This is a genomic window from Terriglobia bacterium, from assembly GCA_020073495.1.
Classification (GTDB): Bacteria; Acidobacteriota; Terriglobia; order Terriglobales; family Acidobacteriaceae; genus JAIQFD01.
Genome location: JAIQFD010000004.1, coordinates 289,052 through 402,200 on the forward strand (window position 1 = coordinate 289,052; position 113,149 = coordinate 402,200).

A 113,149-nucleotide genomic window follows, 5' to 3' on the forward strand; every position below is an offset into this window, starting at 1 on the left:
GATGCCGGCTTTCACCGCCACATCACTCCATTCGAGCAGTTCGCGCGAAACCAGCGCGACGGCGTCGGTGAGCGGCGGAAACGAACGCCATTCCTGCGGCCTTCCTCGCATGTGCATTAGGACGACCCCGCAACCGAGTGCGGCGACCGTACGGGCCATCTCGCCGTCCCAGCGCAGCGCGCTGATGTCGTTGACGATCTCCACCCCGGCCTCAACTGCCTGGCAGGCCACGCGGGCCTTGTAGGTGTCAATGGAAAGCAGTGCATCAGGCCGCTGGCGGCGGATATCCTCGATCACCGGCATCACCCGACGCAGTTCATCCTCCGCAGGGACGCCGGTGTACTGCCCGGCCCCGGTCTCCACCGCCTTCGATCCCGGACGAGTGGACTCGCCGCCGACATCAATGATGTCGGCGCCCTCGTCCAACATTCGAAGAGCATGAGCAATCGCCTGCTCGGGATGAAAAAAACGTCCCGCGTCGGAGAACGAATCGGGCGTGACGTTGAGCACGCCCATGACGAGCGTCCGCTCCCCGAGTTCGAGGCCGCGCGTGCGCAGACGCCAGGTGAATCGCGGACGCATGCCAAGAAGGTATCAGAAGCACACGCAAATTGACCGTCTGCGAGACCGGCCCCTACAATCGACGCAGAAGGATCCAGGAGCGCGAGTGCCCCTCTACGAATTCCGGTGCAGGAAGTGTGGCCACCGCTTCGAGCGGATCCAGAAATACTCCGCCGCCGACCCGAAGAAGTGCACGGAGTGCGGAGGCAAGATGGAGCGCATGCTGGCCGCACCCGCCGTCCAGTTCAAGGGCTCCGGCTTTTACGTGACCGACTATACGCGCAAGGACTCGGCCCCGCCTTCGGATACGAAAGCTGAAACGAAAAGCGAGTCAAAACCGGACGAAAAGAAGGAATCCACGCCGAAACCCGAGCCCAAGAAGCACGAAAAAAAGAAATAGGCCACGGACGCCGTGCAACCCGTGGCCGATCTCTCCTGCGGTCAGCGGCTTTTCGCGGCATCGCGCCGGCCAACACGTTTGCTGACCTTGAAGGTCAGCTTGTGGGTGGGGTCGGCGTCCACCTCCACGTGGTCGCCGTGCAGCACCTCGCCGTCAAGGATCTTCAGCGCCAACGGGTCCTGCACCAGCCGCTGGATGGCGCGCTTCAGCGGGCGAGCGCCATAGTTCACGTCGTAGCCCTCGGTGAAGAGCATATCCTTGGCCGCCTCGGTCAGCTCCAGGCTGATCTTGCGATCTGCCAGCAGACGCCGCAGGTCCTCCAGTCGCAGGTCAACGATGCGCGTGAGTTGCTCCTTCCCCAGCGGATTGAAGACGATAATGTCGTCCACCCGGTTCAAGAACTCGGGCTTGAAGTGCGCGCGCACGGTGTCCATCACCAGCTTCTGCGCCTTGCTGAGCTCAGCCGCGAGCGTGTCGTCGGCTTCCTTCTTCGCGCGGCCGTTGCGGTGCGTGTCCACGAAACCCATGTACTTCTGCGCGGCGTCCTGCAGGAGCTGCGAACCGAGGTTGGAGGTCATCAGGATGACCGTGTTCTTGAAGTCCACGGTGCGGCCCTTGCCGTCGGTCAGGCGGCCGTCGTCCATGATCTGCAGCAGCACGTTGAAGACGTCCGGATGCGCCTTCTCGATCTCGTCGAAAAGGATCACCGAGTACGGACGGCGTCGCACTGCTTCGGTGAGCTGGCCGCCTTCCTCGTATCCGACATAGCCCGGAGGGGCGCCGATCAAACGCGACACCGCATGCTTCTCCATGTATTCGGACATGTCGAGGCGCACCATGGCGTGCTCGTCGTCGAACAGGAACTCGGCGAGAGCGCGCGCCAGCTCCGTCTTGCCCACGCCGGTCGGGCCCAGGAAGATGAATGAGCCGATAGGGCGATGCGGGTCGCTGAGGCCGGCGCGCGAGCGGCGGATGGCGTTCGCGACCCGCTCCAGCGCCGGGTCTTGTCCGATCACGCGCTGGCGCAGCCGCTGCTCCATATCGATGAGCTTCTTGACCTCGCCTTCGAGCATCTTCGAGACCGGGATGCCGGTCCACTTGCTGACGATGCGAGCGATGTCCTCCTCGTCCACTTCTTGCTTCAACATGCGATTGCCCTGGGCCTTGCCGTCCATGGTGGCGTTGAGCTGGTCCAGTTCCCGCTGCAGCTGGGGCAGCTCCGCGTACTGGATCTGCGACGCGCGGGTGTAATCGCCCTTGCGGACCGCCTCCTGCTGGTCCTGCTTGAGCTGCTCCACCTTTTCCTTGAGCTCACGGACGCGGTTGATGGCGGACTTCTCCTGCTCCCAGCGCGCGCGCAGCGAGTCGATCTGCTCGCGCAGCCGAGCCAACTCGCGTTCCGCGCCGGCCAGCCGCTCGCGCGAGTTCGGGTCATCCTCGCGGGTCAGCGCCTGGCGTTCGATCTCAAGGTTGGTAGCGCGGCGCTGGAGCTGGTCGATCTCCGCCGGCACCGAGCCGATCTGCATGGAGAGCGCGGCCGCGGCTTCATCCATCAGGTCGATGGCCTTGTCGGGCAGGAAGCGGTCGCTGATGTAACGGTGCGAGAGCGTCGCCGCCGCAACGATGGCGGAGTCCTTGATGCGTACCCCGTGATGCACCTCGTACTTGTCCTTCAGGCCGCGCAGGATGGCGATGGTGTCCTCGACGTTCGGCTCACCGACGAATACCGGCTGGAAGCGCCGCTCCAGCGCCGCGTCCTTCTCGACATGCTTGCGGTACTCGTTGAGCGTGGTGGCCCCGATGCAGCGCAGGTCACCGCGCGCCAGCGCCGGCTTCAGCATGTTGGAGGCGTCGATCGCGCCCTCCGCGGCGCCTGCGCCGACCAGCGTGTGCAGCTCGTCGATGAACAGGATGATCTGCCCTGCGGAGTCCTCGATCTCCTTCAGCACAGCTTTCAGGCGATCTTCGAATTCGCCGCGGTACTTGGCGCCCGCCAGCATCCCGCCCAGGTCGAGCGCTACCAGACGCTTGTTCTTCAGCACTTCCGGGACGTCACCGGAGACGATGCGCTGCGCCAGGCCCTCGACGATGGCGGTCTTGCCCACGCCGGGCTCGCCGATGAGTACAGGATTGTTCTTGGTGCGGCGGGAAAGCACCTGCACCACGCGGCGGATCTCCTCGTCGCGTCCGATCACCGGGTCGAGCTTGCCGCGGCGGGCCAGGTCGGTAAGATCGCGCGCGTAGCGCTGCAAGGCCTGGTACTTTGCCTCGGGGTTCTGGTCGGTCACCCGCTGCGAGCCGCGAACGGAGGTAAGCGCGTTGAGAATGGCGTCGTACGCGCCGCCCTGCGCCGCCAGCAGGCGCTGCGCCGTGTCGCCCTCCTGCCGCGCGATGGCCAGCAGCAGGTGCTCCGTGGAGACGTACTCGTCCTTGAAATGGTCGGCTTCCTTGAATGCCTGCTCGAAGACGCGGTTCAGCGGCTGCGACAGCGTCGCCTGGTGCCCGCCGCCGGCGGACACTCTGGGCAAGCCGTCCATCTCGCGCTGAGCCTCGGCCAGGACGGCCTCGGCGCTGATGCCGATCTTGGCCAACACCGGCGGAACGATGCCCTCCCGGTCCGACAGCAGCGCGGCCAGCAAATGCACGGGCAGCAGTTCGCTGTTGCTGTGCTGCGAGGCCAGCTCGTTGGCTCCCTGTACGGCCTCCTGCGCCTTGAGCGTCAATTTGTCCCAACGGATCGCCATTGTCTTTACCCTCTACCTGTTATCGAATCTTCAAAACAAAGCGGGAGGCGGGCTTCCGCGCCGCATCTCCCGCTGATGACTGACGACCTGCGACCGCTCAGGCCGCCTTGCCGGCGCCCTTCTCGGCAGACTTGCCCTCGATCTGCTTGCCTGTACCGATGCCCACCTTGATCTGCTTCGGCTTGGCTTCGGCCTTCTTGGCCAGCCGGATCTTGAGCACTCCGTTCTCGAATTCGGCGTTGGCCTGCTCCGGATCGACGGTGTTGGGCAGCGCGAAGCTGCGCGCGAACGAACCGTAGCGCCGCTCGATGCGATGGAAATTCTCTTCCTTCTCTTCCTTCTCGAACTTCCGCTCGCCTCGAATGGTCAGAGTATTGTTCTCCAGCCGGACGTCGATGTCCCTCTGCTCCACGCCCGGGACTTCCAGCTTCAGCGTGATGGCATGCTCGTCCTCGTAGACGTCCACCGGGGGAATAAAGTTGCCGGTCGTCATCAGCTCATCTTCGCGGCCGGGACCGAAGTCCTGGAACAGCCGGTTCATGCGGTCCTGAAAATTGCTGAGTTCGCGGAACGGGTACCAACGAGTCAAAACAGTCATGATGCTTCCCTCCAACATGGGTCTGATTCAACTGATGTAGATGACTACTTCAGTGCGTACGAAGCATAAAATCTTAGTGTATTGTTGTCAAGCAATGGATGTGATTGTAGTTCAATAAGTTACCGTCATCTTATTGCTTGCTATTTGCTTGAACGATTGATTTGTCGCCGTCTGAACGTCGGGCGCGTGGTTTGCCCAGAGGCGCCGCACAGGACAGCGGAGCCTGCGGGTCAATCAACGGCCAAGATCAGGCACTTCAGGTACGAGGTTTCGGGGATGCCTAACACGACTGGGTGGTCCTGCGCCTGCCCTCGCTTCTCGAGAATGCGAGCCGTGCGCCGTGCATCGAGGGCAGCGTCGGTGAGCATGGCCAGGAAATCGGCCTCGCTGACGTGATAGGAGCAGGAGCAGGTGACCAGAATCCCGCCGGGCCGCAGCATCTTCAGCGCGCGCAGATTGAGCTCCTTGTAGCCGCGCAGGGCGGTGTCGAGGACGCGCCTGGTCTTAGCGAAGGCCGGGGGATCGAGCACGATGGTGTCGTACTGCTTGCCGCTGTCGGAGTAGTCGCGCAACAGGTCGAAGGCGTTGGCCTCGATCCACTCGATCTCGCAGCCGTTCAGGGACGCGTTCTGGTCGGCCAGCTCCAGCGCGGGGCGCGAGCTGTCCACGCCGGTCACGCTGCTGCATTGGGACGCCAGGTGAAGCGCGAAGCCGCCCTGGTAGCAGAAAACGTCCAGTGCCTCGCCCTGGGCGTAGCGCGCGGCGGCAGCGTAGTTTTCCCGCTGGTCGAGGAAGGCTCCAGTCTTCTGACCCGCAGCGGCATCGAAGTGGAACTTGACGCCGTTCATGGTGATGACAGTCTGCGTCTTTACTCCGCGCAACGTTCCAGTCTCAGCCGCAGGCAGTTGCTCCAAGTCGCGGATGCGCGGCTCCACCCGTTCGACGATGCTGGCGGGCAGAAGTTCCTCCCAGAGCTGCGCCGCGAGTTCATCCTTTCGCTGGTCCATGGCCTGGGTCAGCGCCTGCAGAGAGACGATGTCGCTGTAACGGTCCACGATCAGCCCCGGCAGCGCGTCGGCTTCGCTGAACACGATGCGATAAGTGTCGCTCTCCCGCACCACTCGCTTCCGGTATTCGATCGCCGCGTGCAGCCGCTCCTTGAGCAACTGCGGCAGCTCGGTGGTGGAGAGCAGCTTCGGGGACACCATGCGCAGAGCGATCTGGGAGGCCGCGCTGTACAACGCCGTGCCCAACATCTTCCCGCGGTGATCATTTACCGCGACCATGGCTCCGGCGGGTGCGCCATCTGCGTCAGCGATATCGGAACGGTACACCCACACGTGCCCTGCCTTCAGGCGCGCAGCCCCCTTCGCGGTGATCTTGACGACAGGATTATCGGGATGGGCGGTCTTGCTGGACATCCGCGTTCCGCAGCTCTGGCTGGAATCTCGAAGACCCGGATCTAATGTGCGGCCGGCGCCTCGGCCTGATGCAGCTCGGCGAGCTGGCGCTGGAGCTCGGAGAGCGCCTCGGAGGTGAGTTGTTCGTCCTCGAAGCTCGGGACGGCCTCGTAGTTCATCCGCCGCCCTGCCTTCACTTCCCCGGCGAAGGCGTGCTTGTAATCGGCATTCGGTACCTGGACGGTATCGAGAGCGTGCCCGGTGTCGGCGTCGAAGTAGCGCTTGCGGCACATCCCGTCCGTGTTCTGCATGAAGACGAACACCGAACCGTAGCCGCTGTCCGAAAGATAGAGCCAGACGGAGCCGGCGACGATCTTCCTGGGCGGGCCTTCGTCCGGCGCCTGGACTGCGTGCTTTGATTCGTCGTAGTACAGGATGCGCTGGCAGCTGTCGCAGGCGATGATCTGCTCGTTGGTGCGGACCTCGTTGTACGTCTGCGGACGCAGCATCACCTGGCAGGCGCTGCACTTATGGTCGCGCGCCTCCGCCAGCGCGGTCTTGCGCACCCCGATCACGCGGTCGTAGTAGGCCAGGTGGTCAGGCGCAATCTCTCGGCGCAGGGCGTCACGCTTGGCGTTCCATTGGGCGAGTTCGGCTTCGTCCTTGGCGGTCACGGCCCGTGCTTCCGCTTTCTCCTTCTCGATGTCGGAGATCTCGGCCTTGAGCTCAGCCTCAGCCGCCTTCTGTTTCTTTTCCAGTTCTTCGTTGCCGACCATGCCTTCGAGGATCCGGTCCTCGCAAGCGCGGATCTCCTGATCGGCGAACTGGATCTCGTGCATCAGGGCGCGATACTGGTCGTTGGTCTTCACCGCCAGCGACTGCTCGCGGTACTTGGAGATCTTCTGCTGTTCGTCCTGGATCTTCTGTTCCTGCTTGCGACGGTCGCTCAGGTTGGCGGAGATTGCAGCCTTGAACTTCTCCACCTGGGCCTTGGTGTCGGCTAACTGGGCCTCGATGGCGGCCACACGTCTGGGCAGGGCGGCGACCTCGGCGGTCAGGCGCGCGATCTCGCGTTCGACGCCCTGCAGCTCAATCAGTTTTTCCAGGTCTGGGTTCATCAGGGGGAGCCTGTGGAAATTCTATCACGCGCCGCGTCGGCACTCTCCCGCGGATGCGCCCGGAAGAATCCGGTGTATGATGCGCAGCAACGGGGGATTCCGGCCATTGGATCTGGGCGTGATTTCGCGGAGGAGCCGATGTGATCCGCGATTCCTACGAGCGGACGCAACAAGGATGTGCGCTTGCTCATCCAAGCAGGTGGCGGAAGCCTGCGTTGCGAACGGGTTTCGGCAAGAGGAGGACGGCGTTCAACGCCGTAAGGGGCCAAGCATGGAGATCCCGGAACGTTTGCAGGAACCGCACAAACCTTCATCCGACGACCAGCTCGAAGAACTCCGCAAGATTCGCCGGCTGCAGATGATGATGAACATGGTCATGTCTGTCATCAGCCAGGACGAGAACCTCACGGTCGAAGAGGCGTCGGAGCTGGTGGCCAGCACCAAACGCGCCGCGCTGGCCATGTTCCCGGACAAGGAATTCGCCTTCGACATCCTCTACAAGCCGCGCCTCGAGCGGCTCATGAAGGAACGATTCAGGATCCAATAGCAAACCACAGATCCTTCGCGCTTCGCGCTCAGGATGACGCCGCCGGACTCGGACGCCCGGCGAACGGCGTCACTTCTGCGGCGGGCGCTCGATGCGCTGCAGGCGGAAGGTGAGCGTCCCCCAGAACATGCGCGCGCGCATCTGCACCGGGATGCGGGCGGCGTCATCCGAGAACCAGATCCAGACCTTGCCGCGATCCTTCAGCACGCCCGAAGACGCGGTAGGCTGGACGCGGATGGTGCGGAATGTCCCCGCCGGGACCTTCACTTGTTCCCGTGCCTCTGCACGCACTTCCACGGTCTGGGTGATGTTGCCGTCATTGAGGGGAAAGGTGTAGGTCATTCCCGGTTGCAGCGGCAGCGTGCCCACGTAGTAGACGGCTGTGAGCACATCGGTCGCGCACGACGGGATCTCGTTCTCCACGTGCTTGCTCTCACCCGACTTCAGGTTCTTCTCGTCGAGGGCGGCCTTGCTTCGCGCGTAATCGAAGTGGATGTTGGTCTTGCGTCTGCGGAAGCCTTCCTCGGTGTGCTTGAGCAGGTGCGAAGTGCAGAAAGTCTTGGGATCGAAGCTGGACTCGAAGCGGTCGCGTACCGTGTACAGCAGCGACACGAACCCCGTGGAATCGGCGGTCCCGTAGACGTGCTGTTCGCCGCCGGCTCCCGGCTGCATGCGCAGTGTCGCCGTCCCCGCCGTCCAGATCTTCCACTCGGCGTCGTACACGTAAGTCTCAAAGTCCGGCCAGTGATGGTCCGGCTCAGGCGCGCGAATGTTGGCCGTGGGCCCGATAGTGGCAGCCTCCTGCGACAACGCCTGGGGACTCGGCGCCGCCGCCTTAGATTGCAAGGCAAGCCCGGCCAGCACTGCGAGCCCAAGCATCCAGTGCGCCCAGTTCCCCACAGATCTCGGAAACGCGATCAGAAGTCCTCTAATAAAACCTTAGCTTGATCACCAGGGCCACAATCATCGCGATCGCGCCCAGCAATGCATTGTACTCGCGGTGCTTCAGGTAGCGTTCCCGCGAGAACTCCCCGGGCGCGCCCGCCGGAGTCGATCGGGGAAGCAATCGCGGGACACGCGCCGCATATTCGTCGAAGCCCTGCAGGTTAGTCCGCAGCCAGGCTTCTTCCCAGCGGATCACGGGGATGTAAACCACCAGCAAGATGGCTGCCATGCCCACGGCGATCCAAATGCTGCGCGCGGCCAGCGCAAAGCCAGCGCCGAGGAGGATCGATCCGAGATAGAGCGGGTTCCGCGTGTAGGCGTACGGCCCGGATTGCGTGATCTCCTCTGCTTTGGTCACGTGACCAGAAGCCCAGGCGCGCAATCCCAGCCCGAGAGCCGCCACCGCGCCGCCAGCGCCGATGGACATCCACGTCGGCCGGGCCAACCACAGGTAGACCCCCGCGAACGCGAATCCCATGGGGATGCGGATGCGCCGCGCCAGTTTTCCCCAATCACGCATGCGGCGGCTCCAGCAATTGCCGGGCAGCGGCGCTCACCTCGTCGGCGGTGATGCTCAGCAGCCCGGGGTCGGAGCCGGCGCGATGTGAATAGGACGTCTCGCTCGTCCGGCTGCGCAGGACGATGCTCCGCGTGCCGTAGGGGCCGTTGCGCGCGGGATCGGTCGGGCCAAAAATCGCGACCACCGGGACGCGCAGCGCCGCCGCCATGTGCATCGGTCCGCTGTCACCGCCAACGAACAGCCGCGCCCGCCGGGTCAGCGCCACCAGTTCTCCCACCGAGCACTGGATCGCCTGAGACGTAGCGCCGCTCGCGCCCACCACGCTTCTCGCCAACTCTTCCTCGCCGGGACCGAAGTTCACCAGCGCGGTCAGGCCGTCCGCAGCCAGTGAGCGCGCGACCTGCCCATACCTCTCGCCGGGCCACACCTTCGCGCCCCACCCGGCGCCGGGGCTGATCACCACGAACTCGCGGATGGCGCGGCGCCGCAGCTCGGCCTCGCACCAGGTCTCGGTGGCGGCGGCGCGAGGGAGGAGATCATGGGTCGCGATCTGCGCGCCGTGGGCCAGGGTGGCGACAAGTTCAAGGTTCTGCTCCACTACGTGCGCTGCGCTCGTCTCCACACAGCGTGTGTACAACATCGCAGCCACACGCTCCTTCGGCCGGGCAAAGCCGGCCACGGTAGGTGCGCCGCTCCAAGATGCGAAGAAAGCTGACTTCACCAGGCCCTGGAAATCGATGGCCGCATCGTAGCGCAACGCTGTCAGCTCGCCCGAAACCACGCGCACTTCTCTCCACGTCTCGCCGGAGAACAGCGCCGCACGCCACGCTTTCGTGTCCACAAGATGGAGTTGATCGACGAGCGGCTTCTCCTGTGCGCCCGCGGGACCCCCCGCGCCTGTCGCCGACAGCAGCTCGGCCCAGCGCTGTTCGACCACCCAGCCGATGCGCGCACCGGGGATCGCGCGGCGCAGTGCGGCGACCGCAGGCAGGGCGTGCACCACGTCGCCCATCGCGCCCAGCCGCACGATCAGGATTCTTTCCATCGCCGCAGCATGTCGCTGGTGGAGTGGTCCTTGGAATCGCCGACGATGGCCACCCTCCCCCCGCACTCCAGCACCGTGTCGCGCTCGGGGACATCGTCGGCGGTGTAGTCGGTGCCCTTGGCGTGAACGTCAGGCCGGATGTCGCGGATGAGCGCGCGCACGTCCGGCTCGGGGAAGATCACCACGGCGTCCACGTCGGCAAGCGCGGACAGGATCTCGGCGCGCTCCGCGGCGGGCATGCGTGGACGGCCCGATCCCTTGAGAACGCGCACCGTGTCGTCGGCATTGACGCCCACGACGAGTTTGCCTCCCAACTGCTTGGCGCCGTGCAGGTAGCGTACGTGTCCTACGTGAAGCACGTCAAAACACCCATTGGCCAGCACGATACGCTCGCCTCCACGCCGCCACTCGGCGACGAGGCGCTTGAGTTCTTCGCGATCGAGGATCTTGTCCATGGAGGTGGTTGCGGGAAGAAGTGAGGCTGTAGGAGTCAGTCCCTACCGCCTACCTCCTACTTCCCACAAGCTCAGTGCCTTGCTGAATCTTTCTCCACCGCCGCAACCAGCTCCGCGGCAGTGACGGTCGCAGTGCCACGCTTCATGACCACGATGCCGCCCGCGTAGTTCGCCAGGCGCGCGGCGTCTTCGGGTTCCGCACCCGCGGCTAGCGCCGCCGTGAAGGTTGCGATCACCGTGTCTCCCGCGCCGGTGACGTCGGCCACCTGGTCGGAACCGTAGATCGGGATCGGTACCGGCTTGTGCCTGCGCCGGAATGCGACCATGCCGTCGCGCCCGCGCGTGATCACCAGCGATTCGAGTCTCATGCGGCGAATGAGCTGCTCGCCGGCGGCGACTAGGATCGTCGGCTCATCGGCGACGCGGATGCCCAGCGCCGCCTCGACCTCCAGCTCATTGGGCGTGGCCGCGGTGATGCCCGAGAACTCCAGCATCCGGTAGCGCGAATCCAGCGTCACCGGGATGCCCTCGAGCGCACGCGTCGCCTGGATGGCGCGCAGAATGTGCGGCGTGGCGGCGCCGTAGCCGTAATCGGAGACCAGCACCGCGTCCGACGCCTTGGCGCACTCCCGCGCGTAGCGGGCGATCTGTGCGGCATCGAAGGTGCGCGGCTCGGGCTCGCGGTCCATGCGCACCACCTGCTGCCGCGACGAATGCGTATGGCCGGCCAGGATGCGCGTCTTGGTCGGCGTCGTGTACCCCTTGAGCTTGATGATCCCGCTCACCGGAATCTTTTTCTGCCGGAAGCGCTGGAGCAGGGTGCGCCCGGGCTCGTCGTCGCCCACGATGCCCACCGGCAGCACGTTGGAGCCCAGGTCGGCCAGGTTGTAGACGGCATTGCCCGCGCCTCCAGGTACCAGGATCCGCTCGCGGTGCTTGAGGATGAGCACCGGCGCCTCGCGCGACACGCGCGCGATCTCGCCGTAGAGGAACTCATCCGCCACCAGGTCGCCCACCACGGTGACGGTCACACGCGGGAACGATTCGATGGTGCGGATCAGCCGCTCAGCTTGCTTACTGCGGTTCATTCGGGAAGGGCGATTGTACCAGCCAGCGTCAGCCGCCAGCCATCGGCCGTCACAGTGCGGTGCACCGGCGCTGGGCGATGGCACTGAGCATGGAATCGAGGGCCGCCTGGGCGTCCAGGATTTCCAGGCGGACGGGAACGACTGCCAGCGGATCCAAAGCCGAAAACAGGCCGCCGAGGTTGACCGCATCTTTCTCCGTGGTGACGAAGCCACCCGCCTCGCTGCGCTGCGCCAGGTGAAGCAGGTCGTGGACGTCCTTTTCTGTGTAGGCGTGATGGTCGCGGAAGACGGCCTCGCCGGCGGGCTCGATGCCCGCTTTTCTTAGTTGTAAGAAGAAATTCTGGGGCCGTGCGATGCCGCAAAAGGCGATGGGGCGCGCAGGAACGTCTTTCGGCAGAATGCCGCGCCGCGCGCGCCAGAATGTTCTGGCCGCCGGAAACGCCTCTGGCTCGGCGCCGCTCATCAACGCGACGGCATCGGCGCGCTTCAGTGCGGTAAGCGGCTCGCGCAGGCGGCCGCTCGGCAGCAGGCGGTCGCGTGCGTCGTCCGGGGTCACCAGGACGATGTCGAAGTCGCGCGCCAGTTGCCGGTGCTGGAAGCCGTCGTCCACCAGGTGCAGGCTCGTCTCGAACTGCTTCTCCGCTACCCTACCCGCATCGTAGCGGTCTTCGCCGACGATCACCGGGACCTGGAGCTTGCGCGCGATGAGGAGTGGCTCGTCGCCGAACTCGGACGCCAGTCCGCCGGGATCGACCACGCGAACACCCTTGCTCCTGCGCCCGTAGCCGCGCGAGAGCACGTCGAAAGCGATGCTGCGAGTCTTCAGCAGTTCGCCCAGGGCGATGACGAAGGGGGTCTTGCCTGAGCCGCCGACCGAGATGTTCCCCACGCTGATCACCGGCTTCGCGAGGCGACGCGCAGGCAGCGAGCCGCGATCGTAGAGCGCATTGCGCGCCCCGACCACGGCGCCATAGAGGGAGGAGAGCATCATCGGGCGCTCATTTCCGTCTCCGGTAGGAGCTGTTCCAGCGCCTCCATGGTGCGTCGCGTCGCGCCGGACTGCGAGCGGAAGACCTCCGCCGCACGCCGTCCAAGACCTGCGCGCAGCCCCTGGTCGTCGAGCAGGCGCGTCAGTTCTACGGCAAATGATTCCGGCGTCGCCACCAGCACTGCGTCGGCGCGGCGAAAGATGTTGAGAATGTCGCGGAAGTTCTCGGTATGAGGCCCCACCAGGATCGGCACGCCATGCTGCGCCGGTTCCAGGATGTTGTGACCTCCGCGTGGCACCAGGCTTCCGCCGACGAAGGCCACGGTGGCCAGCGCATAGACGCCGGCGAGTTCGCCAATGGTGTCGAGCAACACGACCGAACCAGCGAACGATTCGTCGCCCATCATTCGGGAGCGGCGGACGAAGTTCAGGCTGCTGCCCATCAGAAGGTTCGCGACCGCGTCAAAGCGCTCCGGATGCCGCGGCGCGAGCACTAGCGCCGCGCGCGGGTGCGACTTGAGCGCGGAACGGAATGCCTCCAGCACCAGTTGTTCTTCGCCCTCGACGGTGCTGCCGCACACCAGGACCTCCGTCACCGCCGCTCGGGCGAATGCCTGCCGCAAGGTCTCGACGACCGGCTTTGCAGCGGACTCCTGTGCCTCGAATTTCAAGTTCCCCGAGACGTGCACGCGGTCTTCCGGCGCGCCGATCTCGGCCAGCCGCTGTGCGTCCAGGTCGCTCTGCGTGAGAAAGACGTCCACATTGCGCAGCAGCTTCTTCCACGCGAAGCGCAGACGCACGTACCTCGGATACGAGCGGTCGGAGATGCGCGCGTTCACCACGGCCAAGCGCGCCCCCCTTGCTTTCGCCAGGCGCAGGAAGTTCGGCCAGAACTCGGTTTCGGCCAGCACGATCAGCGACGGCCGTAACGCCCCCAGGTAGGCGCGCACGGCAAACCCGAAGTCCAGCGGAAAGAAAAAAACGTTCTCCTCGCCATACCGGTCGCGGGCGAGTTTTTGTCCCGCGAGGGTTGTCGTCGAGATCAGGACACGGCGTTCGAGGTGACGCGCCGTCAGTTCCGCGACCAGGCTGCCAATCGCGAGCACCTCGCCCACAGACACCGCGTGCACCCATATGCAACCCTCTGCCGGTTTGCGCAAGATGCGCTCTGGCACGCGCCCCAGGCGCTCCGCCAGCCCCGCCCGGTACTTGGCCATGGTGAGCATCTTCACGAGCCAATAGGGCAGCGTCAGGAACAGGGCCAACGACAGGCCTGCGCTGTAGAGAAGGTGCATCGGAGGGATTCTAAGGCATCGAGCCAGACAGACGGCCGCGCGCTGGCGAAAACCGCACTCCAGCGTCCATAATCACAGTATGCGTCGCGCACTCATGTCCGCTCTGCTCATGGGATCGCTGCTGCTGGCCGTCTCATTGCTTGCCGACGAAAAAGGCTTCGTCGCGCCCAAGGCGTACCACGCCAAGACCTATCCGGCGCGCGATGAACATCCTATGGAGCACGTCACCGTCGCCGTGGATCCCTACGACCTGCCCGACAAGACCGCCGGGATCTTGCGCGTTCCTTACAACAGCGCTGGATTCCTGCCTGTGCGGCTGATCGTCTCCAACGATGGCGACTCTCCCATCGTCCTCACCGGCATGCGAGTCGAGCTGATCACGGTGGGGAAGGTGAAGATCGCGCCCGCTGTTCCAGACGACATCTACCGGCGCATCAGCAAGCAGGGCAAACGCCCCGACGCGCCTCGCACCATCCCCCTTCCACTCCCGCGCAAGCAAAAGCCCAGCGTCAGCAAGGAGGCCGAGGACGAGATCGAGAATTCGCGCTTCCTGGCGCGCGCCGTCGAGCCGCATGCCACCCAGGCCGGATTCCTCTTCTTCGATGTCGAAGGGATCTCCAACCCGATGGCCGGCGCACACCTGTACGTCACCGGGGTCAACGACTCTAGAGGCCAGGAGCTGATGTACTTCGAGATCCCACTCGAGAAGTACCTGAGCTACCGGCCGGGACATTGACGGCGCACGTCGCCCCTCGTAAATCGGCCCTTGCCGATATGCGATACTGAATGCATGCCCATGCCTGCGCTGCCTCCGGCCGAGCCGAAGTCCGTGACCGTGAATTTGACCACCGGCACGGGCATGGAGATCGAGTGGAAGGACGGACACCGCAGCAGCTACACCTTCCAGTATCTGCGCGACGCCTGTCCCTGCGCCATGTGCAACGAGGAGCGCGACAAGACCGGGCGTGAGCCAGGCGAGTCCGCAAGACCGGCTCCCGGCGCGCTGCCCATGTTCAAGGCGGCGGCCAAACCGGTGGATGTGGAACGCATGGGCAAGTACGCGATCCGCTTCTTCTGGAATGACAAGCACGAGCACGGAATCTACTCCTGGGATTATTTCCGCCATATCTGCCCGTGCGCCGAATGCAGGGCCGTCCGCGCGGCCAGCCACGAGCCCACGGCGAAGGTCCAGTAGCCGCAGTGCAGCATCTTCTCGACCAACTCAATCCTGAGCAGCGCAAGGCGGTGGAGAGCGTCCGCGGGCCGTTGCTCATCCTCGCCGGCGCGGGCAGCGGGAAAACGCGCGTCATCACCTACCGCATCGCCCACCTGGTCGAGAACCTGGGCGTCTCGCCCGACTCTATCCTTGCCGTCACCTTCACCAACAAGGCGGCGGCCGAGATGGCAGAACGGGTCGAGAAACTGGCCGGAGGCTCTTTGCTCCGCCAGCCCTGGATCTCCACGTTTCACTCTTTCTGCGTGCGCGTGCTGCGCCGCGACATCGAGGCGCTGAAGGAATTCCGGAAGGACTTTGCGATCTACGACGAGACCGACCAGCAGCAGGTGGTCAAGGCGGCCATGCGGCGCCTCGGCCTCGACGACAAACAGACCAAGCCGCAAGCCGTCCTGGCGCGCATCTCCTGGGCCAAGAACCATATGATGGACCCGCAGCAGGTCTTCCACGAGTCGCGAGATCCCCTCTCCGAGCGCGTCGCCCACGTCTTCGAGATCTACAAGCAGGAGTTGCGCAAGGCCAACGCACTCGACTTCGACGACCTGCTGCTCGAGGCCGTCCGCCTGCTGAAAGATATCGCCGAGGTGCGTGAGCGCTACAACCGCCGCTTCGAGTACATCCTCATCGACGAGTACCAGGACACCAACCGCCCGCAGTACGAACTCATGCGCCTGCTGGCCGGCTCGCACCACAACGTCTGCGTCGTCGGCGACGAGGACCAGTCCATCTACTCCTGGCGCGGCGCCGACATCCGCAACATCCTCGAGTTCGAGCAGGACTTCCCGGAAGCAAAGATCATCCGCCTGGAGCAGAACTACCGCTCCACGCAGAACATACTGGCCGCGGCCTCGGCCGTGGTGGCGAACAACGTCCAGCGCAAGGGCAAGAACCTATGGACGTCGCGCCAGGGTGGTACGAAACTCGGCTTCTACGAGGCTCCCGACGGTGAGAATGAGGCGCTGTTCGTAGCCGATCAGATCTCCAAGTATGTCGCGCGAGCCCATCAGGAGGGCGTCGAGCAGCCGCGCGCGGCAGTGCTCTACCGCACCAACTTCCAATCGCGGCTGGTGGAGGAGGCCATGCGCCGCTACGGCATGAAGTACCACGTGGTCGGCGGCTTCTCGTTCTACGAGCGCGCCGAGATCAAGGACATGATCTCGTACCTCAAGCTGCTCCAGAACGTGGACGACTCCATCGCCCTGCTGCGCGTCATCAACACGCCCGCTCGGGGCATCGGCAAAACGACGGTCGAGACACTGGAGCGCATCGCGCTCGAGACCGGACTCTCGCTCTGGGGCGCCGTCGGAGAAGCCATCCAGCGCCAGCTATTACCCGCGCGCGCTCTCGCCGCGCTGCAAAGTTTCCGCCAGCTCATCGAGGACGCCCGCGCCATGCTCGCCGGGACCTTCGGCGGGAAACTCGCGGAGGAGGTCGCGGAGCCCCCAGCCGTCAGCGGTCAGCCGTCCGGAACAGCGGACGCAGAGAGCGCAGAGGATTTCTTCGACAAGCTCGCGCCGGGCTCTGAAGCCAGCGACCGGCAACCAGCGACCAGCGACTCTGTCGAGGGGTTCCGCTCCCCCGGCGGCCCCGCCACGCTTCCCGAGATCCTGAAGTTTCTCATCGACCGCACCGGCTACATCAAGCAGCTCGAAGAAGAGGCCACGCCGGATTCCTTCGCGCGCATCGACAACCTGCGCGAACTGGTGAACGCCGCCATGGACTCGCGCGACCGCGGCGAGTCACTCTCCGACTTTCTCGACCACGCCGCCCTGGTCAGCGAGTCCGACGACTACGACGAGCGCGCGCAGATCACGCTCATGACCCTGCACGCCGCCAAGGGCCTCGAATTCCCGCTTGTCTTCCTCGTCGGCCTGGAGGAAGGCCTGTTCCCGCACTCGCGCACGCTGATGGACCCGCCGCAGCTTGAGGAAGAGCGCCGCCTCTGCTACGTCGGCATGACACGCGCCATGGACGCGCTGGTGGTCACGCGCGCCCGCTTCCGCCGCCGCTACGGCACCGACCTGCCCGACGCCGCAGTGCCCTCGCGCTTCCTGGACGAGATCCCACCGCAACTGATGGAGGACCTGGGTTCTCCGCAACCGAGAGCCGCCGAGCGGCGCGATTACGAGTACTCCCAGGCGGGCAGCGACGACGACTTCGACCAGCGCCCACGCCACGGCAATGGGCGCAAACAGCGCGCGTCCTATGGCGGCCCGACTTACAACTCCATCGACAACATCGCTGAATTCTTCGCCTCCCGAGGAAAGAAATTCACCCGGCCGAAGTTGAGCGGTGTTGCGGGCGTGAGCGAAGCGGGAGCCCGCACGCGAAATCCCGAGCGCAGCGAGGGAACCATTCCCGCGCCCACCGGCAAGACCGGCTTCCGCCCCGGCATGAAGGTGCGCCACCCGAAATATGGCGAGGGGACGGTGTACAAACGCGAGGGCGAAGGTGAGGACGCCAAGATTACGGTACAATTTCCACGCTTCGGGCTCAAGAAGCTGGTAGAGAGGTTCGCGCAGCTCGAGCGCGCCTGAACAAGGAGATTCCTGCCATGAAGAAACTGGGGGTACTAGCGGGGTTCGTCGCACTGGTCGCGGTCGCCACGGGCTTGGCGCAGTATCGCTGGCCCAACATGACGACGGTGCAGAGGGTCTGGATCGACAAGCTGGGCAACAACGATGACGCGGAGCGCTTCCGCTTCCAGTTGGCCATTGAATTGGGCAAGAACGGATTCACCGCCTGGGATGAGGCGGACGGCTCCGACGGCATCGTCAAGGGCACGTTCTCCTACAAGAACTTCAGCGATAAGTCGGGCGCCGCGGCCAATCTCCGCATCATGAGCCCCGACAATAAGGAGATCTGGGGCTTGAGCGTGAACGACCCCAAATCAGACCGCAAGGGCGATTCGTCGCTCTGGGTCGCGCAGGAAGTCGCCAAGCGCATGAAGGAGCAGAAGGCGAACGAGATCAAGTGGTTCAAGGGAAAGAAAGGCTAGTTTCGAGTTGAAATCTGTCAGAGAGGACTAATGGCAAACACCACGAAGCTGAGCAGGGAAGAACGCAAGAAAGCCAAGCGCGCTGCGCGCAAGAAGCAGGCGCCCAAGAAGCCGCGTGAGTATGCGCGCGGATCGAAGAAGAGAAAAGTCAAGAAGATGGTTCGCGGCCAGTCGAAGCGCACGTAATCGAGGATCTGGGGATCGGGCGGGCGGTCTGCTGTCCGCTTGCCCGATCCCGCAGTCATCCAATCGCCCAATTCATTCCAGGAGCTCGTTCTGGCCAACCAATTACTCGCCACCAAGTCCATTGACAAGCTGATCTCGGAGTCGGAGGAGCCCGAACATCGGCTCAAGAAAACGCTTGGACCGTGGAGCCTCACCGCGCTCGGCATCGGCGCCATCATCGGCTCCGGCATCTTCGTTCTGACCGGCACGGCGGCTGCGGGCGAGCACTTCGAAGTCCCTTCCATCCTGCACGCACAGGTGCTCGACCTTTTCCTGAACTTGGTGCAGCACGGGAGTTTCGCCGGTGCGCTGATGCACGGCCGCCCGCCGGCAGGCCCGGCGATCGCAATCTCGTTCGCGCTGGTAGCCATCGCGTGCAGCTTTGCCGGACTCTGCTACGCAGAGCTGGCCTCCATGATCCCCATCGCCGGCAGCGCCTATACCTACTCGTATGCCACCCTGGGCGAGATCTTCGCCTGGATCATCGGCTGGGACCTGATCCTGGAGTACGCCGTAAGCAATGTCGCGGTCGCGGTCGGCTTCAGCGGATACCTGAAAGCGCAGTTGGAACAGTTCGGGCTAGTCATCCCGGAACACTGGTCCACCTCCGTGTGGGCTGGAGGCCACTGGACGGGCGCGTATTTCAACCTGCCCGCCTTCCTGGTGGTATTCGTCCTCACTGTGCTGCTGGTGCGCGGCGTGCGCGAATCCGCCGAGACCAACAATTTCATGGTGGCGATCAAAATCGCCGCCATCATGACCTTCCTGGTCGTCGGTGGCATGCTGGTGAATCCCGGCAACTGGAAGCCCTTCGCGCCTTCTGGTTTTGCCGGCGTCGTTACCGGTGGCGCCATCATTTTCTTCACCTACATCGGCTTCGATTCGGTTTCTACGGCGGCCGAGGAGGCCCAGAACCCTCAGAAGGACATCCCTTTCGGCATCATCACTTCCCTGATCGTGTGCACGATCCTCTACATGGGGGTCGCGCTGGTGCTGCTGGGCATGATGAAGTACAGCACCTTCGTTTCCGGCGCCGCCGCCGAGGCTCCGGTCGCCTACGCGCTGCAACAACTCGGCGCCAGACCGATCTTCCGCTCCGTGATCGTGATCGGCGCGCTCACGGGCATGCTCTCTTCGCTGCTGGTCTTCCAATATGGCCAGACCCGGATCTGGTTCGCCATGTCCCGCGACGGCCTGTTGCCCAAGCTCTTTTCCGCTGTACATCAGCGCTTCAAGACGCCCCATTGGTCCACCTGGATCGCCGGCTTTGCCGTCGGCATCCCGGCCGGGCTGGTCGATATCGGAGACGCCGCCGATCTTTCCAACATTGGAACGCTGTTCGCCTTCGTGCTGGTATCGCTGGGCGTGATCTTCCTGCGCCGCTCGCAGCCGGACCGTCCGCGCGCGTTCCGTGTCCCCTTCGTGCCCTGGTTCCCGCTGCTGGCGGTGATCCTCTGCGGCGGCCTGATGACCGGCCTGACTGTGATCACGTGGATCCGCTTCTTCGTCTGGATGGCGATCGGTCTGGTGATCTACATCCTCTATGGCCGGCGGCACAGCGAATTCGCCAAGGCCTCTCCAGGCGGAGCATGAAGCCGCCGAGCCAATTCATCCGGTCGCTTCCCAAGGCCGAGCTGCATCTCCATCTCGAAGGTTCCGTCGAGCCGGCCACCCTGGTGGAACTGAGCCGGCGGCACAGCGGGCCGCAGTACACGCTCGAGGAGGCGGAGCAGCTCTACAACTACCCGGATTTCGCCGCGTTCCTGCTGGCCTTCAAGGCCGTCGCCGAACAACTGACCACGCCCGAGGATTACGAGCTCATCACCTATCGCCTCATGGAGCGGCTGCGGTCGGAGAACGTACCTCACGCCGAGGTGTACGTTTCGGTGGGCGTCGTGCTCTGGTACAAGCGGGATTTCGCGCCGATCTTTGAGGCGCTGGAGCGCGCCCGCCAGCGCGGCGAACGCGACTTCGGTGTGTCCGTGCTCTGGATCTTCGACGCGGTCCGCCAGTTCGGCCCCGACCGCGCCCGGCGGGTTGTGGACCAGGCGGTGCAGTACCGCGACCGCAACGTGGTGGGGATCGGGATCGGCGGTGATGAGCGCCGCGCCGGCCCCGAACTGTTTCGCGACGTGTACGCGTACGCCGCCGACAACGGCCTGCATCTCACCTGTCATGCCGGCGAGACCGCGGGCCCCGAATCCATCTGGGGCGCCCTGAACCTCAAGAGCGAGCGCCTCGGCCACGCCCTCTCCGCCGGCCAGGACCGCGAGCTGATGGCCGTGCTGGTCGAGCGCCAGATCCCCCTGGAGATCTGCATCTCCAGCAACCTGCGCACGGCGTGCTGCGCCCGCCTGCAGGACCATCCGGTGAAGAGGTATTTCGACCTCGGCGCCATGGTCACGCTGAACACCGACGACCCGGCGATGTTCCGCACTTCCCTGTCGCACGAGTACCAGCTGGCGCAAGATTCCTTCGGCTTCACTGACGAGCACGTGCGCGAGTTGGCGCGCAATTCTTTCGAGGCGGCTTTTCTTCCCCCGGAAAAGAAGTTGTGGTTCCTCAACAGCCTGGATGCTATGGCGCCCGTCCCGGGGCGTCCCACCCGGATCCCATGACTGCGCTGCGGCGGGCCCTCATCTTCGCGCTATGTCTCGTGCCGATCGTTTGCGCAGTCGCTGCGGACGGGCCGCGAGAGCGCCCGCTCGCCATCACCAACGTCAACATCGTCGACGTCACCGACGGCAGTATCTGGCGCAACTCCACCATCTACATCCGCGGCAACCGCATCCAGTGGGTGGCGAAGCACGCGTTTCTGGAGCACGGTGAGCGCCTCAAGGTCGTCAACGGCGGCGAGCGCTACGTCATCCCGGGGCTGTGGAACATGCACGTGCACCTGGTGCAGGATCTCCCGGCGGAATACACCGAGCACGTCCTGATGCCGCTCATGATCGCCAACGGCGTCTCTGGCGTGCGCGACATGGGCGGCAACCTGACCCGGCTGAAGTCCCTGCGCGACCGCATCGCTTCCGGGGCGCTTCTCGGCCCTCGCATCATGTTCTCCGGCCCCATGATCGACGGGCCGCAGCCCGCTTATTCCGATTCCCTGGCCGTCACCACCGAAGACGACGCTCGGGCTGCCGTTCGCTTGCTCAAACAGCAAGGCGCGGATTTCATCAAGGTGCAGAGCCTGCTGCCGCGCGCTCCATATTTTGCGGTCGCCGACGAGGCGAAGAAGCAAGGCCTTATGTTCGTTGGCCACGTGCCCGATGCCGTGACCGCCGCCGAGGGTTCGGAAGCCGGCCAGCGCACCATGGAGCACATGCTCACCATCCTGCGTGGCTGTTCCACGGAAGAGCGCCAGATCATGGCCGCCGACGAAGAGTTCGGCCTCCGCACCGGTCTCACTCCGGCCCAGCGGAACGCCTTCGGCCAGGCGCAGCGCGAGCGCATCCTGCGCACTTTCAGCCCGGCCAGAGCCGACGACCTTTTCCAGCGGCTTCTCTCCAACCGCAACTGGCAGACCCCGACTCTCGTCCAGCTGCGCTTCTTCGAGCAGGCGGACACCAACGAATGGGAGCGCGATCCCCGGATGCGTTTCGTTCCGGCGTTCCTACGCGACAAGTGGAAACGGCAGCGGGACGACTTTCTCAAGGGCCGCTCGGCGGCAAATCTTGCAAGCTGGAAGGCGTTTTTTCGCAAGAACCGGGAGCTGCTCGGCCCCATGCGCCGTGATTACGTCCATTTCCTGGCCGGCACCGACAACGGCCCCTACGCCTTCCCCGGCTCCGACCTCCTCGATGAGCTGCAACTCCTGGTGGAGAACGGCCTGTCTCCGCTCACGGCGCTGCGCGGCGCGACCATCGAGGCCGCTATCGCCGTGAACCGCCAGCGCGAGTACGGCGCCATCGCGCAGGGTAGAATTGCCGACATCGTGTTCCTCGACGGCAATCCGCTCGAAGACATCCGCAACGTCCGCAAGATCTCCGCGGTCGTCTACAACGGGCATTTCTACGATCAGAGGGACCTCGACCGCATGACGCAGGATGCGGCCAAGGCGGCAGCGGAGGTGAAGTGATGGTCCGGCCGGCAATGACGCAGCACATCGGGATCGTGGCCTGTAGCGCCGAAGGCGCGGCCCTGTGTTACCGCACCATCTGCGAAGAGGCGCAGGACGTCCTCGGACGCCACTTCCATCCCGAGATCTCGATGCATACGCATTGTCTTGGTGAGTACATGCGGTTTGCGGAAGACGACAATTGGGGCGGTGTGGCCGGCCTGATGCTTTCTTCGGCCCACAAACTGCAAAAGGCCGGCGCGGACTTCCTCATCTGCCCCGACAATACCATCCACCAGGCGATGCGAATGGTCACGCCCAAGTCGCCGCTGCCCTGGCTGCACATCGCGGAAGAAGTGGCGGAAGAGGCCAAACGGCGCGGCTTCCGCAAGGTCGGCATCACCGGGACCAGGTACCTGGTAAGAAGCAGCGTTTATCCGGAGAAACTCGAAGCTGCGGGCATCGCCTACCTCCGGCCGGAGAAGGACGAGCGGGAGAAGATAAACGACATCATCTTCGACGAGCTGGTGCACGGCGTTTTCACCCACTCCTCCCTGGCCTACTTCCAGCAGGTGATCGAGCGCATGAAGCGCGAGGGCTGCGACGCCGTCGTGCTCGGATGCACCGAGATCCCCCTGCTGGTCAACGACGCCAACTCGCCCCTGCCTACGCTCGATTCCACGCGCTTGCTGGCCCGCGCCGCCTTGAAACGCGCGGTCATCGCGCGACCCGTCGCCGCCGCGCAGTAATTTTCGAAGGTCTTCTGCATCGACGCCGCGAACTGAACCGGAAAGGGCACGGCTTCAGCCGGGCCGAGGGCGTAACAAGGAAAAGCCCGGCCTCAGCCGGGCGAACGGAAGCTGCTTGCTTAGTCGCCGATCTGCACCAGCCCGCCCTCGGGTTGGGTGGCGGGTCGGTTCTGCGGGTCGCGCCAGAAGTCCAGGTAGGAGATCTGGTGCACGCACGAGACCGTGCAGTGCGGGGCGCAGGATTTCTCGGTCGCATACTCGCGCCGGATGTCCGCCCGCGTGTACTCGGCCAGCGGCTTGGCCGGATATCCGCGCTGCTGCGAGCAGTAGTGCACCAGGCCGTTCTCGCAGATGTAGAGGTAGCGGGCTCCGGCACGGCAGCGCCAGTTGTTCGGCCGGCCGTGCGCGATGTTGTCCTGGAAATAGTTGACGCGCGCGTAGCTGGCCTTCTCCATCGCCCACATCTCGCCGTAAACCTTGCGCTCTTCGTCTTCCAGGGGAAGCAACTGCCCGTCGCCGTTGTGGATGATGCCCACGGTCGAGGTGAATCCGAGCTCCAGCGCGCGCCGGCCGACGGTCAGCGCGTCGTGCGGGTCGCGGATCCCTCCCCCCACCACGGAATTGATGTTCACGTGGAACTCGGCGTGCTCCGCCAGAAGCTCCAGCTTCTTGTCGAGAACCTTCAGGCTTTTCTTCGAGATGTCGTCCGGCTGGACGTTGTCGATGGAGATCTGCAGGTGCTCCAGCCCGGCGCGGTTCAGCCGCTGGATGCGTTCCGCCGTCAGCAGGTAGCCGTTGGTGATCAGGCCGGCGATCATCTCCTTCTTCCGGATGTAGGCGATGACTGCGTCCAAGTCGGGGTGCAGCAGCGGCTCACCGCCGGAGATGGTGATGATGGTCGTTCCCAGCGCCGCCAGCCGATCCAGACGCTCGTGCATGGTCTCCAGCGGGACCGGTTTGGAGACGTCGTCGTACTCGTTGCAGTAGGCACAGGAGAGATTGCACCTCCGCATGGGGATGACATGCGCCAGCACCGGGTGGTCCGTGGACCACAGTGCCTTGGCGATCATTTTCAGTTCGCGCGCGCGCCGCGACACGGCGTTCAACCGGCGGCGGAATACCACCCCTGCACTTGGCATGGTTAACTAAGGGATTACACACCCCCCTCTCAGGATGCAGGAATCTGCCAACGGCGAACGGCGATTATCCGGGGCCGAACGGTCATGGGATGGGCCTGAATCACAAGAGGCCGATGAGCGATCCGCCTAGTGGTCCACGATGGACGATGCCGACGGCGCGACTCCGACCTCCGGGACCGACTCCAGCAGGGTCCGCGTGTAGGGGTGCCGCGGGAGGGTCGTGATCTGCTCGGCCGTGCCGACTTCGACGATCTTCCCCTGGTTCATCACTGCGATCCGGGTCGAGATGTAGCGCACCAGCGGCATGGAATGCGAGATGAACAGGTAGGTGAGCCCGAACTCATTCTGCAATCGCTTCATCAGGTTCAGGATCTGCGCGCCCACGCTCACGTCCAGCGCCGACACCGGCTCGTCGGCCACGATGAACCTGGGCCGCACCGCCAGCGCCCGCGCGATCCCGATCCGCTGTCTTTGCCCGCCCGAGAACTCGTGCGGGTAGCGCCCCAGCGCCGACTCGTCCAGCCCCACGGCGCGCATCAACTCCGACGCCCGGCTGCGCTGCGCCGACGGCGACAAGCCGTCGTGGATCACTACCGGCTCGGTCACGATCTCTTCGATGTTCATGCGCGGGTCAAGCGAGCCGAAGGGATCCTGGAAGATGATCTGCATCTCCCGCCGGAGCGCCCGCAGCTCCGCCCCCGACGCCACCGTCACATCCCGGCCGTCGAATCCGACCCAGCCCGAGGTCGGCTCGATCAGGCGCAGCATCAGCCGTCCCAGCGTGCTCTTGCCGCAGCCCGATTCTCCAACCAGCCCCAGTATCTCGCCCGGCTCGATGTCCAGAGACACGCCGTCCACCGCGCGCACCTCGCCTTTCGCGCCCCCGCCGAACGCGGATTCGCTCAGCGGGAACACCTTCACCAGTGCGCGCACTTCAACCAGGTTCACGGCAGAATCCTACCGCAGCGGAAGCAGTTGGTGCGGCTACTTCTTCTTATTGGTGGCGATGGCCAGCAGCAGGTCGCCGGAGGCCCCCAGGCCGCGAAGGCGTTTCTCCAGGTCGGGGTTGAGTTCGAAGTCCACGCCTCGTTCCTGCACCAGCGACGCCACCCGCTTGGGCGACATCTTTCCCTGCAGCATCTCGGCCACATCGCCGGCGGTGAATGGCGGCGGCCCGGCCGTCTCCAGTTTGGCCGTCACTTCCAGGTTCTTGCCCGAAACCAGGCGGACCTCCTGCTGGAAATCTTTGAAACCGGGGAGACTGATGCGCAGCTTGTAGGTGCCCGCCGGCAGTCGCAGCACCTCGCGCCCCTCGGCGCTGGTCATCCCCCGCGGCTCGTCGTTGATGTATACCTGCACGTCTCCTGGGTCGCTGGTGATCGTAATGCTCCCCCGCAGATCACGCGCGGGTTGTGGTTTTGAGCTGTCCGTCGGCGCTTGCTGGGCGCTTTGCCCGGAGGCCTGTGCCTGGGCCTCGGTTCCCAACCGGTGCACGTTCGCCAGCACCTTGTCGAAATTCTTGACGGACCGCACCAGGAATTCGGCACTCGCTCCCATCCGGAGCACGGCGCGCCGCTCGTCTCCCCGCTCCGTCAGCGGTTCCAGCGCGTATGTCGACGAGCCGGCAGTCAGCACCACCTTCCCTGGCAGTTTTTCAGCGGTGGCTCCATTGCGTGCCACATCGAAGCTCTCGCAGGACGTGCCGTGAAAATCCCCGCTGATCCGTGTCCGCGTGACGTACACGTGCCCCTGGCACTGCTCCTGGGCCATGCTGAAGCCCAGGGCAGGCTCACCCTGCCGGGTGAAATACTCGATGTAGACGCCCCAGCCTTGATTGCCCCCGTACTCGAGCGCGGGATGTCCGTTATGGGTCACCGCCTTTGGCGGGTTCCCCATCGCGTGCATGCCCCCGCGCCCTCCCGGTCGGTTCGGCTGCTGGTTGGAAGATTGGTCCTGCGCGGCTGCGCTCAGCGCCGCAAGAAGGAACGCGATCGCGATCGTACGCTGCATTTTCATGGCTTTGCCCGGAAGGCTGTTCCGGAGATGGTAACGCATCTCTTCAAGAAAAGTTCTGCGCAGGCGGCTAATGTTTCCGCCCCAGCACTTGATCCTCGGTGCGCTTGGCCTGTTCCGCACGCTTCAACTGTGCCTGTGCTGCCGCGTCGCCCGGCTCGAGTCCCAGCGCCTCGCGCAGATCGCGGATCGCGAGGTCGTACTCGCCACTGTCCAGATGCCGTCGACCGGTGGCGACCAGCTCCCGCACGCGACGGTCATGCGGAGCTTTGTGAGTGTCGGGTTGCGCCTCCGACGGCGCTACGGCTGGCGTCTCGACCTTTGGTGTCGATGGTTGTGGCGCCGGGCGGGCCGCTTCCATCGGAGCTGGAGCACCTCCCGCGTTCGAGCTGCCCTGTGGTGCGCGCCTGCCCACAACGAAGTAGCCCCCCACCAGCGCTATCACCACCGCCACACCGACCAACACCCAAAGCCCGGCAGGCGACGTCTTCGCCGGAGCCGGGAGGTGCGCCGTCGCCACCGCGATCTGCGTGGGCTGAGTCAGCGAAGTAGCCGCTATCTGCGGTGCTGGATACTCGTCGGAGCCCATCACTCGCGTCTGCGCCGCCAGCGGGGAACGTTCTGGTTCCCTTGTTGATCGCTTTGTTGGCTCTGCGCCTGGTCGCTCTGCAGGATCTGCTCCGACTGCTGCTGCCTTGCTCGCTTGCAGGCCTCGATACCGCGCTTGGCCCACTCATTGTTCGGATCCAGCTCCAGCGCAGAGCGGAAAGTGGCCATCGCCTGGCCATACTTGCCGTTGTCGTACTGCTGCTTCCCGATCGTCAGCAGACGATTCACTCCCGGATCCATCCTCTGCTGCTGCGGCGCGGGCGCCGTTGCGCTCGCATCCATCGATGGCCTGTCCGGAGCAGACGTGTGCTGCTCCCGCTTTGACGCTGCCTCGGACGCGGGTTTCTCGTGCGCTGGACGCCGTGGCTTGTCCGGGTTTGCGGCTGCATTCTGCTGCGCCGGCGCCGCAGTCTGCTGGACCGCTGGCGTCGGCTCGGGTGCGGGTTCGGCAGGATTGACCACCTGCTGGACCACCGGCGCAGGGGCCGCGGCAGACGCCTTCTGCCGCTGGTGGGCGACTACGGCCAGCCCACCCGCCACCAGGACGGCGACCACCAGCGGAACCAGCCAGCGCCGCCCGTCCGCTGCCGGCGGCGCCGCCCTCGGCGCTACTCGCGGTGCGGGAGCCGGTGTCTTTCGTGGCGGGGCGATCGCAACCGTCTCGTCCACCGGAACTGGCGCGTATTTCGGCGCCGCCGCCGTGGGCGAAAGCACCGCCGCCGCGACCGTCGGCGTATATGTCGGCGTCGAAGTGGCGCTCATCGGCATTGTGGCCGTGCTGTCCGGAACCGGAATGCTTGTCGCCGCCATGACCGTCGGCGTTATCACTTTCGTGGCGATGCCGGTCTGCGCGACCGCCTGTTTCTTCGCCGCCGCCAGCGCCTCCAGCATCTCGTTCGCGTTCTGAAACCGCTCCGCTGGATCCTTCTCCAGCGCCTTCATCAGCACCTTTGAGATCGCGGGTGGGATGTTGAGGTCCGGACGCAGCAGATGCGGCGGCGGCGGCACGGTCTGCAGGTGGTGCATCAGCAGTCCCATCGCCGTATCGGACTCGAAGGGCTGCTTGCCGGTCAGCATTTCGTAGATCACCACACCCAGCGAGTAGAGGTCGGCGCGGCCATCGATCTGGTCGCCGCTCCGGCCCATGGCCTGCTCCGGCGAGATGTATTGAGGCGTCCCGACCACCATCCCCGTTTGCGTCGCCGTATATCCGCCGCCCACGTCCATCGCCCCTTCCCTTACCTTGGCGATACCGAAATCCAGGACTTTCACCAGGTCCTTGCCTGCCTGCGAGACCAACAGGATGTTGTCCGGCTTGATGTCTCGGTGCGTGATGCCCATCTGGTGCGCCGTCGCCAGCGCCGACGCCACCTGCCAGGTGACGTGCAGCGTGCGATCGAGCGGCAGCGGCCCGGAACTTTGGATCACCGACCGCAGGTCGCGTCCCCTCACGTATTCCATGACCATGAACAGCCGGCCATCTTCGGTGGTGTCCAGATCGTCCACCCGCACCGCGTTCGGGTGTTGCAGCTTGCGCGTGACCACCGCCTCGGTACGGAACCGCTTGATGAAGTTCGGGTCGTCCATCAGCTTGCTGCTGACGACCTTGATGGCCCGCTCCTCGTTGAAGGCCAGGTGCTTTACCCGGTAGACGGTGGCCATGCCGCCCGCGCCGATCTTCTCCATGATCTGGTACTTGTCGCGTATCGTCAGCCCGGGCATCAGGTCCGACGCGACCCGCAGCACCGTCTGGTCCTTGGGACACGTGTTGAAGCCGGTGGGATACGTCGCGTTGCAAGTCTCGCAATACTTCATGTGCTTCGTTCCGGGGCGGAGTGTGCCGAATGTTATCGCGGAACAGAAGCCGCTGGGCGGGAAAATGTCTGGATGAGGTTACGAAGGAAATGCGGGGCCTTCGTCTGGCTGATAATTGCGCGCTCCGACTCGCAACCGCTGCGCTCTACTGTTACAATTTGGGCACGTCTGTTTGCGAGAAGCCCCGATTTGGTTGAGCTAGCGCCTTCGATACTTTCCGCCGATTTTGCGCGCTTGGGCGAGGAAGCCCAGGCTGCGGTGCAGGGTGGCGCCACCCTGCTGCACGTGGATGTGATGGACGGCCACTTCGTGCCCAACATCACCATCGGCCCCCCAGTCGTGGCCTCGCTCCGCAAGGTGACCGATGTCCCGCTCGACGTTCACCTGATGATCGAGAACCCGGATCTCTTTATTCCGGGGTTTGTGGATGCAGGCGCCGACTGGATCTCGGTCCACCAGGAGGCATGCCGGCACCTGCACCGCACGCTCGATCTGATCCGCGTGCGCGGTGCTCGGGTTGGCGTCGTGATCAACCCGGCGACACCGGTGCAGACGCTCGGCGAGGTCCTCGACATGGTGGACTTCGTCCTCGTCATGTCGGTGAACCCCGGATTCGGAGGGCAGAAATTCATCCCCGGATCGCTCGAGAAGATCCGCAAGCTGGTCACCATGCGCAACGCCCGGGGAGCGAACTTCCGCATCGAGGTCGATGGCGGCATCGGGTTGGATACGATCGCTGATGTTGTGCGCGCCGGGGCCGAGGTCCTGGTCGCCGGCAATGCCGTCTTCGGCAAAGGGAATGCCACTGAGAATGCGCGCCGGTTGCTGAAGGCCGCCACTGAGGCTACGCTCCAACGTGTCTAGGATTCCGAGGTAGGGTCATGCTGAAACGTCTTGTTCTCGCGCTTCCTTTGCTCCTGTTGGCCATCGCACTGGCCGGCTGCCACAAGAGCAAGGTCCAAAACCCCATCGCCAACGTCGATTCCAAGCAGCCCGATAAGGTACTTTTCGATCGCGCCATGCAGACCCTCAACGAGCACAAGTACGATGTGGCGCGCATGACCCTGCAGACGCTGATCAACACCTATCCCGACTCGGAGTACGTCGCCCGCGCCAAGCTGGCCATCGGCGACAGCTGGTACAACGAGGGCGGCACCGCCGGCCTGGCCCAGGCCGAGATCGAGTACAAGGACTTCATCACCTTCTTCCCCAACATGCCGGAAGCCGCCGAGGCCCAACTCAAAGTGGCCAATATCCACTACAAACAGATGGAGAAGGCGGACCGCGACTTCACCCACGCCAAACGCGCCGAAGACGAGTACAAGCAACTCCTGCTTCAATTCCCCGACAGCAAGCTCGTGCCGGAAGCCAAGCAGCGCCTGCTCGAAGTCCAGGAAGTGCTCGCCGACCGCGAATACCGCATCGGGCGCTTCTACTACATGCGGATGAATCATTCCGCCGCCATCGCGCGTCTCAAGTCGCTCACGGACACTTATCCTCTGTACAGCGGCGCCGAAGACGCTCTGTACACCCTGGGACAGATCTACGAGTTTCAGGCGGAGGCTTCACGCGGGCTAAGGCTCCCCGAGGCCGCCAAGGGCCTCGTAATCCAGGACTTCACGAAGAAGGCCCAGGAGGCGTACTCGCGCATCATCACCCGCTACCCGATAACGGCGCGCGCCGAGGATGCCAAGCGGCGCCTCGAAGCCATGCACGTGTCCGTGCCCACGCCCACGCCTGAGGCCATCGCGCAGAACAAGGCGGAGGAGGAGAGCCGAACGCAGACCGGCCGCTTCGGCAGGTTGATGAGCAATCTCCACCGTCCGCCTGATGTTTCGCTCGCCACCAAGGTAGGCGAGCCGACCCTGGTCGATCCGAAGCAGACCAGCGCACCGGATGTCGCTCGCAATATCAACGACTTGATGGTGGAGGGGTATCGCAAGCCCACGGAAGGCGGGTCCCACGCAGTGGCGGTCGGGACCGATTCCACTGCGGCGCCAGGTCCAAACGAGCCAGCGCCGCGCACCGATGCCGGAGCCGTTTCCCAGCCTCCGCCGCCTCCTCCCCCCCAAGTCAACGAGGCGGCGCCTCCCCCGAGACAGGTGAACGACGCCGCTTCCGGTACGGATTCTTCCTCCACGGCATCGGCGCCGCAGGATTCGAGCAAGGACAAGGACGCCAAGGACAAGGATAAGAACGAATCCTCGAGTAAGAAGAAGAGCAAGAAAGGATTACGCAAGCTCATCCCCTTCTGAAGCGGCCCGCCGGGCGGATTCGGGGCCGTCCGGCGCGTCCCTTCCGGGAACTTGCCGAGCACGCCAACCCGCACTTTTGATTGACTTTACCTATCCACTAACAGTAACTTTTGTTCCGCACCTCTCCCCGGTCAAGGAATCCCCGTGGCGCTAAAGATCCTACTCGCCGATGACAGTATGACGGCCCAAAACCTGGGCAAGAAGATCCTCACCGAAGCTGGCTACGAGGTGGTCGCCGTCAGCAACGGCGCCCAAGCGGTCAAGAAGATCGCTGAATGCAAGCCCGATCTGGCCGTGCTCGATGTCTTCATGCCCGGCTACAGTGGCGTGGAGGTGTGCGAGCGCGTCAAGAAGGCCCAGGAGACCGCGCACCTCCCGGTCCTGCTTACGGTGGGAAAGATGGAGCCCTTTAAGCCGGAAGAGGGCACTCGCGCGGGCGCCGACGGCCTGATCGTGAAACCATTTGAGGCTTCGGAACTTCTCGCTGCGGTCAAGAGGATCGAGGGAAAGCTCGCCGCCCCCGTGGCGCGAGCCGCTCCCGAACAAGAAGCCACGGTCAAGATTCCCGTCGAAGAATTCCAGGACGCCTCTTACGAGGAGTGGAAGGTTTCGGCTCCGGAGACGCCCGTCGAAGAAGAAGAAGTTCGTCCCACCGAGAAGACCGCCGTGCCCGAGGCAATGGGGGCTGAGCCCGCTTTCGGCATGGAATCTCTGGAGGGACCGGAGGCGGCTACGGTTGCTCCATCCGATACGCAGCCCATTGAGCCGCCTCCCGCCGTGCGCACTACTGCTGCCATCACGCCCCCAGCGCAAGTGGTAGCACACACGCCGGCGGCGCGCACCACCGCCGAAATGCCCGCTCCTCTGCAGGCAGAGGCCGCGGCCACCGCTTCCATCGTAGAAGAAGTAGCTCCGGCCGCTGCCCCGCACGAGATCGAATTTACCTCCGCGCCGCAACCCGTCGAGGTCGAGCACGCGCCTGCGCCGGGCTTCGAGCCCACCGTCAGCCAGGAAGCGGTTTCCGTCTCTTCCGGCCGCGACCCCAGCCTGGTCACCGACAGCGACGAGCTCTCCAAGTTCGCCACCAAATTTGGGGTAGAGGGCGCCGAGCCCATTCCTGTCGGGCTAGCGTCGGAGATGCCCGGGCTGTATGCCGACAGCCAGGCTCCGGCCGCAGAAGCTCCCGTGGAAGAGGCGGAAGCGGCTGCCTCTGTCTCCGTCGACGCCGACTTCGAGGCGCGCGTGGCTGCTGCTATGGCAGGCTACGAAGAGCCTCCTGCGCCGGTCGCCGAATCGGAGTCCGCGATGGCCCCCGCACCTGCTGCCGAAGCCGAGGCCATGGGCCGGGACACGGCTGCCCTGATCGCGCAAATGCAAAAAGCGGTCGAAAACCTCCCGCTGGATACCACACCACACGTGGAAGCAGCGGCCGAGCCGGCGCCCGTCGCGCCCCCGCCGCCTGAGCCAGTCCAGGAAAACGTGCCCGACCACGCGCTCGCCGCAGCCATGGCCGCCGCAGTCGGTGCTTCCGTCGAGCCCCAGGTCGCCGCCGCCGTCGCTCCCCCGCCGGGCGAGCTCACTCAGGCACTCGCCCCGAATGTCATCGCCGACATCGTGCATCGTGTGGTGGAGCGCATGAAGCCCGATCTCGCCGCCGAAATCGCCAGGGAACTGGAAGCGATGATGAAGAAGTAGCTATCGGCGATCAGCCAGCAGGGCGCGTGCCATCGCGCCCTTTATTTTTTTGTGTGACGGCCGATGGCCGGTGGCTGGCGGCCGGTTTGGTAATATCGAGGATTACCTCAGAGCACGCGGATCCCATTGCATGCCACACGATTTACCCAAAGCGTACGACCCGGGCGCCATCGAGGCGCGCTGGGCGGAGTACTGGGTGAACGAAAAGCTCTTCCATGCCGCCCTCCCCGGTGCGACGTCGGGCCAGGCGCCGCGGGTTTTCACTCTGCTTCTTCCGCCGCCCAACGTCACCGGCTTCCTCCACATGGGACACATGCTGGAACACACCGAGAGCGACATCACGGTGCGCTGGCAGCGCATGCGCGGCTACCAGGCCCTGTGGCTGCCGGGCACCGATCATGCCGGCATCGCCACCCAGATGCTGGTCGAACGCCAGCTCGCCAGCGAGGGCGTGAAACGCCGCGAGATGGGTCGCGGGAAGTTCATCGAGCGCGTCTGGCAGTGGCGCGAGCACTACGGGGGCGCCATCCTCGGCCAGATGAAACGCCTGGGCACCTCCGTGGACTGGAGCCGCGAATACTTCACCATGGACGACCGCCTCACCCGCGCCGTCCGGGAAGCGTTCGTACGCCTCTACGAAGAAGGCCTGATCTACCGCGGCAAGTACATCGTCAACTGGTGCCCGCGCTGCATGACCGCCATCAGTGACCTCGAGGTCGTGCACGAAGAAACCCAGGGCAAGCTCTATGAGATCCGCTACCCGGTCGTCGGGGGGGGCGAATCGGTCGTCGTGGCCACCACCCGGCCGGAGACCATGCTGGGCGACACCGCGGTTGCGGTGAACGAAAAGGACCCGCGCTACCAGCATCTGCACGGCAAGACCGTCCGCCTGCCGCTCATGAACCGCGGGATTCCCATCATCACCGACGACCTCGCCAAGCCCGAGTTCGGTACCGGCGCGGTGAAGGTCACGCCGGCACATGATCCCAACGACTTCGAGGCCGGGCTGCGGCACATGCTGCCGCAGGTCGACGTCATGGATGAGACGGCGCACATGAATGAGAACGCCGGGCCATACGCCGGGCTCGACCGCTTCGAGGCGCGTCGGCGCATCATCCACGACCTAGAGCAGCAGGGCCTGCTCGTCCGCACCAAGGATTATCTCGTGCCCCTGGGCAAGTGCGACCGCTGCAAGACCATTGTCGAGCCACGCCTCTCCACCCAGTGGTTCGTGAAGATCGAGCCACTCGCGAAGAAGGCGATCGCAGTGGTCGAGGGTGAGGACTCACAGGTCCGCTTCGTTCCCGAGAACTACAAGGCGGTGTACCTGAACTGGATGCGCAACATCTACGACTGGTGCATCTCGCGCCAGCTCTGGTGGGGGCACCGCATCCCGGCGTGGCACTGCCCGGCCTGCCGCAACGTCATCGTGGCCCGCGAGACGCCAGCCAAGTGCGAGAAGTGCGGCGGCTCGCGCCTGGAGCAGGACCAGGACGTGCTGGATACCTGGTTCTCCTCTGGCCTGCTGCCCATGTCGGCCCTCGGCTGGCCCGACAAAACACCGGACCTCGACGCCTTCTATCCGACCTCGCTGCTGATCACGGGATTCGACATCCTGTTCTTCTGGGTGGCGCGCATGATCATGCTGAACTGCCACTTCATGGAAGGACACAAGCACGGCTCGGTCCCCTTCCGCCACGTATACATCCACGCGCTGGTCCGCGACGCCGAACGCCAGAAGATGTCGAAGACCAAGGGCAACGTCATGGACCCGATCGAGGTCATCGAAAAGTACGGTACCGATGCCGTGCGCTTCACCCTGGCCTCCATGGCAGCCCCCGGCACCGACATCGCGTTTGCGCCGGAGCGCACCGAGGGCTACCGCAACTTCGCCAACAAGATCTGGAACGCGGCCCGCTTCATCTTCCTCAATGTGGACCGCGCCGAGCAGGCCGGCGTGTGGTCCCTGCACGAGTTCCCGGCCAGCAGCCCCGCCAACGCGGCGGCGACCCTTGAGGACCGATGGATCTTCTCCCGCTTCCACCGGACCGTCCGGGAGGTCGACGAAGCCCTGCGCGCCTACCGGTTCCACGAGGCCGCGCACGAGGTCTACGACTTCTTCTGGGCTGAGTTCTGCGATTGGTACATCGAGATCATCAAGCTGCGCCTGTCCGACAGCGACCGCGGCACCGCGCGCACCGCCTTCTTCAACCTGATGACCATCTTTGAAGGGGCGCTGCGCCTGTTATCGCCGTTCATGCCGTTCATCACCGAGGAGCTCTGGCACGCCGTGTACGACGGCAAGCCGCCGCTGAAATCCATTGCCCTGGCAGCCTATCCGCAAGCCGACGTCTCCCGCATCGACGACGCCGCCGAGACCGAGATGGCCATCCTCCAGGACCTCATCGTCAGCGTGCGCAACATCCGCGCCGAGCTGAAGATCGAGACCAAGGCCCGCGTCCCCATCAGGGTCTTCGGCGACGCGCAGGTGCAGACGCTCATCCGCCAGAACCGCACCGCCATCGAGAAGCTGGCCAACGTCGAGGGCGTCGAGTTCGTCTCCACCCACCTCGCCAAGGAGACTGGCGCGCGCTCCACCGCCCGCTTCGACCTCGCCGTCGTTTACGAGCAGAAGATCGACATCGCCGCCGAGCGCCACCGCCTGCAGAAGGAGCTGGCCCACATTGAAGGCGAGATGGCGCGCCTGCAGAAGCAACTGCAGAACGAGCAGTTCCTCGCCAAAGCTCCAGCCAACGTGATCGAAGGTATGCGCAAACGCCTGGCGGAGCTGGAGGTGCTGGTCGTAAAAGTCCGTGACGGTCTCAAAGTCCTCGGCTTCGGCGGCGGGAACCCCGATGCCCCGGTCAAGAAATGAATCGGTCGCGATGCTTTGGTAGATTTTGAAGTGTACTGAGTGCTGAGTACCAGGTACTGGGTACTTCTTTATGGACTGGAACAGCCGCCGCATCACCGTGATTCTGGAGAACGCGCTCCGCGAAGATAGCGCCACGCGCGACTCCACCACCTACGCCTGCATCGACCCACACCAGCGCGCCACCGCCACCGTCCTCGCCAAGCAGGACTGCGTGCTCGCCGGACTCGGTGTAGTCGCGCGCATCTTCGACGTCTTCGCCAACCTCGACGGTACTGTCGTTTCGTACGCCGAAGTCACCAGTCATCCCGAGATCTTCGATGGCGTCCGTCTGCACAAGGGCCAGAGCATCGCCGTCATCCGCCACAACGCCCGCATCATCCTCTCCTGCGAGCGCGTGCTGCTCAACGTCCTCCAGCGCCTGAGCGGCATCGCGACCTTGACCCGGCGCTTCGTGGACGCCATCGCCGGCACCCACGCGCGTATCCTCGATACCCGCAAGACCGTCCCCGGCCTGCGCCTGCTCGACAAGTACGCGGTCACCTGTGGTGGCGGCTTCAATCACCGCCTCGACCTCTCCGACGGCGTCCTCATCAAGAACAACCACATCGCGCTGGCCGGCGGGATCGTCCCGGCGCTGGAAGAGGCTCACCGCAACCGTCGCGGCGAGCAGCCCATTGAGATCGAAGTTCGTTCTCTGGAGGAGCTCGGGCAAGCCCTGGAGCATGGCGCCGAGGCCATCCTGCTCGACAACATGATTCCCGAGACAGTGCGCGCTGCCGTCGAGCGCGTGCAGCGCCACTCGCGCCGCGTCCCGCTGGAGGCCTCCGGTGGCATCACGCTGGAGAACGTCCGCGCCTTCGCCGAAACCGGCGTGGATTACATCTCCGTGGGCGCCCTGACCCACTCCGCCCCCGCTGTGGACATGAGCCTGCGCGTCATGCCCGCCTGATGTTCCTGGTGTCATCCTGAGCGAAGCAGCGCGGCTGTCGAACTCAAGGCCCCCTACCCGCCCAAGCATTTCTCCGCGATCTCTACGTCTTCCGCGGTTAATTGGGTTGTTGTTTCTCCTCCCGCTCACGGATAATCCCCCCATCGCGAAATCCAGGCCATCCCGCGAAGCCGCACCCGGCCCCGATACTCCGACAGACGGCACGATGGGCCGCATCATTCGCTTGCTCGCCGACCACGCCACGGTCGTCGTGAGCGGCACGAAGCTGGCGGAGGAGCTTGGCATCAGCCGTTCCGCCGTGTGGCGCTTCGTGCAGCAGCTCCGCGGCCTGGGCGTCCAGATCGTCGGCCACCCCGCCACCGGATACCGCCTCGAGGCCGTCCCTGACCTGCTGCTCCCGGAGTTCATCGCCCCCCTGGTCAAGGGCACGTTGTTTGCCAGAAACATCCAGCACTACTTCCGCGTGGGATCGACGAACGTCGCCGCCATGCAGGCCGCTGCCGAGGGCGAGCCGGAAGGAAGCACGTTCCTCGCTGAGGAACAGACCGCCGGGCGCGGCCGCGGCGGCCACTCCTGGCATTCGGAAAAATCCGCCGGCATCTACTGCTCCGTTCTCCTGCGGCCCGATGTTCCCCCGAGCGACGTCCTTGTGCTGTCCCTAGGGGCAGGCTTGGCGGTGCAGCAGGCGATCGAGCAGGTCACCGGCGTCCGCCCCGACCTGCGCTGGCCCAACGACGTGCTCCTCGGCAACAAGAAATTCTGCGGCATCTTGACCGAGATGAATGCCGAGCCCACGCGCGTGCGCTACGTCGTCATGGGCATCGGCATCAACGTGAACCAGCAGCGCTTCCCCGCCGACCTCGAGGAGACCGCAACCTCGCTGCGCCGCGAGACCGGTCGTACTTGGTCCCGCGTGGAAGTGGCGGCCTCTCTGCTAAAATCCCTCGACCACGAATTCCGCATGCTGTTGCCGCAGCGCACGGGCGTGGGCCCGGCGCCGCCCGAGGCCGCCATGACCATCATCCGCCGCTTCGAGGACCGTTCCTCCTACGCCCGTGGCAAGCGGGTGCACGTGGAGGAGAACGGCGGGTTCGAAGGTGTTACCTCCGGCCTCGACGACCGCGGCTTCCTGCTGGTGAAGGCGCGCGATGGCCTGCGCACCGTGCTCTCCGGAGGCGTGCGGGAGATCTGACGGAGCGCGGCCGCTCTCGACCGCGGATATTGACTTTTATGCTCTTCGTCCTCGATGTCGGCAACACCAACACCGTCGCAGGCGTCTTTCGCCCCGCGGGCGATGGCGGATACACCAAGCTCGTCGCCCATTGGCGACTGGGCACCAACCGCACCCAGACGGTGGACGAGTACGGGGTCCTGCTGCGCAACCTCTTCGCCATGGCCGACCTCGAGCCCTCCGCCATCGACGGCATCATCGTCTCCTCCGTTGTGCCCCCGCTCGACAGCACCTTGCGCGAGGTCTGCCAGAGCTACTTCGGCTGCAAGCCCTTGTTCGTCGAGCCCGGCGTTAAGACCGGCATGCCAATCCATTACGACAATCCGCAGGAGGTCGGCGCCGACCGCATCGTCAACGGCGTCGCCGCCTTCGAAAAGTATGGCGGCCCCTGCATCGTCGTGGATTTCGGCACCGCCACCACCTTTGACTGTGTCTCCCGCAAAGGCGAGTACCTCGGCGGCGTGATCTCTCCCGGCATCGGCATTTCCGCCGAGGCGCTGTTTGCGCGCACTGCGCGCCTGCCCCGCGTGGACATCCGCCGTCCCGAGCGCATCATCGGCAGCAACACCGTCGGCAGCCTCCAGTCCGGCCTCTTCTACGGCTACCTCGCGCTGGTGGATGGCATCCTCGAGCGCCTGGTCTCCGAGATGGGCCAGGAAACCAAGGTCGTGGCCACCGGCGGCCTCGCAGCCCTGATCGGCAACGAATCGAGATACATCTCCACCGTGGACGACTTCCTTACGCTCGACGGACTGCGCATCATCTGGGAGCGCAACGCGAAGAAGAAAACCGCCGAAGCCGCGGAGGCAAAGAAAAAGAAGGCTCGGAGCTGATCGAAGTCGCAGTCAACAGTCAACACTCAGCCGGCGACGTTTAGGGGCTGAATGCTGATTGCTCGCTGCGCTCGCCCACTACCCAAGACCTCCGGCCCGCGACCTGCCTGTTAGACTTCTCTCGCGTTTACCATGGAAAACTACTTCAACTACTTCACCGAGATCGAGGAGCACTTCCAGCGCCGCCGCGGCGGCGCTTTGCTGCTCTCGACCCTCGACTGGGCTCTGATCGAGACCTGGAAGGACGCGGGCATCCCGATCGAGGCGGTGCGGCGCGGCATTGACGCCGCTTTCGACCGCTACGACGCCCGCCCTTCCAGGACGCGCAAGATCAATTCCCTGGCCTACTGCTCGCAGGAGGTGCTCGCCGCCGTCGAGGACATGAAAGAGGCGGCTGTCGGCGCGACGCGTGCCGAAAAGCCCTCCGGCTTCGACGTGCCGGAGATCACAGCCTACCTCACGAAGAACGCTGCGCATCTCGAACGCATCGCCGAACTCGGCCCGGCCGGAAAGGAAGCTGCGGGAACGCTGCGCGCGCTCGCCGAGGGCCTCGCGCCATCGAAGTCAAACCTCGAGGATCTCGAGCGCCGCCTCACTGTGATCGAGGAGAAGCTCTTTGCGCTGCTCCTCGCCGCCACCCCCGACGAGGAACTCGTCTCCGTGCGTACCGAAGCCGACCGCGAGATCGCGCCCTACCGCCGCAACATGACTGCGCCCCAGATCGAGCAGTTGCACAAGCAGTTCGTCCACAAACGCCTCCTGGAGAAACACAAGGTGCCGCGCCTGAGCCTGTTCTACATGTGACCCTGATGGATTTCTCCGGTGTCATCCTGAGCGAGCGCGCCCGTCTTGGCGAGCGAGTCGAAGGACCCCTATGATCACGACCCTGATGGAATTGACGATCGACAAGATGGTTTACGGCGGCGAAGCCCTCGCCCGCTTGCCCGCGGATGAGCACGGCAAGGGCAAGGCCGTGTTTCTCCCCTTCGCGCTTCCCGGAGAGCGCGTGCATGCGCACCTCACCGAGCAGCGTCCCGGCTTTGCGCGCGCCGAACTCGACAGCGTCGTCTCCGCCTCGCCCCATCGGATCGAGCCGCGTTGCCCCTACTTCGTCCGCTGCGGTGGGTGCCACTACCAGCACGCCGCCTACGAGCATCAGCTCCAGATCAAGTCCGACATCTTGCGCGAGACCCTGCGCCGCACCGCGAAGATCGATTGGACGGGCGAGATCCGCGCTCACTCCGCCAGCCCCTGGGGATACCGCAACCGCACCCGGATGCGTCTGCGCGCGGCGCCCGAATTCGCCGCCGGCTATTACCGGCTCGGGACGCACGACCTCTTGCCCGTCGAGCAGTGCCCCATCAGTTCTCCGCTGATCAACCGCGCGCTGGAAGCGGTGTGGGAGCTGGGCCGAGCAGGACAGGTCCCGGTGCAACTTGTGGAGATCGAATTCTTCGCCGACGCTGCCGACACCCGCATGCTCGTTGCCTTCTTCGCAACCCAGCCTCCGGTAAAGGAGACCGCCGAAGCGTTTGCCGCCGATCTCCGGAAGAAGATGCCGGAGATCGCGGGCGTGCTTTTCTTCGAACAGCGCGGCGGCAACCGCGACCAGGGGCAGGTGCGCTCGCCGGCGGATGATCTGGATTCGGCCGCCGGGGAGCGTCCGTTCGCGGCCGCCGGCGACAAGGTGCTCACCTACGAGACCGCGAAGGCCAAGTACCGCGTCAGCGGCGGATCGTTCTTCCAGACCAACCGCTTCCTCACCGACAAGCTGGTCGAACTGGTCACCGAAGGCCGTTCCGGCGGCAAGGCTCTCGATCTTTACGCCGGCGTCGGCCTGTTCGCCACTGCGCTGGCCGCTACTTTCGATAAGGTCACCGCGGTCGAATCTGCGCCATCGTCGTTGTCCGACCTGCAGTGCAATGGTCCGGCAAACGTTTCGCCTGTGCAGGACAGGACGGAGTTGTTTCTCAAGAACTCGCCCGGCCTGAAGGCCGACCTCGTGGTCATTGATCCGCCACGCGCTGGCCTGGGCGATGCTGCTGCGCAAGTACTGGCGCAAGTGCGCACTCCCCGAATCACCTACGTCTCCTGTAATCCCGCCACTCTGGCGCGCGACCTGCGCGTGCTGGCCGCCGCCGGCTGGCGAATCGACGAGCTCAACTTCATCGACCTCTTCCCGCAGACCTACCACCTCGAATCAGTCGTTCAGCTGCTGAAATAACGGGGGCTGGCTGGTTCAGTGGCACATGAAGCTGAGGGCGCGGGAGATGAAGGGCTTCATGTCCTTGCGCTGGACTACGGCGTCGAGCATGCCGTGCTCGACCAGGAATTCGCTGCGCTGGAAGCCATCGGGGAGCTTCTGGCGGATGGTCTGCTCGATCACTCGCGGTCCGGCGAAGCCGATAAGCGCTCCCGGCTCGGCGATGTTCAGGTCGCCGAGCATGGCGTAGCTGGCGGTCACGCCGCCGGTGGTGGGATCGGTGAGCACGGACACGTAGGGCAGCTTGGCCTGGTCCAGACGCGCCAACGCGGCGGAGATCTTCACCATCTGCATCAAGCTGAGGACGCCCTCCATCATGCGCGCGCCGCCGGAAGCGGAAACGATGATCAGCGGCTTGCGCTGCTCGGTCGCGCGCTCGATGGCGCGGGTGATGACCTCGCCCACCACGCTGCCCATGCTACCGCCGATGAAGGCGTACTCCATGGCGCTCACGATCACCGGCCGGCCGTCGAGGTTGCCGCGCGCGTTGATGATCGCGTCCTTCAGCCCCGTCTCCTCCTGGGCGCGGCGCAGGCGCTCGGAGTAGGGCCGCACGTCCACGAACTTGAGGGGGTCGGTGGAACTCAGTTCGAGGTCATCCATCTGGTACTGCCCGTCGTCCAGCAGCAGCGCCAGCCGGGTGCGTGCGTCGATGCGGAAGTGACGTCCACAGCTGGGGCAGACGTTGTAATTGGCGTCGAGGTCCTTCTTCCAGATGATCTTGCGGCATTTGTCGCACTTGACCCACAGGCCCTCGGTGCGGACACGTTTCTCGTCGCTGGGTTTGATTTCGGAAGATTCGCGCTTGAACCAGGCCATAAAAGAAGTTCTTAGTACTCAGTACTCGGTACCCAGTTAACTGCGGCCAGATAGGAGAAGGGGCAATTGTACCCTGTGCCGCGACTCAGTACTCGATCCCACGCTGCGCCATCACGCCCTTTTCGTAGGCGTGCTTGACCTGGCGCATTTCCGTGACGGTATCGGCGATCTCGACGATGCTGGGGTGCGCGTTGCGTCCCGTCAAGATGACGTGCACGGAGTCGGGTTTCTGCTTGAGCGTCTCCACGACCTTCTCCGGGTCGAGCATCTTGTAGCTGATGGCGTAGTTGATCTCGTCCAGGACCACGAGGTCCCATGTTCCCGACAGGATGGCCGCGCGCGCCTCGCTCCAGGCCTCTTCGACCATGCGCACGTCCTCGGGGTCGGTCTCCGCACCGCCCACCTTCACGAATCCGCGGCCCATCTGCTTCATGACGAAGTTGTCGCCGAAGGCCTTCACCGCGTCCAGCTCGCCGTAGTGCCACGAGCCTTTCAGGAACTGCAGCATCAGCACCTTCATGCCGTTGCCGACGGCGCGCAGCGCCGTGCCCATGGCGGCGGTGGTCTTGCCCTTGCCCGGGCCGGTGTTCACGATGATGAGACCGCGACGAGCGTCAGTCATTCAGTGGCCACTGTGGTACGGATGTCCCTTCAGGATTGTAAATCCTCGGTACAGCTGCTCCAGCAGGACGACGCGGGCCAGCTCGTGCGCCAGCGTCATCTTGCCGAAGGAGAGGACAAGGTCGGCGGCGTGCCGCGAGTTGTCGCTGAAGCCGTCCGCGGGGCCCACGGCGAAGATCAGCGTCTGCGTGCCGCGGTCCTGCTGGTCGCGCAGCAGCTCAGCGAACTCTTCCGAGGTGAACTGCCGCCCGCTCTGGTCGAGCATGACGAAGGTCGGACGTGTGCGGCCGCCGGCCTTCTCGATCGACTTCAGCAGCGCCTCTTCGTCGGCATACTCCTGCGACTCCACCGTGCCGTAACGCGCCAGGCGCTTGAGGTATTCGTTTGTCAGGGATTGGATGGCGGGCTCTTTCGTCCTACCCGCCCACACGACGCGAAGTTTCACGTGAATGATTTAACCACAGCGGACACAGAGATACACAGGGGGCCGGTCATCGAAGTGCGGCAAGCGCAGACGCGATCACCCGATGACCCGATCAGTCCAGCCCGTAGCGCTTGCGCTTCTCCAGGAGCGTCTTGCGGCTAATGCCGAGGATCTGGGCGGCCTTGGTCTTCTTGCCGCGGGTGTAGTCGAGCACCTCGGCGATGTAGGCGCGCTCCAGGTCTTCCAGCGACATTTTCCGTACCGTCGGGCCGGCGGCCTCGCGCACGTGCACCGGCAGGTCCTCGGGCATGATCTCGGGCGCGGCGCTGTAGATCACGGCGCGCTCGATCAGGTTGCGCAGCTCGCGAACGTTGCCGGGAAAGCGGTAGTTCTCAAGCGCGGCCATCGCGGCGTGCGCGAAGGTCATGTGCGGTTTGCGATGGACTTCGCCGAGCTGCGCGAGCAGATGTGCGGCCAGAGGGCGGATGTCCGCCGGTCGCTCCCGCAGCGGCGGGATGATGAGGGGGATCACATTCAGGCGGTAGAAGAGATCTTCCCGAAAAGTGCGGCTGGCGACCGCGCGCTCCAGGTCGATGTTGGTCAGCGCGATGATGCGCGCCTCCACGCTAATATTGCGGTTTCCCCCCAGGCGCTGAAATTGCTTTTCTTCGATCACGCGCAGCAGCTTCGCCTGGATTGGCATGGATAGCGCGCCGACCTCGTCGAGCACGATGGTGCCGGCGCCAGCCAGTTCCAGGCGGCCGCGCTTCATCTGCGTGGCGCCGGTGAATGCGCCGCGCTCGTAGCCGAACAGCTCGCTCTCCACCAGCTCGTGCGGCAGGCTGGCGCAATCGATGTGAACCAGCGGCTCGTCCGCGTTCGGCCCCAGGTAATGGATGACGGAGGCCAGCAGGTCCTTGCCGGTGCCGCTCTCGCCGCGGATGAGGACGGTGGAGGCGGCCCCGGCGACCTTCTGCGCTTTCTCGAGGAGTTCGATGGATTTCGGATCGGCGGCGACCCAGACCGACAGGATGCCTTGCTTGGCGGCGCCTTGGCCGGCTGGCGGCATCTGGGTTCCTATTTCGCCCGCGTGCGGCCCCGCGACGGCTGTCGCGGCGTCCTGCGGGGTCTCTCTTTCTCGGTCAAGTGCGCGGGGTGCAACGGTTTCGCGGACTTCCACAGCCGCTCCAGGTCGTAATAATGCCGTGCCTTCTCGGAGAAGATGTGGACCACGAAGTCTACGTAGTCGAGCAGGACCCAATCGGCCTGGCGATATCCCTCGACGTGGGTCGCGCGGAGACCCGCCTTCTTGAGTCTCTCCTCCACTTCATCGGAGATGGCCTGGATCTGGCGCGGGTTGCTGCCGCTGCAAATCACAAAATAGTCGGTGAAACCGGAAGACGCTTTGTCCAGTTCGAGGACGCTGACGTCGGTCGCCTTCTTGGACTCAGCGGCCGCGATGGCCGCGGAAACCTGTTGCTTAAGGTCGGATTTTCTCAAAGGCAGTACTCGGTACTCGGTACTCAGTATACGAAACTCCGGGGAGACGGCTAGAGCTTCTTGTGCCCCTTATGGCCCGCTGGCTCCATGACGCGATTTGTAGAGATGCGTTTTCTGTATGTACTCGGCAACCGCGGCGTCCACGAACTTTCCCAAAGCCCTGCCCCGCGCTGCGGCCGTTCGGATCTGTGTCGCTGACACCGGGACTCTCACGTCGGGCAACAGGTGTATGGCGGTCTGGCCCAGTGCCAGCGTCCCGGCGGGCTTCGTCTCTTGGATCGCCCTGATCACGCTTTCCGGCGGGCGGATGGCCTCGGGTAGCGCTCTGGCGACGTCGGCCAGCGAGTATCCCGGGCGGCTGGCGACGATGAAGTCCACCTCGCGCAGCAGCGATTCCGCCTTGTGCCACTTGCCAATGTCCATGAAGGCGTCGATGCCGATGATGAAATGCAGCCGGTCGCGCCTGCCCAGTCCGCGCCTCAGGGCGCGCACCGTGTCGATGGAGTAGCTGAAGCCGGGCCCGTTCGGAGCTTCCAGCGAGGACGGGATGAAACCTTTGTCTCCCTGGGTCGCCAGCGTGACCATGGCGAAGCGGTGGTGATACGACGCGAGCGGGCGCCCTTGGCGGTGCGGCGGCACGCTCGAGGGCACGAAGTAAACCCTCTTGAGATGAAATTTTTTCGCGGCCGCCCGGGCCACGGCCAGGTGCCCGCGATGGATGGGATCGAATGTGCCGCCAAATAGCCCTACGTTCATCTGGACCCAATTCTAACCACAGAGGACACAGAGAAACACAGAGTCAGCCTGCTGGCGCGTTGCGGGAGCGGCGTTTGCGCGTGGAGCTGGACGGGTCGGCGTGCACCAGCGCGTAATCCTCGACCCGGCCGGCAGCTTCCTCGTCCGCTGCGCGCGGTTGGCGCTCGCGCAGCTTTTCCACCCGCTCTCCCATGCCGTACTTGAGGGCGTCGATGCCCTTGCCGGTCACGGCTGAGACCTCATAGAGCTTCAGCTTCTTGCGCGTGCAGTAGCGCTTCAGCTTGCTGAGCTTTTCTTTGTTCGCAATATCCATCTTGGACGCAGCCACGATCATCGGCTTCTTCTCCAGCTCCGCACCGAAGCTCTCCAGCTCGTTCATGATGGTGTCGAAATCCTGCACCGGGTCGGGGCGGCCGGTCGAATCCGAGACGTCCACCAGGTGCACCAGCAGGCGCGTGCGCTCGATGTGCCGCAGGAACTGCGTGCCCAGCCCCGCGCCGCGGTGCGCGCCTTCGATGAGGCCGGGAATGTCGGCGACGACGAAGCTGAAGGCGTTCGGGTCGGCCGGCTTGCCCATCGACACCACGCCCAGGTTCGGCTCCAGCGTAGTGAAAGGATAATCGGCGATCTTGGGCCGCGCCGCGGAGATGCGCGAGATCAGAGTGCTCTTGCCGACGTTTGGATATCCCACCAGTCCCACGTCGGCGAGCAGCTTCAGCTCCAGGCGATAGGTGCGCTCCTCGCCCGGACGTCCCGGTTCGTGCTCTCGCGGCGCCTGGTGGGTGGAGGTGGCGAAGTGCTGGTTGCCGCGGCCGCCCCGACCCCCGCGCGCGATCACCACCCGCTCGTCCGGCCCTTTGAAGTCGTGGACCTTCTCGCCCGTGCTGTCGTCGTAGAGGATGGTCCCCACTGGGACTTTCAAGACCACCGACTCGCCGTCGCGCCCAGTGCGGTTGGAGCCCTCTCCGTGGCGTCCGCGCTCCGCCTTATGCTCGGGATTGAAGCGGAAATGGACCAGGGTGTTGTGGCGCTCGCTGGATTCCATGACCACGTCGCCGCCGCGGCCTCCGTCGCCGCCCGACGGCCCACCGCGAGGGACGAACTTCTCTCGGCGGAAGGCCATGCAGCCGTTGCCGCCGTTGCCGGCCTTGACCCGGATCTTCGCCTCGTCAATGAACATTCGATCTATTTGAGCACAAAAACCAGAACGGCGCGGCTGTTGCCGCGCCGTTCGCGCTTTTCCTGGAATCGGTTAGTTTGCCGGAATCTTGAAATCCACTCCCCGATCGCTATTAAGTTTTGTTGTGGCCGGGACGTCAAGTTCCGCCAATTGGATCCTGAATGGGCCGGTGCCGTCGAGATTGAAGAGCGTGTGACCCACGATGGCGTAGTTGTGGATGTCGAATTCCCGACCGTTGCGGTAGACCAGCGTGGTTGTTTCCACTTCTCCGACGCTGATGGGGGCCGACTTTGCCCGGGGGTCGGCGCTCGGAGGCCGGTAATCCTGGTCATAGCGCTGTTCGTCGCGCGCGTACGGCCGGGTAGTCGCCCGGCGCTCGAAGATGGTCGGTGCAGGAGGATCGGCGTCCTCGGCGGGCGAGGGCTCCATCTGCACGTATCCGGGTGCAGCGGTGTCCGTGTAATTCATCGGGTACGTCGGATACGCCGGGTAGTAATACGGGACGTAGCCGTAGCCGCCATAACCATAGCCACTGCCTTGGTGATGATGGCGCCTTCCGCCGCTGCCGGAAGGTCCGGTCCCCGGCGCGCAGACCATGCCGCCCCCGAAACAATAGAACGTGGTGGGAGGAAGCGCCGGAGGTGTGCCGAATTGCGATCTCCCTTGCCACCCATTGGGTCCGAGTGAGGTCACGCTGGCTGGGACCCCGGGAGTATAGCCCTTGGATGTCTGCGAGGTGACGGACGCGGGTACACCGCGGACCTGGCCCATGGCGGCGGCCGCGAACAGGACGACAGCAATGATTCCGGCCCGCTTCATATGCCTGCTCCTGCTTATATCCTAATCCTTCTAACCCCGGCCGGCGGGGAAAGTTCTCTCCCGCCGCTCGTCCATTGATGCTGGCCGACGGCAAGAAGTTCCAGGGTGGCAAGGCTGGAGGCCAGCACGACGAAGACCAGGAGTGCGGCCCGGCGCCAGGGCGTCTCCGCCAGGTCCGCGAAGATGCCGCCGACGAACACGAACAGCAGCGGCAGCGACCACGCGGGAAAGGCACCCAGGTAAGCGTGCCCCAGCGAGGGAAGACCTAGCACCAGCGTCAGTGCGGTTGCCAGCAGGGGAGCGGAGTTGCCGAAATAGCGCGACCTGCGGGAGGAAAGGTACACCGCGGCTGCGCTCGCAGCGATGACGGTCAGCACGATGGAGGTGCTCGCCACGCTGGTGTGCACCACGTAGCGGGGAGCGGACCAGCCGGCCAGCGGTGAGAACCCGGCCTGCGCGAACCATCGCGGGCCGGCCAGCAACAGCAGGATCGGCGCGGCGATCGCCAGCGCCGCCACCATCAGCCCCAGCGCCTCCCGCCGCCGGTGCGGGACGAGGTAGAACATCATCCCCAGAGCCACCAGCACCATGAAGCTCAGTTCGGGCGCCGCGCCCACCATCAGGGCGATGGCGAACCCAAGGGTGGTCACGCGTCGCCAGCGGTGCCGGATCTCGCCCCCGAAGCCGCCCCGCGGAGGCGCGTAGAGTGTGTGCGAGACCGCTATCGAGATGAAGACCACACCGAACATCCCCAGCGCCGCGATGGGGATGGGACCGACTTGCGTAACCACGAAGGGCATCGGCGAGAAGCAGTAGAGGACCAGAGCGCCCATGCCGCCGATGTTTCCGTACAGCCGGCGTGCCACGTACCAGATCGAGGCTCCCAACAGCACTCCCAGGGTGATGAACGGCAGCCGTGCCAGCCACAGCAGATCCCTCCACGGCAACCCGATCAGATGGCCCACCCCGATGGGGACTTCCACCGCGAGCCGGACCAGCGGATCCCGGGGAATGTCCGGGATGGATCCAGCTCTTGGCGCGATCTCCGAGCGCGCCGCCGCCGGGGTGGTGTATGCCAGCCACGCGCATTGTCCGAGGAAACACAGGAGCAAGAAGGCCGCCGCGAATTGCGGCGGCCCCATGGGAAGCCCGAACATGTAGAAGTAGGGCTCGGAGCGCATGAAAGAGATTGGGTAAACGGGAAATTGAGAAATCGGGTAATTGTGCGCCAGCGTCGGCAATTACACAATTGCCCGATTCCCCAATCACCCAATCGATCTCTCACCAGGTGTAATGGACGCTGTACCGCACCGTCACTTCGCCGTCTGCTGGCACGGTGACCGGGAACTCGACCTGGTTGGAGTCGAGCTTGCGGAACGAGTGCGTCTTGCTGGTGATCTCCCAGTTGGGGCAGCGGTACAGATGCTCGACCACGCGGACCTCGGCCCGCTCTTTCTTGTGGTTGCGCACCGTGATCTCGAACGACTCGTCGAAGGTCCGGCGGTTAGTGTCCACGCGGTAGTCAGTGCGCTTGCGCTCGCCCACCAGGTCGAACGAATTGCCGGTGTAGAGGCGGATGGTCTCGTCTTTGGGCGTGTGGTCGATGTAGTTCTCGCCGGTGAATTGCAGGCGTCCGTCTTCGTCGCGGCGGTAGAAACGCATGCGTCCGCGGGGCAGCGCGATGCCCATGTGATTGGCGGCGCTGTTCTTGAATTCCTGCATGACCCAGATCTTCGGGTTGGATTGCGTGCCGTAGCTGGGGTCGTTCCGGATGTTCTCGAACGACCAGCCGCTGTAGCGGTTCCATTCGATATGCGCGCCGTCGTACACGTACAGCTTCTTGGAATCGACGCCGGTGGCGCGGACGAATTCCACCTGCTTGGTCTCGTGGTCGCGCAGGGTGACGGCCCGTTGCAGCGTGTACAGGTGGTACTCGTCGAATGAGCGCTCGGTGACCGGCGGCGCCATCGCGTCGGCGGCCTTCATCGCCACTTCCTGGGCCATGCGCCCGTTCAGAACCCCTCCGGGCATGATCTTGTTGACGTCGCCGGCCATCAGGCGGACGCGCGCGTGGTCGAACTGCTTACCGCTGGTATTGTCGATAGTGACCCAGCCGATGATGTCGAGCACTTCGCCCGACTCGGGCGCCACCACGTTGTAGTCGGCCTCCCAGCGCATGCCGCTGGAGACATAGGACAACTCGGCGTCGAGGTGCCCTGGCTTGTCGGTGGCCATCAGCCAGTGCAATGTCGGCTTCAGGATGGTGTCATCGCCCAGCGAAGGAAACAGCGGCAGTCCCGGCAGCCCGAATTGCAGGTGTCCGTCGATCTCGATGATGGGCTGCGACCCGGCCTGCGCGTATTGCTGCTGGTATCCGTAGCCGTATTGCGGCCCAATGTAGCGCGGCACGTAGCCGCTGCGGATGATCTTGCCCTTCACGATCTCCGTCTTGCCGCCGTTATGCGAGACCTGGAACTCGATGGTCTTGCCTTCGTACTTGGAGAGCAGCAGCTCCGGCGTGACCGGGTCATTGCGGAAGTTCTGCTCCAGGACCTGCAACTGGCGGCGCCCCAGCGGGTCGCGCAGCATGACCGAGTCCGGCTCCAGGAACGCGGTGGTCTCGGTGAAGTGGACTTCGTTGATGCCGGTCTTGAGCTCCAGCGACAGCGGCTGCCGGATGACGGCAAAGTTCTGGTTGTAGATGGTGATGGCAGGATCGCTCCAGCCGTCGTCGTCCTGCTGCCGCGGCACGGCCAGCAGGAACCCGGCGCACAGCACGCACAACGCCAGCAGCGCGGTGACAGTGATCGTAAGTTTGCGTCTCATGTCCGTTTCCCTCGTTTCGGGGGAGCTCTGTTCGCTCTGGAGGGAGAACGCAGATGCGCCGCCGCCTTGCACCGGGCCGGGAAGATTCTTACGATGACGGAGGTAACCAGGGCATGTCGCCGACCGTGGACGCGAGCGAGACATCCGCGTAAACGATTCACGGGCAAGAGGTTGATGATTGACGGGCAAATGAGTGCGGGTGCATTGATTGCCGCAGGAGAGGGTCGGAAACTCGCCGCCATGAAACACCTGGTCCATCGCTTACGGCGCGCATCTGCTCCCGTTCTCCTGGCAGTCTTGCTGCTACCCACAGTTGCCGTCGCAGCGCCCCGCAAGCATACGGCTCCGCACCAGGCTCCGGCCCAGGATCCGGTCGCGGTGGCCGTGGACCACTTGCGCAACCTGGAGTACGACCCGGCGCAGGTTCTGCTTGACGGCTTCCTGAAAGAGCACCCCGACGATCTGCACGGCTTGAATCTCCTGGGCACGGTCATTCTGTACCGCGAAATGTTCCAGCGCGGCCTGCTGGAGTCACACCTCTACGGCAAGAAAGGCGAGGCATTCAATCCCACGACCACGCCGGTCACAGACGAGTTCCAGAAACAGCTCTTCGACGTGCTCGACAAGGCGCAATCGCTCGCCGACGAGCGCGTCCAGAAGGATGCGAACGACAAGGAGGCGCTGTACTGGAGCGGTGTCACCCACGGCACCCGGGGCACCTACCTGTTTGCCGTGAAGCGCTCGTACTCCGCCGCCCTGGGCGAAGCCAAGGCCGCTAACAAGCAGCACAAGGCGTTGCTCAAGCTCGACCCGGCCTTCGTGGACGCCAACATGATCGTGGGGGTGCAGGATTACGTGGTCGGTTCGCTGCCCTGGATCATCAAGGTGCTGGCGGCGCTGGCCGGGGCGCACGGCAACCGCGAGCAGGGGCTGAGGGAGATCGAACTGGTGGCGCAAAAGGGCAACTACGCCCGTGACGACGCGCGCACCGTGCTCGCCGTACTGTACCAGCGCGAGGAGCGCTGGGCCGACGCCCGGCGCGTCCTGGAAGAGCTGGTGCGCCGTTTCCCGCGCGGCTTCCTCTCGGCGCAGGAGCTGGGCGCGGTCTGCACCCGGCTGGAGGACTTCCGCTGCGCTGCCTCCACCTACGACGTGCTTCTCGAGAAATACCATGCCGGTCCGCCGAACTCGGCTTGGAAGCGCTTCTGGGTAGCGAAGGCGCTGTATCTCTCAGGGCAGGCGCATGAAAGGCTGGGTGAGACCGACCTGGCGCTGGCGCGCTATGACGAAGGAGCCAAGCTGAAGGACCAGGACCGTTACATCCCGCGCTGCGACCTCGCCGCCGCCGATCTGCTGGCCCGCACCAACCGCATGGACCAGGCCCGCCCCCGCTACGAGCAGCTCGCGGCCTCGTATCCCGGTTCTGATGAGGCGAAGGCGGCGAAGAAAGCCTTGGAGCGCTGAATTACATCGCCTCCCTCGGTTTGGGCCGCAGGACGCGCCACCACCACTGTAGCCACATCCAGCCGAGCTTGATCAGCAGGAACGCCGTCGTGAGCCACAGTACGATCGCGGGTAACTTCAGCGCGACTGCCATGACAGCGTCCGCATAGTTCGCCAGGCTTTGCAGTCCGTCGCGGAAGGCCCGGCGCAACTCGTAACCTGGTCTCCATTGCACGCCGAGGACTTGCGCCTCGGCTTCGGAACGCAGCGCGACCGTAAGGGATGCCATTGCGACCTGGTGCGTCATCAGCCGGTATTGGGCCTCGGTCTTCTCGATCTTCCCGCGCACTTCGGCCAGTTTTTCCGCCACGGCGATGACATCTTTCACTGCCCCGGTTCGGCGCATGATGTCCGTGTACTGCGCTTCCTCGGCCCGGTAATTCTTGAGCGACGCCTGCAGATCTACGTATTCACTCGTGACATCATTCACGCTCGCGGTCTCGGCCTCGACGCGTTGCACGATCCTCCGGATCTGCGAGCGTGTCTCGTCGAAGCGAACCGCCGGAACCCGCAAAGTGATGCTCGCCGTCTCTGCCTTGTCCTCGTGGCCGATCTGCACGTTTGCCGCGTATCCCGCAACGGAGGTCGCTAGCCGACCGATCTGCTCCACAGCCTCTTGCGGCTTGCTGCTGATGACACTCATCGTCCCGGTGCGCACGACCTGCCGCTCGTCAGCCCCGCGGGCGCCCTTTTGCACTAAACTGTACGCCTGCATTCGAGACCCGCCGGAGATCGATTCAGCCAGGTTTCCGCCCACGCTTGCCTGTTGCCACAGCAAAACAGGCCCCCGTCCCACCGCCCCGAGGCCGGTAGCGCGCGGGGGCTCGTACTCCCTTTGTCGATCGTAGGAATCCATGGCGGTCAATGCGATGTAGACGATGACCGACATCACGAACACTGGACCTGCACCAGTCCGCGCTTTCTCCCTGAACCACTGCCATACGCCTTTCATGGCGCCCTCCTGCTCGGTAAGACAACAGGGCGGCTCCAGCAGTTCCGAGTATTTCTTCGTGGATTGCGGAACTTCCGGCGTCCAGTTGGTGTCCGCAGCGCACGAAACGAAAAGGCACGGATTTTTGTCCGTGCCTCTGAGAACCGAGAACTTTTTAGATGTCCAGGTTCTTCACGTCCAGCGCGTTTTCCTCGATGAATTTCCGCCGCGCCTCGACGTCCTCGCCCATCAGCGTGCTGAAGATGTTCTCGGTCTCGGCGATATCCTCGAGCTTGACCGAGAGCAGCGTGCGCCGCTCCGGGTCCATGGTGGTCTCCCATAGCTGCCCGCTCGACATTTCGCCAAGGCCCTTATAGCGCTGGACGGTATAGTCCTTGCGGCCCTCGTTCAGGACGTACTCGAACAGCTCGCGCGCGGTCTGCTTCTCGACCTCTTCCGTTGCGGCCGTCTTCTTCTTCGAAACCGCGTCGCCCTTCGGCGATTTGCTTCCCGCTTTTTCGCGGTCCGCCTTCTCCGCGTCGCTCGCTTCTTCGCCCTGGGCGCTTCCGTTCTTCGAGACCGCCTGGACGACGAACGGCGGCTGCAGATATTCCTTGATCCCAGCGTACTTCGACATCATCTGGCGGAATTCGGGCGTGGTTGCCAGTTCCCAGTTCACCACGCGCTCGGCGCCCTGAGAGTCCACGAAGTGCAGCTCCCACAGGTTGTGCTCGTCGTCGTACTTCAGCTCGTAGGACTTGATGCCCTGATCCTTGGCGATGCCCTTGAACTGCTTCTCCAGCGCGGACAGCTTCTTGGGCGGCGTCTTTTTCTCGCCCTCGAAATCCACGCGCTTGGTCAGGTCGGCGCGGGGCAGCACCTCGGTGATCTTCTCGTTGCGGACGTGCTTATCCACTTTGTCGAAGAAGCCGAGGTACTCGTTCAGCGTGGTCATGAACTTCGCGAGCTGCGCGCCTTCCATCTTGGCGGCGCCCTCGCCGTAGCGCACGATCATGCCCTCGGCTGCGCGCTTCACCATCACCTTCACGAACTCGCGGTCGTCCTTGATGTACTGCTGCGACTTGCCCTTCTTGATGGAGTACAGCGGCGGCTGCGCGATGAACACGTTGCCGCGCTTGATCAGCTCCGTCATGTGGCGGAAGAAGAACGTGAGCAGCAGAGTGCGGATGTGCGAGCCGTCCACGTCGGCGTCGGTCATCAGGATGATCTTGGCGTAGCGCAGCTTGGCCGGATCGAAGTCTTCCTTGCCGATGCCGGCGCCCAGCGCCGTGATCATGGCGCGGATCTCCTCGTGCCCGAGCATCTTGTCGTAGCGGGCCTTCTCCACGTTCAGGATCTTGCCCTTGAGCGGCAGGATGGCCTGGAAGCGACGGTCGCGGCCCTGCTTGGCCGTCCCGCCGGCCGACTCGCCCTCCACCAGGAACAGCTCGCAGCGCTGCGGATCGCGCTCCGAGCAGTCGGCCAGTTTGCCCGGCAGGCCGCCGCCGTCCAGCGCGCCCTTGCGGCGCGTGAGATCGCGGGCCTTGCGCGCCGCTTCACGCGCGCGCGCCGCCTCGATCGCCTTGTTGATGATCTTGCGCGCCACCGGCGGGTTCTGCTCGAAGTACGCCCCCAGGCGCTCGTTCAAGAACGCCTGCACCACGCCCGCGATGTCGGAATTCAGCTTGCCCTTGGTCTGGCCTTCGAACTGCGGCTGCGACAGCTTGACGGAGATGACCGCCACCAGGCCTTCGCGGACGTCGTCGCCCGTCAGGCTCTCCTTCACGTCTTTGAACAGCCCGAGTTGCTGGCCGGCGTAATTGATGGTGCGGGTCAGCGCGGTGCGGAAACCCGACAGGTGCGTGCCGCCGTCCACCGTGTTGATGTTGTTGGCGAAGGCGAACACCGTCTCCGAGTAGCCGTCGTTGTATTGCAGCGCGATCTCCATGGTCACGCCGCTGCGTTCGGCTTCCATGTAGATCGGCTTGTCGTGCAGCACGCTCTTGCCGCGGTTCAGGTGCTTGATGAACTCCGCGATGCCGCCGTTGTACTTGAACTCGACCTTCTTGGCCTCGCCGGTTTTGGGGTCAGTCTGGCGCTCGTCGGTGAGCGTGATGGTCAGGCCCTTGTTGAGGAAGGCCAGTTCGCGGAGGCGCTGCGCCAGCGTGTCGAAGTTGTAGTCGGTGGTGGTGAAGATGGTCGTATCAGGCTTGAACCACACCTTGGTGCCGCGCTTGCGCGCTGCGCTGCCCGTCTTCTTCAGTTTTGATGTCGGCTCGCCCTTGGAGTACGACTGCTCCCAGGTGGAGCCGTCGCGCCAGATCTCCAGGTCGAGTTCCTCGCTCAGGGCGTTGACGCACGACACACCCACGCCGTGCAGTCCTCCGGAAACTTTGTATGTAGAAGAATCGAACTTGCCGCCGGCGTGCAGCATGGTCATGACGACCTGCGCTGCGGGAAGTGTTTCACCATCCACGTCCATGTCGTCCACGGGGATGCCGCGCCCGTTGTCGATCACCGTGATGGAGTTGTCGATGTGAATGGTGGCGTCCACCTTATCGGCGAAGCCGGCCAGCGCCTCGTCCACCGAGTTGTCCACCACTTCGTACACCAGATGGTGCAAGCCCATCTCGCCGGTCGAACCGATGTACATGGCGGGGCGTTTGCGCACCGCCTCCATACCGCCCAGCACCTTGATGGACTCGGCGGTGTAATCGCTCTCGCCGTTAGTGGCGCCGTTCGCGACGCCGTTCTTCTTCGGTTTGGTTTGCTCTTTGGCCGTCGCCACAACCGATTCTTTCGTCGCCAATTGGACTCCCGTCGATGTCGAGCGGAGAGCCCTCACCCGGCTCTCCAGAAATCCGCCATCCAGACAAAATTCGAGCGCTCACCGGGTGATTTTTCACCCGGCTCGGAGAAACCTCAAATTGTTGAATTTAAAGTCACTTAGGAGGCGCTCGAGCAATGTTTATTGTAACACAGCAAGCCCTGTTTTTTCGCCGCAAGAGGCAGCTAAAAGCGGCGTGTTTTCAGCGGCTTGCAATGGTACAAAAAGACATGTCGCATGTGACCTTCATCGGCTTTGTCGCCGGCGCGCTGACCACCGTTTCTTTCGTGCCCCAGGTCGTCAAGAGCTATCGCACCAAGCGCTGCAACGATCTTTCCGGAGGCATGCTTCTGGCCCTCACCAGCGGCGTCGTACTTTGGCTTGCCTACGGATTGTTTCTGCGCTCGGCGCCGATCATCAGCGCCAACGCAGTCACGCTCGCACTGCTGGTCGCGATCATCGTCATGAAAACCCGTTATCACGCCACCTGACTCGTAATCTTCTGAAACATCACCGGTGCGATCGCATCTTGAAAGGCAGATTTCATGATTATCGACCTCAGCCACGTCATCGAACCCGGCATGCCGGCGTATCCCGGCCTGCCCGAACCGAGGTTCCGCACTTTTCTCGCCCACGGCGACGCTGCGCGCCACGCCCACTACGCTCCCGGTGTGAGCTTCCAGATCGCCGCCTACGACTTTGGCGGCAACACCGGCACCTACGTGGACGCCCCGTTTCACCGTCATCCGAACGGAGCCGACCTGGCGGGCGTTTCGCTGGACAAGCTGGCCGACCTTCCCGGGGTTCTGATCGGAGCTCACGAAGACGGTCCCATTGGGCCGGAAACATTCCGCAGCTTCGACCTGCGGGGACGCGCCGTGCTGCTCTACACGGGATGGTCGCGGCGCTGGGGAGGCGACTACTTCCGCAGCGGCCCGTACCTGACCGGTGACGCTTGCGACGCCCTGATCAAGGCCGGCGCCGCGCTGGTCGGCATCGACTGCGCCAACATCGACAACATGCAGGATCCCGCGCGCCCGGCGCACACGCGGCTGCTCGCCGCAGGCACCCCCATCGTCGAGCACCTGACCAACCTGGGTGCCCTGGCAGGCCGGGGCTTCCGATTTTCCGCCGTGCCGCCAGCAATCCGCGGCGGCACTTCATTTCCTGTTCGCGCATTCGCGGTGTGCGATTGAGGTGAGGTTATGGACGTCGTCAATCTGAAAGAAAAGCTATCGCGGTTCTCCGAGCAGTGGTCACCCAAAATCGTGGGCGAGGTCAACGATTGCTACGTCAAGCTGGTGAAGTTCCAGGGGCCGTTCGTCTGGCATCACCACAACAACGAGGACGAGCTGTTCATGGTGGTGAAGGGCAGCTTCCGCATGTGCCTGCGCGACGGGGACGTCACCATCCGCGAGGGCGAATTCTTCATCGTGCCGCGTGGGGTCGAGCACATGCCCGTCGCCGACCAGGAATGCCACGTCCTGCTGATCGAGCCGCGCACCACCCTGAACACCGGCAACGTGCGCAATGAGCGGACACTCGAGGCGCTAGATAGGATCTGAGGCTGCATGATGCAGGTGCGAGGGCAGGGCGCCCGCCGCCGGCCTCCTGCTTCCTGCCTCCTGCCCGCTCACATTTGACCCATTCCCGCCGCGCACGCTAAAATCATTGGGTTTGCCTGTAGCACCAATCCCTACAGTCAGCACTGGTTCTTAGCTAGCACGGAGGAATCCTTATGTACGCGGTCATCCGCTCCGGCGGGAAGCAATATCGGGTCGCACCCGGCGACGTGATCCGGGTGGAACGGACGCCCGCCGACGGCGGCCAGGTGGTTTTCAGCGACATCCTTGCCGTCAGCCCCTCCGATGGACAGATCTCGCGCCCGCAGAGCGGCGCGCAGGTGATTGGACGCGTGATCGAGGAGGGGCGCGGCGACAAGGTCCTGGTCTTCCATTTCAAGCGCAAGAAGCAGTACAAGAAGCTCGCCGGACACCGCCAGCCCTTCACCGCGGTCCGCATCACCGAGATCGCCTTCGACGGCCAGAAGTTCACCGCTCCCGAAGAGCCGGTCAAGCCGAAGAAGGAAAAGAAGGCCAAGCCCGAGACGCACGAGCCCCGCGAGGTCGGGGCCGCCGCTCCCGAGCACAAGGCCGAGAAGAAGGCAGCGCACGCCAAGAAAGCGGCTCCTGCGAAGCACGCGGCGCCGCACAAAGCCGCCGCGCACAAGAAGCCGGCGGCCAAGAAGCCGGGCAAGGGCAAGAAGAAGTGACGGCGGTTTGCGGGCGTCTGAGCCCGCAGCCGTCATCCTGAACGAAGTGAAGGATCTGGTATGGCACACAAAAAAGGTTTAGGCAGCTCACGCAACGGCCGCGATTCGAATGCTCAGCGGCTGGGCGTCAAGGCGTTCGGCGGACAGCTCGTCCCCGGTGGCAGCATCATCGTGCGTCAGCGCGGCACACGCATCAAGCCGGGACTCAACGTCGGCCGCGGCAAGGACGACACCCTCTTCGCCAAGGTCACCGGCGTCATCAAGTTCGTGGACAAAGGCTCCAGCGGCAAGTTCGTCATGATCGAGCCCGCACCGGCGAAGGCGTGACCTCGCCGGTGTCATCCTGAGCGACGGCGCCGACCCTGAGAATCCCTGAGTACAACAAAAGCCTCGCCTTCCGGCGAGGCTTGTTCTTGCTGACGACCGCCGGCTAACGACCGCCGACTGGTTTCATCACGTACTTCCCGTGCGCCGCACCCGCTTCCACGTAGCACCACGGGATCAGCGCGTCGTGGGTAAAGATGACCAACCATCCCTGCGGCACGGATTCGCTGTAAAACTTCTTTTTGCTCTCGATCACGTCCAGCGGGAACAGGTCGTATCCCATCCCCCAGGTCAGGTCGAGGTGCGACGTGGTGGGGATCAGGTCGCTGACGTAGCACGCCTTCTTGCCGCCGCTAGTGATGATCACCGCCTGCATGTGCGCCGTGTGCCCGCGGAACACCTTGGTCTCCACCCCCGGCACGATGGGCGAATCCCCTGCCAGCAGCTTCATCTGCCCGCTCTCCACCAGCGGATCGTAGTTGGGGCTGAGGTAGCTGACCCGGTCGCGTTCCAGTTGCTTGTGGCCGTGCTCCACTTCCCCCAGCGGCGCGTAGTACGTGGCGCGCGGGAAGGTCGGCACCACCTTGCCACCCTTGTAGTGCGTGTTCCAGCCGCAGTGGTCGAAGTGCAGGTGGGTGTTGATGACGATGTCGATCTCCTCGGGATCGACGCCGCCGGTCTTCAGATTCTCCACCAGCCGCGCCTGGGGGCCGTAGATGCGCTGCGTCTTCTCGTCCAGTTTGGGCCCGATCCCGGTCTCGACCAGGATGGTGTGCTTGCCCGTGCGGATCAGCACCGAGTTCAGACCTGTGGTGACCCGGTTCTTGCTGTCGGCCTGTACCTTCCGCTCCCACAGGGCCTTCGGGATGTAGCCAAAGAATGCCCCGCCGTCCAGCCAGTAGGTACCGTCCGAGAACATCTCCAGTTCGAAATCGCCCAGCGACATCTTCCGCGGCCCCTGGAATGTGACATCCGGCGCCGTGCTGATTGCATCGGTACTCATTGCGTTCCTGCCTGCGCCCCCTTCAGGTTTTTGTCGAAGTGGTCAAGGATTCGATGGAAGACGTGGTCGCGCGCCACCGGCCCGCTGATGCCGTGCGTCTTCCTGGGATAGAGCATCAGCTCGAACTGCTTTCCTGCGTCGATGAAGGCCTGCACCATCTGCATGGTGTTCTGCACGTGCACGTTGTCGTCGCCCGTCCCGTGGACCTCGAGCAGCGCACCGTGCAGTCCCGCCGCTGTGCTTGCCGCCGCACTCTTCTTGTAGCCTTCCTCGTTGTCCTTGGGCAACCCCATGTAGCGTTCGGTATAGATGCTGTCGTAGAGCCGCCAGTCGGTGACGGGAGCGACCGCCACGCCGGCCTTGAATGCCGTGGTGCGGGTCAGCGCCCACAGCGTCATGGTGCCGCCGTAACTCCATCCCCAGAATCCCACCCGCTCCCGGTCGAGCTGTGGGTATTGCGCCAGTGCCTGCTCCAGCGCTGCCATCTGGTCCCTGACCTCCATCTCGCCGAGGTTGCGTTTCAGCACCGCCGTGAACTTGCGCCCTCGTCCCTTGGTTCCGCGGTTGTCTACGATCAGGGTGGCAAATCCGTGTTGCGCCAGCACATTCCCGAACAGAATGTCAGTGCTATTCCAAGCGTCGCGGACCGCTTGCGCTCCCGGCCCGCCGTAGGGGCTCAGGATCAGAGGCACCTTGCCCGCCGCGTTCGGCGGAATCAGCAGCGTAGCGTACAGCGCAGTGCCGTCCTCGGCCCTGAACTCGACAAACTTCGGCGCCAGCAGGTGGTAGCCCGCCACGCTCCTCGGCTCCCAGATGGGCGTGCACGATGCGCCGACGGTGCACAGGTTGGTCACCGCCGGGAACATCTGGTTCGAATACGTATCCACGTAGTGCCGCGCCGTCTCGTCGAAGTTCGCCGTGTGCGTGCCGTCCGGCTGGGACACGCGCTGCATCGGCTCCGTGCCGTCCAGCTTCACCCGGTAGAGCTGCCGCTGTCGCAGGTCGTTGGCGTTGGCGATGAGATACACCTGGGCGTTCGCCTCGTCCACACCCTTGACCCCGAAGGTCTCGAACTCACCCTTCGTGAGCTGCCGTTCCAGCCGCGCCGGTGTCAGCAGCGGGTTTCCCTTGTCAAAGCTGTACAAGTACAGGTGCGTGAAACCGTCGCGCCAGTTCGACCACAGGAAGCGGCTTCCGCTCTTCAGGATACGGAAATCGTCGCTGACTTCCACCCAATCCTCGCTGGTCTCCTTGAGCATGAGCTGCGTCTTGCCACTGGCCAGGTCGATGAAGTAGATGTGCAATTCGTTCTGCGCGCGGTTGAGCACCTGCGCCCACACGATCCTGTCCTTCACCCACCCGAAGCGCGGGATGTAATAATCCTTGCCCCACTCCTTGGGGATGGGCAGCGGCGCCCAGCGCACGCTGCCGCCGGCCACTTTCACCACGCCTACCCGCACCACCGGGTTCGGATCGCCCGGCTTGGGATACTTCTGCATCTCGGTCTTGGTGGGCAGCGCGATCCAGTCCACGATCGGGTAGGTCGGAACCTGCGTCTCGTCCATTTGCAGGAAGAGGATCTCCTTCCCGTCCGGCGACCAGAAATAGTTGCTGCGGACCTCCAGCTCTTCCTCGTACACCCAGTCCACTTCGCCGTTGAGCAGGTTCTCGTCGGTGTCCTTGGTAAGCGCGCGCGGGGCTCCCCCCACGACGTTTTGTACGTACAGGTTGTGCTTGCGCACGTAGGAGATCAGCTTGCCGTCAGGCGAGAACTTCGGGTCGCTCGCCGGCTCGGCCGCCTGCGTGATCTGCACCGCCGTTCCGCTATCCAGCGAATACGCCCACAGGAAGCCATCGGCATCGAACAGCAGATGCTTGGAGTCGGGCGCCCACTGGTATCCCTCGACCGAATACCGCTCCCGCCGTTCTTTCTGTTCTTCGCTGGCCTTGGTGGGAGCCTTCAGCGTTGCCATTTTTTTCGCCGGCACCAGAACCGCCCTCCGGCCGCTCGCCAGGTCCACGTACCACAGGTCGCCGCGCGCGCCCGCATCGTCGCGCTGCACGAATGAGACTTTGGCGCCGTCCGGGCTCCACTGCACCGACTCCGGTGCGCGGCCCGTCACCCCGCCCTCGGCGAAGATATTTTCGATGGTAAGTTCCTGCGTCCCGGGAGCGGCCGCCGGCGGTTGTTGCGCGGCCGCGGCGCAGGCCAGAAGGATTACACATACAAAAAGGCGCTTCACCAACACGACCTCCGGTAGAGAGGCAAACGGGAAAGCATACCAGCCGCCAGTCATCAGTCGCCAGCGACGCCGGTTCCACCGCGCAATTCGCTTTTCTCTTTCGCCGGTACTAGCATATGGGCATCAAAGCACGGGGAGGCCCCGATGAGCGCCGAAACCGACGATCGCAGCCAGTCGCACGATGAGCTCGTGGAAGTGTTCGGTACCAAGGAAGAGTCCGAAGCCATGGTGGTCCGCGGGCTGCTGGAGTCGGCCGGGATCGAGGCCATCATCACCGCTATCGACGCTCCGCAAGACATCCTGCCCGGCGTCGGGGGCGTGATCGTCCGCGTCAGTCCCGAACGCGCCGAGGAGGCGCGCAGCCTCATCGAGGACTACCGCGATAATGCGCCGACGGATGAAGACGAGGGCGGCCTCAACGACGATTCGGCAGCATAGGCTCGACTGACTTCCCATCCAGGTAGAAGGTCACCGCTCCCACCATGTCCGTGCGGTACGTGCGCACGCCCGCGCCGTGCAGCCGTTCCAGCACCTCCACTTTGGGATAGCCGAACGGGTTGCGGCCTCCCACGGAGATCACCGCGTAGCGCGGCTGCACCGCGGCCAGAAGCTCCGGCTGGGTGGACGTGGCGCTGCCATGGTGCGCCACCTTTAGCAGGTCGGCGCGCGGGTGTAATGCCGCCACGCCCCGCTCCATGCGCTTCTCCGCGTCGCCTTCCAGCAGCGCTGCCGTGGCCCCATACTCCACGCGCAGGACCAGCGAGTCATCGTTGCGCGCCTTCTCGCTTGCGTCCCAGTCCTGCGGCGGCGAGAGCACCTCGAACGTCGCTCCCCCGAACTCGAAGCGCTCGCCCGCCCGGCGCCACACCACCCGGACGCCGGCGGCTTTCGCGATCTTCAGCAGTTCCTGCATCTCTTTGACCTGTGGCTGCGAGCCGATCCAGAGCTCGCGCGGCCCGAAGTTGGCGATCACGGACGGCAGCCCGCCCATGTGGTCGGTGTGCGCATGTGTCAGCGCCACCGCATCCAGCCGCGTGATGCCCCGCGACCACAGGTAGGGCGAGACCACGTCCTCACCCACGTCGAAGCTGCTGCGCGCGTCGCTGCCCGGCGAACCTCCCGCATCCAGCAGCAGCTTCCGGCCCTGCGGCGTGACCACGAAGTGCGAATCGCCTTGTCCGACGTCCAGCGTCGTGATCTCCAGCACGCCCGGCCGCACCTGCTCGCGCGGCGGCACCAGTGTGATCCACGCTGCCGACGCCACCAGCAGCGCGACTCCCGTGACCGCCATTCCGCGCTTCTGCCGCACCAGCACCATGCACAGCGCGAAGGCGATGCCTCCCCCCACCGCGGCCGCCAGCGACGGCGTCGCGATCCGCACGTCCGCCACCGACCACCCGCCCAGCAGCCGCACCACCGTGGTGATGGCGTGCAGGACGACCGCCGTCGCTCCGATCGCGACCTTCGCCACGCCCAGCCCCACGTAGCTGAGCAGCACGGCCACGATCGCCACCGGCATCAGCAGCGTGGCCAGCGGAACCACCACGCTGTTCGCGGGAAGCGCCAGGATGGCCGCACGATGGAAATACACTGCCATGGGCAGCGCCAGCGCCGCCTGCATCAGCGCCGCGATGACCAGCAACTCGAAGGCTGCGACCGTAGCGCGCACCGCTCCCAGCAGCAGCCCCCGACCCAGACGTCTTCCCAGCAGTTCTCCCAGCCGCTCGGCGACCATCCGGAGGTCGACGCGGAATTGTGCCAGCCGCGGGGACAGCGTCATGTCGTAGCTGATCGAATCCAGGTAGCGCAGCGCCTTGCGATACGGCTCCGAAGTGCGCTCCAGCAGCGGCACGCCGATCCCGCCAATGGCCAGCACGGACAGGAAAGTGAGCTGGAAGCTGGCGTCGAAAAGCGCCTTGGGATCCAGCGCCAGCAGCCCAAGCGCGGCCGCTCCGACGGCGTTCAGCGGAGCCCGTTCGCGATACAGCAGCCGCGCCCCCAGGTAAAGCCACAGCATCAGCGTCGCCCGCAGGATCGGCGGGCCGGCATCGGTCAGCAGCGCATATGTCCCCGTCGCCAGTGCCGCGGCCACAGTGGTCACGGCCTCGGACGCCCTCAGCCGGCGCAGGATCCAGAACACCACCACCGCCAGGATGCCGACGTTCATCCCCGATACCACGAGGATGTGGTACGTCCCGGTCCGCTGGAAATCCACGCGCGTGTCGCGATCGATGTAGGACTGCTGGCCGATCAGCATGGCGTAAAGCACCGGCGCATCCTTCGCTCCCCAGAGCTGGACCGTGCGGGCCATCAGCGAGCGCCGCGCACGGTTGCGCCAATCCTCCAGCCGCGAGCCGCCGAAGCCCTCCAGCCGCTCCACCGTGTCGGCCTTCGCCGTTGCCATCGCGACGATGCCTTGGCTCAGCAGATAGCCTCGCGCATCCCACGCCCCGGGATCCTGATAATTCGCCGGCACGCGCAGCTTCGCCGGGAAGCGCAGCCGCTCGCCGTAAAGCAGGGGCGGGCCGCTGTCCTCTCCGTAGAATGTGATCCGCAGCCCGGCAGTGATGGGTTCCGGAGCGCCCCCGCCGGCGAGTTCCTCGGTCTCGATCTCGACCGCCTGCCGTTCCTTGCCGAATTTGGGCGGACGTTCCACGCCGTCGCGCACTACGTGGCCGGTGATTGTGACCTCTCGTCCATCGCACCAGCGCGAGAGGTCGGGCACGCTCCTCGCCGGAGTGGCGACCTGCGCCTCGAGCGCTCCCAGACACACCACCGCCATCGCCGCCAGCGCGGCCGCCGGCCATTCACGTTTTCTCAGGAAATATGCCGATGCGCCGCACGCCGCCGCGAAGCCCACCCACCACCACGTCTCCGGCCTCCACGCCCGCGTGCCCGCAATGATCCCTCCGGCGAACGCCAGCGCCACCCATAGCACCGGTTCCCGGCTGCGTAGAGACACACGCCCTCCGCGAAACTCTTGATCCTATGGCTTCCATCGGCAGCCCCGCTGTGACGCAGGACAACACGTGCGGTGACTTCCTCGGTTGCCCTCCGCGCCCTCTGTGGCTAGAGCCTTCTGACAACGTCTCCCGCCGGCAGCGCGTCTCGCATCTCCCGCACCGTCCGCTTGAACACGGGATGCCTCGCCTCGGGTGCGATCTCCGCCAGTGGTTCCAGCACGAACCGGCGCTCGTGCAGGTCCGGATGCGGGATGGTGAGCCCCTTGGCCTCCACCACCGACGAGCCGAACAGCAGGATGTCGATGTCGATGCTCCGCGGCCCTTTTGTCTGCACCCGCTTGCGTCCCATTGCTTGCTCGATGTCGAGCAATCGACCCAGAAGTTGCCGCGGCATCAGTTCAGTCTCCAGCTTCACCGCGCAGTTCAGGAACCACGGTTGTTGCTTCCTCTCGACCGGCTCGGTTTCGTAGTAGGAGGACACGGCGGCCACAGTCCCCAGCGTGCCCAGCTTCTCGATGGCCGCATCCAGGTTCGCCTTGCAATCGCCTACATTCGACCCCAGCGACAAGTAAACCGTCTTTTTCACGTGCGCATGATTCTACGCATTTTCCGATCGGCCTCGGCAGTCCCCTCACCCGATTACTATCGGGAGTACCCCCATTGTTGCCGTTTCCCCGCTGGACTATATTCCGCCTTAGGCCATGAGCAGCCCGCGATTGACGAAACCCGATGACGCGCTCTTCGTCACGGATGTGCAGAAGCGCGTCCAGACCCTGGAGGACCGCGATTTCCAGCTTTGGTCCATCGTGGTGCTGGTGGTCATCGTGTTGGCGGCCGGCCTCGCCATGCTGCTGTTCCCCAACGTCCTGTGGAACAACCGCATCATCCGGGCCGACGCGCGCTATCTGCCCCAGCTCCTGTACGGCCTGATCACGCTCGTCATCCTTTTCAATATCTACCTGCTGAAGCAGCGGCTGCTGCTGCGCCGCACGCGCGAAGAACTGGTCCACCAGCTCATGTACACCCGCGCGGTCGAGCAGCTCACCCTCACCGACCCGCTCACCAAGACCTTTAATCGCCGCTATCTCGACGAGGTCATCTCCAAGGACATCCAGCGCGCCGACCGCCTGGGCACGATTCTCACCCTGGTCATGATCGACGTGGACGACTTCAAAGCCGTGAACACGCGCTTCGGCCACCTCATGGGCGACCGGTTGCTCAACGAGGTCGCCAATGTCCTGCGCACCACCTTCCGCGGCTCCGACACCATCGTCCGCTATGGCGGCGACGAGTTCCTGATCATCCTGGAGAGCCCTCGCGAGCACGAAGCCGAGAGATCGCTCCAGCGCCTCGTCGCCAACGTGGCCGCCTGGAATGCCGCCAACACCACCCTGGACTACAAGATGGGTTTGAGCTGGGGGGTGGCGAAGTACGAGAAGGGCAAGAAGATCGAAGACGTTCTCGACGAAGCCGACCGCAGGATGCTCGAGGACAAGAAGTCCTAGTTCTTCCTCTTCGTCGGACTCCAGATTCGCCGCCTCATCCCGATGACAGCCCAGGATTCTTGCGGAAGGGGATTACGCCGGGGGCCCGGCCGGGGACGAGAGGTAGGCGGGCGCCGCTTCCGGCGCTTCGTCGGCCGTGGTTTCCTCCCATAGCGAGTGGTCGCGCAGCAGCCGGCTGACCAGCGCGGTGTGCATGGCATGTCCGGCGCGGTCGGCGACCACGCGTCCGCGGATCTGCCGGCCCAAGAGCGCCAGGTCCCCGATCAGGTCCTGCACCTTGTGGCGCACGAATTCGTCGCGATAGCGCAGCGGCGGGTTGGTGATGCCCTCCCGTGTCAGCACGATCGCATTCTGTTCCGACGCCCCGCGGATCAGTCCCATGTTGCGCATCGCATCGGCCTCGTGCAGGAATCCGAAGGTTCGCGCCGGCGCGATCTCCTGCTGGAACGCGCCGTTGTTCAGCTCGATCTCGAAGGTTTCGTTTCCGATCAGGGGGTGCGGGAAGTCGATGTGGTACGACACCGAGTACCCGCCGTGCGGATACACGGCGATGAACTTGTCGCCCTCGCGCAGCTCGATCTCTTTGCGGATGCTCAGGTAGGTGCGCTTGCGTCGCTGTTTTCTCAGCCCGGCGCCCAGCACCATGTCCACGAATGGCTTTGCGCTGCCGTCCAGGATGGGAAGTTCCAGGTTGTCCAGCTCCACGATGGCGTTGTCCACTCCCACCCCGATCAGGGCCGCCAGCAGGTGCTCGGTGGTGGAGATCAGCACGCCCTTCTTCATCAGGCTGGTGGCATAGCTGACCTTGGCGACGTTTCGCCCCGTGGCCTCCACCTCGAAACCGTCCAGGTCCACCCGCCGGAATACCACTCCAGTTCCCGCTGGCGCGGGCAGGATTTGCAGGCGCACAGGGGCTCCGCTGTGCAGCCCTACACCTTGACATTCCACTGCCTTACGGATTGTCTGTTCGAAGCTCAAGGCTTGTTTGATGAATAGATTACCGCCAATGCATCAAAGCCGTATGTGGCAGATTTGCCACAGTTCGTGGCGCGATTGGAGGGCTCTGTGGCTGTGGCTGATTTGCCACAGATTGTGGGGTTGAATGAACCTGGGCCGGGCATCCTAGCCCGGCGTTTGCTGGCGCTCAGCGACTTTTCTTTTGCAGCGGATCGTAGGTCACTGTCGCTTCAAACTGCGAATCCGGCACGCCGACGTTATACGAGGTGCTGTCGATGAACCTCTGCCGCGTCACGTCGCCATTGTGGCTGGTAACCAGGCTGCGCGGCGTCTGGATGCCCTGCACCACGTGGTAGTTCCCGTAGCTCTCGGCTTCTTCATTGATGTACTTCGTGTCCGTTTCCCGCCACTGGTAGCTCTTGCGCACCAGCAGGTGGCTGAAGGAATCGATCGAGAAGGTCACAGACTGGTTCTTTGCGTTCATTATGGTGACCTTATCCACCTGCTTCTGGTCCGCGATGCCCGTGCCGTCGTAGAACATCAGCGTTCCCGGATCCTTCAGCCAGCGGCGCAACACGACCTGCAGCGAGTACTGATGGTTGCGCAGGTACGTCCTCAAGTCTTCCGGATCTTCCGCCCGGGTGCCCTTGTAGGTAGTCTCGTATCCTTTGTCGCCGTTGTGGATGTAGATCACGTCGCGCTGCTTGGTGAATTCGACGCGTTCCATGTCCGGCCACTTCCAGAACAGCCAGTAGCGCACGCTCGTGCCGGAGGGGTTGCCATGATAGAAGGCGGCGCTCCGGCCCTGCTGGGTCATGTCGGTGTAGGTAAGGAAAGCCTCGCCGCCCATGGCCTGGATCATCTGGTTCAGGATGGCGCGCGCCTTCTTCGCCCCGGCGTCTTCCGGGATCGGCGTCTGCGCAGGCACACCCTGTGCCCCCGCAGCTTCACACAAAACCAGCAGAACGATTGCCAAAAGGATTTTCGATCTCATCGGTTACTCAGGTTAGAAGCTCAATACGCCTTTGCCGCTGCTCGATCACAAATCGAAAATCGCAATGATCCGATCAACCGATCAGGACCGCTCCGCCGTTCACGTTGAAGATCTCCCCCGTGATGAACCCGGCGTGCTCGGTGCACAGGAACAGGATCGGCGCCGCGATCTCCTCCGGCTTGCCCACGCGCCCCAGCGGGATGGTCCGCAGCGCCCGTTCCCGCATTCGGGGGTCGTTCAGCGCCGGAGCCGCCATTTCCGTGTCTACCCAGCCCGGCGCCACGCAGTTCACGTAGATCTTGTCGGGCGCCAGTTCGGTCGAAAGTCCCTTCACCATGCTGATCACCGCGCCCTTGGTCGCTGCGTAGTCGCAGTGGAACGCCTCTCCGCGCTGTCCCGCGGTCGAGCTGACGATCACGATGTGCCCGCCCCCGCCCTGCCGTTTCATCTGCCCCACTGCGTGCTTCACCAGCCCGAAAACGCTGTCCAGGTTGATGCCGATGGACCGCCGCCACTGCTCATCGGTCATCTCGTTCACCGGCACGTCATCCGGCGGCCAGATGCCGTGGTTCACCACCAGGCAGTCCACCCTCCCGAACTTCTTCGCCGCCGCTTCGATCAGCGATTTGGCGGATTTCGCCGTGTCCAGGTCTGCCTGCACCGCCGCACAGCGCTTCTCGCCGCACTCGCGCACCACGTTCCGCGCGGTACCGGCGGCCTTCTGATAATTGAAGACCACATTCGCGCCCGCCGCCGTGAACATGCGCACGCAAGCCGCCCCGATCCCCCGCGACCCGCCGGTGATCAGCGCCACTTTCCCCTTCAGCGACAGTTCGACTCCACTCTTCATGCGAATTGGGAATTATATGGGAAGCGCCGAACGGCGGATGGCGGACCGCTACTTCATCCCCGCTTTCGCGCACGCCGCCGCGTGGATGAAGGCCCGGAAGATCCCCAGAGACGCCGCCTCCTCGATGGTGCGTTCCGGATGCCACTGGATCCCGAGCACGAAGTGGTGCGGATCAACGCCCTCGACTGCCTCGATCGTCCGATCTTCCGGGCACCGCGCCACCACCCGCAATCCGTCTCCGGCCGTGGCCGCCGCCTGGTGGTGGCTGGAGTTCACCACCAGTTCGCGCCGCTCGTCGAGGAACGGTCCAATGATCTCCGCCAGCTTCGACTTTGCCTCCACCTGCACACTATGGGCCTTCGGTACCGTGCGGCCCGCGGCGTGGTTCACCGCCGTCTCCAGGTGCTGCACCAGGCTGCCCGTCTGGTACACGTTCAGCATCTGCATGCCGTAGCAGATCCCCAGGATGGGCTTGCGCAGGTTGTAGGCGTCTTGCAGCAGGAGTTCGTCGGCCATGTCGCGGCGCGCGTCGGTCTCGGCTGTCTTGGGATGGCGCGCTGCCCCGTATTTGGAAGGGTCGATATCCGCCTTGCTCCCCGGCAGCAGCACCGCGTCGCATTGCGCCAGCTTCTTGGCGATCTCGTCCGGGGAGAGCTCCAGTCCGATCACCACCGGCCTGCCGCCGGCCTTTTCGATCGCGCTCACGTACTGTGGCAGTGCTCGCGCGGCATACTCGGGGTCGAGCGAATGCGGCATCGGGATGGCGATTCGCGGGTTCATGGCGCCAGTCTTACGCTCAGTCTACGACTCCTTCTTTTCCGGCCCGCAACCCTCGCGCACCGTCTTCTCCAGTTTGCCGCTCTTCTCCTGCTGCAACGCCCGATCGGCGGCCCGCGACTTCGCGTCCGGCTGCTGCTTCAGGATGTTCTGATACCCGCGCAGCGCCGCTTGCACGCCCGCCCAACTTGAGGCGCCGGAATCTGCGGCCGGGTGTTCGATAACGTGCGAAGCTGCGGCAAACGTGTAGACCATGGCCAGCGCTGGCGCGTACTTATATTTCTCCTGGATCCACGGCATCGCGCCGTTACACAGCGTCACCGTGATGTCGGGCACCTCGATGATGCGCTGGAACAACCGCCGCGCGTCGTCGGTGAGCGAGCGGTCGAGTGGGTTCTGCTCCAGCTTCTTGGCGAGCTCGATGATCTCCTTGCGCTCCTGCGGCGTGGACGGCGCTGCGCTCTGCGCGTGAGCGACTACGCCGGATAGAACCACGACCAGACCGAGCACCCAAACCATCGGACGACGCATACCTCTCCTCCGCGCTGATTATCACAAATAGCCGGGCGAACTGATACTAACCCGCCGGACGGGGGCGTGACTCGCTCGCTTGGTAGAATAGGTGGTGGAGATGTGGGCCTCGGATCGCAGTTCCTGATGCAGTTCACCGAAAAATACGACGTCGTGGTTGTCGGCGCTGGACACGCTGGATGCGAGGCCGGAATGGCCGCCGCCCGCATGGGCCTGAAGACCGCCCTGGTCACCCTCAATCTAGACCTTATCGCGCAGATGTCCTGCAACCCCGCCGTGGGCGGCATCGCCAAGGGACACCTGGTCCGCGAAGTCGACGCCCTGGGCGGCATCATGGGCCTGGTCACCGACGCCGTCGGCATCCAGTTCCGCCTGCTCAACACCTCGCGCGGCCCCGCCGTCTGGTCGCCACGCGCCCAGTGCGACAAGCAGGCCTACCGTGTCAGGATGCGCCAAGTGCTGGAGTCCGAGCCCAACCTCAAGATCAAGCAGGCTGAAGTCTCCGACCTGATCGTCGAAGATCTAGATGGGTGTCATCCTGAGCGAAGCGAGGCGCAGCCGAGCGAAGTCGAAGGACCCCTATCCCAACGAGTATGTCGGGGGATCAGGCTTCGCGACGGCCGCTCCTTCGCCGCCGACGCCGTCATCATCACCACCGGCACCTTCCTCAACGGCCTGATCCACTGTGGCGAGCAGACTTACCCCGCCGGACGCAGCGGCGAGCCGCCCTCGCAACTGCTCGGCGAATCGCTCAAGCTGCTCGGCCTGCGCGGGTGCCGCCTGAAGACCGGCACGCCGCCGCGCCTCGACGGACGCACCATCGACTGGTCGCGCTTCGCCCCCCAGCCCGGAGACTCCGAGCCCACGCCCTTCAGCTTCCGCACCGAACGCGTCGCCCACCACGACCACCAGGTCGCCTGCTACATCGCCTTCACCACGCCGGAGACCCACCGCGTCATCCGCGAGAACGTGCACCGCTCGCCCATGTACTCCGGCCAGATCAAGAGCATCGGCCCACGCTACTGCCCCTCCATCGAGGACAAGATCGTCAAGTTCCCGCACCACGACAAGCACCAGATCTTCCTCGAGCCCGAGGGGCTGAACACGCACGAGATCTATGTCAACGGCATGAGCACCTCTCTGCCCGTGGACGTGCAGCTCGCCATGGTCAAGTCCGTCCCCGGCCTGGAGACCGCGGAGATGCTCCGCCCCGGCTACGCCATCGAGTACGACTCCATCGATCCCACCGAGCTCGAGCGCACGCTGGAGACCAAGAAGATCGCGCGCCTCTTCCTCGCCGGCCAGATCAACGGCACCAGCGGATACGAGGAAGCCGCCTGCCAGGGCATCATGGCCGGCATCAACGCCGCGCTGAAGGTGAAGGGCGAGCCGCCGCTAGTGCTCGACCGCACCGAGGCCTACACCGCCATCCTCATCGACGACCTCATCTCCAAAGGCACCAACGAGCCCTACCGCATGTTCACCTCGCGCGCCGAGTTCCGCCTGCACCTGCGCATCGACAACGCCGACCGCCGCCTCACCCCGCACGGCCGCCGCGTCGGCCTGGTCAAGGACGACCACTGGCAGCTCTACCTCGCCAAGCAGCAGCGCATGCAGGCCCTCCGCGATCTGCTGGAGAAGACGCGCGTGACATCCGAGATGTTGGAGAGGATCGGTTCTCTCCAGCAGTGTCATCCCGAGGGAGCGTCAGCTCCCGAGGGACCTGCTGTTGACCTCCGCGCCAGCATCGGCGCCCCTCTCGCTCAACTCCTCAAGCGTCCCGAGCTCCGGATCGAGCAGCTCGCACCCGTACTGCGCGACATGATTCCGGGATTTTTCGACCGCGCTCCCTCCGAGTCCTCCGCGTCCGCCGTGGTGAATTCCGAATTGCGCGCCGTCGAAACCGAGCTCAAGTTCGCCGGCTACTTGCAGCAACAGGAGCGCGCCATCGAGCGCCTCAAGAAAGCGGAGCAGCGCCTCATCCCTGATTGGTTCGATTACGCTTCGGTGAGTGGTCTATCCCGCGAGATGAAGGAAAAGCTGCAGCGGGTCCGTCCCCGCACCATCGCCCAGGCCTCGCGCATCCCCGGCGTCACTCCGGCGGCCGTGAGCCTGGTGAACGTCTACATCGAGATCCAGGGCCGCCGCGCGCAGCAGCCGTCCGCGTAGCCAGGCCTCACCCTCGTTCGAAGGCGTGCTTCTTCTCCAGCTCATCCGCGGCCTGCCGCGCTTCCGCCCGAATCGCCTCCGCCTGTGCCGCGAGCTTCTCCGTCGCATAGGCGAACTCGTCTTCGACGCGCAGCAGTCCGCCCAGTCCCCGCGCCGTCTCCAGCACCTTGCCCGCGTTCGCGTTCAGGTATTCCAGGTCCACGGGATCGGCCAGCCACACTCGCTCGTCACTGGCGCCCCGGCCGAGCGTGTTCCAGTAGACCTTGCGCTTCAGGAACTCGCGGATCGCCTCTTCGCTCGCCTCCGCGAACGCCCAGCGGTTGCGCTTGAAGTCGTAGGCGCGGCTGGAGAGCGGCACCGGCAGCCGCTTCGGAGACCTCACGAACTCCAGCTCCTTCGCGTCCACCGCTTTGCGCAGCGTGTTCACCGCCGGCGATTCCGTCTGCTGCGGCTCCAGTGACGGCAGGACCTCCCGCACCGTCTGCGTCATCTGCAACGCCACCAGCGCATGATGTCCCCGGCCGTCCTCCAGCCGGATCTCCCCGTGCAGCACGAGGAAATCCGCTCCGGCCGACGAGGGTTTGAATGGCCACTCCAGCGTGATCGTCAGCGGCAGCCCCGCCAACGTCACGCAATACCGGCTAGTCTGATTGGCTTGTGCACTCATCGCGAATTGAAGATTCTAGCCGTGAAACTGTGTGGGTGTCATCCCGAGCGAGGGCGCGCTTCGCGTCCGAGTCGAGGGACCCCTACCGCCGACCACCCCTCGTGTGCGGCGAGGATTCTGGAAAATCCGCAATCTGAAATCGTTAGAATCTCTCTGTGCTCTCCCGTTCCCTCGACTTCTCGCCTGCCCGCGACGCGGAGATCTTTAATGAGGTCCCTGCGGCGGCCGCGGTGTTCCTGATCCGCGGCGACTCGGGAGAGCCCTACGTCTCCAAGACCGCGAACCTCAAGCGCCGTCTCGTTCGCCTTCTCGGAAAGCCGGAAGAGCACACCCGCAAGCTCTCCCTGCGCGACGTCGCCCGCACGATCGAGTATTCCCTCACCGGCTCCGACTTCGAATCGCAACTCACCCTTTACCGCGCCGTGCGCGCCGTTTTCCCCGAGAAGTATCGCGACAAGCTCAAGCTCCGCTTCGCCCCGCTCGTCCGCTTTCTGCTGGAGAACGAGTACCCGCGCGCCTACGTCACCCGCCGCATCGCCTCGCTGAAGGGCGGATCCGTGTACTACGGCCCCTTCCCTTCGCGCGCCATCGCGGAAAAATTCCTCAACGACTCGCTCGACCTCTTCAAGATCCGCCGCTGTGACTTCGAGATCCACCCCGACCCGAAGTATCCCGGCTGCATTTATTCCGAGATGAAGATGTGCCTCGCGCCCTGCTTTGCCGGCTGCACCCCCGTCGAGTACTCCGCCGAAGTCTCCCGGGTGCGCGCTTTCCTCGACACCGCCGGGCAGTCCCTCATCCGCGAACTCGAAACCCAGCGCGAGCGAGCTTCTGAACAACTCCATTTCGAGCAAGCCGCCGCACTTCACCAGCGCATCGAGAAGATCAAGGCGGCCACACACCTGCCTGACATCATTCGCCCGCTCGACCGCGTGTCTGGCGTCCTGGTCCAGACCTCGGCGGAAAAGGACTGCGTCTGCCTGTTTCCCGTTGACGCCGCCCGCCTCGCCGACCCCGTCGCATTCTCCCTCCAGCAACACGAGGGCAAAATGCAGTCCATGGAATCGCGCCTTCAGCAGGCCCTCGGCGCCGCCCCGCGCCCGACCGCCGCCTCCGCGCTGGAACGTATGGAGCACCTCGCCATCCTCAAGCGCTGGTACTATCGCTCCAGCAAGGTGGGGGAACTCTTCCTGGTGGACGACTCGGGCGAGCTCCCCTACCGCAAGCTGGTGCGCGGCGTCTCCCGCGTCTTCCGCGGCGAGAAGGCCGAGACCGACGCCATGTCCACCGCCGCCCGCGAGTACTGGCTGGCACGCACCCGCGAGACGGAGAATCCCGCTTGATCACCTACCAGCACGCGGTCGAGAAACTTCTCGAGCTGGGCCACGAGCTCCATGCCACTCCGTCGAATAAGTTCGACCTCGCCTATGTCCGCGTGATGCTCGACGCCCTCTCCCATCCCGAGCGCCGCTTCGCCGCCGTACTCATTGCCGGCACCAACGGCAAGGGCTCGACCGCCGCCACGCTCGAGTCCATCCTCCGCGCCGCCGGACATCGCACCGCCCTTTACACGTCTCCTCACCTGGTACGCGTGAATGAGCGCATCCAGGTGGACGGCGAGGAGATCACCGACGCCGAGTTCGCCGTCGTCTATGACCGCGTCGAAGCTGTGGTCCAGGACCTGCTTGCCAAGGACACGCTCCCCTGGCACCCCAGCTTCTTCGAGATGCTCACCGTCATGGCCTTCGAATACTTCGCCATGTCGGGGGTGCAGATCGCGGTGCTCGAGGTCGGCATGGGCGGCCGCCTCGACGCCACCAATGTGGTCGAGCCCATCGTCGCCGTCATCACCGACGTCGCCCTCGACCACCAGAGGTTCCTCGGCGACACCATCACCCAGATCGCCCGCGAAAAGGCCGGCATCATCCGCCCGGGCGGTATCGTGGTCACCCTGCCGCAGCACCCCCAGGCCAACGACGTCATCGGCAATACCATCCTCGACCGCGGCGCCACCGCCATTACCGCCGTGCCCTATGTGCCTCCAGTTTCGCCGGGAGCTGATTTGAATGGGCGCGGTGTCAGTAATTTGAAGGGGCACGGCTCCAGTGATTTGAAGGGGCACGGCTTCAGCCGTGCCAATACCGGCCAAAAAGATGGAGGGGCTTTAGCCCCTGAGGGACCCGATCCTTCGCGAAACGTGGAACGCGAAACGCGAAACGTCTATCCCCTTATGGTTCAGGGCCAGCAGATTCTCGTCGACTCTCCCCTCCTCGGCCGCCACCAACTCCGCAACATCGCGCTGGCCATCGCCGCCGCCGAGCAGGTGAACAACTTCGGATTCCGCGTGATCGCGCAGGACATCGAGCGCGGTATCCGCGACACCCGCTGGCGCGGCCGCTTTCAGCGCCTCGCGCCACATGACGCCTGGCCCGAGATCATCCTCGACGTTGCCCACAATCCGGCCGGCGCCTGGGCCCTGCGCTCGACGCTTTCCGAGTGCGTCGGCGAGCGTCCGCTCACCTTTGTCTTCGGCGCCATGCGCGACAAGGCCATCGCCGAGATCGCCGAGATCCTTTTTCCGCTGGCCGCGCACGTCATCGCCACCCACGCCCACAACCCGCGCGCCGCCACCCCCGACGAGATCCGCCACGCCGCCGCCCGCGCCGCTGCCGACATCGAGCCCGCCGATTCCGTCCCAGCCGCCCTTGACCGTGCCCGCGATCTTGCCGGCAGCCACGGCCTCATCGTCGTCACCGGCTCGATCTACATTGTTGGGGAAGCGCTTGCGGTGCTCTCGCGGCAGCTCGCTGCGCGCCAGGTGTAGCGCGTGGAACAACCATCCCAACTCCGCCTCCGCCTGAGCTGGATCCGCGGCATCTTTTTCTTCAACCCGCTGATCTACTCCTACACCATCATCCTCGGGACGCTTTCCCTGCTCTCATCCTTCTTCGACCGCTCCGGACGCATCCAGCACGGCTTCGCGCGGCTCTGGTCCTGGCTGATCCTGAAGACCATCATGTCGCCCGTGCGGGTCACCGGCCTCGACAAGATCGACACTTCCAAGCCCCAGATCTACGCCTCCAACCACATCTCCGCCCTCGACATCCCCGTGCTCTACGTCCACCTGCCCTTCCAGTTCCGCATCATGGCCAAGAAGGAACTGTTCCGCTATCCGTTTATGGGCTGGCACCTGAAGCGCTCCGGCCAGGTGCCCATCGAGCGCGACAATGCCATCGCCTCCATCCGCGCCCTCAACCGTGCCACGGAAAGCCTTAAGGCAGGCATGCCGCTGGTGGTCTTCCCGGAAGGAGGCCGCTCCGCCACCGGACAGGTGCAGCCCTTCATGCCCGGCGCTTTCTATGTCGCCATCAGGGCGCAGTGCGAAGTCGTGCCCATCGCCCTGGTCGGCACTTACGAACTGCTGCCCATGAATACCTTCCACATCAAGCCGCGTCAGCTCGAGATGGTCGTCGGCGAGCCCATCTCGACCGCAGGATTCACCACCAAGCAGATGAGCGCGCTCGCCGCCACGGTCCAGAAAGCCGTCGAAGACCTCTACTACGCCCGCAGCGCCGTCCCCGACCCACGCACCTCCGCGGCTATCGCCGGTCCCGCCGAAACCGGGCAAAACATAAGGTGACGAGAAGCTTCCAATTGGTGTCATCCTGAGCGAGCGCGGCGTTCTTCGCCGCGCGAGTCGAAGAGCCTGCCCCGAGCAAAGCCGAGGGGACCCCTACTCTGAAAAGGACACCGTCATCCCTAGCGTGCGCCCGGGTTTGGCGCGAGTCGAGGGACCTGCATTTCAACTTCTCTGCGCTCTCTGCGACCTCTGCGGTGAAATGGTTTACTTCTTCGATCGCGCCACCTCGCCCATCTCGCTTGCGATCTTCTCCACCAGCCCGCCCTGGTAAAGATCGAAGTGGTCGCGGCCTTCGATGTAGGTGACCTTCGCATCCGCATTCAGCTCCTTCAGCGTCTGCTCCAGCAGCCGTGCCGCATCGTTCAGATAGAAATTGTCCGCCGTGCCCACCCACAGGTGGATCTTCCCCCGCAGCTCCGGCCCCAGCCGTTTCCAATTGCGCCGCAGGTATTGGTCGATGTCGTACCGCTCCTCCCAGCTCTTGACCACGAACGGGTCCAGCGCGCCCGTCTCGCGATCGAACAATTCCATGGGACGCCCGTCTTCCCCGCGCGGGCTGAACACCGCGTCGAATGATTGGATCTGCCCGCCGTAGTCGCCCAGAACCCGCTCGAGCTGCACATATTCCTTCATGGACATGATCTGCTTGCCGTGGAAGCGCACCAGGTTCCGCTCTTTCCCTTCGGCGGTGTAATAAAAATTGTCGCCGCGCAGCAGGTCGATGTCGGTGAAACTGCGGAAATCCTCCGGGTCCGGCGATGTGGACCACGTCCCGCCGAACACGCGTGGATAATTGATCTCCAGCCACAGCGACGACCACCCGCCCGACGAATGGCCCGTCAGCAGCCGCCCCTGCGGCTTCCCGTCCATGCGGAACTTTTTCTCCAGAAATGGAATGAACTCTTGCGTCAGCGCCTGTCCCCACGGCCCGTTGTTCACCGAATCCGCGAACTCGTGATGTCCCAGCGGGCACTCGCCGTTCAGAAACACGTAGATCATCTCCGGGACCTTGCCCGACGCCATCTTCTTGGCGAGTATCGGCGCGTCGCGATGGCCGATGTCCAGGTGGTTTCCTCCGAAGCCGTGGATCACGTACACCGTCGGGTACCGCCGCGCGGTCTCCCTGGCGTAGCTCGGCGGCAGCAGCACCACTGCATCCATGCGGATTGGTCGCCCCCAGAACCGGCTCAGCGACGCGCTTTCCATTGAGACCACTTTCTGCGTCTCCGTCTCCGCGAACGCCCCTTCCGGCACGCGCTGGCTCAGCGTCAGCGCGACTGGTCCCGCCTTAGCGGGGTCGAACCCGCGCTCCATCACCACCTCGCTTCGCAGGTCGCCGCCGTCCGTGCGCTCCCTGTAGGCGTAGTTGTGGTTCACGTCGAGCAGCGCCATGAACTGGTAATCCCCCGCCGGCGCCTCGGCGAAGGACTTGGGAAAGACCAGCGTGGGCGCCACCTCCAGCGGCTTGCCTGGAGCCAGGTCGTGCACCTCCACCGCCTCCTCCCACACTTTTGTGGGCTCCATCAAGTTCGGCTCCAGCACCTCTCCAGCTTTGCTGCCCGGCGTCATAAACACGATCAGCCGCCCCGACACCGGCTTCTCCGAAAGGCCCGGCGCCAGCGTGATCTGGAAGCGCACCGCGTTCTGCGCCAAGGCGTTGGCAGCAAGCAGTAACACCAGGACTATTCGACCGATCATCAGTCCTCCAGGAAAACCGACCGATTCTACGCTCGCGCGTTGTCCACTGAGTACTGAGTACTGAGTACTCACTTGTGACTTCGCAGACGCTGCCGTATCATTTTCAGTGCCATATTGGCCCGAGGCTTCCCCCATGGAACCGCAAGAATTCTGGCGCGAGATGGAGCGCCGCATCGCTCCCTACGATCTTCTCTGTCATCCTCTCTACAAGGCCTGGAGCGCCGGCGAACTCACCCGCGAAGACCTGAAGCAATACGCTTCCGACTATTACCACCACGTTGCGGCTTTCCCCACCTATCTCAGCGCGTTCAACGCCCGCCTTTCCGCCGGGCCGCTGCGCGAGGCGGTGATGGCCAATTACAGCGATGAGCTCGGCGTCGGCTCCCCCGACGGACGCCCCCACGACGAGATCTGGCTCGACTTCGCCGAAGGCGTAGGCGCGCATGCCGCCGAGGTCCGCGCCCAGCAGCCCGTCCAGGAAGTGCGCGACCTGATCGACACTTTCCTGCGCATCGCACGCACCGCATCCAATCCCGAAGTGATTGCCGCGTTCTGGGCCTACGAGTCTCAAGTCCCGCGCCTCGCCCGCGAGAAGTACGTCAAGCTGCGCGAGAAGTACGCGGCCGACGATGTCACTTGCGGCTACTTCGACCTGCACGCCATCGCCGACGTCTACCACGCCCAGACCTGGAAGCGGAAACTGGGCTACGAGCTGCGCGACAATCCTGGCCTCGAAGAGGCCGCGCTCAACGCCGCCGAAGAGGCCGCCAAGGCCCTCTGGCGCGCCCTCGACGGCATCGACCGCAAGCGCAAGCAACGCGTCGCCGCCTAGATGACATAATCTACGACCCGGGTCCCCTGATCGCCATTCCGGTGACCCGGTTTTGTTTGAGCTAGAAGCTAGTAGCTAGGAGCTAGCAGCTGATGCCCAAACCCGTTCCCCCCGGCGCTCGCGCCGAGATTGAAGAAACCGTCACCCACGAGCTCACCCTCACCGCGCACCATCCTGAGCTGCCGCCCGTCTATTCCACGCCCGACATGGTCCGGCTCATGGAGACTGCCTGCTTCTACGCCCTCCAGCCTTACGCCGAGGGCGACGAGATCACCGTCGGCACCGCCATCCACGTCACCCACACCGCCCCCACCGGCATCGGCGCCAAGGTCAAGGCCGAGGCCGTGCTCGAATCGCTCAACGGCCGCTTCTACACCATGCGTGTCCGCGCCTGGATGTCGAACGGCAGCGGCGGCTGGCAGGAGATCGGCTCCGGCACCGTCGACCGCGCCTTCGTCAGCGTCGGCAAATTCCTCGCCCGCATGTCCAAGAAGTCCTAAGTCGATTTGCGTCATCCTGAGCGAGGGCGCGCTCCGCGCCCGAGTCGACGGACCCTCGGCCAAAACTACTTCTTACCGTTGTCATCCTGAAGTGTTGTCATCCTGAGGGGCTTTAGCCCCGAAGGACCTCGGAGCCCCTGGCACGACCAGTGCCGTGAATCGGTTTCTCCGCAAATGTCCGCAACTCCAGCCTTACGACTGACGCCATTCCCCTGTGCTCCTCCGTGCCCTCTGTGTTTAAATCTTCCCTCCCATGCGCAAACTCGCTTTCGCTCTCGTCCTGCTGCTCGCCACCATCGCCACCGCCCAGGTTCGCACCGTCGTCCGCGCCGGACGCCTCCTCGACGTCAGGACCGGCCAGCTCCTCCGCAATCAGGCCATCGTCATCGAAGGCGACAAGATCGTCTCGGTTGGGGCCGCTGCCGACACCAAGGGCGCACAGGTCATCGACCTGCCCAACGCCACCGTTCTCCCCGGCCTCATCGACGTGCACACGCACCTCACTTACGATCCCGGCAACATCGCCATGCAGATTGTGACCAACTCCGGCGCGCGCGAGGCGCTGATCGGCGCCAGGAACGCCCGCATCACCCTGGAGGCCGGCTTTACCGCCGTGCGCAACGTCGGCGCCTACCACTATGCCGACATCGCCCTGCGTGACGCCATCAACGCCGGCGACATCCCCGGGCCCCGCATGCTCGTTTCCGGTCCCGCTCTCAGCATCACCGGCGGACATTGTGACGACAACCTTCTTCCCTTCGAGTACCACCACAGCGCTGAGGGCGTGGCCGATGGCGTCGAAGCCGTCCAGCACAAGACTCGCGAGATCATCAAGTACGGCGCCGACTTCATCAAGGTCTGTGCCACCGGCGGCGTGCTCTCCAGGGGCGACGACCCCCGCCACTCCCAGTACACCCTGGAGGAGATGAAGGCCATCGTCGCCGACGCCCACCGCCTCGGACGCAAGGTCGCCGCCCACGCCCACGGCGCCGAGGGTATCCGCTGGGCCTCCATGGCCGGCGTCGACTCCATCGAGCACGGCTCCTACATCGACGACGCCGCCATCGCCGAGATGAAGAAGAATGGCACCTATCTCGTGCCTACGCTCTTCCTCCAGCAGTGGTTCCTGGAGAACGCGGAGAAGGTCGGCGCCCCCCGCTACGCCATCGACAAGGCGAAGATGGTCTTTCCCGAAGCGCAGAAGAACCTGAAGCACGCCATCCAGAGCGGCGTGAAGGTCGCACTCGGCACCGACTCCGCCGTCTACCCCCACGGCCTCAACGCCGGCGAGTTCGCCGTCTACGTCAGGATGGGCATGACCCCGATCCAGTCCATCCAGACCGGCACTATCAACGCCGCCGATCTCATGGGCTGGTCCGGCCGCGTCGGCGCCCTCGAACCCGGCAAGTTCGCCGACCTCATCGCCGTGGACGGCGACCCCACACAGGACGTCACCACCCTCCAACACGTGAAGTTCGTCATGAAAGGTGGCAAGGTCTACAAGAACGAGTACGCCAAGTAGATTGGGAGACGAGCAATTGGGTAATTGCTTCCCGAAATGGTTCTCAATTACCCGATTACTCAATTACCCGATTTTTGCGTCCTCGCTTCGCCGCGACGCATCTGTCTCTCCCGATGCTCCAAATGTCCCGCAAGTGCGTCCCCTACACGCCGGTCACCTCCAAGCTGGCCGAGCTGACGGTCGCTCTGGTTTCCTCCACCGGCGTCTACCTCATGGACCAGCCGCCGTTCAACGACGACGGCGACGAAACCTTCCGCGTACTCCCCGGCGACCTCAACGTCTCCGACCTACGCTTCAAGCACGGCCATTACGACACCAGCGAAGCGATCAAAGACCCCAACTGCGTCTTTCCCATCGAGCGTCTCCGCAAACTCGCCGCCGAAGGCTTCATCAAGGCGGTCTCCAACAAGCACATTGGTTGCAAAGGATTCTCTACCGACCTCAAGAAGCAGTACGAGATCATGGCCCCCGGCATCGCCAACGAGATCGAGCGCTCCCAGGCCGACGCCGTCGTCCTCACCGGCGGTTGACCGGTCTGCCATCGGGTAATCGTTGCGGTGCAACGAGAGATAGAAGCCAAAGGTATCCCGACCGTGCTCATCACGGTGGTGCCCGCGGAATCGCGGGCCATGCGCCCTCCCCGCGCCGTCTATCCCAGGGGAAACACGCTCGGCCGCGTCCTGGGCTCCGCCGGCGAGCGCGAGAAACAGACGCGCGTCCTCTCCACCGCCTTGCGCCAGTTTGAGTCCCAGCAACTCCCCGGCAGCATCATCGAATTCGAGCCGTAGATTTGCTTTTGTAGGCCGTGCGCCCCCGCACGGCCCCGATCGGCGCCCGCATGGGCGGCCTTGCGAGCGCGCGTCGAGGAGCCTGTCCTGAGCGAAGCGAAGGAACCCCTACCCGCGAAGTCTCGCCGTCCCGGGCTGCTAGAATAGCCGCCGATGTCCCAAGCCACCCAGGCCGAGACCCGTCCCGCCGCCGACGTCGTCCGTTCCGTCGCCGTTTCCCAGGCCCCCAACGGAGTCTGCTACGCCATGTCCGGCGAGACCGCTCTGGCCGCCCACGACCTCGACCGCATGGTCGCCGTTGTGCCCGGCGCCATCGCCGCCGCACTGGAGCGCAAGGCCTACTACTTCGTGCCTCTCACCGTCAGCCGCGGCGACGAAACCCTCATCGCCGACCGCTACGACATCGCCCTCAGCGACCAGGCCGTCTGCCACCGCAATCTCGACATGGGACAGGCGCAATGCGTCTTCATCTCCACCCGCCTCATGGACGACAAGTTCTCCGTCGCCTTCGAGTTCTACATCAACGTCGGACACGCCTTCGTGGAGCGCGCCGGCGTCTCCCGCGACTTCGCCGACCTCGCTTGGAAGCAGGTCCTCGACAAGGCCCGCGGCGAGACCTCCCTCGACGCCCACGAGCTGCGCAAGATCGCCACCACCTCCGGCCCCGACGCCGAGCGCGCCCGCAACGAGTACTTCGAGGCCGCCTTCTCCGACGTCATCGCCATCTACCTGCTCTCCATGTATCTCGACGTGGATTACTACGAACTCCGCGAGCGCGACTATCCCTTGCTCGCTCCCGCCCCCCTGGCCGAACGCCTGCGCAAGATCAACGAGCTCTTCCCACCGAATCCGGGCTTCGAGTTCGCTATCTACTACCGCCGCCGCACGTAGCCAAGAACTTCAGGTTTGTCATCCTGAGGGGCTGGTAGCCTCGGCCTTCAGGCCGAGGTCTCCCCGAAGGACCTCGGAGCAGTTTGCAGCGTCAGTGCTGTGTATCGGCTTCTCCTCTAAGGCTGGCAGCGGCGGCCCACGACTCACGGCTCCCGACCTCTCTGTGATTAAATACCGCCAATGATCGCCCACCTCCGCGGCCGCCTCCTCTCCAAGCATCCCAACCAGGCCGTCGTGGACTGCGCCGGCGTCGGCTACGACGTCACAATATCCATCCCAACTTTCTCCGGCCTCCCCAGCGTCGGCGCCGAGGTCTCGCTCTTCATCCACACTCACGTTCGCGAAGACGCGCTTGCGCTCTACGGCTTCCTGCGTGCGGAGGAGAAGCAGTTATTCGAAAAGTTGATCAACGTCAGCGGCATCGGCCCCAAGCTGGCCATCACCATCCTGAGCGGCATGCCCGCCGAGGATATGGTCTCCGCCATCCGCGGCAACGACGTCGCCCGCCTCACCCGCATCCCCGGCATCGGCAAGAAGACCGCCGAGCGCATGGTGCTGGAGCTGCGCGACAAGCTCGACGCTTTCGCCGCTCCTCCCGCGCGCGCCGCCTCGCCGGTCGAGGACGACGTCCTCAGCGCCCTGCTCAACCTCGGCTACCAGCGCTCCGCTGCCGAGAAGGCCACCGCCGCCGCCCGCGCCAATGGAAAAAGCGCCTCTTTCGAGACGCTCTTCAAGCAAGCCCTCTCCGCCATCAACCGCTAGGTTCATTTGTGTCATCCTGAGCGGAGCGAGGCGCAGCCGAGCGCAGTCGAAGGACCTCTACCTTCTTCCGAGATCACCGGCTCAACTGCTCTTCCTCTGTGCCCTTCGTGCCTCCCTTTGTGTCCTTTGTGTTTAGGTCTTTCTTCGCAACAAGAAAAATGCCCGGGCTCTCACCCGGGCTCTTCACAATTACCAATTACCAATTTCAAATTACCAATTAGAAATCCCTGAGCGTCGCCTTGTGGACTTTCTGCCGGAAATCCTCTCCCTGCATCTCCACCAGCTTGCACATTTCATGCAGCCGCCCAGTCCCGCAGGGACGGTATACGTTAGCCCAGCACGGAAGTGCTGGGTAGGTTCCCATTTAGCAGCGAGAGTCCCTCAGGGACGGCACATTAACGAAAGCTGGCAGACCGGTACTTCTTCCGGAAGTCGTCTCCCGACATTTCGACCTTCTTACACATTTCATGAAGACGAGACCGTAGGCGTTCTCCGATCCGGTCGCCTAGCGATCCCTCCCGTGCCGCAGCTTTTGCAACCTCCGCATCGGAAACGCTACCGCTCCTAGCCTTTGCCGCTGGCTGGTCGGGGAAGTTTGTGGTGATGATCGTCGTCAACTTCTCGTTGTACCGCTGGTTAAGAATGTGACTGACCGTATCCCAGACCCACTCCGTCGGTTTCACCGCCCCTAGCTCATCCAGCAACAACACCTCGGCGCCAAACACCGGCTGGAGCACCTGCATCTCGGTCGTCTGTACCTGAGGGTTGAAAGAGTTCTGGATCTCCTTCAACAGCTCGCGGTAGTCGTAATAAAGACCGAGGACGCCCTTTCTCCGGATCAGTTCCTTGAGGATTCCGACGGCTAGGTGGGTCTTCCCCACGCCGATGTCCCCGATGAAGAGCAGGCCCATGTGCTCGTCGAGAGGGTATTCCTCAACGAACTTCTCCGCCATCACCCTTGCCTTCTGCTGGCTCGGGTGCTGGCCCGGGAAATCGGTCGCGTAATTCGTCAACTCGCAATGCTCGTACCGCGCCGGGATCCGCGCACGTTCCAGCAGCTTCTGCGCCCGCGCGCCCACTACGCAGTCGCAGCGGGTCACCCGCCGTGCCCCGCCCGACTCACCGGGGCCCCCGGCACGCCCGGTGTTGGCGTGCTGGGGTGTCTGGATGTCTTTCCATCCCGTCCCGCCGCACTGCGGGCACACGGCTTGTTGGGGAGTGCTCACGTCTGATTTCCTTCCGGCTGGAACTCTGAATCTACTCCCGGTCCCGTTCTCTCGCAACCGGGACCACCTCGAACAATTGAGAAATTGAGTAATCGGGTAATTGGGTGATTGAAACCATAGCCTCGTGCCCCTCCAATTACCCAATTACTCAATTACCCGATTACACAATGCCCGGAGTCCCGCATTTGGCGCGGAATTCCACAGTTTCCACACTTGACATCCTCTGCCCCCGGGCGCTTAATAGGCCCCCGACACTGGCGTCGGGCCACGGCCTGCTCCCATTCTCCGCCGCACGGCCCCCGCCCTGGAGCGAGTACATGAACAAAGCCGATCTCGTTGAACGCGCCGCTGCTGCGGCCGGCATCACCAAGTCCCAGGCCGGCACTGCCATCGACGCTTGCGTGGAAGGCATCACCGCCTCCCTCAAGAAGGGCGACCGCGTCACCCTCGTGGGCTTTGGCACCTTCTCCACCTCGTCCCGCAAGGCCCGCACGGGACGCAATCCGCAAACCGGCAAGCCCATCAAGATCGCCGCCAAACGAGTGGCGAAATTCTCCGCTGGCGCTGAGCTGAAGAAATCTGTCAACAAGAGGTAAGGATCTGGGGATCCATCCAGGATGGCAGGGCATACGCTCTGCCTTTTTTTCCGTGTCATCCTGAGCGAGGGTGCGCCGCTTTTGCGCACCCGAGTCGAAGAACCCTACCCCCGACCGACGCCTCCCCATATGCCGGAATCCGCGCCAGCCAAACTATTCAACGGTGTCATTCTGAGCGAGGGTGCGCCGCTTTTGCGCACCCGAGTCGAAGAACCCCTACCCCAGACCGACGCCTCCCCATTTGCCGGATTCCGCGCCTCTCCTGTAAAATAAATCTTTTGCACAGAGAGGTTTGAAGTTCCATGAAGGCTGGCATCCATCCCGCTTACCACGAAGTCCGCGTACACTGCGCCTGCGGCAACACCTTTACCACCCGCTCGACCCATAAGGGCGAGATCCACCTGGAGATCTGCTCCAACTGCCATCCCTTCTTCACCGGCAAGCAGAAGCTCGTGGACACCGCCGGCCGCGTCGAGCGCTTCCGCCGCAAATACGCCAAAGTCGAACAGAAGTGACGCCGTTTGCCGGGCGTCTGAGCCCGGCGGTGTCATCCTGAGCGCCCCGCGCGAAGGACCTCAAAGTAGCCCGCGCGCCCGCGCGCGGGCTCTTCCATTTCTGTCATCCCGAGCGGAGCGAGCGTACGCGAGCGCAGTCGAGGGACCCCTACCCTCGGCTGTTTTGTTTCTTTCCTCGTGCCTCCGTGTCTCCGTGCCTCCGTGGTGAATGAACGCTAGAATAGATATGAGGATGCGGAAGCACTGGACCACCCCGTCCCCCGACCGCGCGCCCGCCCAGGCGCCCGTGCCCTCGTGTGTTCGCTTGGGCTCCGTCGAGATCCGCCCCGCCACCGTGCTTGCCCCCATGGCCGGCGTCACCGACACCGTCTTCCGCCGCTTCATCCGTAACGTCAACCTGACGCCGCACCACGACGTCCTGCTCTCCGGCGAAAAATCCGGATGCGGCCTCATCATGACCGAGTTCACCTCCGCCGACGGCGTCATGCGCGCCAAGGACAAGAAGGCCAAGCGCTACCTGCATTTCTACGAAGACGAGCACCCCATCTCCGCGCAGCTCTTCGGCTCCGACCCGCAGGTGCTTTCCGACGCCGCCAGGATGGTCGAGGGCCTCGGCTTCGACCTGGTGGACCTGAACCTCGGCTGCCCCGCGAAGAAGGTCGTGAAGTGCAACGGCGGCTCCGGACTGCTGCGCGACTTGCCGCGCATCGGCGAGATCTTCAAGGCCGTCCGCGCGGCGGTAACGATCCCGTTCACCGTGAAGTTCCGCGCCGGCTGGAACGACGAAGAGATTATCTGCGTCGAGCTGGCGAAGGTGGCCGAGGACTGCGGCCTCGACGGCGTCGCTCTTCATGCCCGCACCCGCGAGCAGGGATACGCCGGCGCCGCGCGCTGGGAGTGGATTGCCTCGGTCAAGGACGCGGTCAAGATCCCGGTCATTGGCAACGGCGATATCCGCTCCCCCGAGGACGCCTGCGCCATGGTCGCGCAGACTCGCTGCGACGCCGTAATGATCGGCCGCACCGCCTCCTCGAACCCCTGGATCTTCCGCCAGATCGCCCAGTACACCGCCACCGGCCGCTACGACGTCCCCGCGGAGGCCGACCGCTACCAGATGATCCGCACCTACTTCGGCATGCTGATCGACGAAGGCTTCCCCGACGCCATCGGCAAGATGAAGCAGTTTGCCTCCTGGTTCACCCACGGCGTGCCCGGCGGCGCCGCCCTGCGCAAAGGCATCTACGATTCCCGCACCCCGGAGGCCGTCATCGAACAGGTGGACCGCTTCTTCGAGCCGCGCCTCACCTCGCCCGCTCCCGCTGGTCATCCTGTTCTTCCGGTCTAACCAACCATTGCACCTGTCTTCCTGAGCGAGGGCGCACGCCCGAGCGAAGTCGAAGGGACCCCTACCCCGTCCCAGAATCTGCAATCTGAACTCATCGATTCGGCCTCCTTGCGCGGTTTCGCAACCGTGAACTCACCCTGGCCGACGACTGACGACTGCCGACTGCCACGCCCGCATTTCCCTTCCCTCTCGCTCCCGCTTGGAGCACAATCCGCCCAGCACTCGGCCCACCATCGCTCTTCGGGAGGTGCACATGGCGCGACGGCGCGAAGACCGCATTAAGGCCGAACTCCAGGTTCGGGTCTGGGGAATGACGGCAGAAGGCCGGCCCTTCAACGAGCACCTCAAGACGCTTGACGTCAGCCGCTTCGGCGCACGCATCGCCTGGTCGGCCTGTCCTCTGAAGCTGGGCGACATTGTCGGCGTGCAGTACCAGTCCGAGAAAGCGCGCTTCCGCATCGCTTGGATCGCGGCCAATAAATCCGAGTTCGGCGTTGCAGTTGCCGAGCCGGGAAAATCCATCTGGGGACCCTTGCCCACACCGGCCGCATCCGTCTCGTCACTTCGCGCGGCTTCAGCTCCGCCCGCCGCCGCACCTGCGCCCCCCGCCCCACCGCCGCGCCAGCAGGAGCGCCGTCGCCACCACAGGTTGCCCTGCCAGGGCGGGGTGCAGATCCGCATGCCCGACGGCTCGACGATCTGGGGGACCCTGTCCGATATCAGCGAAGGCGGCTGTTACGTCGAAACCGCCGGCGCCCTCACCATGGGTACCGAGTCGGAACTGACTTTGAAGGTCGCCGACATGGAACTCCGCTGCCGCGGAAAGGTCCGCACCTCCCACCCGGGGATCGGTGCTGGGATTTCCTTTACCTTCCTCAGCGCCGAGGCTCGCAAGCAGCTTAACCAGTTGCTCGATGTGCTGGTGGGGGGCGCCACCCCGGCCGAGGCTCCCGCCCCTACGGTCGAGGGAAAGATTGATATCACCAGCCGCGTCTATAAGAGCGCCGAGGAACTCCGCGTCCTCGAGACTCTCATGCAGAGCAACACGGCCGATGTCGACCCGCGCATTCTGGCCGAGTTCAGGAACGCGGTCGACCACGCCCGCCAGGCCGCCTGGGCCGTCCAGACCTGGATCGAGTTGCGCAAACAGAAGCGCGACCCCTTCTCGCTCATGCCCCTGGTCGAGAAGCGCCGCATCCGCCATGCCATTTTCCTCATGCAGGAGCTATTAATGGACTACCAATCCCTCGCCGTGACCGTCGAAACAGAAGGCTTCGGGGACCTGAAGAGGGCGGTCACCGATTTCCACCGCGCCATCGAGAAGTGACGTGCGGCGAGCGCCTTCAACCAGCGCTTGTAGCACGGCCGCCCTCGGCCGTATGCGAGTAGCCCGGAACCTCGGTGCCGGCTGGATCGCAAGACCGGGATTTGAGTCCCGCAGGGATGACTGAGATGAAAACTCTGATTGCCTTATTTCTTTTCGCCACTCTCGCCTTCGCGCAACACTCCATGCACGACCACTCCGCCGACGTGAAACAACACGGCGCCGAGGCCATGGGCTTCGACCAGGACAAGACCACGCATCACTTCGTTCTCACCAAAGGCGGCGGCTACGTCCAGGTCGAGGCCAACGACCCCAAGGACGACACCAACGTCAAGCGCATCCGCGTCCATCTCACCGCGCAGGCCGGCAGATTTTCTGCCGGCGACTTCGGCGCTCCCGAGCACACTCACGGACAGGTCCCGCCCGGTGTCCCCACCCTGCAAAAGCTCAAGTCGCAGATCAAATACGTCTTCGAGTCCCTGCCCCGCGGCGGCCGCCTCCACATGACTTCCTACAACCCCAAGGCCATCGCCGCCATCCATGATTTTCTGAGATTCCAGATCAGCGATCACCACACCGGCGACCCGACGTCCGTGCAATAGGCTTCTATAGGCTTGTATTGGTGTCACCCTGAGCGAGGGCGCGTTACGCGCCCGAGTCGAAGGGCCCCTACCCTCGCTCACAACTCATTTTCGCGTGCTATAATAATTTCCAGTTCTGCTCCGCATAACAGCTTGAAATTGCAGCTACTTACACGAAATCGCGACGCGTCGGAAACATCCGCCGCGGTGGCTTCCCGTGTGCGCAGCTACAAGCGGAAATTTCACCTCAGTCTCAGCTTTTCTGAGTACTGAGTACTGAGTACCTCTTATGCCAGACGATCAGAACCCGCAGCTTCCCCTGAATCCCCCCGGTGATGATGGCAAGACTCCGCCGCAAGGTCCCGGCGCCGCCAACATTCAGCCCATCAACATCGAAGAGGAGATGCGGCGCAGCTATCTCGATTACAGCATGTCTGTGATCATCGGCCGCGCTCTCCCCGACGTTCGCGACGGCCTCAAGCCCGTCCATCGCCGCATCCTTTACACGATGCAGTTGATGGGGCTGTATCCGAACCGCGCGACGCGCAAGTGTGCGCGCATCGTCGGCGACGTGATGGGCAAATTCCATCCGCACGGCAATCTGGCGGTGTACGACGCGCTTGTGCGGCTGGCGCAGACGTGGAGCATGCGTTATCCACTGGTGTTCGGACAGGGAAACTTCGGCTCCGTCGACGGAGATCCGCCAGCGGCCGACCGTTACACCGAATCCAAGCTGGGGGCGATCGCCGCCGCGCTGCTCGAAGACTTGGACAAAGACACGGTCGACATGCAGCCCAACTACGACGACAATGAAATCGAGCCCACTGTTCTGCCGACCAAGTTCCCGAACCTTATCGTCAACGGTTCGGACGGCATCGCGGTCGGCATGGCCACCAAGATCCCGCCGCACAACCTCACCGAGATCGTGGACGCCACCATCCTGCTGGTCAACGACCCCAAGACCCCGCTTCTCAGGATCCTCGAAGTCGTGAAAGGCCCGGATTTTCCGACCGGGGCGTACATCTACGGCAAGGGCGGGATCGCGGAGGCGTACAAGCACGGGCGCGGGCGCTTCATCATGCGCGCCAAGGCCGCCATCGAGAACCTGACCAAGGACCGGCAGGCGATCATCATCACCGAGATCCCCTACCAGGTGAACAAAGCGCGGCTCATCGAGCGCATCGCCGACCTGGTCAACGACAAGATCGTGGACGACGTCAGCGACATCCGCGACGAATCCGACCGCGACGGCATGCGCATCGTCATCGAGCTCAAGCGCGGCGCCCAGCCCGAGATCATCCTCAACCAGCTCTACAAGCACACCGCGATGCAGGAGTCGTTCTCCATGATCTTCCTGGCGGTGGTGAACGGCCAGCCCAAGGAACTGGGGCTGATCGCGGCCATCCAGCACTTCATCGATCATCGCGTGGAAGTGGTGCGCCGCCGCACCGCGTTCCTGCTGATGAAGGCCAAGGAGCGCGAGCACATTCTGGAAGGCTACCGGATCGCGCTCGACAACCTCGACGCCATCATCAAGCTGATCCGCGCCTCGCAGTCGCGCCAGGACGCCAAAGAAAACCTGCTCGCCGCGAAGTTCAAGATCACCGACAAGGAGATCGTCGAGAAGGCCGGCGGGCGCGAAGGCAAGCTCACCGCCAAGCAGGCCGACGCCATCCTCGATCTGCAGTTACACCGTCTGACGCGGCTCTCCGCCGACGAGATCCTGAACGAGCTGAAGGACATCCGCGAAAACATCGCGGAGTACGAATCCATCCTGGCCAGCGAGAAGAAGCTGCGCGGCGTCATCATCAAGGAGCTGGAGGAGATCAGGAAACAGTACGGCGACGAGCGCCGCACCCAGATCCTCGACGAAGCCGCCGAGATCCAGCTCGAAGACCTGATCCAGGAAGAGCAGGTCGCGGTCACGGTGACGCACACCGGCTACCTGAAGCGCACGCCCATCTCCACCTACCGCTCACAGCGGCGCGGCGGGACGGGGCGCAAGGGCGCCGGCGTCCGCGAAGAGGATTTCGTCGAGTACCTGTTCATCGCCTCCACCCACGCCTACCTGCTCATCTTCACCAACACCGGGCGGGTGTACTGGCTGAAGGTGTACGAGGTGCCGGACGTGGGCGCCGCCGGCAAGGGCAAGCACGTGTCGAACCTGGTGGCACTGCAGCCGGGCGAGTCGGTGCGCGCCATGCTGCCGGTGCGCGACCTCGAGGAAGCGGGCAAGCACGTCTTCTTCGCCACCCGCCAGGGCACGGTCAAGAAGACGCCGCTGGTGGACTTCAGCAACGTGATGTCACGCGGCATCATCGCCATCGGCATCGAGAAGGAGGACGAGCTGGTCGCGGCCGCCTGCACCGACGGCAACCAGATCATCTTCCTGGCCTCGCACGAGGGCATGAGCATCCGCTTCGACGAAGAGGATGTCCGCCCCATGGGACGTCCCGCCTACGGCGTGCGCGGCATGGACCTGGACAAGAAGGATTACGTCATCGGCATGGCAGTCACCGCCAAGCAACTGGCCAACGCCAATGGCAGCGGCAAGGCCGTCACCCGCGCCGAGACCAAGGCCAAGGCCGACGCCGCCACCGCCGCCGGCGAAGAGCTGCCCCCAGCCGACAAGATCCTCTCGGTCACCGAGAACGGCTACGGCAAGCGCACCCCGGTGGACGAGTACCGCCTGCAATCGCGCGGCGGCAAGGGCGTCATCAACGTCAAGACCACGGAGCGCAACGGGCGCGTGGTGTCCATCCTGCTGGTCAGCGACCAGTCGGAGGCCATGGTCATCAGCCAGTACGGCAAGATCATCCGCATCGACACCAAGGAGATCCGCGAAGCCGGCCGCTCCACCCAGGGCGTCCGCCTGCTCTCCATGGAAGGTGGGGACAAGGTCGCCGCCGCCGTCGTCATCCCCCCGGAGGAAACCAACGGGAACGGCAACGGGACACCATCGCTGATCCAATAGCCCAGAGGGCTGGTGGAAGGGCACGGCTTTAGCCGTGCCAACGAGCGACCAAGAAGGAATGGGGCTTTAGCCCCTGAGGTATGTAGCCCGCGCGCCCTCGCGCGGGCATTCTCTTTAATGTGTCATCCCGAGCGAGGGGCTTGAGCCCCGAGTCGAGGAGCCTGCCCTGAGCGAAGTCGAAGGGACCTCTACCGTTTCCAAAATGTAGCCCGGCCGCCCTCGGCCGGGCATTCTCTTTATGCGTCATCCCGAGCGGAGCGAGGCGCAGGCGAGCGCAGTCGAAGGACCCCTACCCTCACGGGAGTCGTTCGGGGCCAACGGATTCGATCCGCAGCAGGTCAACGCGGATGATTCAGCTAAACTGCAACTAGGAATTGACCATGGCGCCGAAACGGAGATTGTCCACCCACCCCGGCGAAGTGTTGCTAGAGGAGTTTCTGAAGCCGCTGGGCATGACGCAGGCGCAGTTGGCCAAGGAACTGGGGATCTCGACCAACCGGCTGAATGAGATCGTGAGGGGCAAGCGCGGCGTGACGGCCGACACCGCTCTGCGCCTGGCGGATCACTTCAAGACCTCGGCGGAGTTCTGGATGAATCTCCAGACTGCGTACGACCTCAGCAAGGCTCGACTGGGCCGCCCGGCCGCCTGAGAAGACAGGCCCTACGCTCCACCCAGGGCGTGCGCCTGCTCTCCATGGAAGGCGGAGACAAGGTCGCCGCCGCCGTCGTCATCCCGCCGGAGGAGACCAACGGGAACGGCAACGGAACACCATCGCTGATCCAGTAGCCCGGAGGGCTGGTGGAAGGGTACGGCTTTAGCCGTGCCAACGAGCGACCAAGAAGGAATGGGGCTTTAGCCCCTGAGGTATGTAGCCCGCGCGCCCTCGCGCGGGCTTTCCTTCTGACAGAGACAGCTCAGGATGTCGCAGCTTTTAGCGACACAGACAGTTCGATTCGTTCGGCAGGACGCTTGATGCTGACAGCAGCAGTGCCATCCTCGTTCGACAAATTAAATTGACGATCGAAACTGAAAACGATTTGCTGTGCCTCGATAGGGGGCTTCTTGCCTCTACCATTTAGGCTAGCCGCGCTGATTCTGTAACCGTTGTACTCAAAGCTGAAATCCATTTTCGTGCAGAGCAGATAGAGAATCTCGGCATCGGGCTTTGGGCGTGTGCCGCCAGGACGATCACGCAGGTAAGAGCTGAGCCTAGCTCCGCCGCGATTTTCCAGTCCAAGCTCGCGCGCTGCATCGCTCTGTCCGATACCCCTAGCGTTAAGGAGCTGCTGCAACGCATCTCCAAAAGCGTGTGCAAAGTCTTTCGCGGAATCCAAGTCGTCACCCGCCATGGGACGTCAAATATATTTGACACATCGTGAATACGTCAAATATATTTGACACATCCCAATACTGCTCCCAGCACGCAGCTAGGAATCTACAATCGGGGAGAGTGGAGAAGTGGCGACTGCAAACAAAGGCGACGATAGGAAGCTAGCGGAGCTAATCCTCTACATCAGCCAGAAGTGCGCCAACGACCCAACGTTCGGTGCGGTGAAGCTAAACAAGATTCTCTGCTACTCAGACTTCCTCTTCTATGCCTACCACGGTCGCGGAATCACTAACGTTGAATACCAGAAGCTGCCATACGGACCAGCGCCTCGTCGGCTAAAGCCAGTCCGAAATCAATTAATCAAACGGCGTGCACTGGCGTTGCAAGACGTGGTCCTCAAGAATGGTCACGTCCAGAAACGAACTGTTAACCTGCGACAGCCCAACCTTTCATTATTCTCTGGCGACGAGATCGCTCTTGTGGACCGAGTAATTGAGTCAACGGAGAAAATGCCTTCCGGAGTCGTAAGCGACTACAGCCATAATCTAGTAGGCTGGCTGGTCGTGGACGAGGGTGAGACCATTCCATACGACACCATCTTCTTCTCAAATCCACCGCTATCGGAAGACGAAGCCCACCGTGCGCGTGAATTAGCGGCACAGAAGAGCCGCGCGAAGAATGGGAAGAAGGGTAGTGGCCAAGCCGCCTAAGATACGCGAAATTGTCGAGGAGGAACGGGTCACCGAACAACTTCAAGAGTTCGGAGTTTCAGCCCATCGCATTGACAATGTTATCGCCGGACTTGCGGACACTGTTTGTCGCAAGCCAGAGGTTTTTGCAAGGGAAGAGCACACTGGCTGGAGCCGAACCATCGTGAAGGCGTTTCCTCCCGACGTTCCATTCCTTCGGATCTGGTTCACCTATGACGACGATTACGTATATGTTCAATACATCGAACCTCTCGACGAGTTGGGCTCCAGGCAATGACCGAGAAAGGTGACATCAGTCATTCTTGGTCGCTCCAATCCGCTCTGGAGCGCGTGCTGCAAGTCTCCCCTTCGTCGATGCCGGGCGGAGACAAGGTTGCCGCCGCCGTCGTCATCCCGCCGGAGGAGACCAACGGGAACGGCAACAGGACACCGCCGCTGATCCAATAGGACTGGCCGTCCAGGCAGGCGCGCGCTTCGCGCAGCAAGTCAAGGGCGCGACTTGCGCCCTTGCTTCTTTTCTCCGGTATTCGTCAGGAGTCTTTTCTAGCGCTTTCCTGGTACATCCTTACGAGTGGATCTCTCCATGGCTGAGGGAACCGGATGCCGTCGAAAATGTCCTGCGAAGGAAGTCCTAATCCCCCAATACTCGCGATGAGATTAACTGCAAGATGCCCAACAAAAAACATTACAGCATTGCCATATCTCGAGACGTCGTCCGTTGACAATCGAATCTTTTCTCCTTCCTTCCAATTTGTCCACGGCGCTTGTGCGCGAAACTTCGAATCCGCAATTCCGGAGTGATGCACAGTTGCGTTTCGAACTGCACACAATTCCAGCAGATTACGACGGTCGCTTTCGTTGTCGGGAAATGGGAGGTCGCACTCTGCGGCAAGTGACTTGAACGTACCGAACTGAGAAGAAGATCGTGGTAGTTCTCTCTTCACCTCACTCAAAAGGTGGCGCATGCGCTCTCTCGGTTCCATAGCCGTGTAGTCGACGAACTTTATCCTTACTTTTGCGAAAACCTGCTTTTGCACAATCTCAGGGTGTTTCAAAAGCCAACCAACTAGGACTTCCGACATGATGGATTCCCAAGCTGCGAACATGGCGACAGCTGAGTGCATATGCACCGTGGGAAATCCATTCGTGACTTCAGTACGCAGAAATACCGTTAAGTCGAGCGGGTCGGATTTCAGCGAGGTTAAGCCAGGAAGGTTCGCTGCGGCGGGGCTGCTGCAAAATGTGAAAACTTCTTCAACCGTTAAGAAGATGTGGACTTCGTCAGCGAAATACTCGAAGAAATTGCCCAACATCGACGTGAACCACCATTGCTCGGTGCTTGTACCCGGGCTATTCATTCGGGATCTCCTTTATACAATTTCGCCGAGGCAGTGTCCGACTCGAGCGTTCTTCTCCACGACTCAGTTTGTGATAGGCGAACAGTGCTCACCCAATCGGGAGGAGCCCACGGGTCCGGCTTGCGCCCGAGTCGGTAGATCTCACCGGATGGAACCAAGTGATTTCCTTAACCTCCAGCTAGGAATGCTCGGACCGCACCGAGGATCTGCGGTCCAACAACTTCAGGATCTCCCTCGCGAAGCAAGCGGATCGGCACACGATCGTCGAGCTCGGGATTCAGTCCTGTGAGCCAAGCCTGAACGATCCTCTGACCTTCGTACTCGCTCAGCACCTTGGCAACGTGGTACGCCAGGCGCAGCCTGACTTCTGCGCCTTTATAGGGCTCAGAACCATCGATCCAGCGCTCCACGGCGCGAACATCTTTCACGCCGGCGATGTAGGCGGTGAGCTTCTTGCCTAGCATCCCCGCCAGTCCTCTCACGAGGTCCGGAAAAGCTAGCTCGATGGCTTCCCTGTGCGCCCTCAAGTCTGGCCGTGCACGCGAGTGTGCTACTACTGCCATTCGTCCCTCCCCACATGCAGAACTCTAGCTCAATAGCACATGAATGTCAATAAAATATCATACAAATGACAACATAATTGCTATGCATTCACTGGTCTGCTGGATCGTCCAGACTATGTTGTCAATACCTCTGGAAGCTATAAATCCGGCTAAGTGGCTGATTGCGTGGGAAATCGAGGTGACGGCGGGGTGGTACTTTTGGGGTGCTGAAAATGCTATTCTAAAAGAAGAGAGTCAGTTTCGAGTTTCTCGTTTCTAGCAAACCCGAAGAACCCCTCACGGTTCAGCTGTCAATACCCCTGAAAGCTACAAAACCCGCTAAGCCACTGGTGCGGCAGGAAATAGAAAATTGTGGAAAACGTCGGATTCACCCCTGGTGAATTGCTATTCTGGAAGTAGAGAGTTGAGCCGCTTTTCGGGCGTGAGCGCAGCGGGAGCCCGCTGGCGAAATCCTGAGCCGAAGGCGAAGGATCCCGAAAAGACCTACTAGCTGCTAGCTTCCAGCTACTTCCTCCAAAATGCCCAAGCGTCAGTGGAACCCCAAACTAATCGGGGAGCGGGCGGAGTGTGCCTTCATCAAGGCTGCGTTTGACCATGCGCTGATTGTCTCCAAACCCCTCTGGGACAGCGCCCCTTACGACTTCATTGTCCAACTGCGAAAACCATCCAACCGCAGAGGCCGCGGAGACCGCGGAGGTTATCTTTATTCGATTCAGGTAAAAGCCGTCAGTGTTTTGACCCGCTGTGGTTATGTCCTTTCCACCCGCCGCAGCCTTGGTCATCCCTATCGCCGCGGCGACCTCGACTATTTCGCCGGATGGATCATGCCCCTCGACATCTGGTACATCATCCCCGCCTCCGAGGTCATCCCCGCCAAGGCCGCTGCCCTCTACCCCCACAAGAAACGCAGCCGCGGCAAGTTCGAAAAATTCCGCGAAGCCTGGCACCTGCTGAGCGAACCCCAGGTCTTGACCCATTGCCCTCCCGGGCGTAGGCTGCGCTGACTTCCCGCGAGTTCAGGAGGAGTCCCATGGTCTCGCTTGCTTCGTTGTGGCTGCCGATCGTCCTGTCCGCGGTGATCGTGTTCATCGCCAGTTCCGTCATGCACATGGCCCTGAAGTATCACCAGGGCGACTACCGCAAGCTCCCCGACGAAGACAAGCTGCTCCCGGTGCTGCGCGCCGCCGCCCTGACCCGCGGCTTGTACATGTTCCCCTACTGCAAGCACGAAGAGATGAAGTCGCCGGAGATGGCGGAAAAGTGGAAGCAAGGGCCGTGCGGCATCCTCACCGTCTTCCCCACCGGCATGCCGCAGATGCCGAAGTTCCTGGGCCAATGGATCGGCTATTGCCTGCTGATCAATTTCTTCGTCGCGTACCTGGCGGCGCACACGCTGGCCCCCGGTGCGCACTACCTCGCGGTGTTCCGCGTGGTCGGGACCGCGGGCTTCCTCGGCTACGGCCTTGGGAATATCAGCAATGGCATCTGGAAGGGACAGCCGTGGAGCATGGTCATCAAGGAAGTGATCGACGGCCTGGTCTACGGCCTGCTGACCGCGGGCACCTTCGGCTGGCTCTGGCCGCGCTAGAGTTTCACGTTTCCGTTTCGCGGATCGATCCAGACGAGGCCTGCAAGGCTTTGTTCTGAATTCAGAACAGAACCCAGTTTTCTACTTGCGTGGATGCCGTTCGGGGTTAGGGTCGAGGATCGATGCGGCATCCTCGGACCACTCTGCGCGACGTGCTGGCCATCCTCCTGGTCGTGCCGCTGGTGTTGCTCGGTTTCCTGCGGCGCTGGCTGCGGGAGCGGCGGCAGATGGGCGCCGGAAAACCTCCTGACGTCTCCTGACAGCGCCTTCCAACATCGTTAGCACGGACTCCAGCCCAGCCACACCAACCGCGCTTCCCTGTGCTATGCTGCCCGGACTTCCGGGACAGAGGGACAATGATCGGGCAGACGGTTTCCCACTATCGCGTGCTCCAGCGGCTGGGCGGCGGCGGCATGGGCGTGGTCTACGAAGCGGAAGACATCCGCCTGGGCCGCAAGGTGGCGCTCAAGTTCCTGCCCGACGACCTGGAAACCAACCCCGCGGCGCTGGAACGCTTCCAGCGCGAGGCCCGGGCCGCCAGCGCCCTCAATCACCCCAACATCTGCACCATCCACGACATCGACGCGCACCAGGGACGGCACTTCATCGTGATGGAGCTGCTGGAGGGGCAGACGCTGAAGCACCGCATCGAGGGCCAGCCGATCGGGGTGGAGCAACTGCTGGAGTTGGGCATCCAGATCGCCGACGCGCTCGACGCCGCGCACGCCGCGGGCATCATCCATCGCGACATCAAGCCGGCGAACCTGTTCATCACCAAGCGCAAGCAGGCCAAGGTGCTGGACTTCGGGCTGGCCAAGCAGAAGCTGATGCCGGGCGCGCCCAGCGCGATGTCGGCGCAGGCCACCGCCGCCGAAGAGCACCTCACCAGCCCGGGCTCCACCGTCGGAACCGTCGCTTACATGAGTCCGGAGCAGGCGCGCGGGGAGGAGATCGACGCGCGCTCCGACATCTTCTCCTTCGGCGCGGTGCTGTACGAGATGGCCACGGGGCGGCAGCCGTTCTCCGGTGCGACCTCGGCGGTGATCTTCGACGCCATCCTGAACCGCGCGCCCACCGCGCCGGTGCGCCTGAATCCAAACCTGCCGGCGGAGCTGGAACGCGTCATCAACACCGCGCTGGAGAAGGACGCGGAGCTGCGCTACCAGTCGGCCGCGGACCTGCGCGCCGATCTGAAGCGGGTGAAACGGCAGATCGATTCCGGGCGCAGCGCCGCGGTGCAGGCCGCGCCCGCTCCGGCGCCCGCTCCGGCGGCTTACGCACCGCCCGCGCCATCGGGTTCGGCAGCGCCGGCGGCGCCGGCCTCGACACCGTCCACGCCTGCGGTGGCCGCGGCGCCCGCACCCTCTTCCGCCTCCACGGTGGCGGTGGCCGCAGCTTCCTCGTCGGCGACGGTCGCGGCGCAGACGGGACGCTTCCCGCGAGGGATCGTCGCCATCGCTGTGGTCCTCATCGCGGCCCTGGGCGTGGGCCTCTTCCTCTATTCCCGCCGCGCCAAGGCGATGACGGAGAAAGACTGGATCCTGCTCACCGACTTCACCAACACCACCGGCGATTCGATGTTTGACGGTACGCTGAAGAAGGCGCTGGCCGTGGACCTGGAGCAGTCGCCGTATCTGAACGTGGTCAATGACCGCAAGGTGCAGGAGACGCTGAAGTTCATGGGACGCCCGGCGGACACGCGGGTCACCACGGACATCGGGCGCGAGATCTGCCAGCGCGCCGGGGTGAAGGCGATGCTCACCGGCTCCATCGCCAATCTTGGAAGCCAGTACGTGGTGACGCTGGAAGCGGTGAACGCCGCCAACGGCGACTCGATCGCCCGGGCCGACGCCCAGGCCTCGGGCAAGGAAGAAGTGCTGGCCGCGCTCGACAAAGCGGGCCGGCAGATCCGCGAGAAGCTGGGCGAGTCGGTGGCGTCCATCCAGAAGTTCGACAAGCCATTGCAGGAGGCAAGCACGTCGTCCCTGGAGGCGTTGAAGGCCTACACTCTCGCCGACCAGAAGCGCAATATCGGCCAGGAGCTCGAGTCCATCCCGCTCTACAAGCACGCCATCGAGCTCGACCCGAATTTCGCCAGCGCCTACGCCCGCCTGGGCACCGTGTACAGCAACCTGGGCGAGCCCACGCTGCGCCGCGAGTACGCGCAAAAGGCCTTCGACCTGAAGGATCGCGCCAGCGAGCGTGAGCGTCTCTACATCGTCGCTCACTACTACACGGACGGCGGACAGATCCAAAAGGGCATCCAGGCCTACGAGCTCTACCACCAGACTTATCCGCGCGACAGCATCCCTCCCAACAATCTGGCCAATGAGTACGTAGCCCTGGGCCGCTTCGACAAGGCGCTGGAGAATGGGCAGGAGGCGATCCGCCTGAACCCCGATACGCAGTTCGGCTACACCATCACGGCGGCGGCGTATTTTGGTCTCGGACGGGTGGATGAAGCGAAGGCCGTGCTGGCTCAGGCGGCGGAGCGCAAGGCTACCTCTCCTCTGCACCACCGCATGCTGCTGGTAGTCGCGATGGCAGGCGGCGACCAGGCCGCGATCGACCGGGAAACGGCGGCGTTAAACGCGAGCGACGAGGGCCGGTCGCATCTGCTGAGCGTGCAAGCCAACGACGCCATGTTGCATGGCCGATTCCGTCGCGCCTCGGAGATCCATCGCGAAGCCGTCGAACTGCTCCAGCGCCTGGGCGCGAAGCAGCCTGCCGCCGATGTGCTGATATCTGAAGCCATCGACCGTGCTTTGGCGGGGCAGAAAGCTGAGGCGCTTCGCGATGTGGATGCGGGACTCAAGATCTTCCGCTCTCCCGAGCTGGAGCTCTCCGCCGCAGCCGTAGCGGCCGAGACCGGGGATGCCGCCCGCGCACTGTCCGCGGCGGACGCTGCGGCCAAGACGCAGCCCGATAACGAGTGGGTCCGACTTCGGGATGTCCCCTCGATCCGCGCCGCGGTGGAGATGAACAAAGGCAATGCCGCCAAGGCCATCGAAATGCTCGAGCCGGCCCGCAGCTATGACGGGCGTACCTTCGAGACCCAGTATCTTCGTGGCCGGGCCCAGCGGCAGGCCGGCCGATACGACGATGCCATCGCTTCCTTCCGTCACATCCTGGTCGACTTGAAGTACTTCGGAGCGGAAGCGCCGGTGCGCGCCTTCTGCCAGCTCGAACTCGCCCGCGCCTACGCCGGCAAGGGCGACAAGGCCGCCGCCCGCACCGCCTTCCAGGATTTCCTCGCACTCTGGAAAGACGCCGACCCCGACATCCCAGTCCTCGCCCAGGCCAAGGCAGAGTACGCGAATGTGCAGTGATGGTGTCGCCCAGTTAAGAGAAGAAGGCCAGGGTGAAATCGCTTACTCGATGGGCGTGGCCTGCACGCGCATGGTGCCGTCCACTTCGGCGAGGTTGTCGCGGTCGCGCACGAAGCTCACCTTGCGCTGCGGGTCGTCCTCGCTGACCAGCGGATCTATGAGCTTGATCTCCCTCACCATGAAAATGCGGGCGTTATTGGGCCCGATGAACTCGTCGTAGGTCATCGCGTAGGCCAGGTAGGGATGGCCCTTCCATAGGAACAGCCAGGGCGAACCCTCACGGATGGAGACGATCAGGTCGTCGAGCACCGCGGGCGCGCCGTTGGTGTACCTGGCCCGCAGACGCACCTTGCGAGCGACGTCGAGGATGTATTCCCCGTCGACGATCTTGGCCAGTTCCTCCATGGTGCGCAGTTGCGTGATGCACAGCTCTCCGCCGTCCATCTTGGTGACCCAGTATCTCTGGTCGAGGACCACGCCCTGCATGCGCAGCATCAGTTCGACGCCCGCCGCCCAGCCGAAGTTCTCGCACTTCTGGGCCAGCGCCGGCACCTTCAGTCCCTTGATCTCCACCGTCTGATTGGGACGAGCCAGCAGCGTGGGCTGAGGCTTCTTGTCGCCGGCGAAGGCGGCCACCGCCGTCAGCAGCAGCATCAGGAAAATGAGTTTGCGCATGAGCGTACTATACCGCCGCGCCGGTCATCTCGGAGCATCGGCGGTGTTCACGATGGCCCGATCTCGCCATCACCCGATGGTTTTGGCCGCCTTCCCGCCCCACAGCTCCAGGAATTTCCGCGCAGTGGCCGGCGCGTGCCCGGCGTAGTGATTGTTGATGTAGACGTAGTACTCGTCGCCGCCGCGCTGCACCTTGCGGCAAAAGTCCACCCACTCGCGCAGCTCGCGACGGCGGTCCACGATCTCCTTGTCCCAGGTCTTGGTGCGCTCCTCGATGCCGTAGCGGTCGCCCAGCAGCCGTATATAGAGGAAGTCGGCGGTCAGGCAGTCCTTCCCTTCCCAGAATCCCGGACCCGACGGACGGCCCACCGACATCCAGGGATGGTCGATCAGCGCCAGCGCGACCTTGTGGTCGCGCAACAGCTCCAGAAAACCTTCGCTCACCCAGGTCTTGTTGCGGATCTCCAGCGCCCAGCGGTGCGCCTTGGGCAGCTTCTTCAGGAACGGGGCCAAGCGCTTGAGGAATTCGTCCGGCGACTTGAAGGCTTTCTTGTTGAAGTAGGGGAACTGGAGCAGCATGGGACCCAGCTTTTCGCCCAGGCCTTCCATGGCCTCGACGAAAGCCCGCATCTCATCATCGCAGTCCACCAGGACTTTTTCGTGCGTGATCACCTGCGGGACCTTGCAGGCAAAGACGAACTTTTCGGGCGTCTGGTCGCGCCACTTGCGCACGGTGCTGAATGCCGGGATGCGGTAGAAGGTGCTGTCCACCTCGACCGTGCCGAACTGCTGCGAGTAGTAAGAGAGGTATTCCCCGCTCTTGACCCCCTCGGGATAAAACACGCCCTCCCACCCCGCCGCCGTGAACGCCGATGTCCCCACGCGCATCATGCGCTTATGGCCTGCGGCGTGGCGCCCTTCCCCGGCCCGGTCTGCGCCGGCGACGACGCAAGCAACCCGGTGGCGAGCACGGGGGTGCAGGACAACAGGGACCTGAAAGACCGATCCATTCGGGACCTCGGCGAAGATCGGGATGTTGGGGCTGCGACGAACTCGTGGGGCGCTACTGTAGTGTGCCGCGGCGATTCCGGCAACTCCCGGACGACGGATCGCGCGAGGAACAGTCCAGGGCACCCATGTGCTTAAATGCCTGCGTGGACCTTGGCGCCATCGCGTCCCGGCTGGAGCCGTACGTCACTGGGCTGACGGAGGCCCAGCTCGCGCAGATCTCGGAATATCTCGCTCTGCTGATGAAATGGAACGCGCGCACCAATCTGACGTCGGTGCGCGGCGAAGATAATATCGTTACACGACATTTTGGGGAGTCGCTCTTCGCCGCCGGGCAGCTCTTCCCTGCCCCGGGCGCGGGCGCGAGCGCGATCGACGTGGGTTCGGGCGCCGGCTTCCCCGGCCTGCCTCTGAAGATCCATGCGCCCCGATTGCGCCTGGTCCTGATCGAAGCGCAGAACAAGAAGGCGACGTTTCTGAAGGAAGTCGTGCGCGCGCTCGAGCTGGCCGAAGTGACGGTTTTCAGCGGCCGCGCGGAGGATTTCCGGGATCGCGCCGAGCTCGTGACCCTGCGCGCCGTGGAGCACTTTGAGTCGGTTCTGCCGGTCGCCGCCCGCCTGACCGCGCCCGCCGGCCGCCTTGCTCTGCTCATCGGAAAGGCTCAGATACAGCCCGCAAAGGCTCTTTTGCCACGATTTTCCTGGTTCCGGACTGTTGACATCCCTGGTTCCTCTCGCCGCGTCCTGCTCGTTGGTATGAGCCATAAGAGTTAATAAGTAGTAAATAATAGTGGTAAGTAACAACGAGAAATGGTTGGTCTGATGACCAAGCGTCCCAATAAGAGCCGCTCACAGCAGGCAAAGTGGTGCAGACGTATCAGTAGCAACGGCTTAGCCATGTTCTTCCTGTGGAACCATAGTAGGTACGTATCAAACTATAAATAGTGGTACAACTATGTGGTATTTTAGCTATAATGTTGTATCGTGTCCCAAATATCAGCGACTTAGACTGGCTAAAGTGGTACGAGTTTGGCATCCGAACCACATCAGTAAACATTTTGGCTACGCCACGCTAGCCGCGCACCAGGACATACAAGCGCCCGACTGATAAAAAGTGGTCCGTGGCCCACGATCCAGGCCTGGGGGCGAACCCCTGGGTGGGAAATTCCGAGATGTTCCACGTGGAACAATTTGGCCAGCCCCGGCATATCCCATCGGGAATGTTCCACGTGGAACAAATCCACAGTTTCCACAATATTCTTTCCTTGAATGTGGAATGCTCGGCGGATACTCTCGCGTAGCGGTTTTCCGGAAAAGCATGGGACGCGTCATAGCGGTAGCTAACCAGAAAGGCGGGGTGGGAAAGACCACGACCGCCATCAACTTGGCTGCGTCTTTGGCCGCCGCCGAGATCCACGTGCTGCTGGTGGATTGCGATCCGCAGTCGAACTCCTCGAGCGGTCTGGGATTCGATCGCAATCCGGAGCGGCTGAACACCTACCACCTTCTCATGGGGGCGGCCGCCGCCGATGAAGCCGTCCAGGCGACGGACCTGGAAACCCTGTGGGCCATCCCGTCGCACAAGAACCTGATCGGCGCCAACATCGAGCTGGTGACGGCGGAACGACGCGAGTTCCGGCTGCGGGACGTCATCGAACCGCTGCGCGACAGGTTCCACTACATCGTGCTGGATTGTCCGCCGGCGCTGGACCTGCTGACGTTGAACGCGCTGGTGGCGGCGGATTCTGTACTGATCCCCATGCAGGCGGAGTACTTCGCGCTGGAAGGCGTGAGCGAACTGCTGGACACCATGGAGCGCATCCGGCAGAACTTCAACCCGGAGCTGACGGTCGAGGGCGTGGTGCTGACCATGTACGACGAGCGCACCAACCTGGCGCAGCAGGTGGCGAATGAGCTGAGGGGATACTTCGGGGAAAAGTTGTGCCGGACGACGATCCCGCGGAACGTGCGGCTGGCGGAAGCGCCCAGCTACGGCAAGCCGGCGCTGCTGTACGACGTGCGGTCGCGCGGGGCGGAGGCGTACATCCGGCTGGCCAAGGAGATCCTGGAACGGGCGAACGGGCAGGCGACGGCGGCGGAGGTGGCGCTGGGGGCGGAGCCGGGAAGGGAAATTATATCGTGACACGATATAAAACATCGAGGATCGAAGAAGTCAGAGCGCAGAAGTGAATGAGATGACCATCCAGACGACAGAGAAACGGAAGGCGCTGGGGCGGGGGCTGGATTCGCTGCTGCCAAAAACGCAGGTGGCGCCGCAAGTCCCGGTGGCGGGAGCCCCTGCGGTGGCGGCACCGGCTGCGCCGGTGGGCGAGGCGGTGCAGCAGATCGCGGTGGATCTCATCGACCGCAACCCGTACCAGACGCGCACCAGCGTCAACGACACCTCGCTGCAGGAACTGGCGGAGTCGATCAGGTCGGCAGGCGTCATCGAACCGCTCATCGTGCGCACCGGGGAGGGCGGGCGGTACCAATTGATCGCGGGGCAGCGGCGGCTGGCGGCGTCGAAGAAAGCAGGGAAGGCGACGGTGCCGGCGGTGGTGAAGCAGGTCTCGAACGAGAAAGCGATGGAGATGACCATCATCGAGAACCTGCAACGCGAGGACCTGAATCCGATCGACCAGGCGGAGGCGTTCGACCGGCTGTCGCGGGAATTCGGGCTGACGCAGGAGCAGATGGCGGAGCGGACGGGCAAGCCGCGCTCGGAGATCGCCAACTACCTGCGGTTGCTGAAACTGCCGGCGGAGGTGAAATCCAATGTCCAGCAAGGGGCAATCTCGTTCGGCCACGCCAAGGTGCTGATGTCGTTGGAGGACGCAGAGGCGATCACCAAGGTGGCGAAGCAGATCCTGGACGAGGCGTTGTCGGTGCGCCAGCTCGAGGATGTGGTGTTCGATATCAAGGTGCCGACGGAGAAGACCACGGCGCCGCCCAAGCACGTGGACCCGAACGTACGCGCGGCGGAGCAGGAGATGGAGCGGGCGCTGGGCGTGCGGGTTCGGATCAAGGACAAGCGGGGAAAAGGGAAGATCGTGATCGAGTACGGGTCGCTGGAGGACTTCGACCGGGTGGTGGAGATGCTGTCGAAGAAGTAGCTGGTAGTCAGGGCCCGGCGCAGGGCCAACAGGCGGGGCAGCCGGTCGACGAGTTTCCGGAATGCGATAGGGGTCCTTCGACTCGCGCTCGCAAAGCGAGCTCTCGCTCAGGATGACACAACAATAAATCTGTCAGGAAGCAAAGGGCCGGGCGAGGGCGCCCGGCCGGCGTGTTTCTGGGCGCGCTGGGGATGATGATGCCGCGATGGCTTTGTCGCCGGGCGAGCCGGAACCAAATCTTCTCCGGGACCCCACAATCCAGTTTCCAGAGAGAGAATAGCTGTGATCGATGATCTTGCAGGAGGGAGTATGTCACGCGGAACCATGTATCTCGCCTGCTGCATGCTGGTGCTGGGCATCGCAGCCGGGCCGATGGGAGTAGGCCAGACCACGACAGCGAATGGCGCCCCAACGCAAAAGCAATCCAAGAGTCCAAGTGCAAGTCCGCAGAGCGCGCCGTTGCCCGCCGTGGACCAGGCGGAGCTCGAAGCCATGAAGATGGACTTGCAACGGATGAACGTGATCCTGAACCAGATGAGGTCGAACCTCGGATTTGTCACCAACACAACCGGGCCGCTCAAGCACCAGTTCGAGCTGGACATCGACATGTGGCAGATGATGCTGAGCCAGATGGAGAGGCGGGTACAGAGGATGGAGAGCCAAGGGAAGAAGTAGTCCGTCCAAGAACAGGGGCCGGGGAGAGACCGATTCACCGGGCTGGTGGTGCAGGCGGCGTCCGAGGTCTTTCGGGCCTGGAGGCCCTCAGGATGACAGCAGGGAACATCATTTCCCGATGCAGAAGCTGCTGAAGATGAGGTTGAGGATGTCGTCGGCAGTGGTCTGGCCGGTGATGGTGTCGAGGGCGCGCAGGGCGTTGTAGAGGTCGAGCAGGATCATCTCGTGGGGGACGCGGTTGGCGGTGGACTGCGCAGCAGCGTCGAGGGCGGAGATGGAGTCGCGCACCAGCTGCTGGTGGCGGACGCTGGTGAGGAAGCCGGATTCGCGCGCTGCGCCATCACTGCCAACTCTCTTGAGGATCTCCTCCCGCAGAAGATCGATGCCTTCACCCGAGATCGCGGATGTGCGCACATTCTCGGTACTCAGTACTCGGTACTCGGTACTCAGTAAGTCACATTTGTTCTCGACAACTATTGCACGGCGATCCTGAAACCGGGCGATGAGAGCGTCGTCGTCGCTGGTGTGCTGCGACACGTCGAGGACGACGAGGATGAGGTCGGCGTCGGCGGCAGCTTCATAGGTTTTCTGGATGCCGATGGATTCAACCTCGTCGTGGGCGGCGCGGAGGCCGGCGGTGTCCACCAGGCGGACGGGGATGCCGCCCAGCGAGACGGTTTCGCTGACCAGGTCGCGGGTGGTGCCTGGGGTGGCGGTCACGATGGCGCGCTCGCGCTCCACCAGCCGATTGAATAAAGACGATTTGCCGACATTGGGCCGGCCCACGATGGCCAATGTCAGCCCTTCATGCACTACCTTGCCATAAGCAAAAGATCCGGCCAGCTTCTCCAGTGGCACGCGGAGGGCGGCGATGCGGCGGGAAATGTCGTCCCAGGGTAGAACGGCGACATCGTCTTCGGCGAAGTCGATGCCGGCTTCCATGACGGCGATGAGGTTGATCAGCTCCTGCTTGAGGGGCTGGAGGCGCCTGGAGAGCGCGCCTTCGAGCTGCTGGGCGGCAACCTTGGCCTGGTAGAGGGTCTGGGATTCGATGAGGTCGCGGACGGCTTCAGCCTGGGTGAGGTCGAGGCGTGCATTGAGGAAGGCGCGCAGGGTGAACTCGCCGGGCTCGGCGAGGCGCGCGCCGCGGGCGAGACAGAGTTCGATGATGTGGCGCAGGACCACAGGCGAGCCGTGGGCGGAGATCTCGAGCACGTCGTCGGTGGTGTAGGAGTGCGGCTTCTCAAAGAAGGTGACGACGACCTCGTCAATGCGCTCGGCGGTGGAGGGCTCGATCAGCTCGCCGAAGATGGCGCGGTTCGGCTCCAGGTCGTGCTTGAGGCGGAGGAGCGGGGAAGCGATGGAGCGAGCCTCGGGGCCGGAAAGGCGGACGACGCCGATGCCGCCGCGCCCGGGCGGAGTGGAGATGGCGACGATGGTGTCGTCGGGGTGCAACCCAAGGATTTAACCACAGAGGACGCGAAGGACACGGAGGAAGAAGAAAGGCGCGGCCGAAGCCGCGCCCATGCGTGTCACCGCAAGGAGGAGCTAGCCGCCAATGAAGCGGCGGCGCAAGAAGCCGAGAGCCACGAAACCAGTACCGACCAGGGCCAGGGCCGCAGGCTCGGGCGTGCGCCCGATGTATTCCTGGGGTCCGGTTTGGGAGAGGTCGGTGGGAACGACAAGATAAAAGCTCGAATAGTCGAAGGATCCGTTGAAATGCTCGGCGGCATAGAGCCAGGACGAAGCGCTGTTCAATTGCGCATTGGGGCCGATGGTCCAGCCGGAATGGCCGATCACGGCAGGATCAAAGATGGCCCAGAGGGCGAAGTTGATGTTGCCAGCCTGCGAGGGATGGCTCTGCCACTCGTCAAAGAGCCAGAACGCCATCTCGTACTCGTGCAGCGAGGTCGCAGGATCAGCGGGGTCCCAGAAGCGCCCGCTGGAAATATCGCTGAAGGGAACGATGGTGGCGGTCCACGACTCACCGATGGTGACGTCGTGGAGATAGTCGTCGCACATGACGTTGAGAAGCGCGCTGTTGTTGACCTTGAGGAAATACGGGGCGACATAGACTCCGCCCTGATTCGCACCGCCAACGCCGACTAACTTGACCGTGTCGGCGACGGCGGGCGCTGCTACCAGGAGAGCCAGAAACAATCCGAGAGAGAAGAAACGTTTCATAGAGACCTTGCGCATCCAGAGATGAACATGGGCAAAGCATGGCAGGTCGGGGGTGAAAGGTCATGTAGCGAACGTAACGTGACCGGTAATGGCGCGACGGTTACGAAGGAAACGAAGGTAATGCGACCGCCGATGATCAGAGGCCGGCAAATGCAGGTAGCTGGAGCCGCGCCGCGCTCGCCCGGGATGACGTTCTAGGTAGAGGTCGAGCCCACGGAGTTGGCGGAGGTCCGTCTCTCGTGGATGGCGAAATGGGCCTGCATCTGCTCGTAGAGGCGGTCCATCTTGTTGTGGAGCTGGGCGACCTCGAGCTCGGCCTTGAGGTTGATCTCGTAGTCGAGGTCGGCCTTGAGGCGATCTTTTGCGGCCTGGCGGTTCTGGCTCATCATGATGACCGGCGCCTGGACGGAAGCGAGAGCGGAAAGCACCAGGTTCAGCAGGATGAAGGGATAAGGATCAAAGGAGTGGGTGGCCATGTAAAGGTTGACGCCCATCCAGGCGAGCAGCACGAGACCGAAGGAGATGATGAAAGTCCATGAGCCGCCGAAGCTGGCGACGCGATCTGCGATGCGCTCACCGAAGGTGAGGCGCTCCTCTTCTTCCTCATTCAGATTGCGGGTGACGTGGGTGCGCAGGAGCTCGTCGGTGGCGCGCAGGCGGCGTCCCATAACGGTGAGCAGGTCGAGGGCGGCGTGGGGGTGGCGAGTCACGAATTCGAGCAGCTTCTCGCGGTCGAGGGCGAGGCAATCGGTGTCCTCGATGGCGACGGCGGTGGCGGTCCTGGGACCGCCGTCGAGCAAGGAGATCTCGCCGAAGATGTCGCCGGGCTCGTTTTCGCCCAGAAGGATCTTGTCGCCCTGGAAGTTCTCGACGAAGACTTCGACGCGGCCGGAGCGGACCAGATAGAGGCATTCGCCGGCATCGCCGAAGGAAAAAATGGTGTCGCCCTTGGCGAAGCGTTGCTGGTCGAGGAGCTCGCCCAGGGTGGCGCGTTCGTCGTGATCGAGCAGGGAAAACATCGGGACTTCAGCTAGAGCGGAAGCGTCGGTTGCCATCGGCAGAACCCCCTTGCCACTTGGCGAATCATCCCAGTTAGCCGGGCCGAGGGCAACGGGATTGTGGGGCGCGTCTATGATCGGGAAACAGGGTTGGGGACGGCGATCGCGGGGGAGAAGGGTCCTTCGCTCCGCCCGGGGCAGGCGCTTCGACGCGCGCGGCAGACAAGGCTGCGTTCAGAAGGACAACGGATCAGGCCTCATTCGCAGGGGGCCGACCGTTGTTCCTACATATCGTGGTACGATGTAGGTGCGAGCAGACATGACGCTAGAACGGAACCCGGCCGGGGGTGAGGGGCACGAAGTGGCGCGCGCGTCCACGACCAACGGGCTGCCGATGGACGCGGGGCTGGCGCCGACGCTGGAGCAGGCTAGGGCGCCGCGGCAATCGGCGCTGGTGAACCTGCGGGTAGTGTTCATCAGCCTGGTGTCGATCGCCGTTGCAGCGGCGGCGGGCGTGGTCGCGCAGGCCCTGACCCGGCTGATCGGGCTGATCACGAACCTCTCCTTCTACGGACGATTCTCGTTCGAGTTCACCTCGCCGGCGTACAACCACCGGGGAGCGTGGGTGCTGGTGATCCCGGTGATGGGCGGGGTGATCGTGGGGCTCATGGCGCGCTACGGGTCGGCGGCGATCCGCGGGCACGGGATCCCGGAAGCCATGGAGCAGATCCTGTTGGGGGAGAGCCGCATCCCGCCTCGGGTGACGTTCCTGAAGCCGGTGTCGGCGGCGATCGCCATCGGGATGGGTGGGCCATTCGGCGCCGAAGGGCCGATCATCGCGACCGGGGGCGCCATGGGATCGCTGGTCGGGCAATTGCTGAAGATCACCGCGGACGAGCGCAAAACGCTGCTGGCGGCGGGCGCGGCGGCGGGCATGGCAGCGACTTTCGGCAGCCCGATCTCGGCGGTGCTGCTGGCCATCGAGTTGCTGCTGTTCGAATACCGGCCGCGGTCGGTGATCCCGGTGGCGCTGGCGTGCGCTACGGCGGCGGGAATCCGGGTGGCGTTCGTGGGGAGCACGCCCATCTTCCCCATGCCGAACGTGCCGGCGGCGAGCGGATCGGCGCTGGCGATGTACATCGTGCTGGGCGCGCTGGTGGGTGTGGCCTCGGTGTACGTGACGCGCGCCGTGTACGGAGTGGAAGACGCTTTCGGACACCTGCCGATCCATTGGATGTGGTGGCCGGCCATCGGTGCGGTAGCGGTGGGCGTGGTGGGATACTTCTCACCGCACACGCTGGGCGTCGGATACGACAACATCGGGAACATCATCTCGGGCACAATCGTGGGGCGGGCGGCGCTTTTCTTATTCGTACTCAAGTTCATCTCCTGGGCGATCTCGCTGGGCAGCGGGACGTCGGGGGGCACGCTGGCGCCGTTGTTCACCATCGGCGGGGGGCTGGGCTCGGTGCTGGGCGCGCTGGGGATCGCAGCATTCCCGGGGATCGGCATGGACGTGCGGATGGCGGCGCTGGTGGGGATGGCGGCGATGTTCGCGGGAGCGTCGCGGGCGCTGCTGGCGTCGGTGGTGTTCGCGTTCGAGACCACGCGGCAGCCGGTGGGACTGCTGCCGCTGCTGGGCGGATGCAGCGCTGCCTACCTGATCTCGGCGCTGATGATGCGCACCACCATCATGACGGAAAAGATCGCGCGGCGGGGAGCGCGCGTGGTCGCGGATTACACCGTGGATTTCCTGGACCAGGTGCTGGTCAAGGACGCAGCGGCCCGCCAGGTAATCGCGCTGGGCGCCGACGATACCGTCGGAAGTGCGCGGGCCTGGCTGGAATCGCGGGCGCAGGGCACCGGCCACCAAGGATGGCCGGTCCTGGACAAGCAGGGCGAGCTGGTCGGAGTGCTGACCAGGAAAGATATCTTCAGCCCAGAGGCGCGGCTCGACGTACCGCTGCGCACCATCCTGAAGCGGCCGCCGGCGATCGTGTACGAGGACAACTCGGTGCGCGAGGCTGCGGACCACATGGTGAGCGAAGAGGTGGGTCGTCTGCCGGTGGTCACGCGCGAGGCGCCGACCAAAGTGGTGGGATGGTTGACGCGCAGCGACATGCTGAGCGCGCACAAGCGCCGACTCGATGCAGAACGCAACGCCGAGCAGGCCATCGAAGTGAAGCTGATCCGGCTGGAGCGGGCGCCATCGGCGTGAGGGATCGGGTCAACTAGTCATCGAGTCATCGGGCGAGTGGGACAACGAGGCCGGGCGAGGACGCCCGGCCTACGTGTTTTCGGGAGATGTTAGGGGTCCCCTTCGGCTTCGCTCAGGGCAGGCTCTCGACTCGCGCGCAGGACGCGCTGGCTCGGGACGACACAAAAAAGTTACGGCAGGACGCGGGGGGTGGGCTTGGCGGAGGACTTGGGCTTGTAGTCCTTGGGATAGACGACGACGAAGCGGTGGCCGGCTTCGCCCTGGCTCTCGGTCTTGAGCTGGGGGTTGTCGCGCAGGGCGAGGTGGACGATGCGGCGCTCGCGCGCCGACATGGGAGCGAACTGGTAGGGCACGCCGGTCTTGGCGACTTTTTCGGCGGCGACGGAGGCGGCCAGGCGGAGTTCCTCGATGCGCATGGCCTTGAAGTTCATGCAGTCGAAGGAAACCTTCTCGTGCTCCTCGCTGTCGAGGCGGAGCATCTTGTGGGCGACGTGCTCGAAGGAGCGCAGGACCTCGGCACCACGCTCGAGCAGGAGGGCGCTGTCGGGGCCGGAGAAATCCACCAGGATGTCGGGGCGCTCCCAGTCGCGGTCCTCGGGCATGGGCGGATTCACCACGATCCTGTATTTCAGGCGAAAGCCGCCGCTGTGGAGAAGGTCCTTGAGCAGGGCATCGATCTGCCTGGCGGCGGCGACTTTGTCGGGAATAGGCATCGGGAAAAGGAAATTATAGCCGCGCGGGCTGCATTAGGACGAAACCAGGGAGGCCGGAGCTGCCTTGCGCGGAGCCGAGAGCAGCGGCGGGATAGGGGTCCTTCGACTCGGCGCGGCCAAACCCGGGCCGCACCTCGCTCAGGATGACACCTGCAACCACTCCCGTCGGCCTGCGCCTAGATGTCACCGTCTCAATCACTTCTTGGCGCGCTTGATCTGGGCTTCGCGCATCTCGCGGCCGAACTTGGTCTGATTGATGCCCCACTGCTGCACGATGGCGAGCAGGTTGCTGGCGGCCCAGTAGACACCGAGCCCAGCAGGCAAGGTCCAGGAGATGCCGCCGATGACGAGCGGCATCATGAAGTTCATCATCTTGGCCTGCACCGGGTCCATGCCGGCCTGCGGGGTCATGCGTTGCACGAAGAACATGGAAATGATGATGCCGATGGGCAGGACGTGGAGCGGATCTGGGGAGGAGAGGTCGCGGATCCAGAGCCAGGGTGCGTGGCGCAGTTCGACGGCGACGCCAAGCATGGAGTAGAAGGCCACCAGGAAGGGAAGCTGCAGGAGCATGGGGAAGCAGCCGCCCACGGGATTGACTCCCTCGCTCTTGTAGAGTGCGCTCATCTCCTGGTTCATCTCGGCCTTGCGCGGGTCGTTGAATTTGTATTTCTTGTACTTCTCCTGGATGGCCTTGATCTGCGGCTGGATCTTGGCCATCTTCATCGCCGATTTCATGCTGGTGATCTTCAGCGGCAAGGTGGCGACGGTGATGATGATGGTGAGGATGAGGATGGACCATCCCCAGTTGCGCACCCAGTGCTCGTAGGTCCACTTCAGCCACAAGAAGAGGGGCTTGGCGATGAAGCCGAAGACGCGTCCGAAATCCACGATGCCGGTAAGATCGGGGCCGTGATACTCGCCTTCGCCGCCGCCGCCGGGGCGCACCGCGGCGCGCTCGGACTTGGTGAGCGAAGCGTGGACGGCGTCGAGCACGTCGAGCGTCTTGGGGCCGACGAAGAGGCGCTGGCGGGTGTCGCCATGGACGTTGCCCAGGGCGGTGCCGAGCACCGGGACCTTTTGCAACTCGGTGGCGACCGGTTTCTCCGGGTTCTTGGGGACCTCGACCTCGTTGTGGAGCGTGACGAGATCGGCGCTCTCCGGCTCGTCGGGGAGGAAGACGGCGGCGAAGTACTGGTCGGAAGCACCAGCCCAGTGGAACGGCCCGCTGAGAGTGGCGCCGCCGGAAACTTTCTTGGGCTCGATGCGCGTGATCTTGTCGGCGGACTGGTACTCGATCTTCTGCCCTGCGTAGCCAGGCAAGTTGACTGTGTCGCCGAATCCGGCGGGCCAGGCGGGATAGGCGCGGACGGGCTGACCGCCCTGGG

The 113,149-nt window shown here is 63.9% G+C and carries 109 protein-coding genes (2 of these 109 cut by a window edge); 58 read left to right on the top strand and 51 right to left on the bottom strand.

Annotated elements, in window-relative coordinates; all coding sequences use genetic code 11:
• A protein-coding gene (gene folP, locus LAN37_11640) for a dihydropteroate synthase (protein MBZ5647860.1) crosses the window boundary here: on the bottom strand, positions 1–516 show its 5' portion. 315 nt of this gene lie to the left of the window's left edge; only the first 516 of its 831 coding nucleotides appear in the window; its start codon is at positions 514–516; its stop codon lies off the left edge, out of view.
• A 151-nt stretch (positions 517–667) separates the two neighbouring features.
• Here folP and LAN37_11645 point away from each other — a divergent pair, with 151 nt between their 5' ends.
• Entirely contained in the window at positions 668–961 is a 294-nt protein-coding gene (locus tag LAN37_11645; protein ID MBZ5647861.1) for a zinc ribbon domain-containing protein, read from the top strand.
• Positions 962–1,002: 41 nt separating this feature from the next.
• Here the strand turns inward: LAN37_11645 and clpB are convergent, their stop codons facing one another.
• The 4 genes from clpB to LAN37_11665 all read right to left on the bottom strand — a co-directional run bounded on the left by clpB (position 1,003) and on the right by LAN37_11665 (position 6,821).
• Positions 1,003–3,705, bottom strand: coding sequence for an ATP-dependent chaperone ClpB (clpB, locus tag LAN37_11650; GenBank protein MBZ5647862.1), 2,703 nt, complete (start codon positions 3,703–3,705; stop codon positions 1,003–1,005).
• A gap of 97 nt (positions 3,706–3,802) precedes the next feature.
• Positions 3,803–4,303, bottom strand: a complete 501-nt coding sequence (locus LAN37_11655; protein ID MBZ5647863.1) for an Hsp20/alpha crystallin family protein — start codon at positions 4,301–4,303, stop codon at positions 3,803–3,805.
• Positions 4,304–4,533: 230 nt separating this feature from the next.
• A complete protein-coding gene (locus tag LAN37_11660) occupies positions 4,534–5,724 on the bottom strand; it encodes a class I SAM-dependent rRNA methyltransferase (GenBank protein ID MBZ5647864.1) in 1,191 nt (396 codons plus the stop codon).
• Positions 5,725–5,765: 41 nt separating this feature from the next.
• Positions 5,766–6,821 (bottom strand): hypothetical protein, encoded by a 1,056-nt coding sequence (locus LAN37_11665; GenBank protein ID MBZ5647865.1) that lies wholly within the window; start codon positions 6,819–6,821, stop codon positions 5,766–5,768.
• 271 nt (positions 6,822–7,092) lie between these two features.
• Between LAN37_11665 and LAN37_11670 the strand changes: the two genes are divergently transcribed.
• Positions 7,093–7,368 carry a hypothetical protein gene (locus LAN37_11670; GenBank protein ID MBZ5647866.1) on the top strand — a complete coding sequence of 92 codons (276 nt, stop codon included), beginning with the start codon at positions 7,093–7,095 and terminating at the stop codon, positions 7,366–7,368.
• Between the two features lie 69 nt (positions 7,369–7,437).
• Here LAN37_11670 and LAN37_11675 read toward each other — a convergent pair whose 3' ends face one another.
• The 7 genes from LAN37_11675 to LAN37_11705 all read right to left on the bottom strand — a co-directional run bounded on the left by LAN37_11675 (position 7,438) and on the right by LAN37_11705 (position 13,704).
• A complete protein-coding gene (locus LAN37_11675) occupies positions 7,438–8,247 on the bottom strand; it encodes a DUF3108 domain-containing protein (protein MBZ5647867.1) in 810 nt (269 codons plus the stop codon).
• A gap of 49 nt (positions 8,248–8,296) precedes the next feature.
• Positions 8,297–8,833: an isoprenylcysteine carboxylmethyltransferase family protein gene (locus LAN37_11680; protein ID MBZ5647868.1), complete on the bottom strand. Its 537-nt coding sequence runs from the start codon at positions 8,831–8,833 to the stop codon at positions 8,297–8,299.
• Positions 8,826–9,878, bottom strand: coding sequence for a lipopolysaccharide heptosyltransferase I (gene waaC / locus LAN37_11685; GenBank protein MBZ5647869.1), 1,053 nt, complete (start codon positions 9,876–9,878; stop codon positions 8,826–8,828). Before waaC ends, LAN37_11680 begins: the two co-directional genes overlap by 8 nt.
• Positions 9,863–10,333 (bottom strand): adenylyltransferase/cytidyltransferase family protein, encoded by a 471-nt coding sequence (locus LAN37_11690; protein ID MBZ5647870.1) that lies wholly within the window; start codon positions 10,331–10,333, stop codon positions 9,863–9,865. Before LAN37_11690 ends, waaC begins: the two co-directional genes overlap by 16 nt.
• A gap of 71 nt (positions 10,334–10,404) precedes the next feature.
• Positions 10,405–11,421, bottom strand: a complete 1,017-nt coding sequence (locus tag LAN37_11695; protein ID MBZ5647871.1) for a sugar kinase — start codon at positions 11,419–11,421, stop codon at positions 10,405–10,407.
• A gap of 49 nt (positions 11,422–11,470) precedes the next feature.
• Positions 11,471–12,412, bottom strand: coding sequence for a tetraacyldisaccharide 4'-kinase (gene lpxK, locus LAN37_11700; protein ID MBZ5647872.1), 942 nt, complete (start codon positions 12,410–12,412; stop codon positions 11,471–11,473).
• A complete protein-coding gene (locus LAN37_11705) occupies positions 12,409–13,704 on the bottom strand; it encodes a 3-deoxy-D-manno-octulosonic acid transferase (protein ID MBZ5647873.1) in 1,296 nt (431 codons plus the stop codon). The genes lpxK and LAN37_11705 overlap by 4 nt, the downstream gene beginning before the upstream one ends.
• A gap of 79 nt (positions 13,705–13,783) precedes the next feature.
• On the opposite strand from LAN37_11705, the gene LAN37_11710 reads away from it, so the two are divergent.
• The 9 genes from LAN37_11710 to LAN37_11750 all read left to right on the top strand — a co-directional run bounded on the left by LAN37_11710 (position 13,784) and on the right by LAN37_11750 (position 22,967).
• Entirely contained in the window at positions 13,784–14,440 is a 657-nt protein-coding gene (locus LAN37_11710; GenBank protein ID MBZ5647874.1) for a hypothetical protein, read from the top strand.
• 54 nt (positions 14,441–14,494) lie between these two features.
• Positions 14,495–14,899 (top strand): DUF971 domain-containing protein, encoded by a 405-nt coding sequence (locus tag LAN37_11715; protein MBZ5647875.1) that lies wholly within the window; start codon positions 14,495–14,497, stop codon positions 14,897–14,899.
• Complete coding sequence (locus tag LAN37_11720) at positions 14,848–17,475, top strand: UvrD-helicase domain-containing protein (GenBank protein ID MBZ5647876.1); 2,628 nt, start codon at positions 14,848–14,850, stop codon at positions 17,473–17,475. The genes LAN37_11715 and LAN37_11720 overlap by 52 nt, the downstream gene beginning before the upstream one ends.
• 17 nt (positions 17,476–17,492) lie before the next feature.
• On the top strand, positions 17,493–17,936 hold the full coding sequence (locus LAN37_11725; protein MBZ5647877.1) for a hypothetical protein: 444 nt from the start codon (positions 17,493–17,495) through the stop codon (positions 17,934–17,936).
• A gap of 30 nt (positions 17,937–17,966) precedes the next feature.
• Positions 17,967–18,122, top strand: a complete 156-nt coding sequence (locus tag LAN37_11730) for a hypothetical protein (GenBank protein MBZ5647878.1) — start codon at positions 17,967–17,969, stop codon at positions 18,120–18,122.
• Between the two features lie 90 nt (positions 18,123–18,212).
• Positions 18,213–19,754 carry an amino acid permease gene (locus LAN37_11735; protein ID MBZ5647879.1) on the top strand — a complete coding sequence of 514 codons (1,542 nt, stop codon included), beginning with the start codon at positions 18,213–18,215 and terminating at the stop codon, positions 19,752–19,754.
• Complete coding sequence (gene add, locus LAN37_11740) at positions 19,751–20,779, top strand: adenosine deaminase (protein MBZ5647880.1); 1,029 nt, start codon at positions 19,751–19,753, stop codon at positions 20,777–20,779. The genes LAN37_11735 and add overlap by 4 nt, the downstream gene beginning before the upstream one ends.
• Entirely contained in the window at positions 20,776–22,239 is a 1,464-nt protein-coding gene (locus tag LAN37_11745) for an amidohydrolase family protein (protein MBZ5647881.1), read from the top strand. The genes add and LAN37_11745 overlap by 4 nt, the downstream gene beginning before the upstream one ends.
• A 14-nt stretch (positions 22,240–22,253) precedes the next feature.
• Positions 22,254–22,967, top strand: a complete 714-nt coding sequence (locus LAN37_11750) for an amino acid racemase (GenBank protein ID MBZ5647882.1) — start codon at positions 22,254–22,256, stop codon at positions 22,965–22,967.
• A gap of 119 nt (positions 22,968–23,086) precedes the next feature.
• Here the strand turns inward: LAN37_11750 and LAN37_11755 are convergent, their stop codons facing one another.
• The 5 genes from LAN37_11755 to LAN37_11775 form a co-directional block, all read right to left on the bottom strand.
• Positions 23,087–24,106 carry a radical SAM protein gene (locus LAN37_11755; protein MBZ5647883.1) on the bottom strand — a complete coding sequence of 340 codons (1,020 nt, stop codon included), beginning with the start codon at positions 24,104–24,106 and terminating at the stop codon, positions 23,087–23,089.
• A 126-nt stretch (positions 24,107–24,232) separates the two neighbouring features.
• Positions 24,233–25,054 carry an ATP-binding cassette domain-containing protein gene (locus tag LAN37_11760; GenBank protein ID MBZ5647884.1) on the bottom strand — a complete coding sequence of 274 codons (822 nt, stop codon included), beginning with the start codon at positions 25,052–25,054 and terminating at the stop codon, positions 24,233–24,235.
• Between the two features lie 36 nt (positions 25,055–25,090).
• The gene (locus LAN37_11765) at positions 25,091–26,116 is read right to left on the bottom strand and encodes a PEGA domain-containing protein (GenBank protein MBZ5647885.1); all 1,026 of its coding nucleotides are present in this window, start codon (positions 26,114–26,116) and stop codon (positions 25,091–25,093) included.
• Positions 26,117–26,189: 73 nt separating this feature from the next.
• The gene (locus LAN37_11770) at positions 26,190–26,708 is read right to left on the bottom strand and encodes a hypothetical protein (GenBank protein MBZ5647886.1); all 519 of its coding nucleotides are present in this window, start codon (positions 26,706–26,708) and stop codon (positions 26,190–26,192) included.
• Positions 26,708–28,543 (bottom strand): protein kinase, encoded by a 1,836-nt coding sequence (locus LAN37_11775; protein ID MBZ5647887.1) that lies wholly within the window; start codon positions 28,541–28,543, stop codon positions 26,708–26,710. The genes LAN37_11770 and LAN37_11775 overlap by 1 nt, the downstream gene beginning before the upstream one ends.
• Before the next feature lie 189 nt (positions 28,544–28,732).
• On the opposite strand from LAN37_11775, the gene rpe reads away from it, so the two are divergent.
• The 9 genes from rpe to rlmD all read left to right on the top strand — a co-directional run bounded on the left by rpe (position 28,733) and on the right by rlmD (position 40,605).
• A complete protein-coding gene (gene rpe, locus LAN37_11780) occupies positions 28,733–29,407 on the top strand; it encodes a ribulose-phosphate 3-epimerase (GenBank protein ID MBZ5647888.1) in 675 nt (224 codons plus the stop codon).
• Between the two features lie 17 nt (positions 29,408–29,424).
• Positions 29,425–30,798 carry an outer membrane protein assembly factor BamD gene (bamD, locus tag LAN37_11785; protein ID MBZ5647889.1) on the top strand — a complete coding sequence of 458 codons (1,374 nt, stop codon included), beginning with the start codon at positions 29,425–29,427 and terminating at the stop codon, positions 30,796–30,798.
• A 177-nt stretch (positions 30,799–30,975) separates the two neighbouring features.
• The gene (locus tag LAN37_11790; GenBank protein ID MBZ5647890.1) at positions 30,976–32,493 is read left to right on the top strand and encodes a response regulator; all 1,518 of its coding nucleotides are present in this window, start codon (positions 30,976–30,978) and stop codon (positions 32,491–32,493) included.
• 130 nt (positions 32,494–32,623) lie between these two features.
• Positions 32,624–35,368, top strand: coding sequence for a valine--tRNA ligase (locus LAN37_11795; protein MBZ5647891.1), 2,745 nt, complete (start codon positions 32,624–32,626; stop codon positions 35,366–35,368).
• Positions 35,369–35,438: 70 nt separating this feature from the next.
• On the top strand, positions 35,439–36,317 hold the full coding sequence (gene nadC / locus LAN37_11800) for a carboxylating nicotinate-nucleotide diphosphorylase (protein ID MBZ5647892.1): 879 nt from the start codon (positions 35,439–35,441) through the stop codon (positions 36,315–36,317).
• Positions 36,318–36,522: 205 nt separating this feature from the next.
• On the top strand, positions 36,523–37,509 hold the full coding sequence (locus LAN37_11805) for a biotin--[acetyl-CoA-carboxylase] ligase (protein ID MBZ5647893.1): 987 nt from the start codon (positions 36,523–36,525) through the stop codon (positions 37,507–37,509).
• 38 nt (positions 37,510–37,547) lie between these two features.
• Positions 37,548–38,381: a type III pantothenate kinase gene (locus LAN37_11810; protein ID MBZ5647894.1), complete on the top strand. Its 834-nt coding sequence runs from the start codon at positions 37,548–37,550 to the stop codon at positions 38,379–38,381.
• 132 nt (positions 38,382–38,513) lie between these two features.
• Positions 38,514–39,185, top strand: a complete 672-nt coding sequence (locus LAN37_11815; protein MBZ5647895.1) for a hypothetical protein — start codon at positions 38,514–38,516, stop codon at positions 39,183–39,185.
• 70 nt (positions 39,186–39,255) lie between these two features.
• On the top strand, positions 39,256–40,605 hold the full coding sequence (gene rlmD, locus LAN37_11820) for a 23S rRNA (uracil(1939)-C(5))-methyltransferase RlmD (protein ID MBZ5647896.1): 1,350 nt from the start codon (positions 39,256–39,258) through the stop codon (positions 40,603–40,605).
• Positions 40,606–40,620: 15 nt separating this feature from the next.
• On the opposite strand, the gene accD is transcribed toward rlmD, so the two are convergent.
• The 10 genes from accD to LAN37_11870 all read right to left on the bottom strand — a co-directional run bounded on the left by accD (position 40,621) and on the right by LAN37_11870 (position 49,589).
• The gene (gene accD, locus LAN37_11825) at positions 40,621–41,463 is read right to left on the bottom strand and encodes an acetyl-CoA carboxylase, carboxyltransferase subunit beta (GenBank protein ID MBZ5647897.1); all 843 of its coding nucleotides are present in this window, start codon (positions 41,461–41,463) and stop codon (positions 40,621–40,623) included.
• Between the two features lie 85 nt (positions 41,464–41,548).
• Complete coding sequence (gene cobO, locus LAN37_11830; protein ID MBZ5647898.1) at positions 41,549–42,085, bottom strand: cob(I)yrinic acid a,c-diamide adenosyltransferase; 537 nt, start codon at positions 42,083–42,085, stop codon at positions 41,549–41,551.
• Positions 42,086–42,529: a 23S rRNA (pseudouridine(1915)-N(3))-methyltransferase RlmH gene (locus LAN37_11835; GenBank protein ID MBZ5647899.1), complete on the bottom strand. Its 444-nt coding sequence runs from the start codon at positions 42,527–42,529 to the stop codon at positions 42,086–42,088.
• Between the two features lie 91 nt (positions 42,530–42,620).
• Entirely contained in the window at positions 42,621–43,577 is a 957-nt protein-coding gene (locus tag LAN37_11840) for a sigma-54 dependent transcriptional regulator (GenBank protein MBZ5647900.1), read from the bottom strand.
• Between the two features lie 8 nt (positions 43,578–43,585).
• Entirely contained in the window at positions 43,586–44,008 is a 423-nt protein-coding gene (gene rsfS, locus LAN37_11845) for a ribosome silencing factor (protein MBZ5647901.1), read from the bottom strand.
• 69 nt (positions 44,009–44,077) lie between these two features.
• On the bottom strand, positions 44,078–44,764 hold the full coding sequence (nadD, locus tag LAN37_11850; GenBank protein MBZ5647902.1) for a nicotinate-nucleotide adenylyltransferase: 687 nt from the start codon (positions 44,762–44,764) through the stop codon (positions 44,078–44,080).
• Positions 44,765–44,807: 43 nt separating this feature from the next.
• Positions 44,808–45,944, bottom strand: a complete 1,137-nt coding sequence (obgE, locus tag LAN37_11855; protein ID MBZ5647903.1) for a GTPase ObgE — start codon at positions 45,942–45,944, stop codon at positions 44,808–44,810.
• 72 nt (positions 45,945–46,016) lie between these two features.
• A complete protein-coding gene (locus LAN37_11860; protein ID MBZ5647904.1) occupies positions 46,017–46,763 on the bottom strand; it encodes a hypothetical protein in 747 nt (248 codons plus the stop codon).
• Between the two features lie 14 nt (positions 46,764–46,777).
• Positions 46,778–47,944, bottom strand: a complete 1,167-nt coding sequence (locus LAN37_11865; protein MBZ5647905.1) for a hypothetical protein — start codon at positions 47,942–47,944, stop codon at positions 46,778–46,780.
• 100 nt (positions 47,945–48,044) lie between these two features.
• A complete protein-coding gene (locus tag LAN37_11870; GenBank protein MBZ5647906.1) occupies positions 48,045–49,589 on the bottom strand; it encodes a hypothetical protein in 1,545 nt (514 codons plus the stop codon).
• Between the two features lie 240 nt (positions 49,590–49,829).
• On the opposite strand from LAN37_11870, the gene LAN37_11875 reads away from it, so the two are divergent.
• Positions 49,830–51,053, top strand: coding sequence for a tetratricopeptide repeat protein (locus tag LAN37_11875; GenBank protein MBZ5647907.1), 1,224 nt, complete (start codon positions 49,830–49,832; stop codon positions 51,051–51,053).
• Between the two features lies 1 nt (position 51,054).
• Here LAN37_11875 and LAN37_11880 read toward each other — a convergent pair whose 3' ends face one another.
• Both LAN37_11880 and gyrB read right to left on the bottom strand, forming a co-directional pair.
• Entirely contained in the window at positions 51,055–52,044 is a 990-nt protein-coding gene (locus LAN37_11880) for a DUF4349 domain-containing protein (protein MBZ5647908.1), read from the bottom strand.
• A gap of 154 nt (positions 52,045–52,198) precedes the next feature.
• Positions 52,199–54,832: a DNA topoisomerase (ATP-hydrolyzing) subunit B gene (gene gyrB / locus LAN37_11885; GenBank protein MBZ5647909.1), complete on the bottom strand. Its 2,634-nt coding sequence runs from the start codon at positions 54,830–54,832 to the stop codon at positions 52,199–52,201.
• Between the two features lie 248 nt (positions 54,833–55,080).
• Here gyrB and LAN37_11890 point away from each other — a divergent pair, with 248 nt between their 5' ends.
• The 5 genes from LAN37_11890 (at position 55,081) to rpmA (ending at position 57,449) form a co-directional block, all read left to right on the top strand.
• Positions 55,081–55,341: a SemiSWEET transporter gene (locus LAN37_11890; protein ID MBZ5647910.1), complete on the top strand. Its 261-nt coding sequence runs from the start codon at positions 55,081–55,083 to the stop codon at positions 55,339–55,341.
• 54 nt (positions 55,342–55,395) lie between these two features.
• Positions 55,396–56,046 carry a cyclase family protein gene (locus LAN37_11895; GenBank protein MBZ5647911.1) on the top strand — a complete coding sequence of 217 codons (651 nt, stop codon included), beginning with the start codon at positions 55,396–55,398 and terminating at the stop codon, positions 56,044–56,046.
• 9 nt (positions 56,047–56,055) lie between these two features.
• A complete protein-coding gene (locus LAN37_11900; protein MBZ5647912.1) occupies positions 56,056–56,415 on the top strand; it encodes a cupin domain-containing protein in 360 nt (119 codons plus the stop codon).
• A 173-nt stretch (positions 56,416–56,588) separates the two neighbouring features.
• Positions 56,589–57,122 (top strand): 50S ribosomal protein L21, encoded by a 534-nt coding sequence (gene rplU / locus LAN37_11905; GenBank protein MBZ5647913.1) that lies wholly within the window; start codon positions 56,589–56,591, stop codon positions 57,120–57,122.
• A 60-nt stretch (positions 57,123–57,182) separates the two neighbouring features.
• Positions 57,183–57,449, top strand: coding sequence for a 50S ribosomal protein L27 (rpmA, locus tag LAN37_11910; protein ID MBZ5647914.1), 267 nt, complete (start codon positions 57,183–57,185; stop codon positions 57,447–57,449).
• Between the two features lie 103 nt (positions 57,450–57,552).
• Here rpmA and LAN37_11915 read toward each other — a convergent pair whose 3' ends face one another.
• Positions 57,553–58,449, bottom strand: a complete 897-nt coding sequence (locus LAN37_11915) for an MBL fold metallo-hydrolase (GenBank protein ID MBZ5647915.1) — start codon at positions 58,447–58,449, stop codon at positions 57,553–57,555.
• Positions 58,446–60,692, bottom strand: a complete 2,247-nt coding sequence (locus LAN37_11920) for a S9 family peptidase (GenBank protein ID MBZ5647916.1) — start codon at positions 60,690–60,692, stop codon at positions 58,446–58,448. The genes LAN37_11915 and LAN37_11920 overlap by 4 nt, the downstream gene beginning before the upstream one ends.
• 144 nt (positions 60,693–60,836) lie before the next feature.
• On the opposite strand from LAN37_11920, the gene LAN37_11925 reads away from it, so the two are divergent.
• Positions 60,837–61,130 carry a DUF2007 domain-containing protein gene (locus LAN37_11925; GenBank protein MBZ5647917.1) on the top strand — a complete coding sequence of 98 codons (294 nt, stop codon included), beginning with the start codon at positions 60,837–60,839 and terminating at the stop codon, positions 61,128–61,130.
• On the opposite strand, the gene LAN37_11930 is transcribed toward LAN37_11925, so the two are convergent.
• Both LAN37_11930 and folK read right to left on the bottom strand, forming a co-directional pair.
• Positions 61,108–63,654, bottom strand: coding sequence for a ComEC/Rec2 family competence protein (locus tag LAN37_11930; protein ID MBZ5647918.1), 2,547 nt, complete (start codon positions 63,652–63,654; stop codon positions 61,108–61,110). The genes LAN37_11925 and LAN37_11930 overlap by 23 nt on opposite strands.
• 107 nt (positions 63,655–63,761) lie before the next feature.
• Complete coding sequence (gene folK, locus LAN37_11935; GenBank protein ID MBZ5647919.1) at positions 63,762–64,241, bottom strand: 2-amino-4-hydroxy-6-hydroxymethyldihydropteridine diphosphokinase; 480 nt, start codon at positions 64,239–64,241, stop codon at positions 63,762–63,764.
• A gap of 130 nt (positions 64,242–64,371) precedes the next feature.
• On the opposite strand from folK, the gene LAN37_11940 reads away from it, so the two are divergent.
• Positions 64,372–65,160 carry a GGDEF domain-containing protein gene (locus tag LAN37_11940; protein MBZ5647920.1) on the top strand — a complete coding sequence of 263 codons (789 nt, stop codon included), beginning with the start codon at positions 64,372–64,374 and terminating at the stop codon, positions 65,158–65,160.
• Between the two features lie 72 nt (positions 65,161–65,232).
• On the opposite strand, the gene lpxC is transcribed toward LAN37_11940, so the two are convergent.
• From lpxC to LAN37_11965, 5 genes are all read right to left on the bottom strand, one after another.
• Positions 65,233–66,138, bottom strand: coding sequence for a UDP-3-O-acyl-N-acetylglucosamine deacetylase (gene lpxC, locus LAN37_11945; GenBank protein ID MBZ5647921.1), 906 nt, complete (start codon positions 66,136–66,138; stop codon positions 65,233–65,235).
• A 166-nt stretch (positions 66,139–66,304) separates the two neighbouring features.
• Positions 66,305–67,093, bottom strand: coding sequence for a hypothetical protein (locus tag LAN37_11950; protein ID MBZ5647922.1), 789 nt, complete (start codon positions 67,091–67,093; stop codon positions 66,305–66,307).
• 91 nt (positions 67,094–67,184) lie between these two features.
• Complete coding sequence (locus LAN37_11955) at positions 67,185–67,961, bottom strand: SDR family oxidoreductase (protein ID MBZ5647923.1); 777 nt, start codon at positions 67,959–67,961, stop codon at positions 67,185–67,187.
• A 48-nt stretch (positions 67,962–68,009) separates the two neighbouring features.
• Entirely contained in the window at positions 68,010–68,741 is a 732-nt protein-coding gene (locus tag LAN37_11960) for a gamma-glutamyl-gamma-aminobutyrate hydrolase family protein (GenBank protein MBZ5647924.1), read from the bottom strand.
• A 21-nt stretch (positions 68,742–68,762) separates the two neighbouring features.
• A complete protein-coding gene (locus tag LAN37_11965) occupies positions 68,763–69,269 on the bottom strand; it encodes a hypothetical protein (GenBank protein MBZ5647925.1) in 507 nt (168 codons plus the stop codon).
• A 126-nt stretch (positions 69,270–69,395) separates the two neighbouring features.
• On the opposite strand from LAN37_11965, the gene mnmG reads away from it, so the two are divergent.
• The gene (mnmG, locus tag LAN37_11970) at positions 69,396–71,438 is read left to right on the top strand and encodes a tRNA uridine-5-carboxymethylaminomethyl(34) synthesis enzyme MnmG (GenBank protein ID MBZ5647926.1); all 2,043 of its coding nucleotides are present in this window, start codon (positions 69,396–69,398) and stop codon (positions 71,436–71,438) included.
• A 7-nt stretch (positions 71,439–71,445) separates the two neighbouring features.
• Here mnmG and LAN37_11975 read toward each other — a convergent pair whose 3' ends face one another.
• On the bottom strand, positions 71,446–72,105 hold the full coding sequence (locus LAN37_11975) for a hypothetical protein (protein MBZ5647927.1): 660 nt from the start codon (positions 72,103–72,105) through the stop codon (positions 71,446–71,448).
• 155 nt (positions 72,106–72,260) lie between these two features.
• Between LAN37_11975 and LAN37_11980 the strand changes: the two genes are divergently transcribed.
• The 3 genes from LAN37_11980 to LAN37_11990 are packed head-to-tail and all read left to right on the top strand — an operon-like array spanning position 72,261 to position 75,745.
• On the top strand, positions 72,261–73,448 hold the full coding sequence (locus tag LAN37_11980) for a UvrB/UvrC motif-containing protein (protein ID MBZ5647928.1): 1,188 nt from the start codon (positions 72,261–72,263) through the stop codon (positions 73,446–73,448).
• Entirely contained in the window at positions 73,448–74,929 is a 1,482-nt protein-coding gene (locus tag LAN37_11985) for a bifunctional folylpolyglutamate synthase/dihydrofolate synthase (protein ID MBZ5647929.1), read from the top strand. The genes LAN37_11980 and LAN37_11985 overlap by 1 nt, the downstream gene beginning before the upstream one ends.
• Positions 74,930–74,932: 3 nt before the next feature.
• Positions 74,933–75,745 (top strand): 1-acyl-sn-glycerol-3-phosphate acyltransferase, encoded by an 813-nt coding sequence (locus tag LAN37_11990; GenBank protein MBZ5647930.1) that lies wholly within the window; start codon positions 74,933–74,935, stop codon positions 75,743–75,745.
• A gap of 204 nt (positions 75,746–75,949) precedes the next feature.
• Here LAN37_11990 and LAN37_11995 read toward each other — a convergent pair whose 3' ends face one another.
• A complete protein-coding gene (locus LAN37_11995) occupies positions 75,950–77,443 on the bottom strand; it encodes an enterochelin esterase (protein ID MBZ5647931.1) in 1,494 nt (497 codons plus the stop codon).
• A gap of 133 nt (positions 77,444–77,576) precedes the next feature.
• Between LAN37_11995 and LAN37_12000 the strand changes: the two genes are divergently transcribed.
• The 7 genes from LAN37_12000 (at position 77,577) to ruvA (ending at position 82,738) form a co-directional block, all read left to right on the top strand.
• Entirely contained in the window at positions 77,577–78,275 is a 699-nt protein-coding gene (locus LAN37_12000; GenBank protein MBZ5647932.1) for an iron-containing redox enzyme family protein, read from the top strand.
• Between the two features lie 92 nt (positions 78,276–78,367).
• Positions 78,368–78,775, top strand: a complete 408-nt coding sequence (locus LAN37_12005; GenBank protein MBZ5647933.1) for a thioesterase — start codon at positions 78,368–78,370, stop codon at positions 78,773–78,775.
• 253 nt (positions 78,776–79,028) lie between these two features.
• Positions 79,029–80,297: an amidohydrolase family protein gene (locus LAN37_12010; GenBank protein ID MBZ5647934.1), complete on the top strand. Its 1,269-nt coding sequence runs from the start codon at positions 79,029–79,031 to the stop codon at positions 80,295–80,297.
• Between the two features lie 122 nt (positions 80,298–80,419).
• Positions 80,420–80,827, top strand: coding sequence for a glycine/betaine/sarcosine/D-proline family reductase selenoprotein B (locus LAN37_12015; protein ID MBZ5647935.1), 408 nt, complete (start codon positions 80,420–80,422; stop codon positions 80,825–80,827).
• Positions 80,828–80,854: 27 nt separating this feature from the next.
• Positions 80,855–81,085: a hypothetical protein gene (locus tag LAN37_12020; protein MBZ5647936.1), complete on the top strand. Its 231-nt coding sequence runs from the start codon at positions 80,855–80,857 to the stop codon at positions 81,083–81,085.
• Positions 81,086–81,238: 153 nt separating this feature from the next.
• A complete protein-coding gene (locus LAN37_12025; protein MBZ5647937.1) occupies positions 81,239–81,976 on the top strand; it encodes a hypothetical protein in 738 nt (245 codons plus the stop codon).
• A 180-nt stretch (positions 81,977–82,156) separates the two neighbouring features.
• The gene (gene ruvA / locus LAN37_12030; protein ID MBZ5647938.1) at positions 82,157–82,738 is read left to right on the top strand and encodes a Holliday junction branch migration protein RuvA; all 582 of its coding nucleotides are present in this window, start codon (positions 82,157–82,159) and stop codon (positions 82,736–82,738) included.
• 395 nt (positions 82,739–83,133) lie between these two features.
• Here ruvA and LAN37_12035 read toward each other — a convergent pair whose 3' ends face one another.
• Complete coding sequence (locus LAN37_12035; GenBank protein MBZ5647939.1) at positions 83,134–83,907, bottom strand: ATP-binding protein; 774 nt, start codon at positions 83,905–83,907, stop codon at positions 83,134–83,136.
• A gap of 374 nt (positions 83,908–84,281) precedes the next feature.
• On the opposite strand from LAN37_12035, the gene LAN37_12040 reads away from it, so the two are divergent.
• From LAN37_12040 to LAN37_12070, 7 genes are all read left to right on the top strand, one after another.
• Entirely contained in the window at positions 84,282–84,560 is a 279-nt protein-coding gene (locus LAN37_12040; GenBank protein ID MBZ5647940.1) for an HU family DNA-binding protein, read from the top strand.
• A 302-nt stretch (positions 84,561–84,862) separates the two neighbouring features.
• Positions 84,863–85,075: a 50S ribosomal protein L31 gene (rpmE, locus tag LAN37_12045; protein MBZ5647941.1), complete on the top strand. Its 213-nt coding sequence runs from the start codon at positions 84,863–84,865 to the stop codon at positions 85,073–85,075.
• Between the two features lie 232 nt (positions 85,076–85,307).
• Positions 85,308–86,420, top strand: coding sequence for a tRNA dihydrouridine synthase DusB (gene dusB / locus LAN37_12050; protein ID MBZ5647942.1), 1,113 nt, complete (start codon positions 85,308–85,310; stop codon positions 86,418–86,420).
• Between the two features lie 253 nt (positions 86,421–86,673).
• Entirely contained in the window at positions 86,674–87,747 is a 1,074-nt protein-coding gene (locus tag LAN37_12055) for a PilZ domain-containing protein (protein ID MBZ5647943.1), read from the top strand.
• Positions 87,748–87,872: 125 nt separating this feature from the next.
• Entirely contained in the window at positions 87,873–88,346 is a 474-nt protein-coding gene (locus LAN37_12060) for a hypothetical protein (protein ID MBZ5647944.1), read from the top strand.
• Between the two features lie 268 nt (positions 88,347–88,614).
• A complete protein-coding gene (gyrA, locus tag LAN37_12065; GenBank protein MBZ5647945.1) occupies positions 88,615–91,299 on the top strand; it encodes a DNA gyrase subunit A in 2,685 nt (894 codons plus the stop codon).
• Between the two features lie 380 nt (positions 91,300–91,679).
• Positions 91,680–91,949 (top strand): HigA family addiction module antidote protein, encoded by a 270-nt coding sequence (locus tag LAN37_12070; GenBank protein ID MBZ5647946.1) that lies wholly within the window; start codon positions 91,680–91,682, stop codon positions 91,947–91,949.
• Positions 91,950–92,214: 265 nt separating this feature from the next.
• Here LAN37_12070 and LAN37_12075 read toward each other — a convergent pair whose 3' ends face one another.
• A complete protein-coding gene (locus tag LAN37_12075; GenBank protein MBZ5647947.1) occupies positions 92,215–92,649 on the bottom strand; it encodes a hypothetical protein in 435 nt (144 codons plus the stop codon).
• A gap of 109 nt (positions 92,650–92,758) precedes the next feature.
• Here LAN37_12075 and LAN37_12080 point away from each other — a divergent pair, with 109 nt between their 5' ends.
• Genes LAN37_12080 through LAN37_12090 form a run of 3 tightly spaced genes read left to right on the top strand, consistent with a single transcriptional unit; the run spans position 92,759 to position 93,787 of the window.
• Positions 92,759–93,340, top strand: a complete 582-nt coding sequence (locus LAN37_12080) for a SocA family protein (protein ID MBZ5647948.1) — start codon at positions 92,759–92,761, stop codon at positions 93,338–93,340.
• Positions 93,324–93,617 (top strand): hypothetical protein, encoded by a 294-nt coding sequence (locus LAN37_12085; protein ID MBZ5647949.1) that lies wholly within the window; start codon positions 93,324–93,326, stop codon positions 93,615–93,617. Before LAN37_12080 ends, LAN37_12085 begins: the two co-directional genes overlap by 17 nt.
• Entirely contained in the window at positions 93,614–93,787 is a 174-nt protein-coding gene (locus LAN37_12090; protein MBZ5647950.1) for a hypothetical protein, read from the top strand. The genes LAN37_12085 and LAN37_12090 overlap by 4 nt, the downstream gene beginning before the upstream one ends.
• Before the next feature lie 83 nt (positions 93,788–93,870).
• Here the strand turns inward: LAN37_12090 and LAN37_12095 are convergent, their stop codons facing one another.
• Together LAN37_12095 and LAN37_12100 are read right to left on the bottom strand one after the other, a co-directional pair.
• Positions 93,871–94,698, bottom strand: a complete 828-nt coding sequence (locus LAN37_12095) for a hypothetical protein (GenBank protein ID MBZ5647951.1) — start codon at positions 94,696–94,698, stop codon at positions 93,871–93,873.
• A 167-nt stretch (positions 94,699–94,865) separates the two neighbouring features.
• Positions 94,866–95,261 carry a DUF2384 domain-containing protein gene (locus LAN37_12100; GenBank protein ID MBZ5647952.1) on the bottom strand — a complete coding sequence of 132 codons (396 nt, stop codon included), beginning with the start codon at positions 95,259–95,261 and terminating at the stop codon, positions 94,866–94,868.
• Between the two features lie 518 nt (positions 95,262–95,779).
• Here LAN37_12100 and LAN37_12105 point away from each other — a divergent pair.
• From LAN37_12105 to LAN37_12120, 4 genes are all read left to right on the top strand, one after another.
• Positions 95,780–96,265, top strand: coding sequence for a hypothetical protein (locus tag LAN37_12105; GenBank protein MBZ5647953.1), 486 nt, complete (start codon positions 95,780–95,782; stop codon positions 96,263–96,265).
• Between the two features lie 26 nt (positions 96,266–96,291).
• Positions 96,292–96,849: a hypothetical protein gene (locus LAN37_12110; GenBank protein MBZ5647954.1), complete on the top strand. Its 558-nt coding sequence runs from the start codon at positions 96,292–96,294 to the stop codon at positions 96,847–96,849.
• Between the two features lie 122 nt (positions 96,850–96,971).
• A complete protein-coding gene (locus LAN37_12115) occupies positions 96,972–97,109 on the top strand; it encodes a hypothetical protein (GenBank protein MBZ5647955.1) in 138 nt (45 codons plus the stop codon).
• A gap of 96 nt (positions 97,110–97,205) precedes the next feature.
• Positions 97,206–100,178 (top strand): protein kinase, encoded by a 2,973-nt coding sequence (locus LAN37_12120; GenBank protein ID MBZ5647956.1) that lies wholly within the window; start codon positions 97,206–97,208, stop codon positions 100,176–100,178.
• A 42-nt stretch (positions 100,179–100,220) separates the two neighbouring features.
• On the opposite strand, the gene LAN37_12125 is transcribed toward LAN37_12120, so the two are convergent.
• Together LAN37_12125 and LAN37_12130 are read right to left on the bottom strand one after the other, a co-directional pair.
• The gene (locus LAN37_12125; protein ID MBZ5647957.1) at positions 100,221–100,853 is read right to left on the bottom strand and encodes a hypothetical protein; all 633 of its coding nucleotides are present in this window, start codon (positions 100,851–100,853) and stop codon (positions 100,221–100,223) included.
• 69 nt (positions 100,854–100,922) lie between these two features.
• Entirely contained in the window at positions 100,923–101,741 is an 819-nt protein-coding gene (locus tag LAN37_12130) for a DUF72 domain-containing protein (GenBank protein ID MBZ5647958.1), read from the bottom strand.
• A 266-nt stretch (positions 101,742–102,007) separates the two neighbouring features.
• On the opposite strand from LAN37_12130, the gene rsmG reads away from it, so the two are divergent.
• The 4 genes from rsmG (at position 102,008) to LAN37_12150 (ending at position 105,648) form a co-directional block, all read left to right on the top strand.
• Positions 102,008–102,634: a 16S rRNA (guanine(527)-N(7))-methyltransferase RsmG gene (rsmG, locus tag LAN37_12135; GenBank protein ID MBZ5647959.1), complete on the top strand. Its 627-nt coding sequence runs from the start codon at positions 102,008–102,010 to the stop codon at positions 102,632–102,634.
• Positions 102,635–103,178: 544 nt separating this feature from the next.
• Complete coding sequence (locus LAN37_12140; protein ID MBZ5647960.1) at positions 103,179–104,003, top strand: ParA family protein; 825 nt, start codon at positions 103,179–103,181, stop codon at positions 104,001–104,003.
• Positions 104,004–104,055: 52 nt separating this feature from the next.
• Positions 104,056–104,973 carry a ParB/RepB/Spo0J family partition protein gene (locus LAN37_12145; GenBank protein MBZ5647961.1) on the top strand — a complete coding sequence of 306 codons (918 nt, stop codon included), beginning with the start codon at positions 104,056–104,058 and terminating at the stop codon, positions 104,971–104,973.
• 309 nt (positions 104,974–105,282) lie between these two features.
• Positions 105,283–105,648, top strand: a complete 366-nt coding sequence (locus LAN37_12150) for a hypothetical protein (protein MBZ5647962.1) — start codon at positions 105,283–105,285, stop codon at positions 105,646–105,648.
• Positions 105,649–105,756: 108 nt separating this feature from the next.
• On the opposite strand, the gene mnmE is transcribed toward LAN37_12150, so the two are convergent.
• From mnmE to LAN37_12165, 3 genes are all read right to left on the bottom strand, one after another.
• Positions 105,757–107,103 (bottom strand): tRNA uridine-5-carboxymethylaminomethyl(34) synthesis GTPase MnmE, encoded by a 1,347-nt coding sequence (gene mnmE, locus LAN37_12155; GenBank protein ID MBZ5647963.1) that lies wholly within the window; start codon positions 107,101–107,103, stop codon positions 105,757–105,759.
• 93 nt (positions 107,104–107,196) lie between these two features.
• Positions 107,197–107,832 carry a PEP-CTERM sorting domain-containing protein gene (locus LAN37_12160; protein MBZ5647964.1) on the bottom strand — a complete coding sequence of 212 codons (636 nt, stop codon included), beginning with the start codon at positions 107,830–107,832 and terminating at the stop codon, positions 107,197–107,199.
• A 194-nt stretch (positions 107,833–108,026) separates the two neighbouring features.
• Positions 108,027–108,887, bottom strand: a complete 861-nt coding sequence (locus tag LAN37_12165; protein ID MBZ5647965.1) for a DUF1003 domain-containing protein — start codon at positions 108,885–108,887, stop codon at positions 108,027–108,029.
• 262 nt (positions 108,888–109,149) lie between these two features.
• Here LAN37_12165 and LAN37_12170 point away from each other — a divergent pair, with 262 nt between their 5' ends.
• Positions 109,150–111,048 (top strand): chloride channel protein, encoded by a 1,899-nt coding sequence (locus tag LAN37_12170; protein MBZ5647966.1) that lies wholly within the window; start codon positions 109,150–109,152, stop codon positions 111,046–111,048.
• A 170-nt stretch (positions 111,049–111,218) separates the two neighbouring features.
• Here the strand turns inward: LAN37_12170 and LAN37_12175 are convergent, their stop codons facing one another.
• Positions 111,219–111,650 (bottom strand): single-stranded DNA-binding protein, encoded by a 432-nt coding sequence (locus LAN37_12175; protein ID MBZ5647967.1) that lies wholly within the window; start codon positions 111,648–111,650, stop codon positions 111,219–111,221.
• A 306-nt stretch (positions 111,651–111,956) separates the two neighbouring features.
• On the bottom strand, positions 111,957–113,149 hold the 3' portion of the coding sequence (gene yidC, locus LAN37_12180) for a membrane protein insertase YidC (protein ID MBZ5647968.1). It continues 601 nt past the right edge of the window; only the last 1,193 of its 1,794 coding nucleotides appear in the window; its start codon lies off the right edge, out of view; it ends in the stop codon at positions 111,957–111,959.

Bases quoted from the DNA above. Each gene is read 5' to 3' on its own strand.
- nadC (MBZ5647892.1), top strand. From the start codon at position 35,439: ATGGACTGGAACAGCCGCCGCATCACCGTGATTCTGGAGAACGCGCTC.
- gyrA (MBZ5647945.1), top strand. From the start codon at position 88,615: ATGCCAGACGATCAGAACCCGCAGCTTCCCCTGAATCCCCCCGGTGAT.
- LAN37_11975 (MBZ5647927.1), bottom strand. From the start codon at position 72,105: ATGAGTGCACAAGCCAATCAGACTAGCCGGTATTGCGTGACGTTGGCG.
- LAN37_11715 (MBZ5647875.1), top strand. From the start codon at position 14,495: ATGCCCATGCCTGCGCTGCCTCCGGCCGAGCCGAAGTCCGTGACCGTG.
- bamD (MBZ5647889.1), top strand. From the start codon at position 29,425: ATGCTGAAACGTCTTGTTCTCGCGCTTCCTTTGCTCCTGTTGGCCATC.
- LAN37_12075 (MBZ5647947.1), bottom strand. From the start codon at position 92,649: ATGGCGGGTGACGACTTGGATTCCGCGAAAGACTTTGCACACGCTTTT.
- LAN37_12010 (MBZ5647934.1), top strand. From the start codon at position 79,029: ATGCGCAAACTCGCTTTCGCTCTCGTCCTGCTGCTCGCCACCATCGCC.
- LAN37_12125 (MBZ5647957.1), bottom strand. From the start codon at position 100,853: ATGCGCAAACTCATTTTCCTGATGCTGCTGCTGACGGCGGTGGCCGCC.
- LAN37_12170 (MBZ5647966.1), top strand. From the start codon at position 109,150: ATGACGCTAGAACGGAACCCGGCCGGGGGTGAGGGGCACGAAGTGGCG.
- rplU (MBZ5647913.1), top strand. From the start codon at position 56,589: ATGTACGCGGTCATCCGCTCCGGCGGGAAGCAATATCGGGTCGCACCC.
- LAN37_12040 (MBZ5647940.1), top strand. From the start codon at position 84,282: ATGAACAAAGCCGATCTCGTTGAACGCGCCGCTGCTGCGGCCGGCATC.
- LAN37_11770 (MBZ5647886.1), bottom strand. From the start codon at position 26,708: ATGGGCTCCGACGAGTATCCAGCACCGCAGATAGCGGCTACTTCGCTG.
- rpmA (MBZ5647914.1), top strand. From the start codon at position 57,183: ATGGCACACAAAAAAGGTTTAGGCAGCTCACGCAACGGCCGCGATTCG.
- LAN37_12120 (MBZ5647956.1), top strand. From the start codon at position 97,206: ATGATCGGGCAGACGGTTTCCCACTATCGCGTGCTCCAGCGGCTGGGC.
- LAN37_11955 (MBZ5647923.1), bottom strand. From the start codon at position 67,961: ATGAAGAGTGGAGTCGAACTGTCGCTGAAGGGGAAAGTGGCGCTGATC.
- LAN37_12175 (MBZ5647967.1), bottom strand. From the start codon at position 111,650: ATGCCCGAGGACCGCGACTGGGAGCGCCCCGACATCCTGGTGGATTTC.
- LAN37_12055 (MBZ5647943.1), top strand. From the start codon at position 86,674: ATGGCGCGACGGCGCGAAGACCGCATTAAGGCCGAACTCCAGGTTCGG.
- LAN37_11690 (MBZ5647870.1), bottom strand. From the start codon at position 10,333: ATGGACAAGATCCTCGATCGCGAAGAACTCAAGCGCCTCGTCGCCGAG.
- LAN37_11660 (MBZ5647864.1), bottom strand. From the start codon at position 5,724: ATGTCCAGCAAGACCGCCCATCCCGATAATCCTGTCGTCAAGATCACC.
- LAN37_11745 (MBZ5647881.1), top strand. From the start codon at position 20,776: ATGACTGCGCTGCGGCGGGCCCTCATCTTCGCGCTATGTCTCGTGCCG.
- LAN37_11670 (MBZ5647866.1), top strand. From the start codon at position 7,093: ATGGAGATCCCGGAACGTTTGCAGGAACCGCACAAACCTTCATCCGAC.
- clpB (MBZ5647862.1), bottom strand. From the start codon at position 3,705: ATGGCGATCCGTTGGGACAAATTGACGCTCAAGGCGCAGGAGGCCGTA.
- LAN37_11805 (MBZ5647893.1), top strand. From the start codon at position 36,523: ATGGGCCGCATCATTCGCTTGCTCGCCGACCACGCCACGGTCGTCGTG.
- LAN37_11880 (MBZ5647908.1), bottom strand. From the start codon at position 52,044: ATGAAAGGCGTATGGCAGTGGTTCAGGGAGAAAGCGCGGACTGGTGCA.
- ruvA (MBZ5647938.1), top strand. From the start codon at position 82,157: ATGATCGCCCACCTCCGCGGCCGCCTCCTCTCCAAGCATCCCAACCAG.
- lpxK (MBZ5647872.1), bottom strand. From the start codon at position 12,412: ATGATGCTCTCCTCCCTCTATGGCGCCGTGGTCGGGGCGCGCAATGCG.
- LAN37_11960 (MBZ5647924.1), bottom strand. From the start codon at position 68,741: ATGAACCCGCGAATCGCCATCCCGATGCCGCATTCGCTCGACCCCGAG.
- LAN37_11875 (MBZ5647907.1), top strand. From the start codon at position 49,830: ATGAAACACCTGGTCCATCGCTTACGGCGCGCATCTGCTCCCGTTCTC.
- LAN37_12150 (MBZ5647962.1), top strand. From the start codon at position 105,283: ATGTCACGCGGAACCATGTATCTCGCCTGCTGCATGCTGGTGCTGGGC.
- LAN37_11865 (MBZ5647905.1), bottom strand. From the start codon at position 47,944: ATGCGCTCCGAGCCCTACTTCTACATGTTCGGGCTTCCCATGGGGCCG.
- LAN37_11790 (MBZ5647890.1), top strand. From the start codon at position 30,976: ATGACGGCCCAAAACCTGGGCAAGAAGATCCTCACCGAAGCTGGCTAC.
- waaC (MBZ5647869.1), bottom strand. From the start codon at position 9,878: ATGGAAAGAATCCTGATCGTGCGGCTGGGCGCGATGGGCGACGTGGTG.
- LAN37_12105 (MBZ5647953.1), top strand. From the start codon at position 95,780: ATGCCCAAGCGTCAGTGGAACCCCAAACTAATCGGGGAGCGGGCGGAG.
- LAN37_11710 (MBZ5647874.1), top strand. From the start codon at position 13,784: ATGCGTCGCGCACTCATGTCCGCTCTGCTCATGGGATCGCTGCTGCTG.
- LAN37_11810 (MBZ5647894.1), top strand. From the start codon at position 37,548: ATGCTCTTCGTCCTCGATGTCGGCAACACCAACACCGTCGCAGGCGTC.
- LAN37_11775 (MBZ5647887.1), bottom strand. From the start codon at position 28,543: ATGAAGTATTGCGAGACTTGCAACGCGACGTATCCCACCGGCTTCAAC.
- obgE (MBZ5647903.1), bottom strand. From the start codon at position 45,944: ATGTTCATTGACGAGGCGAAGATCCGGGTCAAGGCCGGCAACGGCGGC.
- LAN37_12160 (MBZ5647964.1), bottom strand. From the start codon at position 107,832: ATGAAACGTTTCTTCTCTCTCGGATTGTTTCTGGCTCTCCTGGTAGCA.
- LAN37_11665 (MBZ5647865.1), bottom strand. From the start codon at position 6,821: ATGAACCCAGACCTGGAAAAACTGATTGAGCTGCAGGGCGTCGAACGC.
- LAN37_11815 (MBZ5647895.1), top strand. From the start codon at position 38,514: ATGGAAAACTACTTCAACTACTTCACCGAGATCGAGGAGCACTTCCAG.
- LAN37_12115 (MBZ5647955.1), top strand. From the start codon at position 96,972: ATGCGGCATCCTCGGACCACTCTGCGCGACGTGCTGGCCATCCTCCTG.
- cobO (MBZ5647898.1), bottom strand. From the start codon at position 42,085: ATGACTGACGCTCGTCGCGGTCTCATCATCGTGAACACCGGCCCGGGC.
- LAN37_11995 (MBZ5647931.1), bottom strand. From the start codon at position 77,443: ATGATCGGTCGAATAGTCCTGGTGTTACTGCTTGCTGCCAACGCCTTG.
- LAN37_12140 (MBZ5647960.1), top strand. From the start codon at position 103,179: ATGGGACGCGTCATAGCGGTAGCTAACCAGAAAGGCGGGGTGGGAAAG.
- rlmD (MBZ5647896.1), top strand. From the start codon at position 39,256: ATGATCACGACCCTGATGGAATTGACGATCGACAAGATGGTTTACGGC.
- LAN37_12090 (MBZ5647950.1), top strand. From the start codon at position 93,614: ATGACCGAGAAAGGTGACATCAGTCATTCTTGGTCGCTCCAATCCGCT.
- LAN37_12025 (MBZ5647937.1), top strand. From the start codon at position 81,239: ATGTCCCAAGCCACCCAGGCCGAGACCCGTCCCGCCGCCGACGTCGTC.
- LAN37_11750 (MBZ5647882.1), top strand. From the start codon at position 22,254: ATGACGCAGCACATCGGGATCGTGGCCTGTAGCGCCGAAGGCGCGGCC.
- LAN37_12070 (MBZ5647946.1), top strand. From the start codon at position 91,680: ATGGCGCCGAAACGGAGATTGTCCACCCACCCCGGCGAAGTGTTGCTA.
- LAN37_11765 (MBZ5647885.1), bottom strand. From the start codon at position 26,116: ATGCAGCGTACGATCGCGATCGCGTTCCTTCTTGCGGCGCTGAGCGCA.
- accD (MBZ5647897.1), bottom strand. From the start codon at position 41,463: ATGGCCTGGTTCAAGCGCGAATCTTCCGAAATCAAACCCAGCGACGAG.
- LAN37_11915 (MBZ5647915.1), bottom strand. From the start codon at position 58,449: ATGAGTACCGATGCAATCAGCACGGCGCCGGATGTCACATTCCAGGGG.
- LAN37_11680 (MBZ5647868.1), bottom strand. From the start codon at position 8,833: ATGCGTGATTGGGGAAAACTGGCGCGGCGCATCCGCATCCCCATGGGA.
- LAN37_12110 (MBZ5647954.1), top strand. From the start codon at position 96,292: ATGGTCTCGCTTGCTTCGTTGTGGCTGCCGATCGTCCTGTCCGCGGTG.
- LAN37_11895 (MBZ5647911.1), top strand. From the start codon at position 55,396: ATGATTATCGACCTCAGCCACGTCATCGAACCCGGCATGCCGGCGTAT.
- LAN37_11705 (MBZ5647873.1), bottom strand. From the start codon at position 13,704: ATGCACCTTCTCTACAGCGCAGGCCTGTCGTTGGCCCTGTTCCTGACG.
- LAN37_11730 (MBZ5647878.1), top strand. From the start codon at position 17,967: ATGGCAAACACCACGAAGCTGAGCAGGGAAGAACGCAAGAAAGCCAAG.
- LAN37_11965 (MBZ5647925.1), bottom strand. From the start codon at position 69,269: ATGCGTCGTCCGATGGTTTGGGTGCTCGGTCTGGTCGTGGTTCTATCC.
- nadD (MBZ5647902.1), bottom strand. From the start codon at position 44,764: ATGAACGTAGGGCTATTTGGCGGCACATTCGATCCCATCCATCGCGGG.
- LAN37_12015 (MBZ5647935.1), top strand. From the start codon at position 80,420: ATGTCCCGCAAGTGCGTCCCCTACACGCCGGTCACCTCCAAGCTGGCC.
- LAN37_11890 (MBZ5647910.1), top strand. From the start codon at position 55,081: ATGTCGCATGTGACCTTCATCGGCTTTGTCGCCGGCGCGCTGACCACC.
- LAN37_11720 (MBZ5647876.1), top strand. From the start codon at position 14,848: ATGCAGGGCCGTCCGCGCGGCCAGCCACGAGCCCACGGCGAAGGTCCA.
- LAN37_12005 (MBZ5647933.1), top strand. From the start codon at position 78,368: ATGCCCAAACCCGTTCCCCCCGGCGCTCGCGCCGAGATTGAAGAAACC.
- dusB (MBZ5647942.1), top strand. From the start codon at position 85,308: ATGCGGAAGCACTGGACCACCCCGTCCCCCGACCGCGCGCCCGCCCAG.
- LAN37_12060 (MBZ5647944.1), top strand. From the start codon at position 87,873: ATGAAAACTCTGATTGCCTTATTTCTTTTCGCCACTCTCGCCTTCGCG.
- LAN37_11860 (MBZ5647904.1), bottom strand. From the start codon at position 46,763: ATGAAGCGGGCCGGAATCATTGCTGTCGTCCTGTTCGCGGCCGCCGCC.
- LAN37_11655 (MBZ5647863.1), bottom strand. From the start codon at position 4,303: ATGACTGTTTTGACTCGTTGGTACCCGTTCCGCGAACTCAGCAATTTT.
- LAN37_11795 (MBZ5647891.1), top strand. From the start codon at position 32,624: ATGCCACACGATTTACCCAAAGCGTACGACCCGGGCGCCATCGAGGCG.
- LAN37_12130 (MBZ5647958.1), bottom strand. From the start codon at position 101,741: ATGCGCGTGGGGACATCGGCGTTCACGGCGGCGGGGTGGGAGGGCGTG.
- LAN37_12000 (MBZ5647932.1), top strand. From the start codon at position 77,577: ATGGAACCGCAAGAATTCTGGCGCGAGATGGAGCGCCGCATCGCTCCC.
- LAN37_11675 (MBZ5647867.1), bottom strand. From the start codon at position 8,247: ATGCTTGGGCTCGCAGTGCTGGCCGGGCTTGCCTTGCAATCTAAGGCG.
- LAN37_11870 (MBZ5647906.1), bottom strand. From the start codon at position 49,589: ATGAGACGCAAACTTACGATCACTGTCACCGCGCTGCTGGCGTTGTGC.
- LAN37_11695 (MBZ5647871.1), bottom strand. From the start codon at position 11,421: ATGAACCGCAGTAAGCAAGCTGAGCGGCTGATCCGCACCATCGAATCG.
- rpmE (MBZ5647941.1), top strand. From the start codon at position 84,863: ATGAAGGCTGGCATCCATCCCGCTTACCACGAAGTCCGCGTACACTGC.
- LAN37_11725 (MBZ5647877.1), top strand. From the start codon at position 17,493: ATGAAGAAACTGGGGGTACTAGCGGGGTTCGTCGCACTGGTCGCGGTC.
- add (MBZ5647880.1), top strand. From the start codon at position 19,751: ATGAAGCCGCCGAGCCAATTCATCCGGTCGCTTCCCAAGGCCGAGCTG.
- LAN37_12095 (MBZ5647951.1), bottom strand. From the start codon at position 94,698: ATGAATAGCCCGGGTACAAGCACCGAGCAATGGTGGTTCACGTCGATG.
- LAN37_11755 (MBZ5647883.1), bottom strand. From the start codon at position 24,106: ATGCCAAGTGCAGGGGTGGTATTCCGCCGCCGGTTGAACGCCGTGTCG.
- LAN37_12165 (MBZ5647965.1), bottom strand. From the start codon at position 108,887: ATGGCAACCGACGCTTCCGCTCTAGCTGAAGTCCCGATGTTTTCCCTG.
- LAN37_11840 (MBZ5647900.1), bottom strand. From the start codon at position 43,577: ATGCCGCCAGCCGGCCAAGGCGCCGCCAAGCAAGGCATCCTGTCGGTC.
- LAN37_11900 (MBZ5647912.1), top strand. From the start codon at position 56,056: ATGGACGTCGTCAATCTGAAAGAAAAGCTATCGCGGTTCTCCGAGCAG.
- mnmG (MBZ5647926.1), top strand. From the start codon at position 69,396: ATGCAGTTCACCGAAAAATACGACGTCGTGGTTGTCGGCGCTGGACAC.
- LAN37_12100 (MBZ5647952.1), bottom strand. From the start codon at position 95,261: ATGGCAGTAGTAGCACACTCGCGTGCACGGCCAGACTTGAGGGCGCAC.
- LAN37_11925 (MBZ5647917.1), top strand. From the start codon at position 60,837: ATGAGCGCCGAAACCGACGATCGCAGCCAGTCGCACGATGAGCTCGTG.
- LAN37_12145 (MBZ5647961.1), top strand. From the start codon at position 104,056: ATGACCATCCAGACGACAGAGAAACGGAAGGCGCTGGGGCGGGGGCTG.